Origin of the sequence: Paeniglutamicibacter sp. ZC-3 (genome assembly GCF_025847175.2) — a bacterium.
GTDB classification, from domain to species: domain Bacteria; phylum Actinomycetota; class Actinomycetes; order Actinomycetales; family Micrococcaceae; genus Paeniglutamicibacter; species Paeniglutamicibacter sulfureus.
In genome coordinates, this window is the sequence record NZ_JAOYTG010000002.1 from 171608 (window position 1) to 285754 (window position 114147).

The 114147-nt window shown below is 64.9% G+C and carries 101 protein-coding genes and 1 riboswitch (2 of these 102 only partly in view); of the genes, 57 read left to right on the top strand and 44 right to left on the bottom strand.

Going from position 1 to position 114147, the window contains the following annotated elements:
* The 6 genes from OIU93_RS03900 to OIU93_RS03925 form a co-directional block, all read left to right on the top strand.
* A protein-coding gene (locus OIU93_RS03900; protein WP_264268767.1) for an MFS transporter crosses the window boundary here: on the top strand, positions 1–1086 show its 3' portion. It extends 279 nt beyond the left edge of the window; 1086 of the gene's 1365 nt are visible here — the last part of the coding sequence; the start codon falls outside the window, past its left edge; it ends in the stop codon at positions 1084–1086.
* 46 nt (positions 1087–1132) lie between these two features.
* Entirely contained in the window at positions 1133–1834 is a 702-nt protein-coding gene (locus OIU93_RS03905; RefSeq protein ID WP_264268768.1) for a CoA transferase subunit A, read from the top strand.
* A gap of 24 nt (positions 1835–1858) precedes the next feature.
* The gene (locus OIU93_RS03910) at positions 1859–2539 is read left to right on the top strand and encodes a 3-oxoacid CoA-transferase subunit B (RefSeq protein ID WP_264268769.1); all 681 of its coding nucleotides are present in this window, start codon (positions 1859–1861) and stop codon (positions 2537–2539) included.
* Positions 2536–3723 carry an acetyl-CoA acetyltransferase gene (locus OIU93_RS03915; protein ID WP_264268770.1) on the top strand — a complete coding sequence of 396 codons (1188 nt, stop codon included), beginning with the start codon at positions 2536–2538 and terminating at the stop codon, positions 3721–3723. The genes OIU93_RS03910 and OIU93_RS03915 overlap by 4 nt, the downstream gene beginning before the upstream one ends.
* Before the next feature lie 235 nt (positions 3724–3958).
* Positions 3959–4981 carry an AraC family transcriptional regulator gene (locus OIU93_RS03920; RefSeq protein WP_264268771.1) on the top strand — a complete coding sequence of 341 codons (1023 nt, stop codon included), beginning with the start codon at positions 3959–3961 and terminating at the stop codon, positions 4979–4981.
* 150 nt (positions 4982–5131) lie between these two features.
* Positions 5132–6217: an LLM class flavin-dependent oxidoreductase gene (locus tag OIU93_RS03925; RefSeq protein ID WP_264268772.1), complete on the top strand. Its 1086-nt coding sequence runs from the start codon at positions 5132–5134 to the stop codon at positions 6215–6217.
* A 65-nt stretch (positions 6218–6282) separates the two neighbouring features.
* Here OIU93_RS03925 and OIU93_RS03930 read toward each other — a convergent pair whose 3' ends face one another.
* The gene (locus tag OIU93_RS03930) at positions 6283–6582 is read right to left on the bottom strand and encodes a hypothetical protein (protein ID WP_264268773.1); all 300 of its coding nucleotides are present in this window, start codon (positions 6580–6582) and stop codon (positions 6283–6285) included.
* A 16-nt stretch (positions 6583–6598) separates the two neighbouring features.
* On the opposite strand from OIU93_RS03930, the gene OIU93_RS03935 reads away from it, so the two are divergent.
* The 4 genes from OIU93_RS03935 to OIU93_RS03950 all read left to right on the top strand — a co-directional run bounded on the left by OIU93_RS03935 (position 6599) and on the right by OIU93_RS03950 (position 10451).
* Positions 6599–7138: a flavin reductase family protein gene (locus OIU93_RS03935; protein WP_264268774.1), complete on the top strand. Its 540-nt coding sequence runs from the start codon at positions 6599–6601 to the stop codon at positions 7136–7138.
* 346 nt (positions 7139–7484) lie between these two features.
* Positions 7485–8159: a hypothetical protein gene (locus OIU93_RS03940; RefSeq protein ID WP_264268775.1), complete on the top strand. Its 675-nt coding sequence runs from the start codon at positions 7485–7487 to the stop codon at positions 8157–8159.
* A 181-nt stretch (positions 8160–8340) separates the two neighbouring features.
* Positions 8341–9441, top strand: coding sequence for a maleylacetate reductase (locus OIU93_RS03945; protein ID WP_264268776.1), 1101 nt, complete (start codon positions 8341–8343; stop codon positions 9439–9441).
* Positions 9442–9515: 74 nt separating this feature from the next.
* A complete protein-coding gene (locus OIU93_RS03950) occupies positions 9516–10451 on the top strand; it encodes a dioxygenase (RefSeq protein WP_264268777.1) in 936 nt (311 codons plus the stop codon).
* 265 nt (positions 10452–10716) lie between these two features.
* Here OIU93_RS03950 and OIU93_RS03955 read toward each other — a convergent pair whose 3' ends face one another.
* Positions 10717–11493, bottom strand: coding sequence for an SDR family NAD(P)-dependent oxidoreductase (locus tag OIU93_RS03955; RefSeq protein WP_264268778.1), 777 nt, complete (start codon positions 11491–11493; stop codon positions 10717–10719).
* Positions 11494–11711: 218 nt separating this feature from the next.
* On the opposite strand from OIU93_RS03955, the gene OIU93_RS03960 reads away from it, so the two are divergent.
* On the top strand, positions 11712–13328 hold the full coding sequence (locus OIU93_RS03960) for an FAD-binding oxidoreductase (RefSeq protein ID WP_264268779.1): 1617 nt from the start codon (positions 11712–11714) through the stop codon (positions 13326–13328).
* Positions 13329–13354: 26 nt separating this feature from the next.
* On the opposite strand, the gene OIU93_RS03965 is transcribed toward OIU93_RS03960, so the two are convergent.
* Complete coding sequence (locus tag OIU93_RS03965) at positions 13355–14329, bottom strand: helix-turn-helix domain-containing protein (RefSeq protein ID WP_264268780.1); 975 nt, start codon at positions 14327–14329, stop codon at positions 13355–13357.
* A 524-nt stretch (positions 14330–14853) separates the two neighbouring features.
* Between OIU93_RS03965 and OIU93_RS03970 the strand changes: the two genes are divergently transcribed.
* The 3 genes from OIU93_RS03970 (at position 14854) to OIU93_RS03980 (ending at position 17330) form a co-directional block, all read left to right on the top strand.
* Entirely contained in the window at positions 14854–15384 is a 531-nt protein-coding gene (locus OIU93_RS03970) for a TetR/AcrR family transcriptional regulator (protein ID WP_264268781.1), read from the top strand.
* A 315-nt stretch (positions 15385–15699) separates the two neighbouring features.
* Positions 15700–16920, top strand: coding sequence for an acetyl-CoA C-acyltransferase (locus OIU93_RS03975; RefSeq protein WP_264268782.1), 1221 nt, complete (start codon positions 15700–15702; stop codon positions 16918–16920).
* Entirely contained in the window at positions 16917–17330 is a 414-nt protein-coding gene (locus OIU93_RS03980; protein ID WP_264268783.1) for a PaaI family thioesterase, read from the top strand. Before OIU93_RS03975 ends, OIU93_RS03980 begins: the two co-directional genes overlap by 4 nt.
* 96 nt (positions 17331–17426) lie before the next feature.
* On the opposite strand, the gene OIU93_RS03985 is transcribed toward OIU93_RS03980, so the two are convergent.
* Complete coding sequence (locus tag OIU93_RS03985; protein WP_264268784.1) at positions 17427–18746, bottom strand: NADH:flavin oxidoreductase; 1320 nt, start codon at positions 18744–18746, stop codon at positions 17427–17429.
* A 354-nt stretch (positions 18747–19100) separates the two neighbouring features.
* Here OIU93_RS03985 and OIU93_RS03990 point away from each other — a divergent pair, with 354 nt between their 5' ends.
* The 5 genes from OIU93_RS03990 (at position 19101) to OIU93_RS04010 (ending at position 23313) form a co-directional block, all read left to right on the top strand.
* Positions 19101–20087, top strand: coding sequence for an ABC transporter substrate-binding protein (locus tag OIU93_RS03990; protein ID WP_264268785.1), 987 nt, complete (start codon positions 19101–19103; stop codon positions 20085–20087).
* Between the two features lie 49 nt (positions 20088–20136).
* Positions 20137–20892: an ABC transporter permease gene (locus tag OIU93_RS03995; RefSeq protein ID WP_264268786.1), complete on the top strand. Its 756-nt coding sequence runs from the start codon at positions 20137–20139 to the stop codon at positions 20890–20892.
* Complete coding sequence (locus OIU93_RS04000) at positions 20889–21650, top strand: ABC transporter permease (RefSeq protein ID WP_264268787.1); 762 nt, start codon at positions 20889–20891, stop codon at positions 21648–21650. Before OIU93_RS03995 ends, OIU93_RS04000 begins: the two co-directional genes overlap by 4 nt.
* Before the next feature lie 12 nt (positions 21651–21662).
* Positions 21663–22448: an ABC transporter ATP-binding protein gene (locus tag OIU93_RS04005; protein WP_264268788.1), complete on the top strand. Its 786-nt coding sequence runs from the start codon at positions 21663–21665 to the stop codon at positions 22446–22448.
* Between the two features lie 409 nt (positions 22449–22857).
* Positions 22858–23313: a prevent-host-death protein gene (locus OIU93_RS04010; protein WP_264268789.1), complete on the top strand. Its 456-nt coding sequence runs from the start codon at positions 22858–22860 to the stop codon at positions 23311–23313.
* Between the two features lie 359 nt (positions 23314–23672).
* Here the strand turns inward: OIU93_RS04010 and OIU93_RS04015 are convergent, their stop codons facing one another.
* The 3 genes from OIU93_RS04015 to OIU93_RS04025 are packed head-to-tail and all read right to left on the bottom strand — an operon-like array spanning position 23673 to position 27156.
* Positions 23673–24695, bottom strand: coding sequence for an ABC transporter permease (locus OIU93_RS04015; RefSeq protein WP_264268790.1), 1023 nt, complete (start codon positions 24693–24695; stop codon positions 23673–23675).
* Positions 24692–25651, bottom strand: coding sequence for an ABC transporter permease (locus OIU93_RS04020; protein ID WP_264268791.1), 960 nt, complete (start codon positions 25649–25651; stop codon positions 24692–24694). Before OIU93_RS04020 ends, OIU93_RS04015 begins: the two co-directional genes overlap by 4 nt.
* Positions 25648–27156 (bottom strand): sugar ABC transporter ATP-binding protein, encoded by a 1509-nt coding sequence (locus OIU93_RS04025; protein ID WP_264268792.1) that lies wholly within the window; start codon positions 27154–27156, stop codon positions 25648–25650. The genes OIU93_RS04020 and OIU93_RS04025 overlap by 4 nt, the downstream gene beginning before the upstream one ends.
* A 124-nt stretch (positions 27157–27280) precedes the next feature.
* On the opposite strand from OIU93_RS04025, the gene OIU93_RS04030 reads away from it, so the two are divergent.
* Positions 27281–28537 (top strand): substrate-binding domain-containing protein, encoded by a 1257-nt coding sequence (locus tag OIU93_RS04030; protein ID WP_264268793.1) that lies wholly within the window; start codon positions 27281–27283, stop codon positions 28535–28537.
* 2 nt (positions 28538–28539) lie between these two features.
* Complete coding sequence (locus tag OIU93_RS04035; protein ID WP_264268794.1) at positions 28540–29937, top strand: MFS transporter; 1398 nt, start codon at positions 28540–28542, stop codon at positions 29935–29937.
* Positions 29938–30383: 446 nt separating this feature from the next.
* Here the strand turns inward: OIU93_RS04035 and OIU93_RS04040 are convergent, their stop codons facing one another.
* Both OIU93_RS04040 and OIU93_RS04045 read right to left on the bottom strand, forming a co-directional pair.
* Positions 30384–31403 (bottom strand): dihydrodipicolinate synthase family protein, encoded by a 1020-nt coding sequence (locus OIU93_RS04040; protein WP_264268795.1) that lies wholly within the window; start codon positions 31401–31403, stop codon positions 30384–30386.
* 28 nt (positions 31404–31431) lie between these two features.
* A complete protein-coding gene (locus OIU93_RS04045) occupies positions 31432–32445 on the bottom strand; it encodes an ornithine cyclodeaminase family protein (protein WP_264268796.1) in 1014 nt (337 codons plus the stop codon).
* A 144-nt stretch (positions 32446–32589) separates the two neighbouring features.
* Here OIU93_RS04045 and OIU93_RS04050 point away from each other — a divergent pair, with 144 nt between their 5' ends.
* The 5 genes from OIU93_RS04050 (at position 32590) to OIU93_RS04070 (ending at position 38474) form a co-directional block, all read left to right on the top strand.
* Positions 32590–33966 carry an aldehyde dehydrogenase family protein gene (locus OIU93_RS04050; protein WP_264268797.1) on the top strand — a complete coding sequence of 459 codons (1377 nt, stop codon included), beginning with the start codon at positions 32590–32592 and terminating at the stop codon, positions 33964–33966.
* A 107-nt stretch (positions 33967–34073) separates the two neighbouring features.
* Positions 34074–35579: a bifunctional 3-(3-hydroxy-phenyl)propionate/3-hydroxycinnamic acid hydroxylase gene (locus tag OIU93_RS04055; RefSeq protein WP_264268798.1), complete on the top strand. Its 1506-nt coding sequence runs from the start codon at positions 34074–34076 to the stop codon at positions 35577–35579.
* Positions 35580–35626: 47 nt separating this feature from the next.
* Entirely contained in the window at positions 35627–36565 is a 939-nt protein-coding gene (locus OIU93_RS04060; RefSeq protein WP_264268799.1) for a VOC family protein, read from the top strand.
* 29 nt (positions 36566–36594) lie between these two features.
* Positions 36595–37626 carry a fumarylacetoacetate hydrolase family protein gene (locus OIU93_RS04065; RefSeq protein ID WP_264268800.1) on the top strand — a complete coding sequence of 344 codons (1032 nt, stop codon included), beginning with the start codon at positions 36595–36597 and terminating at the stop codon, positions 37624–37626.
* Entirely contained in the window at positions 37623–38474 is an 852-nt protein-coding gene (locus OIU93_RS04070) for an ABC transporter substrate-binding protein (RefSeq protein ID WP_264268801.1), read from the top strand. The genes OIU93_RS04065 and OIU93_RS04070 overlap by 4 nt, the downstream gene beginning before the upstream one ends.
* Positions 38475–38591: 117 nt before the next feature.
* On the opposite strand, the gene OIU93_RS04075 is transcribed toward OIU93_RS04070, so the two are convergent.
* The 3 genes from OIU93_RS04075 to OIU93_RS04085 are packed head-to-tail and all read right to left on the bottom strand — an operon-like array spanning position 38592 to position 41491.
* Positions 38592–39848, bottom strand: a complete 1257-nt coding sequence (locus tag OIU93_RS04075; protein ID WP_264268802.1) for an NAD(P)/FAD-dependent oxidoreductase — start codon at positions 39846–39848, stop codon at positions 38592–38594.
* A gap of 12 nt (positions 39849–39860) precedes the next feature.
* Positions 39861–40184: a 2Fe-2S iron-sulfur cluster-binding protein gene (locus OIU93_RS04080; protein WP_264268803.1), complete on the bottom strand. Its 324-nt coding sequence runs from the start codon at positions 40182–40184 to the stop codon at positions 39861–39863.
* Between the two features lie 26 nt (positions 40185–40210).
* Positions 40211–41491, bottom strand: a complete 1281-nt coding sequence (locus tag OIU93_RS04085) for a cytochrome P450 (protein WP_264268804.1) — start codon at positions 41489–41491, stop codon at positions 40211–40213.
* A gap of 102 nt (positions 41492–41593) precedes the next feature.
* On the opposite strand from OIU93_RS04085, the gene OIU93_RS04090 reads away from it, so the two are divergent.
* From OIU93_RS04090 to OIU93_RS04115, 6 genes are all read left to right on the top strand, one after another.
* Entirely contained in the window at positions 41594–42508 is a 915-nt protein-coding gene (locus OIU93_RS04090) for a LysR family transcriptional regulator (protein ID WP_264268805.1), read from the top strand.
* 192 nt (positions 42509–42700) lie between these two features.
* Positions 42701–43717, top strand: a complete 1017-nt coding sequence (locus OIU93_RS04095) for a fumarylacetoacetate hydrolase family protein (protein WP_264268806.1) — start codon at positions 42701–42703, stop codon at positions 43715–43717.
* Positions 43717–44325, top strand: a complete 609-nt coding sequence (locus OIU93_RS04100; protein WP_264268807.1) for a cupin domain-containing protein — start codon at positions 43717–43719, stop codon at positions 44323–44325. The genes OIU93_RS04095 and OIU93_RS04100 overlap by 1 nt, the downstream gene beginning before the upstream one ends.
* A complete protein-coding gene (locus tag OIU93_RS04105) occupies positions 44322–46292 on the top strand; it encodes an acetoacetate--CoA ligase (RefSeq protein WP_264268808.1) in 1971 nt (656 codons plus the stop codon). Before OIU93_RS04100 ends, OIU93_RS04105 begins: the two co-directional genes overlap by 4 nt.
* A 319-nt stretch (positions 46293–46611) precedes the next feature.
* Positions 46612–47262 (top strand): alpha/beta hydrolase, encoded by a 651-nt coding sequence (locus tag OIU93_RS04110; RefSeq protein ID WP_264268809.1) that lies wholly within the window; start codon positions 46612–46614, stop codon positions 47260–47262.
* A 174-nt stretch (positions 47263–47436) separates the two neighbouring features.
* Positions 47437–47829, top strand: a complete 393-nt coding sequence (locus OIU93_RS04115; RefSeq protein WP_264268810.1) for a hypothetical protein — start codon at positions 47437–47439, stop codon at positions 47827–47829.
* A 57-nt stretch (positions 47830–47886) separates the two neighbouring features.
* On the opposite strand, the gene OIU93_RS04120 is transcribed toward OIU93_RS04115, so the two are convergent.
* The 7 genes from OIU93_RS04120 to OIU93_RS04150 form a co-directional block, all read right to left on the bottom strand.
* Positions 47887–49239, bottom strand: coding sequence for an MFS transporter (locus OIU93_RS04120; RefSeq protein WP_264268811.1), 1353 nt, complete (start codon positions 49237–49239; stop codon positions 47887–47889).
* A 175-nt stretch (positions 49240–49414) separates the two neighbouring features.
* Positions 49415–50017 carry an NADPH-dependent FMN reductase gene (locus tag OIU93_RS04125; RefSeq protein WP_264268812.1) on the bottom strand — a complete coding sequence of 201 codons (603 nt, stop codon included), beginning with the start codon at positions 50015–50017 and terminating at the stop codon, positions 49415–49417.
* A 217-nt stretch (positions 50018–50234) separates the two neighbouring features.
* The gene (locus OIU93_RS04130) at positions 50235–50978 is read right to left on the bottom strand and encodes a glycosyltransferase family 2 protein (protein ID WP_264268813.1); all 744 of its coding nucleotides are present in this window, start codon (positions 50976–50978) and stop codon (positions 50235–50237) included.
* Positions 50975–51598, bottom strand: coding sequence for a hypothetical protein (locus tag OIU93_RS04135; protein WP_264268814.1), 624 nt, complete (start codon positions 51596–51598; stop codon positions 50975–50977). Before OIU93_RS04135 ends, OIU93_RS04130 begins: the two co-directional genes overlap by 4 nt.
* On the bottom strand, positions 51595–52047 hold the full coding sequence (locus OIU93_RS04140) for a hypothetical protein (RefSeq protein WP_264268815.1): 453 nt from the start codon (positions 52045–52047) through the stop codon (positions 51595–51597). Before OIU93_RS04140 ends, OIU93_RS04135 begins: the two co-directional genes overlap by 4 nt.
* Positions 52048–52214: 167 nt before the next feature.
* On the bottom strand, positions 52215–53225 hold the full coding sequence (locus OIU93_RS04145) for a 2-hydroxyacid dehydrogenase (protein ID WP_264268816.1): 1011 nt from the start codon (positions 53223–53225) through the stop codon (positions 52215–52217).
* Between the two features lie 5 nt (positions 53226–53230).
* Positions 53231–54559 (bottom strand): glucarate dehydratase family protein, encoded by a 1329-nt coding sequence (locus OIU93_RS04150; protein ID WP_264268817.1) that lies wholly within the window; start codon positions 54557–54559, stop codon positions 53231–53233.
* A gap of 101 nt (positions 54560–54660) precedes the next feature.
* Between OIU93_RS04150 and OIU93_RS04155 the strand changes: the two genes are divergently transcribed.
* Positions 54661–55608 (top strand): LysR family transcriptional regulator, encoded by a 948-nt coding sequence (locus OIU93_RS04155; protein ID WP_264268818.1) that lies wholly within the window; start codon positions 54661–54663, stop codon positions 55606–55608.
* 91 nt (positions 55609–55699) lie between these two features.
* Here the strand turns inward: OIU93_RS04155 and OIU93_RS04160 are convergent, their stop codons facing one another.
* Positions 55700–56854, bottom strand: a complete 1155-nt coding sequence (locus OIU93_RS04160; RefSeq protein WP_264268819.1) for a mandelate racemase/muconate lactonizing enzyme family protein — start codon at positions 56852–56854, stop codon at positions 55700–55702.
* Positions 56855–57011: 157 nt separating this feature from the next.
* Between OIU93_RS04160 and OIU93_RS04165 the strand changes: the two genes are divergently transcribed.
* Positions 57012–57938: an NAD(P)-dependent oxidoreductase gene (locus OIU93_RS04165; RefSeq protein WP_264268820.1), complete on the top strand. Its 927-nt coding sequence runs from the start codon at positions 57012–57014 to the stop codon at positions 57936–57938.
* Here OIU93_RS04165 and OIU93_RS04170 read toward each other — a convergent pair whose 3' ends face one another.
* The 5 genes from OIU93_RS04170 to OIU93_RS04190 all read right to left on the bottom strand — a co-directional run bounded on the left by OIU93_RS04170 (position 57939) and on the right by OIU93_RS04190 (position 63993).
* Positions 57939–58880: an AEC family transporter gene (locus OIU93_RS04170; RefSeq protein ID WP_264268821.1), complete on the bottom strand. Its 942-nt coding sequence runs from the start codon at positions 58878–58880 to the stop codon at positions 57939–57941.
* 134 nt (positions 58881–59014) lie between these two features.
* Positions 59015–60346, bottom strand: a complete 1332-nt coding sequence (locus OIU93_RS04175) for an enolase C-terminal domain-like protein (RefSeq protein WP_264268822.1) — start codon at positions 60344–60346, stop codon at positions 59015–59017.
* Positions 60343–61950, bottom strand: a complete 1608-nt coding sequence (locus OIU93_RS04180; RefSeq protein WP_264268823.1) for an aldehyde dehydrogenase (NADP(+)) — start codon at positions 61948–61950, stop codon at positions 60343–60345. Before OIU93_RS04180 ends, OIU93_RS04175 begins: the two co-directional genes overlap by 4 nt.
* Positions 61951–62013: 63 nt before the next feature.
* Entirely contained in the window at positions 62014–62952 is a 939-nt protein-coding gene (locus OIU93_RS04185) for a 5-dehydro-4-deoxyglucarate dehydratase (protein WP_264268824.1), read from the bottom strand.
* Positions 62953–63105: 153 nt separating this feature from the next.
* Positions 63106–63993, bottom strand: coding sequence for a LysR family transcriptional regulator (locus OIU93_RS04190; protein ID WP_264268825.1), 888 nt, complete (start codon positions 63991–63993; stop codon positions 63106–63108).
* A gap of 168 nt (positions 63994–64161) precedes the next feature.
* On the opposite strand from OIU93_RS04190, the gene OIU93_RS04195 reads away from it, so the two are divergent.
* From OIU93_RS04195 to OIU93_RS04210, 4 genes are read left to right on the top strand one after another with little or no spacing between them, the layout of a single operon-like run.
* Positions 64162–65163 (top strand): tripartite tricarboxylate transporter substrate binding protein, encoded by a 1002-nt coding sequence (locus tag OIU93_RS04195; RefSeq protein WP_264268826.1) that lies wholly within the window; start codon positions 64162–64164, stop codon positions 65161–65163.
* A 40-nt stretch (positions 65164–65203) separates the two neighbouring features.
* The gene (locus OIU93_RS04200) at positions 65204–65749 is read left to right on the top strand and encodes a tripartite tricarboxylate transporter TctB family protein (protein WP_264268827.1); all 546 of its coding nucleotides are present in this window, start codon (positions 65204–65206) and stop codon (positions 65747–65749) included.
* A 24-nt stretch (positions 65750–65773) separates the two neighbouring features.
* The gene (locus OIU93_RS04205) at positions 65774–67294 is read left to right on the top strand and encodes a tripartite tricarboxylate transporter permease (protein WP_264268828.1); all 1521 of its coding nucleotides are present in this window, start codon (positions 65774–65776) and stop codon (positions 67292–67294) included.
* The gene (locus OIU93_RS04210) at positions 67291–67695 is read left to right on the top strand and encodes a universal stress protein (protein ID WP_264268829.1); all 405 of its coding nucleotides are present in this window, start codon (positions 67291–67293) and stop codon (positions 67693–67695) included. The genes OIU93_RS04205 and OIU93_RS04210 overlap by 4 nt, the downstream gene beginning before the upstream one ends.
* Positions 67696–68007: 312 nt before the next feature.
* Here OIU93_RS04210 and OIU93_RS04215 read toward each other — a convergent pair whose 3' ends face one another.
* From OIU93_RS04215 to OIU93_RS04235, 5 genes are all read right to left on the bottom strand, one after another.
* Positions 68008–69324, bottom strand: coding sequence for a glucarate dehydratase family protein (locus tag OIU93_RS04215; protein WP_264268830.1), 1317 nt, complete (start codon positions 69322–69324; stop codon positions 68008–68010).
* A gap of 144 nt (positions 69325–69468) precedes the next feature.
* Positions 69469–70950, bottom strand: a complete 1482-nt coding sequence (mqo, locus tag OIU93_RS04220) for a malate dehydrogenase (quinone) (RefSeq protein ID WP_264268831.1) — start codon at positions 70948–70950, stop codon at positions 69469–69471.
* A 39-nt stretch (positions 70951–70989) separates the two neighbouring features.
* Positions 70990–71694 (bottom strand): FadR/GntR family transcriptional regulator, encoded by a 705-nt coding sequence (locus OIU93_RS04225; RefSeq protein WP_264268832.1) that lies wholly within the window; start codon positions 71692–71694, stop codon positions 70990–70992.
* A gap of 36 nt (positions 71695–71730) precedes the next feature.
* Positions 71731–72864, bottom strand: coding sequence for a mandelate racemase/muconate lactonizing enzyme family protein (locus OIU93_RS04230; protein WP_264268833.1), 1134 nt, complete (start codon positions 72862–72864; stop codon positions 71731–71733).
* A gap of 200 nt (positions 72865–73064) precedes the next feature.
* Positions 73065–74057 (bottom strand): 2-hydroxyacid dehydrogenase, encoded by a 993-nt coding sequence (locus OIU93_RS04235; protein WP_264268834.1) that lies wholly within the window; start codon positions 74055–74057, stop codon positions 73065–73067.
* 282 nt (positions 74058–74339) lie between these two features.
* Between OIU93_RS04235 and OIU93_RS04240 the strand changes: the two genes are divergently transcribed.
* The 6 genes from OIU93_RS04240 to OIU93_RS04265 all read left to right on the top strand — a co-directional run bounded on the left by OIU93_RS04240 (position 74340) and on the right by OIU93_RS04265 (position 81045).
* Entirely contained in the window at positions 74340–75959 is a 1620-nt protein-coding gene (locus OIU93_RS04240) for an ABC transporter substrate-binding protein (protein WP_264268835.1), read from the top strand.
* 76 nt (positions 75960–76035) lie between these two features.
* Positions 76036–77043, top strand: a complete 1008-nt coding sequence (locus OIU93_RS04245) for an ABC transporter permease (protein WP_264268836.1) — start codon at positions 76036–76038, stop codon at positions 77041–77043.
* Positions 77044–77051: 8 nt separating this feature from the next.
* Positions 77052–78026, top strand: a complete 975-nt coding sequence (locus OIU93_RS04250) for an ABC transporter permease (RefSeq protein WP_264268837.1) — start codon at positions 77052–77054, stop codon at positions 78024–78026.
* Complete coding sequence (locus OIU93_RS04255; RefSeq protein WP_264268913.1) at positions 78026–79117, top strand: ABC transporter ATP-binding protein; 1092 nt, start codon at positions 78026–78028, stop codon at positions 79115–79117. Before OIU93_RS04250 ends, OIU93_RS04255 begins: the two co-directional genes overlap by 1 nt.
* A complete protein-coding gene (locus OIU93_RS04260) occupies positions 79114–80193 on the top strand; it encodes an ABC transporter ATP-binding protein (protein WP_264268838.1) in 1080 nt (359 codons plus the stop codon). The genes OIU93_RS04255 and OIU93_RS04260 overlap by 4 nt, the downstream gene beginning before the upstream one ends.
* Positions 80194–80259: 66 nt before the next feature.
* On the top strand, positions 80260–81045 hold the full coding sequence (locus OIU93_RS04265) for an isocitrate lyase/phosphoenolpyruvate mutase family protein (RefSeq protein WP_264268839.1): 786 nt from the start codon (positions 80260–80262) through the stop codon (positions 81043–81045).
* A 26-nt stretch (positions 81046–81071) separates the two neighbouring features.
* Here OIU93_RS04265 and OIU93_RS04270 read toward each other — a convergent pair whose 3' ends face one another.
* The gene (locus OIU93_RS04270) at positions 81072–83558 is read right to left on the bottom strand and encodes a DUF5129 domain-containing protein (protein ID WP_264268840.1); all 2487 of its coding nucleotides are present in this window, start codon (positions 83556–83558) and stop codon (positions 81072–81074) included.
* A gap of 146 nt (positions 83559–83704) precedes the next feature.
* Between OIU93_RS04270 and OIU93_RS04275 the strand changes: the two genes are divergently transcribed.
* The 4 genes from OIU93_RS04275 to OIU93_RS04290 all read left to right on the top strand — a co-directional run bounded on the left by OIU93_RS04275 (position 83705) and on the right by OIU93_RS04290 (position 88908).
* The gene (locus OIU93_RS04275) at positions 83705–84637 is read left to right on the top strand and encodes a LysR family transcriptional regulator (RefSeq protein ID WP_264268841.1); all 933 of its coding nucleotides are present in this window, start codon (positions 83705–83707) and stop codon (positions 84635–84637) included.
* 148 nt (positions 84638–84785) lie between these two features.
* The gene (locus tag OIU93_RS04280; protein ID WP_264268842.1) at positions 84786–86117 is read left to right on the top strand and encodes an MFS transporter; all 1332 of its coding nucleotides are present in this window, start codon (positions 84786–84788) and stop codon (positions 86115–86117) included.
* A gap of 56 nt (positions 86118–86173) precedes the next feature.
* Positions 86174–87451: a M20 family metallo-hydrolase gene (locus OIU93_RS04285; protein ID WP_264268843.1), complete on the top strand. Its 1278-nt coding sequence runs from the start codon at positions 86174–86176 to the stop codon at positions 87449–87451.
* Complete coding sequence (locus OIU93_RS04290) at positions 87448–88908, top strand: amidase (protein ID WP_264268844.1); 1461 nt, start codon at positions 87448–87450, stop codon at positions 88906–88908. The genes OIU93_RS04285 and OIU93_RS04290 overlap by 4 nt, the downstream gene beginning before the upstream one ends.
* Positions 88909–88923: 15 nt before the next feature.
* On the opposite strand, the gene OIU93_RS04295 is transcribed toward OIU93_RS04290, so the two are convergent.
* Entirely contained in the window at positions 88924–89868 is a 945-nt protein-coding gene (locus OIU93_RS04295) for a LysR family transcriptional regulator (protein ID WP_264268845.1), read from the bottom strand.
* A 271-nt stretch (positions 89869–90139) separates the two neighbouring features.
* Here OIU93_RS04295 and OIU93_RS04300 point away from each other — a divergent pair, with 271 nt between their 5' ends.
* From OIU93_RS04300 to OIU93_RS04320, 5 genes are all read left to right on the top strand, one after another.
* Positions 90140–92473 (top strand): PrpF domain-containing protein, encoded by a 2334-nt coding sequence (locus OIU93_RS04300; protein WP_264268846.1) that lies wholly within the window; start codon positions 90140–90142, stop codon positions 92471–92473.
* A 10-nt stretch (positions 92474–92483) separates the two neighbouring features.
* Positions 92484–94598: a tripartite tricarboxylate transporter permease gene (locus tag OIU93_RS04305; protein ID WP_264268847.1), complete on the top strand. Its 2115-nt coding sequence runs from the start codon at positions 92484–92486 to the stop codon at positions 94596–94598.
* A 23-nt stretch (positions 94599–94621) separates the two neighbouring features.
* On the top strand, positions 94622–95002 hold the full coding sequence (locus OIU93_RS04310) for a universal stress protein (RefSeq protein WP_264268848.1): 381 nt from the start codon (positions 94622–94624) through the stop codon (positions 95000–95002).
* Positions 95003–95436: 434 nt separating this feature from the next.
* Positions 95437–96552, top strand: a complete 1116-nt coding sequence (locus OIU93_RS04315; protein WP_264268849.1) for a PrpF domain-containing protein — start codon at positions 95437–95439, stop codon at positions 96550–96552.
* Between the two features lie 11 nt (positions 96553–96563).
* Complete coding sequence (locus OIU93_RS04320) at positions 96564–98012, top strand: SLC13 family permease (protein ID WP_264268850.1); 1449 nt, start codon at positions 96564–96566, stop codon at positions 98010–98012.
* Between the two features lie 52 nt (positions 98013–98064).
* Here OIU93_RS04320 and OIU93_RS04325 read toward each other — a convergent pair whose 3' ends face one another.
* The gene (locus OIU93_RS04325; RefSeq protein ID WP_264268851.1) at positions 98065–98517 is read right to left on the bottom strand and encodes a UPF0158 family protein; all 453 of its coding nucleotides are present in this window, start codon (positions 98515–98517) and stop codon (positions 98065–98067) included.
* 272 nt (positions 98518–98789) lie between these two features.
* Between OIU93_RS04325 and OIU93_RS04330 the strand changes: the two genes are divergently transcribed.
* Positions 98790–99887, top strand: coding sequence for an NAD(P)-dependent alcohol dehydrogenase (locus tag OIU93_RS04330; protein ID WP_264268852.1), 1098 nt, complete (start codon positions 98790–98792; stop codon positions 99885–99887).
* Between the two features lie 86 nt (positions 99888–99973).
* On the opposite strand, the gene OIU93_RS04335 is transcribed toward OIU93_RS04330, so the two are convergent.
* From OIU93_RS04335 to OIU93_RS04345, 3 genes are read right to left on the bottom strand one after another with little or no spacing between them, the layout of a single operon-like run.
* Positions 99974–100789: an enoyl-CoA hydratase/isomerase family protein gene (locus OIU93_RS04335; protein WP_264268853.1), complete on the bottom strand. Its 816-nt coding sequence runs from the start codon at positions 100787–100789 to the stop codon at positions 99974–99976.
* Positions 100786–102039, bottom strand: coding sequence for a CaiB/BaiF CoA-transferase family protein (locus tag OIU93_RS04340; RefSeq protein WP_264268854.1), 1254 nt, complete (start codon positions 102037–102039; stop codon positions 100786–100788). The genes OIU93_RS04335 and OIU93_RS04340 overlap by 4 nt, the downstream gene beginning before the upstream one ends.
* A gap of 11 nt (positions 102040–102050) precedes the next feature.
* Entirely contained in the window at positions 102051–103436 is a 1386-nt protein-coding gene (locus OIU93_RS04345; protein WP_264268855.1) for an SLC13 family permease, read from the bottom strand.
* A gap of 123 nt (positions 103437–103559) precedes the next feature.
* Here OIU93_RS04345 and OIU93_RS04350 point away from each other — a divergent pair, with 123 nt between their 5' ends.
* Entirely contained in the window at positions 103560–104312 is a 753-nt protein-coding gene (locus OIU93_RS04350) for an IclR family transcriptional regulator (protein WP_264268856.1), read from the top strand.
* 97 nt (positions 104313–104409) lie between these two features.
* Here the strand turns inward: OIU93_RS04350 and OIU93_RS04355 are convergent, their stop codons facing one another.
* The 3 genes from OIU93_RS04355 to OIU93_RS04365 form a co-directional block, all read right to left on the bottom strand.
* On the bottom strand, positions 104410–105642 hold the full coding sequence (locus OIU93_RS04355) for an amidohydrolase (RefSeq protein ID WP_372342865.1): 1233 nt from the start codon (positions 105640–105642) through the stop codon (positions 104410–104412).
* Positions 105643–105740: 98 nt separating this feature from the next.
* Positions 105741–106487 carry a hypothetical protein gene (locus OIU93_RS04360; protein ID WP_264268857.1) on the bottom strand — a complete coding sequence of 249 codons (747 nt, stop codon included), beginning with the start codon at positions 106485–106487 and terminating at the stop codon, positions 105741–105743.
* A gap of 27 nt (positions 106488–106514) precedes the next feature.
* Complete coding sequence (locus OIU93_RS04365; RefSeq protein WP_264268858.1) at positions 106515–107264, bottom strand: DUF5058 family protein; 750 nt, start codon at positions 107262–107264, stop codon at positions 106515–106517.
* Between the two features lie 172 nt (positions 107265–107436).
* Positions 107437–107527: riboswitch (glycine riboswitch) on the bottom strand.
* Positions 107528–107871: 344 nt separating this feature from the next.
* On the opposite strand from OIU93_RS04365, the gene OIU93_RS04370 reads away from it, so the two are divergent.
* Positions 107872–108237, top strand: a complete 366-nt coding sequence (locus tag OIU93_RS04370) for a nuclear transport factor 2 family protein (RefSeq protein ID WP_264268859.1) — start codon at positions 107872–107874, stop codon at positions 108235–108237.
* Between the two features lie 275 nt (positions 108238–108512).
* On the opposite strand, the gene OIU93_RS04375 is transcribed toward OIU93_RS04370, so the two are convergent.
* From OIU93_RS04375 to OIU93_RS04395, 5 genes are all read right to left on the bottom strand, one after another.
* Positions 108513–108788 (bottom strand): HPr family phosphocarrier protein, encoded by a 276-nt coding sequence (locus OIU93_RS04375; RefSeq protein ID WP_264268860.1) that lies wholly within the window; start codon positions 108786–108788, stop codon positions 108513–108515.
* Positions 108789–108844: 56 nt separating this feature from the next.
* Positions 108845–110890: a fructose-specific PTS transporter subunit EIIC gene (locus tag OIU93_RS04380; RefSeq protein WP_264268861.1), complete on the bottom strand. Its 2046-nt coding sequence runs from the start codon at positions 110888–110890 to the stop codon at positions 108845–108847.
* Complete coding sequence (locus OIU93_RS04385) at positions 110887–111867, bottom strand: 1-phosphofructokinase family hexose kinase (RefSeq protein ID WP_264268862.1); 981 nt, start codon at positions 111865–111867, stop codon at positions 110887–110889. The genes OIU93_RS04380 and OIU93_RS04385 overlap by 4 nt, the downstream gene beginning before the upstream one ends.
* Positions 111864–112640: a DeoR/GlpR family DNA-binding transcription regulator gene (locus OIU93_RS04390; RefSeq protein ID WP_264268863.1), complete on the bottom strand. Its 777-nt coding sequence runs from the start codon at positions 112638–112640 to the stop codon at positions 111864–111866. Before OIU93_RS04390 ends, OIU93_RS04385 begins: the two co-directional genes overlap by 4 nt.
* A 242-nt stretch (positions 112641–112882) precedes the next feature.
* Positions 112883–113821: a DMT family transporter gene (locus tag OIU93_RS04395; protein WP_264268864.1), complete on the bottom strand. Its 939-nt coding sequence runs from the start codon at positions 113819–113821 to the stop codon at positions 112883–112885.
* Positions 113822–113889: 68 nt separating this feature from the next.
* Between OIU93_RS04395 and OIU93_RS04400 the strand changes: the two genes are divergently transcribed.
* Positions 113890–114147, top strand: the beginning of a protein-coding gene (locus OIU93_RS04400; protein ID WP_264268865.1) for a LysR family transcriptional regulator. Its footprint extends 606 nt past the window's final position; only the first 258 of its 864 coding nucleotides appear in the window; its start codon is at positions 113890–113892; its stop codon lies off the right edge, out of view.

The following is a 114147-nucleotide window of genomic DNA, read 5'->3' on the forward strand; positions in this document are numbered from 1 at the left end:
TCCCTCATGGGCGCGGCCACCTTCGCCATCGGACTGCTCCCCACGTACGCAACCATCGGGATCGCAGCACCCATCCTGTTGGTTCTTCTGCGCATCCTGCAGGGCCTTTCCGCAGGTGGGGAATGGGGTGGAGCCGCCCTGCTAGCGGTGGAACACGCACCCCTGGGCAAACGAGGACGTTTCGGTGTCTATCCGCAGCTCGGTGCTCCGGCCGGAATGGTGCTGGCCATCGGAACGATCGCGCTGCTGTCCGCGAACATGTCCCAGGAAGCGTTTATGTCCTGGGGCTGGCGTCTTCCCTTCCTCTTCAGTGTTCTGTTGATCATCATCGGCATCGTGATCCGGCGTGGTGTCGAGGAGAGCCCGGTGTTTGAGGAACTCAAGCAAAAGAAGCAGCAAAACGCTACGCCGCTTCGGGTCCTTTTCAAGTCCCACCGTCGAGGGGTGCTGATTGGCGCCCTGATTTTCATGGGGAACGGCGTTGGTGGCTACCTGCTGGTCGGCGGATACATCACCTCCTACGCCACGAGCGTTGTCGGAATGAACCGCAATCTGGTGCTCTCAGCTGTTGTCATAGCATCGATCACCTGGTTGATTTTCACCTGGATTTCGGGTCCGTTGTCGGACAGGATCGGCCGCAAGAAGACCTATTACATCGGATTTGCCGCCCAGATTCTCGTGGCTTTCCCCTTGTTCGCGTTGATCAACACGGGTTCGCTCCCGCTACTGATCGCCGCCGTGATCCTGCTGTCCCTGGGGCAGGGAATGACCTACGGCCCCCAGTCGGCGCTCTTTTGCGAAATGTTCCCCGCCCACGTCAGATACGCGGGTGCGTCGATCGCCTATGGGTTGGGCGCACTGATCGGTGGTGCATTCTCACCCACGATTGCAACCCTTCTTCAGGGCCTGACCGGCACCACGACCCTGATCTCCGTATACCTCATTGCGGTCTCGATCGTCTCGATCGCCGCCGTCTCCAGGCTTAAGGAGCGCAGCAGGGAACCACTCGAACCTTCTGTAACGGAGACCGGTCTCCGGGAGCTGGGATATCGCACGCATGTCCCCGGCCAGACATCATCCCACTGAGTAATTGCGCCGTAATAAAGTCAGAAAGAAGTAGAACGTGCCACACATGCACACAGATTCCACCGAGTTGTTGAACGGCCTCCTCACGGATGGCGCCACCATTGCCGTTGGCGGCTTCGGGCTGTCGGGGATTCCCATGGACCTGATCGAGGCAGTCCGGGAAACCGGGGTCAAGAACCTCACCATTGTTTCGAACAACATGGGAGTCGACGGCAAGGGGCTCGGGATTCTCATTGAATCAGGCCAAGTCGATCGCGTGATCGCGTCGTACGTCGGGGAAAATCGGTTGTTTGCCGAGCAATATCTGGCAGGCAAGCTCCACGTCGAGTTCAACCCCCAGGGAACCCTGGCCGAACGCCTTCGTGCGGGAGGAGCCGGCATCCCGGCCTTCTACACCAAGACCGGCGTGGGCACCGTGATCGCAGAAGGCAAGCCACACGCTGAATTCGACGGTGAAACCTACGTGCAGGAGCGGGGAATCGTGGCGGACATCGCCCTGGTTCGCGCCCATATGGCCGATACCCAAGGGAATCTCACGTATCGGTATACGGCTCGGAACTTTAATCCAGTCGTGGCAACGGCCGGCAAAGTGACAGTTGCGGAAGTCGAACAGATTGTTCAGGAGGGACAGATCCATCCAGACCATGTCGTGACGCCGGCGGTCTATGTCCAACACATCGTGCAGGCAAGCGAACGGGTTAAGGACATCGAACAATTGACGGTCAGATCCCGCACGGCGCTGGTCTAGAAACGTTTCAAAGGAGAAAATCACATGTCTTGGACTCGAGATGAAATGGCGTCCATCGCGGCGGCAGAACTTGAAGATGGCGACTATGTAAACCTGGGTATTGGCATACCCACCCTGGTGGCCAACAATTTGCCCCCCGACATTCGAGTGAACCTGCAAAGCGAAAACGGATTGCTGGGCATGGGGCCCTTTCCCTACGAAGGTGAGGAAGACGCCGACCTCATCAACGCCGGCAAGCAGACCGTCACGGTTCTTCCCGGCGGCAGCATTTTCGATTCAGCAATGTCATTCGGCATGATTCGCGGTGGTCACATCAAGGTCGCCATCCTCGGTGCCATGCAGGTATCAGGAGCCGGCGATCTGGCGAACTGGAGCATTCCCGGGAAAATGGTCAAGGGGATGGGTGGGGCCATGGACCTTGTCGCCGGAACCCCACGGGTCATCGTGCTGACCGAGCACGTGGCCAAGGACGGTTCACCAAAAATTGTGGAGGCGTGCACCTTGCCCCTGACGGGGTTGGCCGTTGTGGACCGCATCATCACCAATCTCGCCGTCTTTGACATTGACGGTCCGGCGGATTCGAGGGGGCTGGTGCTGACGGCCATCGCCCCCGGAACCACCCTGGCAGAAATTCGCAGGACCACCGGGGCAAGCTTCAGGGTCTCGGAGAACATCCCCACACTCGAGGAAGAGATAAACGCATGAGCCTGCAAGAAAAGTTCGGCACCGATGTGCTGTTGACCGGCTGGTCCCATTCGCAATTCGGGAAGCTGGCGGATCAATCGTTGGAATCCCTGATCGTCCGGACGGGGACCGCGGCAATACGCAATGCGGGACTTGAACCCAAGGAGATTGACGAGATCTACATCGGCCATTTCAACTCCGGAATGTATCCGTTGGGATTTGCCTCGTCGCTAGCCTTGGAAATTTCGCCGGAGCTGGCCCACGTGCCCTCGACCCGGGTGGAAAACGCCTGTGCCTCCGGTTCCGCGGCGCTGCAGCAGGGGGTGAAATCCCTCCTGGCCGGGACCGGGAAAAACGTGCTTGTCATCGGGGCGGAGAAAATGACCCACGCGACGCCCGAAACCGTGGGAGCTGCCTTATTGGGAGCGGCTTACGAGACTGCGGGCAAGGAGTCGAATACGGGATTCGCAGGGTTGTTCGCCGAGACTGCCAGGGAGTATGAACAGCGCTACGGTTCCATCGGCGATGCCCTGGGATCGATTGCGGCAAAGAACCACCGCAACGGGGTGTCAAACCCCTACGCCCAGCTCCGCAAGGACCTGGGTGAGGATTTCTGCCGCACGGTGTCGGAGAAGAATCCCCTCGTGGCCGGCAGTCTGCGGCGCACGGATTGCTCGCCCATCTCCGACGGCGCTGCAGCCGTCGTCTTGAGCTCGTCACCATCCGCCCAGGCGTCGACTTCTCCCGTGCGCATGACGGGGTTCGGCCAGGCTAACGACTTCCTGCCGGCACCGAAGCGCGACGCGACCGAATTTGCCGGAAGCGTGCGGGCCTGGAACCTCGCGCTCGACATGGCGTCGGCGACGATCGAGGATCTTGACTTCGTGGAGGTACACGACTGCTTCACCATCGCCGAACTCATCATGTACGAGGTCATGGGTTTGACCCCCAGGGGCATGGGCCGCCAGGCAATTGAGGAAGGGTGGGTGCAGAAGGACGGCAGGTTGCCGGTGAATGTGTCCGGCGGCCTCAAATCCAAGGGACACCCGGTCGGTGCCACGGGAGTCTCACAACACGTGATCGCCGCGATGCAACTTTCCGGAACGGCCGGAGCCATGCAACTTCCCAACGCCCGTCGCGCCGCCGTCCATAACATGGGTGGTCTTGCGGTCGCCAACTACGTGTCGGTGCTCGAAGCGACCTAGGTTTCGCCCTAGACCATGGCTGACCAGCCGGAATACGGCATGTCAACGATTGGGCAATGAATGTCGAGGGGTTCCTATCTGTGAAGTTTGAAGACTTCATCAGCTACGATGACGCTACCGGTCGGGAATAACCATGTGCCAGCCGTTCATTTACATAGGCGTATTCCTTGAGGTTTGAAGAACGACATCAATGACCCAGGACTGAAACGGGGCAAAATGAGCGGCGGATCCGACAATGACTAGCACCGAGCTCTCCTGGTCCAAAGAGCCTTTGCAACGTTTCAAGATCCTGCAGAATGCGGGCGTCGACAGTCTGGCTGATAGCTCCGGCCAATGGTTCACGCCCTCCCAAATCAGACCAGTAAGACACGATGTCGGTGCTGCCGGGATCAGAACGTCGGTTTCTGCATCAGCATTAGGTCCGCTTAAGCTTGTGTACGCCAAAACGACAGGGTCCGGACTCTTCGTCAACTCCACGCATCAAATGAGTGATTACGTCATCACCTTTGCCGTCGGTGGGACTAACAGGATTGCAGTCAACGAGACCGAAATCAGTTGTACGGACCAACGTGCCGTGATTCTCTCTCCCCACATGGCAGCGAATATGCAATTATCAGACGGATACGAACAGTTGCATATACGCATCGAACGGACCGCACTGGAAAAACATCTAGAGCGCATGCTGGGTTCCTCGATCACAAAACCACTGCAATTCGAATTGTCCATGGACCTGGTGGATCCGCTGCTTGCATCATGGGTGCGTGGCCTACGGCTGCTCGTGTTCGAACTTGACCAACCTTTGAGCCTGTCTACGATTCCAATCGAGCACAATCCGTGGTCGGATTTTCTGATAAAGGGGCTTCTTCTGGCCCAACCTCACAATTACTCACGGGAGCTTGGCCCCACCAGCCCGAAGCCCTTTCGTCCGCAGTCTCTTCAGCGGGCGTTGGATCTCATCGAGCAGCATCCGGCCCATGACCTGTCATTGGCCCAGTTGTGCGCGGTGGCCGAAATCGGCCCACGATCCCTGCAGCGATATTTCCGCAAGTACGTTGGGAATTCGACAACCGAATATGTCAAGTGGGTTCGGCTGAGCAGGGCGCACGAAGATCTCCAGCGCGGTGCAGATGAAACGGTCACGGAGATCGCGTTCCGCTGGGGATTTACACATGTTCCACGATTTGCGGCTGCCTACCACGATCGATATGGGATGCTGCCATCCGAGACTCTCATTTCAGCCAAAATGGGCGCACGGTAATCAGTAGATCGCCCTCGCGGTTCCGCATCGACGACCGAAAAGTGATTGGGGTCGCATTCTGGATCGGCTTGTCGCTGGATGGATTGGAGCAGGCCTCAAGGCTTCCTAGAGTGATCGTTATCACCAGATCAACTTTAGGGGAATCAGCAAATGGCAGCGATTGGCGATGACCACGGGACAATCAAGTTCGTTCATCAATATGGCCTCGGCCTTCACACCACCGATTCAGAGCCGGACGTTCACAATCCGACCTGGCAAAAGCGTCAGATCGACGAATTCGTCGATTTTGCAGTCCTCGCGGAAGAGCTTGGATTTGATGGACTGACTGTTACGGAGCACCACGCCCCGCTTATGACATGCCCATCTCCGCACCTGCTGATGGCCGCCGCTGCCGTCAAGACCAGCCGGATACGACTCGGTACCGCCGTCACCATTTTGCCGCTCTACAACCCAATTCGGGTGGCAGAGGAAGCGGGAACCCTTGACCTTCTCAGTGGAGGCCGATTCGAGCTAGGCCTGGGGCGAGGCGCACCCGGGGAAGCCCAGATTGCGTTGGGACGCGATTTGAGCGGTGAAGAACAGAAGGAAGCCTGGCTTGAGTCCCTCGAACTCGTTCGACTTCTGCTTTCCGAACGCGATGTCACGTTTGACGGCAAATATCATAAGGTCACGCGTCCCACCTCCATAGCTACACGCCCGCTTCAAGATCCGCTGCCGATCTGGCTTGCCAGCGGCAGCCTGGAGAGCATGGAAGTGGCTGGAGCCTATGGATGGAACGTAATGCGCAACTTCGGAAGCGACCAGGCGCATCGCGAGGCCTTGGACCACTATCTCAACATTGCCGATCAAAACGGTCACGACCGCTCGCCAGCGAACATGATGGTTGAACGCTTCGTCACCATCGGTGAAACTGAACAGGAAGCGGAGCGCAACCTCGATACGTTCACCGGGGTCTTCAACCTGTTCATGTCCCACTACGCATCGAACGGTCGATCCATACCAAAGACAGACGGCGAGTTTGCGACAGACGGAAAAAAGAAGCGCCCTGCGCTCTCCGTCTCGGGAACGCCTGACCAGATCGTTGACTCACTCCAGGAAACACTCGACGCCACGGGGGCTCGTTGCCTGATGATTGAAACGTTCACCCCGGATCAGGCACGTTTGTTTGCCAGTGAGGTGATGCCGGTTTTGAAGCAGCGCAATCAGCACAAGGTGAAAACGTCACTCTCCGTCTAACCGACGCTTCGTTCCGCTTCCGGTCCGCACCGGCGTGATCGGAAGCGGAGCATAGGTTGTTTCCATCAGAGCCAGGCGAGTTGTTGGGGCGGGAGGGATTGGATCCATCCGAAGAAGTCGCCAAGCCCCGCAATTCGCAGACCCGAAATGGGATCGGAAGAAGCGTCCTTGACCAGTTCGCATAGTAAGTTGGCCGGTCCGCGAAAAAGTTGCCACGCGATTCGCCAGCCCACCATGTTGCCCAGGTTTTTGACACGAAACGTAGTTATCGACCGACGCTCTTTCTGGAAAAATCGTTCGGATTCTGGCAAACCCAAGGCGCACGGCATCGCATTCAAAGAGGAAAGGAAAATAATGTTAGTCAAAAGTCGGATGGATAACATGGAAAAAATTCAGGATCATTTCAAACAGGCTTTTGCGAGACATCCGGCAGGTGTTTCCGTGATCACGGCAAACACCCCAAACGGCACTGTCGGACTCACCGCTACCTCGGTCTGCTCTGTGTCCTTGGATCCGCCCGCCCTGATGTTTTCGTTGTCCGCCAATTCGTCTACTGCTCCCGCCATTCTCGGCGCAGATTCCCTGGTTATTCACCTGTTGGATGCCGGTGGGCAAGCGTTGGCCAAGCGGTTTGCAACCAGTGGAATCGACCGATTTGCGGGAACCGATTGGAAGCGGTTGCCCTCGGGGGAGCCGCTTCTGACAGAAGCTGCGTCCTGGTTTCGTGGATCAGTGATCCACGTTGTCGATATCGGCGGCTCGACGGTAGTCATAGTCGGAATCGAAGAGGCCGGTCACAACAAGGAACGCGACAACGCCATCCTTGACGTGTCTGAACAATCGAGAGATTCACCGTTGGTCTACTGCAACCGCACTTGGCATGCACTGCATCGAGGTTCCAGCCTCAGAAACGCTATTTGATGGGTATTTTGGAGAATCAAATGTTATCGCCACATCAAGTAGCAAAGCGTCAGAGTCCCTCGAGCTTCAGGGGTAGTTTTTGGATTCCGGGAGACAGGACGTCTACGCCGGCCGGTGAAGTACAACGGGGACCCATGTTCGTACATTGGGAAGTAAAAGACCGGAATACCAGCAAGCCGCCTCTCATCCTCATCCATGGGGAGGGGGACAAGGAACAGACTGGACCATCACCATTGATGGGCAACCCAGCTGGGCGGAAATATTCGTTGAGGAAGGCTACCCCGTTTACGTAGTAGACCGAGTGGGGTTCGGTCGGTCGCCGTACCACCCCGAGGTACTAGGCGAAATGGGTCCCCAAATTACCTACGAGGCAGCCTTCAACATCTTTGCCCCGTCTGACAATGCAACTCGGCCGAATCCGTGGAGCGGGGCGCAAAACCCGGGGTCGCCGGAAATTGAACAATTCGTGGCAGCGCTTGGCCCGATGCACAAGGACTTTGCGGGGTCGCAAGAAATGGACGCGGATCGATTGGGAAAGTTGCTGGATCTCACTGGTCCAGCGGTTCTCATTACGCATTCGGCAGGCGGCCCCGTGGGTTGGGTGACCAACGATAGGCATTCGGACAAGGTTATCTCGATTGTTGCCTTGGAACCCATGGGGCCCGCATTCGCTCATTTTCCTGGCCTAGGCGCACTTCAATGGGGGTTGACTGCTGCCCCCGTTCGCTATGCTCCTCAGATTGATTCATCGGGGGAAGCCCGCCTGGCCAACCCCGCTGATTTGAAGATGCCGTCCCTTCACCAGAAGGATGTGCTGGTCGTCTACGGCGGAGCATCAACCTCCATTGCGAACGCTCCGGAGGTGCTTGGCTTCCTGACAAATGCCGGAGCCGACGTCGACTACGTCTACTTGCCCGATCACGGTATCCACGGGAACGGACATGCAATTCAAATGGAATCGAACGCCGCAGAAACGATCACCCCGGTGCTTTCTTGGCTTCGAAGCCACTTGGAGGAATAGGGAATTGGCTGTTTCAAGCCGCAATGTGGTGAATCGTTTCTACGGTTGCGGTTTGTTAACCTGGGGCAACCGCGCTTGCCTCAGGTTAACGCTTCCGTGGGCTCCGGACGTCGCGCGCGCCAACGACCGCCATATTCGCTACTCACCACATCATCAAGAAGAACCCAAAAGGAACACCGCCATGCCCATGATCTTTGAACACTCCACCCTCGGCCAACGCGTCATGTTCGGAACGGGAAAGGCCGCAGAATACGTCGCCGCCGAAATCGATCGTCTTGGCGCATCCCGCCCGATGGTCATCGCCGCCGAACCCGAGCGCGCCCTCGCCGAACGCGCCGCCGCCCGGATTACACCTTCCCTCTGGTGGGACCGCGTGGTGCAGCACGTCCCCGTGGAGGTTGCAGAGCAGGCACGAACAGCCGCGGAGCAGAACGACGCGGATGTTGTCGTTTCCGTGGGCGGAGGATCGACCACCGGTCTTGCCAAGGCCATTGCCCTGACCACCGGCATCCCGGTAATCGCCGTACCCACCACCTATGCCGGTTCGGAGGCCACCAACGTCTGGGGAATGACTGAGGACCGCACCAAGACCACCGGGTCGGACCCGCAGGTCCTTCCCGTCGCAGTGGTGTACGACGCCGAGCTGTCCAAGACCCTCCCCGTCGGACTCTCGGTTGCCTCCGGCCTGAATGGGATGGCGCACTGTGTGGACTCCCTGTGGGCCCCGCGCACCGATCCGATCAACCAGGCCCTGGCTTTGGAAGGCGCCCGCGCGCTTTCCCTGGCGCTGCGCGGGATCGTTGCCGATGCGCAGGACATGGAAGCCCGCGAGCAGGCACTCTACGGATGCTACCTGGCCGCCGTGTCCTTTGCCGGCGCCGGCTCGGGGTTGCACCACAAGATCTGCCACGTGCTCGGTGGCACCTTCGACCTGCCCCACGCCCAGACCCACGCCACGGTGCTGCCCTACGTCCTGGCCCTGAATGCGCCAGCGGTGCCGGAACTGGCTGGCCGACTTGCCACGGCATTGGGCGCCCAAGGGACCGCTGGAGACCCGGCTGCTGCAGCGATCGCCGCGTTGGCGGAGCTATACAGAGCCGTGAATGCGCCCTTCCGCCTGGCCGACTTTGGCTTTGCCGAGGAAGGAATCCCGGAGGCGGTGCAACGGATCGTCAAGGCGGCCCCGGCTTCCAACCCGGTGCCAGTGAACGATCAAAACATGACTCAGTTGCTAACCGCAGCCCTGACCGGGGACCGCCCGCGGACCGGCGTTGCCGCTTGAATCAGCGCTCGCATTCCCGACCGGCGTGCCCACTGGGACGGCACCCCACACTCATTGAAAACCAGGAGACAACGATGACCAACCCCACCATCACTGAGCGCGGTCCGGAGGACGCGAAAACCTCTGGCCCCGCAGCGGAGCAGGCCCGTCGCGAGGAGGAGCTCATCCAGAGGGTTCTGGACTCCTTTGCGCAGACCCCCGACGCCAGGCTGCAGGAGTTGATGAACTCGCTCGTGCGGCACCTGCATTCATTCATCAGGGACGTTCGGCTCACCGAAGGCGAATGGGACGCGGCAATCCAGTTCCTGACCGCGGTCGGGCAAATCACCGATGACCGCCGCCAGGAGTTCGTCCTGCTGTCCGATGTGCTGGGTGCCTCGATGCAGGTCATTGGCGTGAACAACCCCGCCGATGGGGAAGCCACGGAATCGACCGTCTTCGGACCTTTCTTTGTGGAGGACGCCCCGGAGATCCGGAAAGGGGAGGACATCTCCGGCGGAGCGGCAGGACAGCCCAGTTGGGTCGAGGGCACCGTGCGGAATACTCGTGGCGAGCCGATCCCCGATGCCCGGATCGAGGTGTGGGAGGCGGACGAGGACGGCTTCTACGATGTCCAGTATGACGACCAGCGCGTGGCAGGGAGGGCATTCCTTCGGTCGGATGCGGACGGGGCCTACGCGTTTTGGGGTTTGACGCCCACCCCGTACCCCATTCCACACGACGGTCCGGTGGGGCAATTGCTGGAAGCCACGAAACGCTCGCCGGTGCGTGCCTCGCACCTGCACTTCATGGTCACGGCACCCGGGTGCCGGCGCCTGATCACGCACATCTTCGTGGAGGGCGATCCGCAGCTGGACGTCGGCGACTCGGTGTTCGGCGTCAAGGACTCGCTCATCAGGCGGTTCGAGGAGCAGCAGTCCGGAACGCCGACGCCGGATGGTCGGGATCTGGGTGACCGCACCTGGACGAGAACTCGGTTCGATATCATCCTTGCGGATGCCGACGCTTAGGGACGAATTGGTTGTCTGATCGGGCACACGGAGGACCGTTGACAGTCGACCTGGTCGAGTCCCAAACGATGGTGACCGTTCCGACGACATTTGCACGGAGCAGGTGCGGGCGATGGAGCAGACCGCCCGCTTGGGGGCGGAGAGGATCCGTCGGTCTGATCGATATGCCCTTTCTGAACTCGTGCCGGGCAGGAACTTGCAGCAACGTACTGATACCCAGCAACCACGTGGTTGTTGGGTATCCGTACGCTTGTTGTTCCAGGAACTACATCACAGCGTGGGCACCGCCGTCGACCACAAGGTGGGATCCGGTGACCCACTTGGCTTCGTCCGAAGCCAGATAGAGGCCAGCATAGGCAACGGCGAGCGGGTCTCCCGGCTTGCCGTCGATCGTGCGCTCGAGGATCGGTGCAACAGGTGCGTTCTCGCCAAACTCCGCAAACATCGCCAGCACCGGCGGGGTGGCCATGACCCCGGGACTCACGCAATTGACGCGCACCCCGACTGCCACGCCTTCTGCGGCAAGCTGCCGGGTCAGGGCGATGACCGCTCCCTTGGCCGCAGCGTGGGCTGCCTGCGGCAGTGCCCGCGCGCCCTGGACCCCGGCCACGGAGCCGATGTTCACAATGGCCCCGCCAACCTTGGCCAGGTGCGGCCAGGCCGCCTGGCAGGCATGCCAGACCAGGTCCAGCTCGTTCTGGATGGTGAAGCGGTAATCCTCGCCACTCATCTGGGCAAACGGCGCGAATTTCGGCTTGCTGGCGTTGTTGTAGAGCACGTCGATGCGGCCGTGGCGTTCTATCGCGTCGGCGACCCAGCGGTCGATCTCTTCCCGGTTGCCCAGATCGACCGGGGCGCTCGAATCGATGGATCCGCCCTCGGCCTCGATGAGCCGCACGGTCTCGGCAGCTCCTTCGGCGTCGAGGTCGCAGCCCACAACGATGGCACCCTGGGACGCAAATAGCCGGGCAGTTTCCCGGCCCATGCCGCCCCCGATGCCTGTCAACAGGACGACTTTTCCTTCCAGACGGCCAGCAGCCATGGTTCCTTCTCCATTCACTTTCGTCTTATGCGGTGGCCCCCATGCAACCACAGCGGGAAAGGGGTCCGGAGGGGTCTGCGGCTGATGGTGCAGTCCGTGCACACTTCTGTGCACGGACTGCACCATCACCGAACGGCTATCGAATGCTGTAGCAAGTTGGCGCACCATGGACAACACGCACCACCACCCACACCGCAGCACGTAGGAGACAAGAAAAGATGAGCAACACTTCCGCGACATCGACCCGCCCGCTTCCTCCCGGGGTCACCGAGGAGGACCTCGAGGCAGCGTTCGCCGCCTTCGCCGAGGCCATCGGCGCCGCGAACGTCGCCACCGATGCCGAATCCCTTCAGGACTTCCAGGACCCCTTCCAGGTCCCGGGCACCGCCACCAACGTCCCCTCCGGGGTCGTCAGTCCCCGAAGCACCGAGGACGTCCAGGCCATCGTGCGGATCGCCAACAAGTACCGGGTCCCGCTGTGGCCCATCGGCCGCGGCAAGAACAACGGCTACGGCGGCGCCGCGCCCCAGGTGCGCGGGTCCGTGATGCTCTCCTTCCGGGAGATGAACAAGGTCCTGGAGATCAACGAGGAACTCGGCTACGCGATCGTGGAGCCCGGGGTCAGCTGGTACGACCTGCACGATGCGATCGAGGCCGGCGGGCACAACCTGGTCGCCTCCATCGTGGACATCGGCTGGGGAGGGGTCGTCTCCAACACGCTGGAGCACGGGTTGACCTACATGCCGTACTCGATCGACCAGGCCTCGCACTGCGGCTTCGAGGTGGTGCTGCCCAACGGCGATTTGATGCGCACCGGCTCGGGCGCCATGGACAACAACCCGACCTGGCCGCTGTACAAGCGCGGCCTCGGCCCGACCTCGACCGAGATGTTCATGCAGTCCAACTACGGCATCGTCACCAAGATGGGCTACTGGCTGATGCCCAAGCCCGAGACGTACATGCCGCTGTGGCTGCGCGTCTGGGACGAGGAACAGATGCCCGCGGTGGTCGATGCGCTGCGCGAGCTCATGCTCGACGGCACCATCGACATGCGCCCGCAGCTGTCCAATACGCTGTGCATGGCCTCGATGCTCACCACCCGCGCCGAGTGGTACACCGGTGAGGGCCCGATGCCGGAGGAGGTCATCGACAAGATTGCCAAGGAGATGGGCCTGGGCCGCTGGATGATGCGCTTCGCGCTCTACGGAGACGAGGCGGTGGTTGACCACAACTTCGCCAAGCTCGAGGCGCGCTTCCTGCAGATCCCGAGCGTTGATCTGGTGGGCCAGAAGCACGGGAAAGAGGCGTGGGAAACGCTGCCCAACCCGCACGAGCGGGTGCAGATCGGCGTACCGAGCCAGGACCTGTACAAGATGGCTGGCTGGTCCGGCGGCGAAGAGGGCGGCCACGTCGACTTCTCGCCCGTCATCCCGCTCACCGGTCGGAACGCGATCGCCGCGCAGAAGATGATGAGGGAAATGTGCGCCGAGGCGGGCCTCGATTTCCTCGGCGGCATGCTTCCAATCAATGCGCGGTCGACCACGTTCATCAACGTGATCGCCTTCGACACGAAGAACCCCGAACAGGTCGCCAATGCGTACGCCCTGGCCAAGCGCATGGTCGCCGAGGCGGGCAAGCGCGGCTACGGCGAATACCGGGCGCACCTTTCCTTCATGGACCTGGCGGCAGAGCAGTTCGGCTTCAACGACCACGCGCTGCGACGCTTCAACGAGCAGATCAAGGACACCCTTGACCCGAACGGGATCATCGCCCCGGGCAAGTCCGGGATCTGGGGCACGCGCCTGCGCGAGGCAGGTTTCCCGCAGCAGGCTTGACCACGCACGGCCGGGGAGGCCCCGCCCTACCAAGGGGGCGCGGGCTTCCCCGACGGCTCCGGCAGCTGCCTGGCATCGCGCGGAGCGCAACCGTGGACCTCGCGGAACGCCCTGCTGAAGCTGGCTGGATGGCGGTACCCCCACCTCGTGGCGACAGTCGCGATCGTCGTTTCGGGGGACCGGCGCAACTCGCCCACGGCACCCTCGAAGCGGCGTTCGCGGATCCAGGACGACACCCCGGTGCCGGAGGATGCGAAGATCTTGTGGACGTAGCGCGTGGACACGTAGTGGGCCTGGGCGATCAGCTCGGGCCCGAGTCCCGGCTCGTGCAGGTGGTCCATCACGTACCGCTGCATCCGAGCCAGTAGTGCCTCGGGGCGGGAGCGCGGATCGGAAATCTCCTGCGCGCCGTACATGCTGCGAAGCAGGGGCAACAGCATCTGCGCTGCGCCTTCCCCGTCGGGGCCCGAGAACCCGCCTCCGCTTGTTGTGGTTCGGGCGAGTTGCGCGAGGAACGGGGTTGCCGTCCCGGTGAGCCGTCCCGGGCCAGAATCCACCCGAGTCGCCGAACACCGGGAGATGCCCTCGGCCTGCGCTCCGATAAATGATTTGGGAATGCTGAAGACGAGTACCTCAAAACCCTCCCGTCCCTCGAAGGTGGAGGGGCGCGACGTATCCTGACAGGCGATGTCACCCGGGCGCAGCACGCAGCTGCGTTCGTCCTGCTCGATGTGGATCGAACCCTTGGTCATCAGATACAGCAGCAGGCATTCCGGGTCGGCGGTGGCGATCATCCGCTGGGTCCGGGCCACCCGGTGCGCAAGTCCTTGAATGGACTGGATACCGACAGGTCCCATTTGGCCACCGGCCAGGCGCGCCTCGAAGGACGATGCCCCAACCGATTCGACCTGCATTGGGAAGAAACGTTCGGCGATACCAGCCGACCAGTAGTCGCGGCGTTCGGCCGGAGGAACTGAGCGGGTGTCCAGCACCGAAGTCATCGATTCACCTCGGCCAAGGTTTGGTGGAAGATTGGTGGTACGGGCAGCGAGCTGCCCCCAGCGCCGGGGTGCCTTGAGGTCATTGGCGCCAGATCGATCCCGGGCGTCACTGACGCTGCCATCAATTGTTGGCCTCGACGGCGCGTGCCAATCGAGCCCAGCGCCAAGTTCTTGACCTTCACTGAATCCCCTTGATCCACGGCCTTCGTGGCAAAATATGTAGACACTGCACCTCCCAAGAAGATTCGATCCGTTTCGTACTGATTATAAGGCGCGTCACAGTTCAATGCAAAGATGCCAAGTCGACTCGTTGACGGTTTGCCGATAAGCGACCTTGGGTCCCGGGCTTAATATGGACAGCCTGCGCGATTGAATATGGGAACGCCGAAAGCCCCGCGAGATATCCGAATGAGCGAAGAGCCAAAAAGTGATCGTGTACGTTTCGTATTGCATGATTGCCGACGTAGGGTTGACCCATGGCAATTAGAAGTGAAGAAAGTCGTCGGGCCGTTTTGGAAGCAACCATGAAGTTGCTCGAAGACTCGGGACCTGCAGGATTTACGGTGCAAAAGCTCTCCATCGAGCGCATTGCCCGCGAAGCCGGCGTCAGCAAGACCACCATCTACAGGTGGTGGCCAAGCAAGGTCGCCGTGGTTATTGATACTTTCCTGGATAACCATGTCGCCCGTACCCCGGTGCGCGAGGATGTGCCGGCGATTGACGCACTCCGTGAGCACATGGCCTCGCTGGCGGAGGTTTACGCTGGCAACGAAGGCCGCCTGGTGGCCCAACTCATCGGTGAGTGCCAGCAGGACGAGGCGACGATGGTTGAGTTCAAGGAGCATTTCTGGTCACCTCGCGCACTGGTCGTTACGTCCCTGGTTGAGCGGGCTATTGGCGAGGGGTCGATGCGCAAGGACCTCGATGCCCAGGTCGTCACGGAGCTGCTTTATGCACCCATCTACTTCCGCCTGCTGTTCCAATCGGGACCCCTGGATGCAAAGGCCACCGACGCCATCATGCAATCGGCACTCGATGGGCTCGCCGCAGCCTGACGGTTCTCATGCGCCGCAGACCTGTCGGGAACCGTGGGTCCCGACAGGTCTGCGGCTGAGGGGGCAGTCCCGCGCCCTTTGCGGCTTCCCGGTCCAACTTGATCCCGCGCATCCAGCCTACGGTTGGGGGCGCCCTCGGCGAAGCTTAAGCCTTGTGCAATACGATACGGTTCGTATATATTCGGATTGACGTTGGATGAATGATCATTCCATGCCCTTAGCGCGCGTGGACGCCCAGTTCCGATCCTCATCCTTTCCCTGTCCGCGGAGCCCGTCCGAGGGGCGGGGCCGTCGACAACGAAAGGAACCACCACCGTGAATACCGCCCTCGCGCCAAACGACGCGGTCATCGTCGCCTACCGGAGAACGCCGATCGGCCGGGCCCGCAAGGGATCACTGGCCGCCGAGCGACCCGAGGATCTGGCGCTCGCAGCCATCCGGGGGGCGCTCGCGGGCATTCCGCAGCTGGACCACAGCGAGTTCGCCGACGCCTACATGGGCTGTGCGGTCCCGCAGGGTGCCCAGGGCGACAACATCGGGCGCCGCGTCATGGTGCTGGGCGGAATGGACAGCGTCCCGGCGGTCACCGTGAACCGCTTCTGCGCCTCCTCGCTGCAGGCCACCGCGATGGCGGCCCAGGCCGTGCGGGCAGGGGACGGCGAGGCGTTCCTGGTTGCGGGAGTCGAGTCAACCAGCTCGACCCCTCCGGTGGTCGAATCCCCGCACCCGGCCTTTGCGGACGCGGCACAGCGCGCCGATGGTGTGTTCGAATCCGGTCAGGCGTGGGTTGATCCCCGCGAATCCGGACAGCTTCCCGATGTGTACCTCTCCATGGGCAAGACCGCCGAATTCGTCGCGCGGCAAACCGGCACCACCCGCCGGGACCAGGACGAGTGGGCCCTGGAGTCCCAGCTCCGCGCGGAACGGGCCGTGGGCTCCGGATACTTCGCGCGCGAGATCGTGCCGGTGACCACGGCGGCAGGTTTGGTGGTGGGCGTCGATGACGGCCCGCGCCCGGGAACCACGCTGGAAGCACTCTCCGGTCTCAAGCCGGTCTTCCATGAAAACGGAACCGTCAGCGCGGGCAACGCCAGCCCGCTCAATGACGGTGCCTCCGCCCTGGTGGTCATGAGTGCCAAACGTGCCGGCGAGCTCGGATTGAAGCCGCTGGCCCGGATCCTGGGCAGTGCCGCCAGCGGGCTCTCCCCGGAAATCATGGGACTGGGTCCGGTGGAGGCCTCCAGCCGCCTGCTGGATCGCCTGGGCCTGTCGATCGGCGACATCGACATCATCGAGCTCAACGAGGCCTTCGCGGCCCAGGTGGTTCCGGTGGTGCGGAAGCTGGGCGCGGATCCGGAACGGGTCAACCCCTTTGGCGGGGCGATCGCCCTGGGCCACCCTTTCGGCGCCACCGGCGCGCGGCTGGTCGGAACACTCATCAACGGATTGCAGACCACCGACGGCTCGCTCGGCCTGGCCACGCTCTGCGTGGGCGGCGGCCAAGGCATGGCGATGGTCGTGGAGAGGCTCTCATGATCCAGCCAACGCTCATTGCCGACGCGGCCCGCTCGATGCTGGCCGCCGACAGGGCCCTCGAAGGACTCGGCATCCAGGTGCTGGGCGCCAGCGAGGGGCGCGCCACCGCAGTCATGACAATCGCTCCCGAGATGGCCAACGGGCACGGGATTGCCCACGGCGGGCTGGTCTTTGCGCTGGCCGACACCGCGTTCGCCATGGCCGCCAATACCTTTGGCGCCGGCATTGCGACCGCCGAGGCGTCCATCTCCTACATTTCCCCGGCGCACATCGGCGACGATCTGGTTGCCACCGCCGAGGTGAGTTTCCACGAGGGGCGCCGGATGATCGTGGATGTCTTGGTGCGCGCGGGGGAGCGGACCGTGGCCATCTACCGCGGAACCGGCAGGGCCCTGCGCCCGGCGGAATAGGCAGCTCTGGAACTGCTGTCCAACTAAATGCGTGTGCGCCCGGACTCTTTGGAGTCCGGGCGCACACGCATTTGCCTCAAGATTGTCGCGCCGGGGTTAGTTCTTGGCGGCCTTCTGGCCGGCGCTTGCCAGCTTGTCGGCGATGCCCATGAGGACCGGGGAGCCGGTCGCGGCGATCAGCAGGCCCTGGATCGGACGCTGAAGCTTGACCGTGACGGGTTCCTTGGCGCCCGCGAGGACAGCTTCGCGTCCCATTGCGGCGTTCTTGTGGCAGCGAACCGGCACGTTGAGGATCAGCCGGCGCAGGCAGGAGTTGTCGTGGTCGCACCACGTGATCTCATTCTGCCGGCCCTGGAGCACCTTGTTGGGGAAATCCGGGTCTGCCAGCAGCTGCCGGGCGAGCATGATTCCGTCGGCGAACCCGGCGGTGATGGCGTCCGCGCTTTGCTTCGGGTTGTAGGTGCTGCTCAGGAGCAGGGGGACGTTGGGCATGGCGGCGCGGAATGCCTGTGGCTCCCCGTGCTCGATGATTACGCCCGATTCGGAGGTGACGTTATTGTCCATTGACTCGTAGTTTGCATCGCTCAGGGCGATGTATCCGAGACCTTCCTTTTCGATGATCGCCGCGACCTCCGCGAACCCTTCGGGCCCCTGGCCATCGGGAAGGTGATCGTTGGGGCTCATGCGCAGGCCCACCGGATAATCGGGGCCGACCTCGGCGCGAATGGCCCGGATCGTGTCAACGAGGATGCGGGCGCGGTTTTCGGCGCTGCCGCCGTACTCGTCCGTCCTCCAGTTGGTGCGCGGCGAGAGGAAGGAAGAATAGAGGTAGCGCATGTGCGCGCCCAGCTCGACGCCGTCGAAACCGGCGGCCTTGGCCCGGAGCACCGCTGCGACAGTATTTTCCTGGACCTCGAGGATCTCTTCCTTGGTGATCTCATCCGGAGTCGGGTTGGTGCGCCCGCCCGGGATGTAGAGGCCGTGTGGCAGGCGCGGTGCTGCCATGCGGACGGGCTTGGGGCTTGCCGCGCGCGTGGGCCTGCCCTCGGCGGGCACGCCCATGGCACCAAAGCTGGGGAAGATCTGGGCAAAGATCGGGACGTCGTGCTCGTGTACGGCATCGACCATGCGCTTGAGCCCGGGAATGAACATGTCGCTATCAAATCGCATTAATGGTTGGAACGGCGCTTCCTGGTTCCCGCGCTCGGTGGCAACGGTGCCACCGATGATCAGCAGCCCAGCGCCGCCGCGTGCCCTGGTGGTGAGGAACGCGATCGTCTGGTCGCTGGGGTGACCGTCCTTCGTGGGCTGAAGCACGGCCATGGGGCTGAGCACGTAGCGGTTCTTGATTGTCAGGCCGTCGATCTTCCAGGGGCTGGAAAGCACCTCGGCGACGGTGGAAGTCTCGGGGGACATTTGTTCTCCTAGGAGTTCGGTGGAATCGGGATGAAATAATTCATCCATTATTGCATTCGAGTCGTTTCGTATCGTATCGCGATGGCGTCGAATTTCATATGGGTTGGCCTAAATAAGTCAGGGCCCAGGGTGCCATGCTGGCCCTCACTGCTCGCCGAAAGCATTGGACTCAGCCCCCGTCGGCGGAGGATCCCCTGACGAGTGTGCGAATGTCCCGACGGTGCGCAGTTCCGCAATTTTCGGGCGCCACGCAACACCCGGAAGACTGGTTGACATTATGCCCTACGTCACATAGCGTTCAATTCGAACCGTATCGTTTCGAATCTTTTCTTAATTACTTCTTCAGGAGTGCCAATGCCCAGACTTTCCCGAACCCTCACAGCAATCTCGGCGCTTTCGGCCGGTGCATTGCTCCTGGCCGGGTGCTCGGCCAGCGGCGCGGCCCCGCAGGAATCGGCAGGTGGCCCCGTGGCGTTGGCCGTTGGCGTGACGCCGATTGCCAATGCCGCCCACGTCTACATCGCAGAACAGCAAGGGTTCTTCAAAGACGAGAATCTGGATGTCACCGCCACGACGATCCAGACCGCCGCCACGGCAATTCCTTCCCTGCTCAACAACGAGCTCCAAATGGCACTCATGACATCCGTCCCCATCGTGACGGCTGCCTCGAAGGGGCTACCGATCCGGGTCGTTTCCGGCAGCGATCGCTATCCCCTGGATCCGAAGCATGACACGACCGCGCTGGTCGCGGCACCGGGCGGCGGCGTCGGTTCCTTGAAGGATCTCTCCGGCAAGACGGTGGCCGTGGTCGGCCTCAAGTCGGCGCCCGAGCTGGCCCTGCGAGTGCTCCTGAAGGATTCCGGCGTCGACCCCGAGCAAGTGAAAGTCGTCGAGATTGCCTACCCGGACATGGTTCCGGCGCTCCAATCCAACAGGGTGGACGCGGCGTTCGTCGTCGATCCGTTCCTGTCCAAGGCGCGCGCCGCGGGCTTGGAAGTGATCGGGCGACCGTTCACCGACGGAATCGGCGGGATGAGCGCGTTGGAGTGGGTGGCCAGCGATGCGTTCACGAAGTCCAACCCGGACGCCGTCCAGCGATTCACCAAGGCCATGAAGCGTGCCGGCGAATATGCGAATGAGCATCCCGAGGCCGTGCGCAAGGTCCTACCGGAATTCACCTCATTGTCCCCGGAAGCCGTTGCGAAGTCAGTGATTCCCACCTATGACACGAAGCTCGGTGTCGAAGACATCCAGGCCTTTGCTGACCTGATGACCAAGGAAGGATTCATCAATGACGGCTACGACCCGGCAAACCTCATCTGGACCCCTGCAGGCAGCTGAGGCACCGATCAAGCCCCGACCGCGGAATCCCAGGCTGCGGCGGGGGATCGTGAACAGGCTTTCCCAGCTGGGCGTCATCACGCTAGTGCTCGGGGCGTGGCAGGTGGCCGCGGCCTCCGGGCAGCTCGGCGCCGTACCGACCCCGCTTGTTGTCGCAGGTGCCGTGCTGGGCCTGGTCGTGGACGGCTCCGTGTGGGGGCCTCTTGCCGAAACCCTGGCCAGCTGGTTCATCAGTCTGCTGATGGCGGTTCTCGTCGGCGTGGTCATCGGCTTTCCACTCGGCGTGAGCAAGGTGGCCTACCGGATGTCGGTGGTCACGCTCGATTTCCTGCGGACCATCCCCGCTTTGGTCTTTGTCCCGCTGGTTGTACTGCTCTACGGCGCGGGACTGCAGAGCACGATCCTGCTGGCCTTCTTCGGGGCAGTGTGGGCAATGGTCATGCAAACCATCTACGGTGCGCGCGACCTGGACCCCGTGGCCCGGGACACCTTCCGTTCCTTCGGCGTGCGCCGCTGGGACACGGTGACCCGGCTTCTGCTCCCGACGGCGCTTCCGTACATGGCCACGGGGGTCCGGCTGTCTGCCGCGATCTGCTTGCTGATTTCAATCAGTGCGCAGATCGTCATGCCCGCGGGCGGATTCGGGGAACAGATCGTGGTCCACCAACTCGGTGGTGCGCTCCCTCAAATGTTCGCCTACATCGCGCTGTGCGGAGTCCTTGGCATGGCCATCGACTCAATGTTCCGCTGGTTGGAACGCAGCGTTCTCGCGTGGCACCCATCGCATCGAAAGGTCAGCTCATGACGCAAAGGATCACCCGGTTCTTCCTGCCGGCGATCGTCCCGGTACTGCTTGTTGCCATGTGGTGGGTAGCCAGCGCCGGGAGCACATCGATCTTCTTTCCTCCGCTCGCCAAGATTTGGCTGAGGTTCCATGAGCTGTGGATCTTTGACCTTGTTGGTGAGCAGGTGGTGCCCAGCCTCAACTCGGTACTGATCGGCCTGGGCATTTCCATCGTGCTCGGAGTGGGCCTGGGCATCGTGCTCGGTCTGAACAACGCCATTGCCACGGCCGTGGGACCACTGCTGCAGTTCATGCGCTACCTGCCAGCCGTGGCAATGCTGCCGCTGGCCATCCAGCTGATGGGAATCGGTCCCGACATGCGCGTGCTGATAGTGGTGCTGGGGGCCCTGTGGCCGGTGCTGCTCAACACCATCGACGGGGTCGCCGGAGTGCACCCCGCACTGGTGGATGTCGCAAAGTCCAACAGGCTTCGCCCCATCGACTGGGTCTTCCGGGTGGTCGTTCCCAGTGCCTCCCCACAGATTTTCGCTGGGATCCGGGCGAGCCTCGCGGTTTCGGTCATCCTGATGTTTGCCAGCGAGCTGATGGGTGCCTCGCAGGGGATTGGCTATTTCATCCTGGAGACCCAGCGCCAATTCTCCTTGCCCGAAATGTGGTCAGGCATGATCCTGCTCGGCATCATCGGCTATCTACTCAATGTCATCCTCATGCTCGTCGAGCGATTTGCGCTCGGCTGGCACCGCGAATCGCGAAGCTGAAAGCAGGTCCACATGCAATCCATATCGACGCCCATTCTGGAAGCCGACGGGATCGGCAAGTCCTTCGGCGACAACCACGTCCTCTCCGATGTCACGTTCTCCGTGGCGAAAGGACAGTTCGTCTGCATCGTGGGTCCCTCGGGCACGGGCAAGACAACGCTGCTGCGCGCCTTGTCCGGACTGGGGCCAGCGAACAGCGGGGAAGTGAGGGTCAACGGGCGCGTTGTTGTGCAGCCACCTGCGGAACTCTCGGTCGTGTTCCAGGACTACAGCAGGTCCCTCATGCCCTGGATGAAGGTGGGAAGGAATGTGGAATTGCCGCTGCGGCGGCTCGGACTTTCGCGCGAGGAGCGCCGGAAACGTGTGGGGCAGGCGTTGGCCGATGTGGATCTTGGACATGCCGAGGACCTGTATCCGTGGCAAATGTCAGGCGGCATGCAGCAGCGCGCGGCGATTGCCCGGTCCCTGGCCTACCGGCCCGAGATCCTGATCATGGACGAGCCCTTCGCCTCCGTTGATGCGCAGACGAGGGCGGACCTCGAGGACCTGATGCTCGATATCCGCGATCGTCTCGGAGTCACGATCGTCCTGGTGACTCACGACATTGAGGAAGCTGTGTATCTCGGAGACAAGGTCATCGTCTTGTCGGGCCGGCCGGCCTCCGTGGCCGCCTCGGTCGAAATTCCGCTGGGCACCGGACGCGACCAGATCGAGACCAAGTCCCGTCCCGATTATCTGGAGCTTCGGGCCGAGATCCACCGGATGATCATGCGGAAGTCCGACACCGTGGCGCGCTAACAATGCGCCGCTGACCTTACTGATTCCGGGTGACTCTCCGCGAAAGGGTGGAAACCCGCAATCCAGGCCGTCGTCGCGCCAAGGCGGTGGCTAGCGGATTGCCGGCCGCGCGCGGGTTCCACCCGCTTTCCGAACTTCTGGTGGCGGATAACTTTCTCATTTACGCCCCAATTTTTTGTCGGTTGTAGATTCCCGGTTCGATGGCAGCCAGAAAGAGCCCCGATCGAGCTGGGTGCATAATTTCCGACTCATTCGCTCATTGTCCGACCGAACTGGAACGGGGCTGTGCCGGAGGACCTGCGGGTGGCCCGTTGTGGCGATAAATTGACGACAGCCGCCACAGTATTGGAAGGCTCATCACTTGCCAAACATATTGAGTTCAGAATACGTTCTGAATTAGAGTTGGCCCATGAGCAAACGAGCAATGTCCCGCACCACCTTTCAGTCTTCCGAGCTGAGTCGTGGATCCGCCGAAGTCTTCGCAGCTGCGGCAGATCATCCAGTCGAGATCACTCGTCGTGACGGCGAATCCCTGGTGCTGATGTCCGGTAGTGCAGATCGGGCGCGCACCGCGCTACTGGAACTCGCGGCTCAGCTTGTGGCAGTGTCCACGAGCACGGATGGAACTCTCGTCAGCCGTATGATCGACCGCTACCCATGGATGCTTTCCTTGAGCCGCGCCGATCAGGAAGTCTGTGTCAACGATGTCTTGACAGCCGCGCGTGCCTCATTCGCCACGGGCCAGCCTCATCTGGCCGTTGTAGAGCTCAAGTCTTGGCGTGAGACTGCCACTGCCCTTGCGGCCGGCCTTGGCCGGGCTCCTCTGGAATGGCTCGATGATGCTGAAAAAGTCGAGCGTCCCTGAGCATGGCAAAAGGCAAGGTCGAGCGCCCGACGAAGAAAAGCGAATACGACATTTGGTTCTACGTCGTGGGCCAAAATGCCTATCTCGAACAACTGCACACGAAGCACCCCAACGAAACCAAATAATAGGCGTGGCTGATGACGGCTCCTTGGGGGTTGGCGTTGTCTCCGGCAACAAGCGGATGACCCGCGTGCTCCACCCGAGGGTCCCAGTGCCGGGAGATCTGCCGGCTAAGAGCCCAATCGTCGGCAAATATGGAGCAGGTGCCCGCACCCGAAGAGGGGATGTTTCCGGCCAATGGGCCGGGAACATCCCCTCTTCGTCGGTTGCTGGCCCCATCAGGGCCAGCAACCTGGGACCTAGAACCTGTCGCGGACGTGGCGTTCCCGTCCATAGAGGGAGACCACGGCCAGGATGATGATCCCGAAGATGATCCGGCTCTGTGCCTCGGAGAGTCCGTTGCTCACGATGATCGTGGACAGCAGGGTGAGGGTGAGTGCGCCCAGCAGTGTTCGGGTGTAGCTGCCGCGGATCGAGCCGAAGATCGTGCCGCCGACCAGGACGGCGGCCAGGCCCGAGAACAAGTAGGGTTCCCCGATGGTTTGCGACCAGCCCGATCCGTAGGAGGCGATGAAGATGCCGGCGACCCCGGCCAGGGCTCCGGAGGCGGCAAAGACCAGGGTCCACACGAAGGAGGTGCGGATCCTCGTCAACCTGGCGGCCCTGAAATTGACTCCCGTTGCGTGGAAGCGGCGTCCGGCCGCGGTGCGATTCAGGAAGATCCACATGCCCACCCCGCACAGCAGCACGATCAAGATGATCGGCGGGAACTGCAGGCCGAAGGTGGTTCCGCGCAGGCTGGCGAGGGAGCGCAGCGCCTGCGGAGGTGCGGAGGAGTAGTCGCCGTCGGCAAGGAAGAGTGTTGCCCCGGTGATGGCGGCTCCCGTGCCCAGCGTGACGACCAGCGGCTGGACCGCGAAGCGGTGGCAAATCCAGCCGATCGCCGCGCCGATGCCGCCGCAGGCAACGATGGTGATCAGCACCGCCACGAGCGCCGGGACGCCGAGCTTGCCGGCGACGTTTGTTGCCATGAAGGCACCGAAGAGGATGTAGCCAGGCGCGGCCAGATCCAGACCGCCCAGGATCACCACGAGCGTCTGTCCCATGGCGGCAAGGGCCAGCAGTGAGGTGATGACCAAGATCGAGGTGACCGACCTGGGATTGGCGATGGCAGGGATGGCGATGACCAGCCAGGTCGCCAGGGCCACGACGACCAGCACCTGCAGGACCGGTGCCTCGAAGATCCATGCCTTGAACTTGGTCCAGCTGCGGCGGGTCCTGACCCGGGGCGCGGGTGCGGGGGAAAGGGTGTCACTGGTCATGATGCGTTCCTCTTCAAACGGGGGGCCAGCAGCGTCGCGCCCAGCACGACGCCAAGGACAAGGACGGAGCCGTAGGCGAATTGGATGAGGCTCGGTGCCACGCCCGAGGCCGTGAGCAATTGCTGCAGCAGGTAGATGGACAGGGCTCCGAAGAGCGCACCCAACAGTCCGCCGCGGCCGCCGGCCAGGGAAGTCCCACCCAGCACGGCGGCGGCGAGTCCCAGCAGGGCGTACGTGGTGGCCAGCGATGACTGGGAGGACTGCACAATGGCGGTCAGCGCAATGCCGGCGATCCCGGCAAACAAGCCACCGAGGGTATAGGCCAGGATCCGGATCACCTTGACGTTGACCCCGGAACCGTAGGCGGAGACGTCGCTCTCGCCGGTTGCGAGCAGGTTGCTGACAAAGGCGGTGCGGCGCAGGCCAAACCAGATGAGTCCCGCGGCGCCGATGGTCACCAGGGCGCCGGGGAGAATGCCGATGCCGCCGGCGAAGACCTCGGTCCAGTTGTCCGGCGCGGCCAACGGGTTCTGGGCGATGGTCAGGGACAGCCCCACGAGCAGGAACAACATTCCGGTGGTGGCCACCACCGGGTGCAGGCGCACCACGGCGACCAGGACACCGTTCAGGGCACCGATCCCGGCGGCAACCACCAGGATGATGGGAGCGGCCAACTGCCAGTCGCCCAGCCCCGCGGGAATGAGGATGGCGACGAAGAAGCAGTTGATGAACGTGGCCAGCGGGCCGACCGAAATGTCGATGCCGCCGGCGAGGATCGAAGGTGTGGAGGCGAATCCCACCAGCACGAAGGGCGCCAGCGTGGCCAGGGTGCCGGGCAGGCGCGCGGGGGAGAGGAAGGATGGCGAGACGAAAAGGTTGAGCACCAGCAGGACAAGCGCCAGCAGCAAGGCAAAGGCGAAGGGCCAGCGCTGGAACAGGGTCAGGACGCGGTTCATGTGAGGACCTCTGATTTCTGGCCGAAGTAGGCGGCGACGATGGATTCCGTGGAAAGTTCCGCATGGGGGATCTCGGCAAACACCGACTGGTCGCGGAAGACCAGGACGCGGTCGGCGAGGTCGACGAGCTCGTCGACCTCGCTGGAGAGAACCACGATGCTCATGCCCGTGGAGCTGAGCCGGTCCAGGATCGCGTAGATCTCCCGCTTGGTCCCGATGTCCACCCCGCGGGTGGGGTCGTTGAGCAGCAGGACCTTCGGGTCGGTGGCGAGCCAGCGGGCCAGCAGCACCTTCTGCTGGTTGCCGCCGGACAGGGTGGAGATGGCATCGTGGGGGGTGCCGAAGCGCAGGGACAGCAAGTGGGCGAAGGCGTCGAACGTCCGGCTGATGCTGCCGGTGTCCAGCAGCCCGCCACGGCGGTGCTTGTCCAGCGTCGGGAGCGCGAAGTTCTCGCGGATCGACATGGATTCGAACAATGACTCGCCGCGGCGCTCGCGCGGCAGGTAGGCAACGCCCAGGGCGTCCCCGTTCCGCGCGGTGAGTTGTGCGGGGCCCGCGGGAAGCAGGCGCTCCACGCTGCCGGGGCCGGTTGCCACGCCGGCCAGGCGCTTGATGAACTGGTCCTGCCCGTGGCCCTCGAGCCCGGCGAGGCCCACGACCTCGCCGGCGCGCAGCTCGAAGGAGATGGGTGTCGTCTCCGCTGCCAGTCGCAACTCCGATCCCTGGAGGATCCTTTCCCCGGGCTCGTGGGGTTGCCGCCGGGTCCCGGCGTGGCCGGCGTTTCCGGTCATGTCCGAGATCAATCCGTTGATCGACAGCTCCGCGCGCTCCACGGTGGAGACGGTGCGACCCGAGCGCAGGACGGTGACCCGGTCCGAGATCTCGGCGACCTCGTCCATGCGGTGGGAGATGAACAGGATGGCCGTTCCCTCGGCCGCCAGCCGGCGCATCTGGACAAAGAGCCGGTCGCGGGACTGGACGTCCAGCGAGGCCGTGGACTCGTCGAGGATCAGCACCTTGGGCTTGCGGACCAGGGCGCGGGCAATGCACACCGCTTGCCGTTCGGAGAGCGAGAGCTGCCCGGCGGGCAGGTCCAGCGGAATCTCGCCGGCAATGCTTGCCAGGACCTCGCCGGCGATGGCGCGCTGCTCGGCGCGGCCCAATCGGCGACGGAATGTCCCGTGGGATCCGAGCCAGACGTTCTCGAGAACCGATTGGCTCCCGGCGGTGAGGACTTCCTGGAACACCGTCGCAATCCCCAGGTCCATGGCGGCGCGGGGAGATTGGCTGGTGGCGAGAACTCCGTCCAGGGTGAGCGTGCCGGAATCCGGGCGGTGGACCCCTCCCATGATCTTCACGAGCGTGCTCTTCCCGGAGCCGTTTTCGCCCAGCAACGTGTGGATCTCGCCGGGCCGCAGATGCAGGTCCCCGTCGATGAGGGCACGGGTGGCGCCGAAGCGTTTGCTCACCCCGGCGAGCACCAGGCCGAGTGGTTGGTTGTTCACGGCAGATCTCCTTGCATGGACAAAAACGTGTCACGGGTCATATTCGAAACTAGACGAATCGTACCGCATGTGGCACTCTAATTCCATACGGTACGAACCGTTTCACTCGGCAAGGAGATAGACCATGAAGAAGAGCTCCTCTTTCCCACGCTCCACCACGTTCGGCGCCGCGATCCTGGGGATCGGCGCCCTCGTCCTCAGCGGCTGCGCGGCATCGGCACCGGCGGAGCCTGCGGCCTCCGGCGCGGCGGCCCCCGTGCAGGCCTCGGCGGCCGCGGGGACCTGCGGGTCCGTGCCCACCGGCACGGCAAAGGATCCGAACGGCCTGCTGGCCGGGTTCCCCCAGGAAATCGCCGCGGGCTACGACCTCTACCCCTACGAGGTCAAGAAGTCGGCATGGGCCGACTACAAGTCGAAGAAGACCGATGGTTTCACCGCCGCCATCGTGGGCATGCCGCCGGCCAGCCCCTTCATCGCCTCCATGTCGGAGTCGATCCGCAAGACCCTGAAGGCCGAGGGCGTCGAGATCGTCGGCGAATTTGCCCCGGATGATCCGTCAAACGTTCCGCTGCAGCTCCAGCAGTTCAACGAGGCGCTCTCGCTCAAGCCCGACGTGATCATCTACACCGCCATCGCCCCGGAGCCTTCCGTGGACCTGGCCAAGGCCGCCCATGCAGCCGGCATCCCGCTGGTGGCCGCGCAGGTGCCGATCGATTCCGAATACGCCGTGAGCGTCACCCGCAACACCCCGCTCGCCATCGCCCAGGTCACCGCCGGAACCGTCGGGGCCATCGGGGGCAAGGGCAACGTCCTGCGCGTGGACGGCATCCCGGGCATCCCGGTCTCCACCTTCGCAACCCTGGGCATCGACGCCGTCCTGGAAAACTGCCCGGACATCAAGGTCGCGGGGTCGGTCACCGGATTCTTCCAGCCGGCCACGGCCCAGGCCGAGGTCCAGAAGTTCCTCGCCACCAACCCGGCCGGCGTCGACGCCGTGCTGCAGGCCGGAACCATGGGCGTGGGCATCCGCAACGCCTTCGAGGAATCGGGCATGGAAGTGCCGCCGATTGCGGACGACGGGTCCAGCCACGGGTTCTCCTCCTGGGCACTGGCCAATCCCGCCTACCCGTACTTCGGCACCACGACCCCGTCGGTGCGCACCGGCGAGGCAGTGGTCGATGTTGCCCTGCGCATCCTCAAGGGAGAGGGGCCGAAGATCAACCAGATCGTTGAGCCTTCCGTCATTGTCAACCGGGAGAACCTCGCCGATATCGCCGACCCCGCCTGGGATGTCAGTGACTTGACCGACCTGGCCGGAGAGCCGGATGACTACCTGCCCACCGAGCGCCTCAACGAGTTCTTCGCGAACCCGGGCAAGTAGCGATGGCGCGAACCGTGAGCTCCGTGGACGGATCTGGCACCGGGGCGGCCGATAGCTCCACATCCGAGCGCCTGACGCCGAGACACTGGCTTTACTTCAGCCTGATCGCGCTTGTCCTGCTCTGTGATGGCATGGACGTAACTATCGTCAGCCATGTCTTTCCCACGTTGATCAAGAGCTGGGGAGTTTCCGTCGGCGGCGGCATCGCCTTTGTGGTCGCCGTCGGATTCCTGGCCATGGGACTTGGCGCCGTGGTTGCAGGTGGCCTGTCCGATAGGTGGGGGCGCAAATCCGTCCTTATCGGCAGCGTTCTCGTCTTCGGCGGGGCCACCGCACTGGGCGGAACCTCGGGTGACTTCACTGCATTCGCCGTCTGGCGGATCCTGGCATGCCTGGGAATGGGCGCAGCAATGGCCTCCGGAAACACCCTGTTGGCGGACCTTATCCCCGAGCGTAGGCGCGCGGCACTGATCGCGACTGCCTACGCCGGGGTGGGTCTGGGGACAACTGTTGGCGCAGTCTTGGCCGGCACCTTGCTCCCGACCTCGGGGTGGCGCATGCTCCTGGTGGTCGGAGGCCTGATCCCGTTGGTGGTGATCGCGGCACTTGCTGCCGTGGTCCCCGAGTCCCCAGCCTTTCTCTCGGCCAAGCGCGGAGCCGGTCGCGGCGGGGCTAAGGCCGCTCGCGGACCAGGGGTTCGACCTTCGGGCTCCGAGGTGTCAATGGGAACCATCATGGCCCGCCCGCTGGCCCCCACGACTATCCTGATTTGGCTTTTCGGATTCTTCTCCTTGGGAACTCAACTGCTGATCGCTCAGTACCTGCCGACCTTGCTGCAACTTCCGGTGCCAGGACTCAGTACCGTCCAAAGCAGCGCGATCGTCGGCGTCTACGGATTGGCGAGTGTCTTGGGAGGGGTGGTGCTTGGCGCGATTCTGGCCCGGGTGTCACGTTTCCTGATCATCGGAATTGTCCTCGGGTTGGCTGCCGTGATGTCGGTGGTGGTTTACGTCCTACCCAATCCGAGTTTCAGTTCATTGATCGTCGTATTGGGGATCACCGGGTTTATTCTGCCCACCGCCTTCGGTCCCACGCGCAGCGTTCTGGCAGCCATGGCCTACCCGGCCAGCATGCGCGGTGCAGGGATCGGTGTGACGGAATTCGGAGGACGGCTGGGGGCGGCCGCCGGTGGCGTTGCCGGTGGCACGCTCATCGCTGCCGGAATGGGACTCTCGGGTATTTTCCTGGTTCTGCTATTGCCGATCGGTGTGCTCCTTGTTTCGTTGAACGGGCTTCGCGCGCAATCACTCAGAACCACGGAGTCGGTGGAAACGAAGGTCGATCCAACTGAATCTCTACCTACGAGCACCGCCGCCGCACGCGAGACCGTCATGGAGTAGTGGCATCGGATTCCCGTGGCCAACGAACAGTTACCGGGACGAACACGGGACATGAATCGCAGCCGAGGGCCCCTTCACTGGTGGATGTTAATAGACAACCACCGGCGAAGGGGCCCATTTGTTGGTGGTGCGATGAACGCAGGGCCATCACCCATGCCGAGGGGCACGGCGTGCCGCTGCACGAGAGCCGCCTGTCCTGCAGTCACCGTCGGTCTGCCCGTCGGCCGACCATTCTCGGGGTCGATGAATGATCTGTCCCCGACGGTCTTCGAACGGTTTAGGGATAGGTTTCCCGTTGCCCGCCGGGTCGATATCCAGGGATCCGGGTGCTCCATCTTCTCCAGCACAGGGTGCAACAGACAACGAAGCCCCTTGGAACACCGGACCAGGAATCAGGTTCGGTGTTCCAAGGGGCTTTGCCCTGCCGGCGTGCGGCCGGGCAGTGCTTAGGCGCTCACGCGTCCGCGCAGGAACTCGGAGTCGGGGGAGTCGGTGACCGGCAGGCCGGAGGCCTCCAGGCTGGCGCGCAGCTGCTTCATGAAGCGGTCCGGAAGCCTGACTGCCGGCGGGCGCAGGGCGCCGCCGTTGAATCCGGAGAGCCACTCCTGGTACTTCCACTGCGTGCGGTTGATGGAGCTGGTCCCGGGGGTGGAGGTGGACGACACCGCAATGTTGGCGGCCCGTGCCGGCTGGACCTCCCAGTAGCGCGTCATGGCTTCTTCCCACTTGCCGGTGCGCGCCAGTTCAAAGGCCTTGGGGTAGTAGTCGCCCATCCAGTTGGTGTTGGCGGTGCCGGAGAACTGGACGTCCAGGACCGACATGAGGGGGATGATTTCGGCCTCGATGGGGCAGGAGATCACCACCTCGTCGCGGAAGTGGTGGTACATCTCCATGACACCCGGGATGCCCGGGTAACCCTGCTCTGCCTTGATGGCGACGATGCTCGGCATCGCATCCAGCACGCGGCGCACGAACTCCACGCTCATGCCGGCGGGATGGATGCGCTCGAACCCCCAGGCCGGCAGCGGGAACAGCATGGTGGCCAGGTCGGTTTCGTCGGTGAAGCGCTTGGTGTAGTCGAAGACCTCGTCGTAGGAGGTCGGCCAGAAAGATGAAGGGTAGGCCAGCAGGGCGCGGTCGGCGCCGGCCTCGGTGGCCAGGTTTGCCGCGTGGATGTTCTCTTCCAGGGTGCCGAAGATGGCGTGGAAGAAGAGTGCAAAGTCCGGTCCCGCCGCCTCGCGGGCGACGGCCGTGATCCGGGCGTTCTCCTCCGGAGTGACATTCGCTTCGGCGATGATCAGGGAACCGGCGTAGCCACGCTCCTTGAGCAGGAGGATGTCGTGGCGGATCGCGTTCTCGTTGATGCCCGAGAAATCAGCAGTGAACGACGGGTGTGTCACCGCGACGGTGCCGGTGAAGTTTTCCCGGGCCCAGGCGCGGGCCTCGGATTTGGTGTATTCCACCATGGTGTTCTCCTTTGTTGTCTGTGAGGTGTTATTTGCGGCTGGTGACGATGCCGACGGGCAGGACGGTGCCGATGCCCTCGGCGCGGGCGCGGTCCACGAGCATTTCGGCGACCACGATGTCCTGCAGGCCGGAACCGGTTGACTTGTAGATCCTGATCCCGTGCGCCGGATCGATCTCGGTTTCACCGGACAGGACGGCATTGAGCGTGACGACGATCGAATCGACATCGACGCCGTGGGCGCGGGCAGCGATCATGTCCCCGCTGTCGTGCACGACCTCGTCGCGGGAATCCACGATGACCACCGCGGCGCGGGCGATGAGTTCGGCCGGCAGCTCGCGCTGGGCGGCCGTCGTGGAACCGATCGAGACCACGGCGGTGTTGCCGCCAACCCATTCGGCCTGCAGGGTCGGGGATTCATCGCGCGAGCGCGCGGCGCACAGGATGAGGTCAGCTCCTTGGGCGGCTTCGCGGGCCGAGTCGACGGCCCGCGCGGGAGCACCGAAGGTGCCGTCGAATTCGACGGCAAAGGACTCGCGGTTGGCGGGGGTCGGGCTGAACACGCGAATTTCCGCGAACTCCAGTACGTGGGAAAAGGCCGTCAGGTGGGACCTTGCCTCGAAGCCGGAACCGATCACGCCGACGACCAGCGGCCGTTGCGGCACGATCGTGGAGGTGCCCACCGCGGTGGTCGCTGCGGTGCGCAGGCCGGTGACGCGGTTTCCGTCCACCAGCGCCACCAGGTCGGCGGTGTCCTTGTCGAAGAGTGATATCAGGTAGCTGACACGCAGCCCGTCGGCGAAGGAGCCGGCGATCGACTTGGCGCCGAACAGCTGTCCGCTGGGCGGCACCGAGGGCATGATCCGCAACCATTCGCGCGGTGTCTTGGCGAAGATCCGCCCGGGGGTTCCTGCCTCGTCGCCGGGAGCCTTGTATGCGCTGCGAATGGCCTCGATCGCACCGGACCAGTCGGAAAGGCTGGCCACATCGGCGTCGGTGAGAAAGAGCGGAAGGGTCTGCGGTAGCTCGCCATTGGTGCTCACTGGCACTCCTTGGAGGTCGGGCAGCCGGTCCGTGGGCTGCTGGCGTGTTCGGATAATGGATTCGGAAACCAAAATGATATCCGATACGAATCGTATCCTATATAGTCGTGACAGAGAACACGTCTGAAGAAAAGGATCCCACCCATGGCCATCGCAACCGTCAACCCGACCACCGGTTCGACCGAAATGATCATCGAACCGCATTCGGCCCAAGAGGTCCAGGACCGCATCGCCGAAGCCGCCGAAGCGGCGCGCGTGCTGCGCGGCACCACCTTTGCCCAGCGCGCGGCATGGATGCTGGCCACGGCCGACCTGCTGGAGGACCAGGCCGCGGGCCTGGGTGAATTGATCACCGTCGAGATGGGCAAGCCGATCGCGCAATCGGTCGCCGAGGTGCACAAATGCGTCAAGTCCATGCGCTTCTACGCGGCGCATTCCGAGGAATTCCTGGCCGACGCCCCGCTGTCGGATCCCTCGAGTGTCGGCGCCAGCCGCGCGTGGACCCGCTGGGAACCGCTGGGCACCGTGCTGGCGGTCATGCCGTGGAACTACCCGCTCTGGCAGGTCATCCGCTTTGCCGCCCCGGCTCTCATGGCCGGCAACTCCGGCCTGCTGAAGCATGCCTCGAACGTGCCCCAGGCCGCACTCTTCCTTGACACGCTCTTTGAGCAGGGAGGATTCCCGGCGGGCTCCTTCCGCACCCTGCTGATCGGCGGCGCCGAGGTCGGTGCCGTGCTGGCGGACGCCCGGGTCAAGGCCGTCACCTTGACGGGTTCCGAGCCGGCCGGGCGCTCGGTGGCCTCGATCGCCGCTGACCACGTGAAGAAGTCGGTGCTGGAACTCGGCGGGTCCGATCCGTTCCTTGTCATGCCCTCGGCGGATGTCGCCGCCGCTGCCGCGACGGCCGTCCGCGCGCGGATCAGCAACAACGGACAGTCCTGCATCGCCGGCAAGCGTTTCATCGTGCACACCGAGGTCTATGACGCCTTTGCCGCCGCGTTCGCCAAGCTCATGTCGGAGCTCGTGGTCGGTGACCCGCTGGACCCCGCGACCCAGGTGGGGCCGCTGGCCACCGCCTCCGGGCGCGAGGACCTGGTCGAGCTCGTCGAAGACGCCCGCGCCCTGGGTGCGCAGGTGTTGACCGGCGGAACGATTCCGGAGGGCCCCGGGTTCTTCTATGCCCCCACGGTGCTTGCCGGTCTCACCGACCGGATGCGCATCGTTCAGGAGGAGACCTTTGGCCCCGTTGCCTCGCTCTACCGCGCGGCGGACCGCGAGGACGCCCTGCGCATCGCCAACCAGACCACCTTTGGCCTGTCCAGCTCGGTCTGGACCAACGACGCCGAGGAAGAGGAGTGGTTCATGGCCAACCTCGATGCCGGCGCGGTGTTCATCAACGGCATGACCGTCTCCTACCAGGAGCTGCCCTTCGGCGGCATCAAGCGCTCCGGTTTCGGGCGCGAGCTCGCCGCCGACGGCATCCGGGAGTTCTGCAACCTCAAGACCGTATGGAAGGCCTGAGCCACGCGGCCTGGCGTGCAACCGGGCCGGTCCCGGCCCCCTTGTGTGGCCGGGTGACGGGTGTTACATTTATTCGAAACGATACGTACTGAATATGAAGGAGCGAGATGGCAAACGTCATTGATGTTGACGTCGTGGTGGTCGGAGGAGGCCCCGTGGGCGTCACCGCCCTGGCACTGCTGGGACGCGCCGGCCTGAGTGCCGTGGGCGTGGAACGCGAAATCCAGGCCTGGCCCACCGCACGCGCCGTGCACTTCGACGGCGAAACGTTCCGCACCCTCCAGTCCCTCGGGGTGGCAGAGCGCTTCGCCGAGGCCACGTTGCCCATGGCCTCGATGCACATCGAGAACGAGGAGCGTGAGGTCCTGATTTCCGTGCCGACCGGCCGGCTGGGAGCCCAAGGCTGGCACGACGACCTGACCTTCCACCAGCCGGACATCGAGCTGCTGCTGCAGGAGGTCGTCGAGGAACTTCCCGGGGTCGAGCTGCGCCGCGGCGTCACCGTCCTCTCGGTGCGCAATGTCGGGGAAGGCGTGGAGGTCGCGGTGCAAAACGCGGACGGCGAGGAATCCCTCATCCGCGCCCGGTGGGCCATCGCCGCGGACGGCGCCCGCTCGCAGAGCCGCAAGGCATTGAACATCGAGACCGAAAAGCTGGGCGAGGATGCCCAGTGGTTGGTCGCGGACGGCATCCTTGAAGGCGACTCCGGCCTGTCTTCCGACATGATCTTCCTGGGCCACCACACCCGGCCCTCCCTCTGGATCCGGCTCCCCGGCAAGCGCGTGCGGATGGAATTCATGGTGATGCCGGGGGACGACCTCGAGGAACTTGCGACTCCGGCGGGCGTTGCCCGCATCAGCCACGGCGTGCTGCCGGTGGACAAGTTCACCGCCGACCGGCTGGCGGTCTACACCTTCCGGGGACGGATTTCCCTGCAGTGGCGCGCGGGAAACATCTTCCTGGCCGGAGATGCAGCACACCAGGCCCCGCCGCTCTTTGGCCAGGGCCTGTGCGCCGGGATGCGCGATGTGGCCAACCTGGTCTGGAAGCTCGACGCCGTCAAGCGCGGCGCCGCGGATGACAGCCTGCTGGACACCTATGAGTCCGAGCGCCTGCCGCATGCACGGTTCTGGGTCGAGCAGGCAACCAATGCCGCGGGCTTCCTGCAAACCACCGAGGCCGAGGTCGCAAAGCAGCGCGACGCCTTCATCCGGGCGAACCCCGCGGCGTCGGCGCCCGTTGCGCCACCGCTCGGGCCGGGCCTGCACGAGGGCGACACCGACGAACGAGCCGGCCGGCTCGGCATGCAGCCGATCCTCGCCGACGGGGTGCGCCTGGATGACATGGTCGGTTCCCGCTTCCTGGTGGCAACCACCCGCGAGCTCTATGCCGCGGTTCCGGCCGCGCTGCGCAACCGGCTCGAGGAGAACGACGACGTCGTGGTCCTCTTCGACCCGGCCAAGGTTGACCAGATCCTTCAGGCCGCCGGCGCCAAGATCGTCGTGGTGCGCCCGGACCGCTACATCCTGGGCCTGGGGGACACCCCCGAGGCCTTCGAACGCCTCATCGGGAGCATCCCGCGGGTCGGCCGCGACGTGCCGGCACACCTCTAGACACCCCACCCCCCCCGCGTCCCACGGACGGAACACAGGAGACCATCATGGCATTCAGCCCGATCACCCACCTGAGGCACTTCGACATCGCGGTGCCCGACTACCAAAAACAGGTCGACTTCTACAAGAACCACTGGGGCCTGACCGAAATGGAGAACGACGGCGGGGTCACCTACTTCGCCGCCGAGGGCTCCCCGGAACAGTACTCGGTACGCGTGCGCAAGGCCGACGAGAAGCGCCTGGACATGGTCGCCTTCGGCGCCGCCGACAAGGCCGCGGTGGACCAGCTGGCCTCGGACCTCATCGCCAAGGGCGTGAAGCTCATCGGCGAACCCGATGACGTCAAGACCCTCGGCGGGGGCTACGGTTTCCGCTTCTTCGACCTGGAGGGACGCACCATCGAGGTCTCCTCCGACGTCGAGGTGCGCAAGCACCGCAAGATCGAGGAACGCGAAGCCATCCCGGTGCGACTTTCCCACGTGGTGCTCAACTCCCCGGAACCGGAAAAGATGCGCGCCTGGTACGAACAGCACCTGGGCTTCCGCCTTTCGGACACCCTGAACCACCCGCACATGGGCGACCTCTTCTACTTCATGCGCTGCAATACGCAACACCACTCCATCGCTATCGCCCGCGGCCCGCACGCCTCGCTGCAGCACGCGTCCTTCGAGCTGCGCGGCATCGACGAATACATGCGCGGCAGCGGCAAGCTGCTGCGTTCGGGATTCAAGAAGATCTGGGGCCCGGGACGGCACAGCGCCGGGGACAACACCTTCACCTACTTCCACGACCCCAACGGCAACACCATGGAATACACCACCGAACTGGACTCGATCGACGAGGACACCTGGCACCCCAGCATCTATGACACCAATGACCCGATGACCTCCGACCAGTGGGGCACCGGCGGGGACATGGACGAATTCATCGCCCGCGAAATGTTCAACGACAAGGACAAGGGACTGTTCGTCCCGCCACCGGTATGACGGCATCCGAGAAGGCCGATGGAGGAACCATGGAAGAAACACAGCTGAACGGATTCGCGCTGGGCACCTTCGAGGACGCCGGGGAGCAATTTCCCGGGGCCGTCTTCGGGGACGTCGTGGTTGACCTGCGCACGGTGCTGCCGGGCATCACCCGGATTTCGGACTTGTTCGCCGACTGGGATGCGCACCTGGATACGCTCGGATCCCTGGACCGGGCCGCCGCCGGTGCACGCCCGCTGGCGGGGCTGAAGGTGCTGCCCCCGGTGCAGCCGGTGGGCACGATCATCGCCGCCGGGGCGAACTACCGCGAGCACGTCATCCAGATGAGCGTGGCCCACCAGCTCGGTGCCGAAGGCGCGGATGCGCAGCAACTGGCCACCGACGCCGCGGCCGAAATCGACGAGCGCGGCCGCACGGGGGACCCGTATGTCTGGACCGGGATCCCCTCGGCCGTCTGCGGCGCGTACGACGAGGTGCAATTGCCGGATGTCGGCGGCAGCGTCGACTGGGAGTTGGAGCTGGGCGTGGTCATTGGCCGCAGGGCGCACCGGGTCGCGGCCGCGGACGCCTTCGACCATGTGGCCGGGTACACCATCGTCAACGATGTCACCTCGCGGGCGCTCGTGCCGCGCAATGACATCGCGATGATGGGCACCGACTGGTTCCGCGCGAAGAACCAGCCGACGTTTTTCCCCACCGGCCCCTACGTGGTGCCCAAGAAGTTTGTGCCGGACCCGGCGAAGTTGCGGATCCGCCTGAGCCTCAACGGCAAGCTCATGCAGGATGCGCTGGCCGACGACCTGCTCTTCGACATCCCGAGCCTGATCGCCTACGCATCCTCTGTCGCAGTGCTGCAGCCCGGGGACGTGTTGATCACCGGTTCGCCGGCGGGCAACGGTTCGCATTGGGGCCGTTTCCTCCAGGATGGCGACGTGATGGAGGCGGAGATCTCCGGTCTCGGCACCCAGCGCTCGGTCGTCCGAGGGCCTTCCGGGCAGTTGCCTCCCTGGTACGTGGATCGCCCTGCCGCCGTCGCAGCTGCAGGTGGGGCCGCCTCGTGAGCCTGCGCCAAAGCCACTTCGTGCCGCCGGTGTCCTATCTGCTGGCGGCCGAGCTGGGATTCCTGCGCTCCGTCGAGGTGGTGCCAACCCGCACCACCTCGAGCGCCGAGCAGCTGCGGGTCTTGCTTGCCGGGGAACAAGACATGGTCGTCACAGCGATCGACAACCTGTTCGAATGGGCCCGGGCCGGGACCGACCTGCGCCTGGTGGCGCAGATCGAGGCAACCACGCCGCTGGGCATCCATGCCGGTCCACACGTGGGATCCATCGCGGACCTGGCCGGGTGCCGGTTCGCGGTGGATGCCCCCGACAACGGATTCGCGCTCATCGCCAAGCGGCTGCTGCGGGACGCCGGCGTCGAGGTCGATTTTGTGGTGGTCGGTGGCGTGCGCGAACGCCTGGATGCGCTGCTGGACGGACATGCGGACGCGACCCTGCTCGGGCCGCCGTTCAACAAGCTGGCCGAGCAGGCAGGGTTCACGCGTATTGTCGATGTCAATGCGCTGCTGCCGGATCTCCCGGGCCAGGGACTGGTGGTCCGTGCCGAGGTCTTGGAATGCGAGGAGCTGGAACGCTACCTGGGCGCCCTGGTGCGCGGGATTCAGGCGGGGGATTCGATGGCCGACTCCGAAGGCATCGAGTTGCTGGAACGCTGCGGCTACCAGGGAGCGGCAGCGAGTGCCTGGGAGACACGCGCCCGCACGCTTGCGGTGGGGAATCGCGGACTGGGGCTGCTCACCGAGATCCGTCAAAGCCTGGACATGCTTCCGGCGGGCATCACCTTGGAAGGGCTCTGCGACACTGAACCACTGCGGCGTGCCACCCGCTCCGCGACTGTCGGTACCTGAGAGTACGGGCTGGGTATTGGCGATTCGTCGTCAGGCTACAAGGCATGGGTCCGGGTCGAATTATTTGTCCCGGACCCGTGCCTTTCCTGTTTCTGTTCCCCTGTCTTGCTGCCCTGCCTACGCCAGGGCGTTGAGGAGGGATTTCGCGGCGGCCTTGAGTGTGAATCCCTCTGCTTCGGCCTCCTGGCGGGAGAGGCGGGCGGAACCGGCCAGCAGCTTGCGGGCGGCCATGTGGTCTGCCGGCAGGTTTACCGACTCGACCGCGGCTAGGATCCCGTCGGGGAAGCACAACACGGAGAACTTCGCGGCCGCCGGATCGCCCAGCACGAGCGTGTCGTCCTCGGGGCGCGCCAGCCCCGCCATCTGCAGACGGTACGGGCCCTGGGTTGACCAGAACCACGGCAGATCCGCATACGGGTTTGCTTCCGCTTGCCCGCCCGCCGCTGCCATGATGGTGCGCGCGGCGTGGCGTGCCTGGTCGGTGGCGTTCTGCACCGATTCGAGGCGGATGTGGCCCCCGGCGCGCGGATGGGGGAAGTTCGCGCAGTCCCCGACCGCCAGGATGCCGGGGTCCGAGGTGCGCAGCTGCGCATCAACAAGGATGCCGTTCTCGGTTTCCAACCCGGCTTCGATCGCCAGGATGTCGTTCGGCAGCACGCCGATGCCCACCACGACGAGGTTGGCCGGGTAGCTCGCCCCGGTGGTGGACACTGCAGTGGCAACTCGGCCGTGCTCCCCGGCCTCGAACCTGTCGATGCCCTCGGATAGCCTCAAATCGATGCCAAGGTGTTCGTGGGCGCCGGCGAACCAGTCGCCCATCAACGGGGTCAATGCCCGGCACATGGGACGGGGCGCGAATTCCAGGACCGTGGTGTTGCATCCGTGGGCGCGGGCGGCTGCGGCAAATTCGAGGCCGATGAACCCGGCACCGATGACCACGACGTTCCTGGCGGTTGGCAATGCCGCGTGTAGCGTCTGCGCGTCGGCGAGGGTGCGCAGCGAATGGATGCCGGGCAACTCGGCACCGGAACAGCCCAAGGTGCGGTTGCGGGTGCCGGTGGCCAGGATCAGACGCTCATAGGGCAACATCGTTCCGTCCTCCAGGGACACGGTCCGGGCCGTGCGGTCGATGCCGGTGGCCGCTGCACCCGTCAGGAGGGTGATGTCCTTGTCGGTGAAGAAAGCCTCGCCGCGAAGCGGCAGCGGCAGTGCTTCCTTGCCCGGTGTCAGGTAGTCCTTGGACAGCGGCGGGCGCTGGTAGGGGAGTCCCGGCTCGTCGGCGACGACAGTGATTTCCCCTGTATATCCTTCGGTGCGCAGTGAATCCGCGCTTTGGAGCCCGGCCTGGCCGCCTCCGATGATGACGATGCCCATGTCCCCGCCCGCCTAGACCTGGTCCGCAGGGACGTCGACGACGATGGAGCCAAGCGTTGGGCCGACGGCAATCTGGCAGCCCAGGCGCGAGTTGTCGGTGCGCTCGGCCGTGGTGCAGTCAAGCATCTCGTCCTCGTCCTCCGCGATCTCGGGCAGGTTTTGCGCGTATTCGGGGCGGACGTAAATGTGGCAGGTGGCGCACATGGCCTGGCCGCCGCATTCACCGACGATTCCGTCGACTGAGTTGGATACCGCCGCACGCATCAGCGTGGTTCCGTCGGCGACCTCGAGGGTCTGTTCGGTCCCGTCGGGCTGGGCATAGGTAATGGTTGGCATGAGGGTTCCTCGTTCGGTGTGTTTCTTTAGTTCCAGGTGACGGGCATGCTGGTGAGGCCGCGGAAGACCCACCCGCCCCAGGCTTCGGGACGGTCCCCATCCAGGCGCAGCGCGGGGAAGCGCTCGTAGGCCTTGGGGACGGCGATTTGGCCGATGGCGGTCTTGGCCGCCCAGTGCCCGGCGCAGAGGTGGACGCCCGCGCCGAAGGCCAGGTGCGGGCGCTTGGGCCGGTGGATGTCAAAGTCGGCGGCAGTTTCTCCGAACTGGGTTTGATCGCGGTTTGCGGAGGCAACCACGACGCCGATTCCGGCGCCCGCGGGGAGGTGGACGCCGTCCAGGACCGTGGCGCGGGTACTCTGCCGCGGGTACATCCCGATGGGGGACTGCCAGCGCACCGTCTCGTCGAACGCCGCCGCCCAAAGCGCGGGGTCCGCCAGCACCGCCTCGCGTTGGGCCGGATGCAGGCTCAGCGCCCACACCATGTTGGTGATCATGTGCTGGGGTTCATTCATGCCACCGGAGATCGCGAGCTTGACGTTGGCGGCGACGTTCTGTGCGGGCAGCCCGCTGTTGGCCAGGGCAGAAACCAAGGATGCATCCGGGTGCCTGCGGTAGAACGGGATGAGTTCCGCCAAGAGCGCGTCGGCCTCGGACGTGGAGGCATCGCAACGCGCCCAGATGTCCGGATCGCCAAGGACATTGCCCATGCCGGCGATGAAGTCGTGGGACCATCGGCGGACCTGGTGCACGTCGGTGTCGCGGAGCCCCAGCAGGTCGATGAGGTTCTTCGAGGCCAGCGGAGCTGCATAGTCGGCGTTCAGATCGGCATTCTGCGGTCCCTTGTCCTCGAGTGCGTCGAGGTAGGACTCGGCGTTGCGCGCGAAGACCGGCGCCCAGGCCTCCTTGATTGATTTGGGGCGAAGGACCGGATTGATGGGAGCGCGGTCGGTGGCGTGTTCGGGATCGTCCTTGCGCAGCATCGGCTGGGCGCCGATGGCCCGGTTCATCGTTGAACCGGAGACGTTGGCACTGAATATTTCCTGGTCCTGCTCGATGCCGTGGCAGCCGGAATAGCTGGTCACCAAGAACCTCTGCAGTTTTGGAACCCAGGCCACGGGGGATTCCTCGCGCAGCCTGGCATAGGCGTCGTAGGGATCCGCGGCGAGGCTATCGACATCCAGCCAATCGGCCACCGGGGCATCGGAACCCGCGCTCGCCGACTGCGTCGCCTGCTGCACGGGGGAGGTTGTGGCGGTGTTGGACGCAGTGGGGTCGTGGAACGGGCACTGGGCCGCTGGGCTGGTCATCGGGATGCTCCTTGTAGGTTGCCTGTAACCAGTGTCACAATGAAAGTTCTTGCAGTAAACTGCGGATATTAGCGGTAGTTCTTCGAATTTCTAGGATTTATATTGGCCCGGTTCACCTTGGGGCAGCTCGAATTGTTTGCCGCCCTGCCCGACCACTCCACCCTGAGTTCTGCCGCCAAGGCACTGCACGTCTCCGAATCCGCACTGTCGCATTCCCTCTCGGAGTTGGAGGCCGCGGTCGGCGAGCAGCTCTGCGTTCGCCGCAAGGCCCGGGGCATGTACCTGACTCCCACCGGCCGGCACTTCGCGGCCGGGGCGCGGGAGATCCTGCGTTCCGCCGACACACTGGTCGGTGAACTCGCGGAGGTGCGCGGTGAACTTCGTGGTCCTGTCGCGCTTGGCTGCTACACGGGATTGGCCAGCAATGTCCTGCCCGCCGTGCTCGAAGGCGTGGGCCGGCGGCATCCCGAGGTGAATATCGGCATCACCGTGGGAGACCACACCGAACTGCTGGCAGGACTTGAGAGCGGCTTGTTGGACCTGGCGATCGTCTACGACATCGGACTGCCCTCCTCTTTGCAGCGAAGCGTCGTCTACGAGACCGAGGTCCTGGCCGTCCTTGCCGCCTCCGAGCCATTGGCGCAGCAAGCCGACATCGACCTGGCGGATCTTGCGGCGCTTCCCCTGATCATGCTCGACACAGCTCCCAGCACGGGATACACAGAGCTGATGTTCTCCCAGCGTGAGCTGACGCCACGCATCGGATCGATCGTTCCGCAGATCGATCTGGTCAGGGCGTTGGTGGGCCGCGGGCTGGGATACAGCCTCTTGATGTCGCGGCCGCACCAGATCCCCGTCTCCAGCGAAGGCCTGCCGCTGGTCACCCGACCGCTGCGCCCGCGTAGCGGCGTCACCTCCGTGGTGGCGATCTGGCCCGCGGGGGCAAGACTCAGCAAGCGGGCCCAGGCCGTTCTGGACTACGCCGTTGAGGCGTTGGAAGCTGCCGACCCCCACTAGGAATTCGCAGCCGCGCTCCTTCGGAGCGGCCGCCCTCTTTGCCCCCAAGTGCCGGGTCTGCTGCGTGCTTCCGGCAGCTCCTCGTGCCCCTGGGCCACCCGCCCGCGCCGTGGCAATCTTGAACTATTGCCAACTTCGTCACATCAATGCGATACTGTACGTATCGTATGAATGAAGTTCAAAGGAGCCATCATGAAACTCGGAAGAATTGCAGTCCCCACGCCCGACGGCGAACAGATCCGACTCGTCGCTGCCCAGCCCGAACAGGGCCGGGTCATTGACCTCGCCCGCGCCTACGCCCTGACGCTTCAGCGCAAGGGCGCCGAGCCTGACCGTGCCCGTGCACTCGCCTTGGCCGTGCTTCCCGGAAGTCTGGCAGCGGGAATCGGCGGAGGCTCCATCTTCCTGGACGCCGCGCACGATGCGCTCGCAGCTGCAGATGACGCTTCGTACGCAATCGACGAGGTCTCCTGGCGCGCGGCTGTCGACTCCCCGGTCATTCGCGACGGACTCACCTTTGAGCAGCACATCCAGAACTTCCACCGGATCGTCGCCAAGGCGCAGCCTGCACGCTCGATCTACGAGCGCCCGGGCTACTTCAAGGGCACCACCGCCATGTCCTACGGCCACAACCAGGAACTGCCCTACCCCGATTTCACCGAGGCCCTGGACTGGGAGCTCGAGGTCGGTTACGTCGTGGGCAAGTCGGGCAGCAACCTGACCCCGGAAACGTCGCTTGACCACCTCTTCGGCATCACCATCTTCAACGACTTCAGTGCACGCGACATCCAGGGCCCGGAAATGGCCATCGGCATGGGCCCGCAGAAGTGCAAGGACTTCGGCTACGGCATCGGCCCGTGGGTCACCACGATGGATGAAATCGACTCCATCGAGGGCCTGCGCGGCCAGGTCCGCGTCAACGGCGAGGTGCTCTCCGACACCAAGGTCGAGGACTTCGTCTACACCCCCGCCGAGCTGCTGGCCTACGTCTCGATCTCCGACCGCCTGCAGCCGGGCGACCTCATCGGGTCGGGCACCATGGGCTTCGGCGCCGGCGTTGAAATCGGCAGGTTCCTCAAGCCGGGCGATGTCATCGAACTCGAACTCGAGGGCGTCGGCACGCTGCGCACCCCGATCTCCGTCGAGCGCGAAAAGGCCCCCTGGTGGCCCGAGCCCCGCACCTACCCGCACGAAGCCTGGGTGGCGTAATGACCAGGCCCCCGGTTCGCCGCATCGTCACCGGACATGACGATGCGGGACGCGCCATCATCCTCTCGGACGGTGCCGCTCCCAACCACTGGTCCTCGGACCTGATCCCCGGCTTCGGCGCCACCGTGCCCTGGCTGACCGACGCCGGACCCATCGACCACGTCAGCGACGCGGACCCGGCGGCGGCGGACGCCGAGATCCCCAGCTTCCCCGCCCCGGGCCAGACGATCATGCGCATCGCCGACTTCCCGCCGGACTCCGTGTATCCGGACGAGGCGGGCTCGGTGATCTTCAGCGAGCTTGACGGGCACGAGGAGGCCGAGGCCGGCAATGAGCACAGCGGCTCCAAGCACTTCTGGTTCCACCGCACCGACTCGTTGGACTACGCGGTGGTGCTCGAGGGCGAGATCACCCTGCTGGTCGACGAGGGCGAGGCCACCATGCGCGCCGGCGACGTGGCCGTGCAACGCGCCACCAGCCACGCGTGGTCCAACCGCACCGACACCACGGCCCGGGTCCTGTTCGTGCTGATCGGCACCGAGCCGCAAACCGCTGCGCAGATCGCCGAGCAGCGCAAGGCTGGCTCCCGGTCCATGGAGAGCGCATGATCACCGATGCCCAGGCCGCCGACGGCGAGGTGATCTGGCAACCCGAGCCGGAAGACGCCGCGCAGACCGGCGTCGGACGCTTCGCCGCCTTCCTGGGCGGGCAAGGCATCGACCCCGGCACCGGCTACGACGAGCTCTGGGCGTGGTCGGTGGCCGAGCCCGAGCGGTTCTGGGAACTCTTCGCCCGCTTTGCCGGCGTCGAATTCGGCGGGACCGAGGGTCCCGTCTGCACCACCGACGCCATGCCGCACACCCGCTGGTTCCCGGGACGCACGTTGAACTTCGCCCGGCACCTGCTGCAGGGCCACGAGGGCATCGCCCTGATCGGCATTGCCGAGGACGGGACGCGCGAGGAGGTCACCTTCGAAGCCCTGCGGCACCAGGTGGCCTCCCTCGCCGCGCACCTTCGTGCCCGCGGCGTGGGCCACGGGGACAGGGTCGTCGCGATCCTCCCGAACGTTGCCGAGGCAGTCGTCGGGCTGCTCGCCGCCGCCTCCATCGGTGCCGTGTGGTCGGTCTGCGCCCCGGAGTTCGGCCCGGGTGCGATCGTTTCGCGGTTCGCCCAGCTGGATCCCAAGGTCGTCATCGCCGCGCCGGGCTACATGCTCGGCGGCAAGGACCGTGACCGCCGTACGGAGTTGGAAGAGATCTTCGCCCAGCTCCCCACCGTTGAACACGTGATCTGGGTTGGTCGGCACACCTCCATCCCGAGTATCCCGATCACGGCCCCGGCAGTGGATTGGGCCCAGGCAGTGGCCGAACCGGCGGAGCTGCACTTTGACGACGTCGAGTTCAGCCACCCCCTGTGGGTGCTGTTCTCCTCGGGGACCACGGGCATTCCCAAGGGCATCGTGCACGGGCACGGCGGTGCACTGCTTGAGGAAATGAAGATGCTCCTCATCCACTCCGACCTGCGGCAGGGGGACCGTTACCTCAACGTCGCCTCGACCAGCTGGGTGCTGTGGAACGCAGTTGTCTCAGCCCTGGGCGTGGGGGCGACGGCGGTGCTCGTCGACGGAAACCCCACCTTCCCGTCGATCGATCGGGTGTGGCAGATTGCCGCGGCCGAGCGCGTCGCTGTCCTCGGCGTGGGCGCCGGATTCGTCCACTCCTGCGCGAAGGCAGCCATGGTGCCGATGCGCGACCACGATCTGGGTGACCTGAAATCCCTTCAGGTCACCGGGTCGCCGCTCTCGGCCGATGGCTATCGCTGGGTCTACGGCAATGTGGGTGATATCTGGCTGGCCTCGATGAGTGGCGGCACCGATATCGCCTCCATCTTCGTGGGAGGATCCCCGACCCTGCCGGTCCACGTCGGCCACATCCAGGCCCCGGCCCTCGGGGTGCGCGTGGAGTCGTGGGACGAAGCGGGAAATCCCACCCGCGGCAAGGGTGAACTGGTGGTCACCAAGCCGATGCCCTCGATGCCGCTGAGCTTCTGGGGGGATGATGGCAGTCGGTACCACGAAAGCTACTTCAGCATGTATCCGGGGGTGTGGCGGCATGGGGACTTCATCGAGTTCACGCACCGGGGCATCCTGATCCACGGACGTTCGGATTCGACGCTGAACCGCAACGGGTTGCGGCTCGGTTCGGCCGACATCTACGCGGTGGTTGAGTCGCTGCCGGAAGTCGCCGAGGCCTTGGTTGTCGGTGCGGAGCTGGGCACCGACTACTACATGCCGTTGTTCGTCCACGTGGCCGAGGGTGTCAATCCGGAGGCGGCCCGCGAGGCGATCACCCGCGCCATCCGGGAGAACCTTTCGGTCCGCTACCTGCCCGACGAGATTGTCTTCATGCGCGGAATTCCACACACCCGTACCGGGAAGAAACTGGAGGTTCCCGTCAAGCGGCTCCTGCAGGGTGCGCAGCTGGACACCGTCGCGGATCTCGGATCGGTGGATGACCCCCAGTTGCTGGAGGCCTACGCCGACTTCGCCCTTGGACGGCAGTCGGTCTCGCCGTAACCGGCCCGGCGAGATGCCCGGCGATGAACGCGCGAGAGGTTGGTGAGCCGATATCGGTTCACCAACCTCTTTCGCGTTCTTGGCCTCTACTTAAAAAAACTTTCACCATTGATAGTTGAAGTTGGCTTGTAGGTTACGACGATGATTGCGACAAAAGGATCGGCACCGCGCTGTGTGCGGAGTACTGGATCCCGCGGCATCGCCTCGCGAAGCGTGAGGATCAACTCGCCACTAATGCTTGAAGATTAAACCAAATCATGTATCGTTGACTGTAGAAACAACAAGCCCTCCCGCCCCTGCCCAAGGAGTCGATTCCCGAATGACCACCACACTGCGCGACGTACGCTCGACCGGCTGGACCACCAACGAGACTCCCGACGCTGTCGTGCTCTTCCTGCACGGCTTCGGTTCGAACGAGCAGGACCTCAGCGGATTGGCTCCGGCACTCGGCCTGGATCTACTATGGGCCTCCTTGCGCGCTCCGCTGGAGCTTGGCAATGGCGGCGCCGCATGGTTCGAGATCACCACCCCGGGCGCACCGGATGCCGCGCCGGTCGAGGCCGCAACCGAGGCCATCTGGGCCTGGATCACGGAAAACGTCGATCCGTCCACCCGCATCATTCCCGTCGGTTTCTCCCAGGGCGGGCTCATGGCCAGCCAGCTGCTGCGCACCCGCCCCGAGCGCGTCATTGCCCCGGTGATCCTGGGCGGATTCGTCCTGGGTGCAGACCAGCCGGGCGACGAGTCGCTGCGCGAAAACCTCCCGGCGGTGTTCTGGGGCCGCGGCGCCGTGGACCGGGTCATCGCCCCGGTCGCGATCACGCGCACCACCGAATTCTTGCCGACCCACTCCTCGCTAATCGAGAAGGTGTACCCGGGCCTGGCACACGGCATCAACGCCGCCGAGCTCGACGACGTACGCGACTTTGTCACCGCACAGCTCGGTGCCGAGGTGGCAACCGGCGCATGAGTGCCGCCAACCCGTTCGAGATCGGAATCTTCACCTTTGGCGAGCTCACCCGCGATGCGGCCGGCAAGCCGATCGACGCCGCCACGCGCATGCGCGACATTCTCGAATGGGCCCGGGTGGCTGACGAGGCCGGACTCGACGTCTTTGGCGTGGGCGAGCATCACCGCGAGGACTTTGCGGTCTCCTCCCCGCCGCTCCGCCGCTGCCGCGGGCCGGGAACCCGGGCAGGTCGGGGTGACCTCGCACTTCTATGTCGAGGAGACTTCGCAGGGAGCCAGGGACACGTTCTTCCCGCACTACAGCTCGTACATCGGGCAGAACATGCCCCGGGCCGGCCGTCTGGACCGGGCGGCCTTCGAGGCCTGGGCCAGCCCGAAGGGTGCACTCTTTGCCGGTAGCCCGGCCGAGATCGTGGAGAAGATTCTCTGGGAGCACGAGATCCTGGGCCACACCCGATTCCTCGCGCAGGTGGGCCTGGGAGGCTTGTCGCAGGCGCAGACGCTGCGCTCCATCGAACTGCTGGCCACCGAGGTGCTCCCCGCCGTCCGTGCGGCGTTGAAGAACTAACGGCTCCACAACAAAGGCTGGCCAGCGATCACGATCGCTGGCCAGCCTTTGTGGCAGTTACTCCACGGGCGACGATTCAACCTCGTCGGTGATGTGCTCAGGGGTCGGTTCAACGGCCTTGCGGGATCCGGGTAGTAGGAACAGACTGGCGGCGGCGAGGAAGCAGAGGATCGCCGCGGTGATCCAGGCGATCAGGTAGCTGCCCGAGATGTCGCGGCCGATCCCCGCGGTGAGCGCGCCCACGCCGGCGCCGACCATGTGGAAGGCGAAGACCCAGCCGAAGACCACCGCCGCCCGGACCGGGCCGAAGTATTGCCTGCACAGCACGACGGTGGGTGGGACGGTGGCTACCCAGTCCAGCCCGTAGAAGAGGATGAAGATCCAGAGCACCGGCTCCACCGTGGGGCCGAGCAGCGAGTGGACGGTCAGCAGCGATATCCCGCGCAGCCCGTAGTAGAAGACCAGCAGCAGCCACGGGCGGATCCGGTCGGTCAGCCAGCCCGAGGCGATGGTGCCAATGATGTCAAAGACGCCGATCAATGCCAGGAGCCCGGAGGCGGTGGTCGCCGGCATGCCGTGGTCGTGGGATGCGGGAATGAAGTGGGTCTGGATCAGCCCGTTGGTCGACCAGCCGCAAATCCAGAACGTGAACGCCAGGATCCAGAATGCCCGGAACCTCATCGCATGGCGGAGCACCCCCAGAGTCTCGGCCATGGCGTTGCCGGCGGGGCGGGCCTTGGCCGTTGCCGTCGTGGCGTTCGTGTCGGCGGCGGCTCCGTAGGGCGTGGTCTTCGCCTCGGCCGGGCTGTTGGCGAACGGCCAGAACAGCAGGGGAACGATGGCCAGCGCAAAGCCCGCCACCAGCAGTGAGGCGGTGCGCCAGCCGTGGAGTCCGGTGAGATGCACGATGGTGGGGAGGAAGATCAGCTGGCCGCAGGCGTTGGCCGCGGAGAAGATTCCCATCACCAGTCCGCGCCGCGCGGCGAACCAGCGGTTCGCCACCACCGCACCGAACACCAGGGCAATGGCACCTGTGCCGATTCCCACCAGTCCGCCCCACAGGAGCCAGAGCTGCCACACCTCGGAAACGAAGACCGCGAGCCCGGCGCCGGCCGAGACCAGACCCAGGGCCAGGGCGGCAACGAAGCGCATCGAGAACCGTTCGAGCAGCGTCGCCGCGAACGGCGCCACCAATCCGTAGACCACGAGGTTGATGGTCACCGCGGTAGAAAGCTGGGAGCGCGTCCAGCCGAATTCGGCTTCCAGCGGTTCAAAGAACGCCCCGGTGGTGGAGCGGAAGGCGGCGGCCGCAATCAGGGCAAGAACCGTCACCGCAGCCACGAGCCAGGCCCGGTGGATTCGAGGTGTTTTGCTCCGCGCCACGTCGGGAGAAGGGCCGGCGGGTGGCATAGGCAGTGTCAAGGGCTTGGCTCTCTCGGTGGGGTCATCGGTCAAACCACAATTTCATACTTTGGACGGGTGGCCGAAAAGTGTCACGAGGCCCTATGCGCCCGGAAGTCACCTGAACGACAGAGTGCTGGGATCGGGCGAACCCGATCCCAGCCCTTTTCGGTGGTGGCTGTTGCTATGGCGCCTCGACGGGGTCCAGGTCGCCAATGTGCCCTTCGGCATTGGCATCCAGGACGCGCTCGACAAACGCTGCGAATTCGCTCATGTAATGGCCAAGGAATTCCGCCGTCCCACTGTCTGACACGTTGCCCTCGGCATCAAAGATCTCCGGCTTGAAAGCGATGTAACCCTCGGGGGAGTTCAGTTGGGGCGCGTCCAGGAAGCTGAGCACGCTGCGCATGTTCGATTGCATGACTGCTGTGCCGATGGCACCGACCGATGCGCCGATGATGCCGCTGGGCTTGCGGGCGAAGGAGTTGGCACCCCAGGGTCGGGATCCCCAGTCGATGGCGTTCTTTAGCGCGCCGGGGATGGAACGGTTGTACTCGGGGGAGACGAACAGCAGGCCATCCGAAGACTCGACTGCCTGCTTGTATGCGGTGCCCTCGGGCGGGTAGTTGGCGTCAAAATCGTAGTTGTACAACGGGAGATCCTTGATGGAGATCTCGGTGAATTGAAGGTTGTCCGGGGCCAGTTTGATCAACGCCTTGGAAAGGGTGCGGTTGATGGAGTTGGTGGACAAGGAACCGACGAAATAACCAATGTTGTAGTTAGTCATGGGGACAGTCCAACACGGAGGCCGCGGAGCCGTCCAGAGTTAGTTGGCAAATATCCGGTGAACGCGCATGCCTGCTGCATGTGTACCTGACCCGGGCGCTGGTGCCAGACGACTTGGCAGCATTCACCGATTCGCGGAATCGAAGGGCCGCCGTCCGCTGTCCGACCCTTGGATCAGATGCTCCGCGACCCTTCCGCGGAGCACAAGCAGGAATCGTTCACCGCGTCGCATGACGCCTGGCACCTAGCTTCCGGTGCCAGCGTCGCCGCACCCCTGCAGCAGCGCCGTTGAGTTCCAGGGTCCGCAGCGCCACGCCGACGGAATCACGGAGCCCGCCCTTCCTGAGGAAAATCCGCCCGGCCGCTCCAACCCGCAGCTTCCTGTCGAATCGTGTGACGGCGCCGGGTTCGAGTTTGCAGGTGAACTCCAAGTCATCATGAACATCCAGGTTCCCCAAATCCAGTTGCTCGCTCACCGCCGGCCAGATTTCGCTGCGGAAGGCCATGTTGGACCCCCAGAGCGGCACGCGGGCGACGGCTCCGCCGATACCTAGGAAATATGCCGAAGCATAGAAGGACGAGGCCATCGCGCCGATGAAGCCCGGCAGATCATAGAAACGACCCGGACCTGTCAACGCATCAAGTTCGCCGTTACGCGTGAAATGCTCGTCGATCCGGCGCACCCAGTCGTTCGGAGGCCGCGTATCGGCGTCGCAACGGATGGTGACCTCGCCCGTCGCCGCCTCGTAGCCTGCAGCGGCAGCCGCCAAGATTCCGGGCAGAGGTTGGTGGATCACCCTTGCGCCCGCGGCCTGGGCCCAGAACACGGAATCGTCGGTTGATCCGTTGTCGACGACGATGATTTCGTCCGGCGACTTTGATTGCCGGGCCAGCAGGTCAAGGAGTACTCGCAGGTGCTGAGCATCGTTTAGTACCGGGACCACCACGCTGAGCGTACTCATGATGGCCTGCTGAAACGGGTCGAGCGATGGAACCAGAATGCGGCCATCAGCGACCCCAGGGAACCAGCAACCAAATCCCCGAGCGTGTCTTCATAACCGACTCCGACTTCCGGGTTGATGAAGGTGTGGCCGGCCCATTCTCCGATTTCCCAGAGCAAGGCGAGCAGGACACCCAATCCCGTCACGGCCACCAAGAATCCTGTTGCCTGGCGCCGGTTTGAGGCATCCGGCAACATCGCATGGTGGACCAGCATGTTGGCGAGCGTCTTGGTCAAGACCGCCAGCATCAGCAAGTGGACTACGAGATCCAGCCATTCGACTACCTTGTAGGTGCCCAGCACGCTGAATGCCCCACCAAGAAGCAACACGATCTGGCCCGCGAGATCCTCACTCCGGGACGAGGAGTAGTAGCGCAATGCCCACGTCCCGCCGGACACCAGCAGCATCGTCAGTGCCGAAAGCGGACCCGAAATGATCCACGCCGCGGGAATGGCCAACAGGACAACCAACCGCAAGGCATCACCGAGGTGTGGAACGAAGATTTGCTCGTACGCGCTCGCCGCTTCCTTGACGAACGACAGAGAAACGCTCGGGTTAGAGGCTGCGGGCAACCTACTCACAATGGTTCCTCCGGTGGACTGGCTTCGTGATGGCGTTGCCCGTGAGTTCGGCGATCTTCCTTCATTTGCGCCTCAAAGAGGTGACGACGACCCTCGACGAGCTGTTGGCGAATCTCTTCCTCCAGTGTCTTGAAATCTTTGTAGTACCCATCGTCGTATTCCTCCATGATCTGGAAGGTCCATCGTCCTTCCAAGACATTGCGCCCCACCATGGTGTCCTGCAATTTGCGGGCGATATCTTCGTACCCTGCATCCTTGAACATGTCCACGGCTTCGCCCAGGGCCAGGTCTGCCCTGCCTGTCAGACGATGAAACCGATACAGACTTCCACGGGCATCTTCCACGACTTCGAGCGCTTCGGAGAGTTTTCCCAATGCATCGATGGTTTCCTTCGACGTGTTCGGTGGCACCGTATGCCCGGAACTTGGATTTTCACGATCATGACTCATTGAAGGTCCCTTCTCCGATGGTTTCGCTACGTGGCGAGCGTAAACCACCACGTAGTAAAAGTCAGCCAATCGCACAGGGAGATGCCCGCCGGCCGTGGGCTACTTCCTGCGGCGTGCCGGGGGAGCTCCCTGCTTCAGACAGACTTACCGCCTTGCTGCCGGTGACTTTACGCGAGCGGAAGCGATTTGAAGGGTGCCGCACTCTGGACGCGATCGAAGGTGTTGCTTGGTGGTCGTCCCTCCTTGAAAAGGTTGATGTTCTGCGCGATTTCAGTCGCGCGACGCACGAAGGTCTGGAGGGCGTGGCCGGAATGGTGAGGGGTGGAAATGACGTTCGGGAGGGCCGCGAAGCGGCCAACAGTCTCGGGTGCCTCCGTGCCGTTGGGTGCGTCCCACCAAACGTCCAAGGCCGCACCTCCGATGGTTCCCTCACGAAGCGCCGCGTACAGTGCCTCTTCGGCAATGATCGGTCCGCGAGAAACATTGATCAGCAGGGCGTCGCTGCGCATCCGTGCGAATTGCTCGGTTCCCATCAACCCGCGGGTTTCCTCGGTGAGCGGCAGACAAAGGACGACCACGTCACTCGCCGCCAGAAGTTCGGGGAGGTCCTCCATGGCCTTGACCCACTGGAGATTGGTTCCTGGTGCTTCCGCCGCTTCGGGATTCCGGCGCACGGCAACGGCTCTCATTCCCAGCCCGGTGCACATGCGCACGGCTTCGGTTCCGATCCCGCCGAGTCCCACGAAGCCAATCGTGAGTTCATCCAGGGTCCGGTGCAGGGGAGTGCCAGGTTCGGTGGCCACCGAGCGCCAGGATCCGGAACGCATTTGGTGGGTCACGGACAGCAACCGCCGCTGGTGTGCAAGCACCGCCATCAGGATGTGTTCGGCAATCGAGCGTTCATGGTGGGAGGTCCGCGAAACCACCGTCTCGATGGGGAGGTCGGCGACGGCGACGCGGTCTGCGCCGGAGCCGGTGATGTGCACGAATCCGGCGGTGCAGGCGGAGGCATCACGGGCACTGAGCTTGGCACACACCAGCACCCCGGCACGGGCGATGGCCGCGGACTGTGCTTCGGAGGAAAGGTCGGCAACGAAGTCCCAGTCGTTCCCGGGGGCGGTTTCCTGCAGCAGGTCCGCGAATCTGGAGATGATGGGGTCGGTGACGACGATACGCATGGCCTTCACCAGCGCGGGGTGATGAGCTGGAAATCCGGGTGGATGCTCTGCATGTAGGTGGTATCGTCGCGTTTGGTGAGCCCACAATCCAGATATTGCTGGTGCATCCGGGCCAGCGCTTCTTCGTCGAGTTCCACTCCGAGTCCAGGTCGGGTGGGAACCCGCACCGAGCCACCTTCGATCTTCAAGGCTCCCGGGACGATCACGTCATCGCTGGCCAGCTTCCAGGGCCAATGGGTGTCGCAGGCATAGTCGATGTTCCTGGTGGCGGCGGCCAGCTGGATCATCGCGGCAAAGCTGATGCCAAGGTGCGAGTTCGAGTGCATGGACAGGCCGAGCTTGAAGGTCTCGGCGATGCCGGCCAAGGCCTGCGAGCGCCTCAGGCCTCCCCAGAAGTGGTGGTCCGAGAGGACGACGTCCACGGCGCCGGCGGCGATGGCCGGGGGCACGTCGTTGAAGGACACCACGCACATGTTGGTCGCTATGGGTAGGTTCACTGCGGCGCGGACCGCCGCATTGTCAGCGATCGACAGGCATGGGTCCTCAAGATATTCCAACACCGGCTCCAGCCGCCGCCCAACCTTGATCGCGGTCTCAACCGTCCACACCCCGTTGGGGTCGATGCGCAGCGGCATCTCGGGGAACGCCTCACGCAAGGCCTCGATCGTGGCTGCCTCGATCTCCGGTTCGAAGACCCCGCCCTTGAGCTTGAGCGCGGTAAAGCCGTAGTCGTTGACCATCTTGCGGGCCTGGGCCACGATTCCCGCCGGGTCCAGCGCCTCGCCCCACGCATCGGGTGCCTGGCCCGGATGTCCCGCCCATTTGTAGAAGAGGTAGCCGCTGAATGCGACCTCGTCGCGCACCGCTCCGCCCAACAACATGCTGACCGGTACTCCCAGTGCCTTCCCCTGGATATCGAGGCAGGCCACGTCGAAGGCCGAGAGGACCCTGTCTTCCAAGGACGTGGTGGTGACCATGCCGCCGGTGCCATGCCCGCCGAAACCCGAGTCCTCGCGCAGGGATTCGGTGACCAGGGCCGAAACCTGGTTGATGTTGAAGGCGTCCGCGCCCACCAGCATGGAGGCTGCCCGGCTCAACCGTGCCACGTGGGCTTCATCGCCGTAGGTTTCCCCCAGGCCGTAGAGACCCTCCTCGGTGCGGATGACCACGATCGCCCTCAGCGCGAAGGGCTCGTGCACGCCCACGGAGTTCAACAGCGGGGGATCGGCGAACGCCACGGGAGTCACGCTGATCTCCGTGATGATGGAACTGTTTGAGGCAGTGGCATCGGGATTGAGCGTTGCGAGCGAGAAGTCTGGTCCAGATTCCGACATGTGGGGCTCCGTATCAATGGTGTGGCTAGACTCACCTTAGGTGCTTGCAAAGATGCGTGTCCAAGCCAAATATGACAACCAATCATTCAAGGAGTGAATCGATGTTTTCGCTGATCCAGCTCGAGTCATTCGTGGCGGTGGCCGAGGAATTGCACTTCGGTGCCGCGGCGGAGCGGCTGAACATGACTCAGCCTCCGCTGAGTCGACAGATCCAACTCCTTGAACGCGAGCTCCAGGCCCAGCTCTTCATTCGGAACTCCCGCCGGGTGGAGCTCACCGCAGCGGGCCGGGTGTTGTTGCCCAATGCCAGGCGAATCCTCGACTTGAGCTCGAAGACGAGTTTGGAGGTGTCCCGGGTGGCCACGGGTGACGCGGGGACCGTGGTCATCGGGTACACGGCCGTAGCCGGCCAAGCCGTGCTTCCTGACCTGTTGAGCCAGGCCTCCAAACACCTGCCGCATGTCACCCTGGTGCTGCGTGAGGCCGTCTCCGTTGAGCAGCTGGAGGCGCTGAGCAAGGGCTCGATCGATATCGGGCTCCTGCGTCCGATGGTCACCCGCCCGGGTGTGGTCACCCAGCTCGTCAAAAAGGATCGGTTGGTGGTGGCGCTGCCGGAAGGCCACGACCTGGCCACGGGGAAGGGCGTGTTCATCAAGGAACTCGTGGGCTTGCCCCTGATGATGTATTCCACGGGGGAGGCCCGGTACTTCTATGACCTGGTGCTCCGGCTTTTCGACTCGGTCGGTGCCCGGCCGAATATTGCCCAGATTGCCAGCCAGATTCCGGCATTGTTGGCGTTGGTGGCTGCGGGTCTGGGCGTCACGCTGGTTCCGGCAACCGCCATGGAGTTCGCCCCGCGTGGCGTGGTCTTTGAGGAAATCATCGGGGCCAACGGGCTGTCGAACCTCAACCATTCGGATATGTATCTGGCCTGGGACGAGTCGTCCACCAACCCGGCGGCGGAAATGCTGCGCAAGATCTTCCTGGATTCGCTCACTCCGGAATCCGGGGAACCGAACGATTCGACTGGCCCGAAAGAACCGGTTTGAGCTCGAAGTAGGTTGCCTGGAGTAGCCCCCGTTGGGCAGCTCTTCCTTGCGTCGCTGAACGCCACTACCGCTCACCCCATCCCGCCGGGTCTCACGCATCCAGGACGCGGCGGTCGACCAGGTACCTTTCGAGCACCCCCGCGTCCGGGGTGAATCCAAGGCCCGGTACGTCAGGTAGCTTCAGGGTTGCCCGTGCGGCATGCAAGGGATGCAGGTGCTCGTCCCAGATGAGCAGCGGGGCTTCCAGTCGGACCTCTTGGGATATGGCGGCGATGAACTGGGCGGTGGCAACCTGTGCCGGTCCGTAGTAGAAGCAGTGGGGAACCACCACGGCTGCGTCGGAGCGGGGCGGAAGATAACGCAGCATCGAGCTGAATCCGCCGATTTTGCCGATGCTTGGTTGGGCCACACCCAGCGCGCCGACAGCGAGCGCGGCATCCAGGGCCTCGGCGCCGGAGGTGTTTTCACCGCCGGCCAGCGGAATGCCCCGGTCAGCCAGCCGGCGGTGGGCCTCGAGATCATCCGGCGGCCACAGGGGTTCCTCGAGCCAGCGAAGATTTAGTGGCAGGAACGAGTCGATGGCGGCCGTCGCGTCGGCTTCATTCCAACGGCAATTGACGTCCACCATCAGCGGCGCGGCGGCACCTGCCTGTGTCCGGGCCGCGGCGATCGCAGGGTAGCTGGATTCATGAAGCTTGAATGCCTCGAAACCCAGGCCTTGTGCACGGGAAATCTGCAGGGCAACCTCGGCCGGGTCTTCCCCGTAATGCACCAAGCTGGCGTAGGCCCGAATGCTATTCCGTGCATCGGGGTTGAGAAGCTGCCGCACCGGTTTGCCGGCGATTTGTGCCTTGATATCCCACAGGGCGATGTCGAGGGCGGAAATGGCATAGAGGACCGGGCCGGTGCGGCCAAAGGCATGGAAGGCGCGTTGCGCCTGGTCGTTGAGGGACGCCGGATCCGCGGGCTTGTTCAGGTAAAACGGGGCAACCAGCGATGCCAGCGCCGCCCAGGTGACGTCGTTGACCTTGTGCCCGAAAGCCTCGCCCCAGCCGATCAGCCCTTCGCTGGTTGTCACCTTGACCATCAAAGATTCCATGGAGGTGAAGGTTCGCGAGGAGGCATTGAACTCATCGATGCTCTCGTTGCTGGGCTCCGCGCTTCGGGCCGCGTTGAAGGGCATGCGTACCCGGAGCAGCTGAACCGATTCAACGGTTTGTTCGGCTCGGGGCTCTGGCGCTGGCATGGGGTGCTCCATTTGAAGGATCGGTATTGCTTGGCAGATTTCGGGCCGGACATGGGTCTTCCCACTTCACCAGAATATAGGGTCGGGCTCGATGCTTGTCTAGGACCAACACTGGATTACCCGTAACCGGTTCCAGCCGGGAGGTAATGTTCAAGACATGGGAAACACCGAACATATTCTGGTCACAGGCGGCTCGGGACGACTTGGACGCAGCGTTGTCCAAGGACTCCTGTCCGCCGGCCACGCAGTCACTTCCGTTGACCAACGCCTGCCCGAGGCCCCGGAGCCCGGGGCCGAGTACCTCTCGGTCGACCTTCTGGACACCGAGAAAACCCTCGAGGCCTTTGCCTCAGCCCGTCCGGATGCTGTCATCTCCCTGGCAGCCATCGCGGTGCCGTTCAGCGCGCCGGAAGCGGTGATCCTGAAGACCAATGCGACCATCGCGCACAACGTGGCCTCGGCAGCGCTGGAGTCCGGGTGCAAGAAGATCGTGCTGGCCTCCAGCCCCACCGTCATTGGCTATGGGGCACCTGTAGGCTGGTTGCCCGAACGATTCCCGCTGGACGAGATGACCCCGACCTTGCCGTGGCACGCCTATGGGCTTTCCAAGCTGGTGGCCGAGCAGGTCGCGTCGATGTTTGCCGCGGCCAGGGGCAACGAGGCCCGATTCGCTTCTTTCCGGCCCTGCTACGTCATTGCTCCCGAAGAATGGGAGGGTTCACCCACCCAGCAGGGGCATACCGTCACCGAACGCCTCCAAGACCCGGACCTGGCTGCACCCTCGCTGTTCAACTACGTCGACGCCCGGGACGTCACCGATTTCCTGCTGCTGCTATTGGAGAAGATGGATCTCATCGAGAACGGTTCGACTTTCTTCGTGGGCGCGGCCGACGCCCTGGCCACCCGGCCGCTGAACGAATTGTTGCCGCGCTACGTGCCGGGCAGCGAGGAACTGGCGGCCGTCCTGGTCGGGACCTCCCCGGCCTTCAGCATCGAACGTGCCCGCACCGTCCTGGGCTGGGAGCCCAAGCGAAGCTGGCGCACCGAACTTCTCAACCAGCCGGATCCCGGGCTCGGTGCCTGATCAGCCCAGCAGAAGCGTGATCCCCAGCGTCACGGGCAAGGCCAGCAGCGTGCTGCAGAGGACCACTTCACGGGCCACCGTGGTTTCCAGCCGGAACTGCTGGGAAAAGAGAAGCACGTTCTGTGCCGTGGGAAGCGCCGCCATGATCACCACCCCGAGCAGGGCGGTGCCCTGCAACCTGAAAACGAAGGCGGCAAACACCCAGGCCACCAACGGCATGAAGAGCATCTTGAATCCAGTGGCGAGGAAGACCTCGCCACGCAGGGACTTTTCGGCCAGCGGTCGCTGCCCGAAAAGCGCCATGCCAAATGCCATCAACAGCAGCGGGATGGAGGCCTGACCCAACATGTTTAGCGGGATATTGATGACCTCGGGCAGGTGCAGGTTGAAGGCGGCGAAGAGCGCGCCAACGAACGTGGCGATGGTGACCGGGTTGGCGATGGACCTAAGGATGGTCTTGGCCAGCGGGGTCTGGTTCTCCTGGTTTCCTGCGGCCCGGGCCGCCAAGGCAAAGAGACACAGATAGACCGGGGCGATTAGCAGCAGCTGGGCGATGAGGACCGAGACCACCGGGTTGGTGCTGCCCACCGCGTAGAGCGCCAGCGGGACGCCGATGTTTCCGGCGTTGACGTAGCTGGTGGACATGGCGGCACCGGGAAGCCGGGTCGCCGGAACCTTGAGGAACAGCTTGGCGCACAGTGCGTAGAGGCCGCCGGTCAGCGCAGCGGTGATGAGCGCTATCGGGGTAAACACTCCGATCACGGAGCGCAGGTCGGTCTCGGCAAGCAGGGTGAACATCAGCGCAGGGTTGGTGATGTAGTAGATCAGCGGCGTCAACCCGGCGGCAATCGATTCGCGCTTGCGCGGCAAGAACCGCGCGGTGGCCAGCCCGATGAAGATCAGGGTCAGCACGACCGTGAAGCCCTGGAGCACTCCCTGCACATGGCCTCCCGAGATGGCGTAGAGAAAGCGGGCGCGATCCGCACCCGCGCTTAAGCATGGCAGGGACGCGGGGAACGTTCCGACGAACGTTTCCCGCGTCCCTGCCTTCTAAACGGTGTTTTGCAAGGTCTGCGTCAGCGGACCAGCGCCGGGGACTTCGCGTTGAATTCCCATCCGGGAATCAAGTACTGCATCGACGCCGCGTCGTCGCGCGAGCCCAGCCCGTGCTGCAGGTAGAGCTCGTGGGCCTCGGCCAGCCGCGTGCGGTCCAGGGTGACGCCCAGGCCCGCCCGCGCGGGCACCTTGATCTCGCCGTCGCGGATCAGCAGCGGCTCCTCGGTCAGCCCCTGCCCGTCCTGCCAGATCCAGTGGGTGTCCAGAGCCGTGATCTCGCCCGGCGCCGCGGCACCGACCTGCGTGAACATGGCCAGGGAAATGTCGAAGTGGTTGTTCGAGTGCGAACCCCACGTCAGTCCGAACTCGTTGCAGAGTTGGGCCACGCGCACGGATCCCGCCATGGTCCAGAAGTGCGGGTCGGCCAGCGGGATGTCCACGGCGTTCGTGCGCACCGCGTGGGCCATTTCTCGCCAGTCGGTGGCGATCATGTTGGTGGCCGTCTGCAGGCCGGTGGCTCGGCGGAACTCGGCCACCACCTCGCGCCCGGAGAACTTGCCCTCGGCACCGCAGGGGTCCTCGGCGTAGGCCACGACTCCGGCCATGCGCTTGCCCAGTCGGATGGCGTCCTTGAGCAGCCAGCCGCCATTGGGATCCAGGGTGATGCGGGCCTCGGGGAAGCGCTGCTTCAGGGCGATGACCGCGTCGACCTCGGCATCGCCTTCCTGCACGCCGCCCTTGAGCTTGAAGTCCTTGAACCCGTAGCGTTTTTGCGCGGCCTCGGCGAGCCGGACGATGGCCGCCGGGGTCATGGCCACTTCACGGCGCACTCGCTCCCAGTCATCGGTGCCGTGGGGTTCGCGCAGGTAGGGCAGATCGGTGTCATCCGGGTTGCCCACATAGAAGAGGTAGCCGAGCATCGGTACCGCATCGCGCTGCTGCCCGTCGCCCAGCAGCTCCGCGACGGGAACGCCGAGGAACTGGCCATGCAGATCCAGCAGCGCCGATTCGATGGCAGTGACCGCATGCACCGTGGTGCGCAGGTCGAAGGTCTGCGCGCCGCGCCCGCCCGCGTCGCGATCGGCAAATTTGGTGCCGACTTCGCGTAGCAGCGAGCGGTAGCGTGCCACCGGGGCGCCGAGGAGCAGTTCGCCGGCCTCCTCGATGGTGCTGCGGATCGCCTCGCCGCCGGGCACCTCACCGAGGCCCGTGCGGCCGTCGGAGTCGGTGATGATGGCGATGTTGCGGGTGAAGAACGGGCCGTGGGCGCCGGAGAGGTTCAGCAGCATCGAGTCGTGCCCGGCAACCGGGACCACCTCGATGGCTGCGATGGTGGGTTGCTTGGTGCTCATGCTTGTTCTCCGGCGGTCTTCAGGGTGCCGTCGATGCGACGGGTCAGCTTCCAGGGGTTGGCCTGCTGCAGAGGGGCGGGCAGCAAGGAGTCCGGGATGTTCTGGTAGGCGACCGGGCGCAGGAAGCGCTCGATGGCCAGGGTTCCGACCGAGGTGGTGCGGGTGTCCGAGGTTGCCGGGAACGGTCCGCCGTGGACCATGGCGTGGCCGACCTCGACACCGGTGGGCCAGCCGTTGACCAGGATGCGTCCGGCCTTGCGCTCCAGGATGGGCAGCACTGCGGCGACCAGCTCGTGGTCGGAGTCGTTCAGCTGCAGGGTCGCGGTGAGCTGACCCTCCAACTTGGACAGTGCGGTGGCCAGGTCGACAGCGTTCTCGTAGCGGATGACCAGGGAGGCGGCGCCGAAGATTTCCTCGTGCAGCACCGGGTTCTCCAGCAGCTGTGCCACCCCGGTGGAGAAGATCGAGGGGGCCGGGGCATTCTCGCCCGTCCCCTGCTTGCCGCGGCCCAGGACCTCGACGCCGGGCTGGGATCCCAGGTTGTGGACACCCTGGACCCAGGAGTTGAAAATGCCTTCGGTGAGCATGGTTTGTCCGGCGGCGTTGGCCGTCTCGGTGCGCAGGGCCTCGGCGAACTTGTCGCCTCGTTCCCCGGCCGGGACAAAGACCAGGCCCGGGGCGGTGCAGAGCTGGCCGCTGGATCCGGTGACCGAGCCCAGGTAGGCCTTGGCGTGTCCGGCGGCGTCCTCGCCCAGTGCCCCGGCGAAGAAGATGACCGGGTTGATGGAGCTCATTTCGGCGTAGACCGGGATCGGTTCCGGGCGTGCGGCCGCGGTGGCCATCAGCGCGGTGCCGCCACCGCGGGAACCGGTGAAGCCCACGGCCTTGATGCGCGGGTCCGAGACCAGCGCCTGGCCGATGCTGGCGCCCGGCCCGTAAACCAGTGAGAAGATGCCCGGATGCAGGTTCGCCTCCGTGATGGCGGCGGTGATGGCCCGCCCCACGATTTCGCTGGTGCCCGGGTGGGCGTTGTGGGCCTTGAAGACCACCGGGCAGCCGGCGGCCAGGGCCGAGGCCGTGTCCCCGCCGGCGGTGGAGAAGGCCAGCGGGAAGTTGGACGCACCGAACACCGCGACCGGACCCACCGGGATCTTGCGCTGGCGGATGTCCAGCCGCGGCAGCGGCGTGCGCTGGGGCAACGCCGGGTCGATCCGCACCCCGTGGTGGTCGCCCGCCCGCACCACCTGGGCGAAGAGCCGCAACTGGTTGCAGGTGCGAGCGCGCTCGCCGGTCAGCCGCGCCTCCGGAAGCCCGGTTTCCGCCATGGCCCTGGCCACCAGTTCCTCGCCCACGGCCTCGATGTTCGCGGCGATCGCCTCGAGGAACGCGGCGTGGGTTTCCGGATCAAGGGAACGGAAGGACTCGAAGGCGTCCTCGGCCGCCGCCGTGGCCAGCCGCAGCTGGTCGGTGTCGATCAGCGAGTAGGCCGGGTCGAGCGGTTGATTGGTGGCGGGGTCGAAGCCGCGCACCTCGCCGCCGTTTCCGTCGGTGTGGGCTCCGGCCAGGATGGACTGGCCGGTCAGTTGCTGGGTATCCGTGGACATGCTGCTCCTGCGTCGGAAGGTGGGTATATCGGTGGTGATGTCGGTGCGTCCTGCGAGACCGGACTAGACGGCCGCGGCGGCGGGCATCAGGCCTGCCTGCGTCAGCAATGCGCCCAAATCGGCCAGGTCGGCCTCGGTGAGGTTCTGCAGCGGCGGGCGCACCGGTCCGGCGTCGCGGCCAATGGCCTTCAGGCCGCCCTTGACGATGGAGACGCCGTAGCCTGCCACGCGGTCGCGGATGTCCAGGTACGGCAGCACGAAGCGCTTGAGCTTTTCGGTGACGGCAGCGCGGTCCTGGTTGCGGACGTCCTGGTAGAACTCGAGGGCGAACTCCGGAACGAAGTTGTACATGGCCGAGGAGTAGGTGCTCATGCCCAGCTGCAGCAGCGGCAGGGCGAAGGTTTCGGCGGTGGGCAGGCCACCCAGGTAGAAGAGGCGGTCGCCGTTCTTGGTGTAGACCCGGGTCAGGTGCTCGATGTCCCCGGTGGCGTCCTTGAATCCAATGAAGTTCTCGTGGGTGTCGGCCAGGCGGGCCACGGTGTCGGCCGAGTAGATGGCGTTGGCGCGGTTGTAGACGATGACGCCGGTGGAGGTTGAGGAGCAAACGGCGGAGGCGTGGGCGAACAGGCCGTCCTGGTCGCACTCGGTCAGGTACGGCGGCAGCAACAGCAGGCCCTGGGCGCCGGCGGCCTCGGAGTCCTGGGCGTTGAGGATGGCCTGCTTGGTGGAGCCTCCGGCCGAGCCGAGCACCGGCACGCGTGAGCCGGCTTCCTCGACTGCCATGCGCACCACGCGGGCGGATTCCTCCGGGGTGAGGGTGAAACCCTCGCCGGTGCCGCCGGCGGCGAAGAGGCCTGCGACGCCGAAGCTGGACTGCCAGTCGAGGTGGCGGCGGTAGGCGGCCTCGTCGATTTCCAGGTCGGCATCGAATGCGGTCACCGGGAAGGAGAGCAGCCCGTCCTTGAGCGTGGTGGCAAGTTCGGCGGGGGTGTACGTGGCCATGGGGATACTCCTAAAGCTGGGCGCCTCCACGACGACGTGGATTGGTGGCGACGGACGATGGTGTTGTTCGTTGACCCCAGCCTAGGTAGCACTATCGATGCATGTCCAAGCCCATATTTGTATTGACTGATACTCGTTGGGTATCACAAAGCCTTACTCCGCGGCCCGCTCTCGGACGACTTCCAAAAGGCTCGTGATCGCAGGGTTCCGGATTTCGCGGTTCCAGATTGCGTGCATTTCCACGATGTCGCCTTCGACCCCGGCAAGCCGAAGGTAATTGACCCCGTCGATCCCCAGCGCCATGGAGGATTCGGGCACGAATGCGACCCCGCGGTTCGCCGCCACCAGCGCGATCATGGTGAGGATCTGGCTCACGGTGTGGACGACATTCTTGTGTTCGATGGCCATGTGGCGGACGGCTAGGTCGTAGAAGTATCGGGCCTGGGTGGGGGAGTGCATGATCAGCGGAGCATCGCGCAGGTCTGCTGCGGTGACGGGTCGCTTGAGTTGGTTGAGCGGGTGGTTGGTGGGTGTCGCCAGCATGAGGTTCTCGGAAAAAAGTAGTTGGGATTCGAAGATGTCGGCATCAAACGGAGGCCGGGCCAGGCCGAGATCCAGGTCCCCGTCAACCAGGGCCTGGATCTGCTCGCCGGTGACCAACTCCCGCAGATCGATGTCGATCTCCGGCATGTGCTCGGCAATCTCCGTCAGGAGGGGGCCGAGCAAGGTGTATCCGGATGCGGCGGTGAATCCGATGCGCAGAATCCCGGCACGTCCCGCGGCAATGCGCCGGGCCATGACCGGCGCCCTGTGTGCCGACGTAATGATGCTTCGGGCCTCGGTGAGGAAGGCCTGCCCGGCCGCGGTCAGCGCAACACGGCGATTGTTGCGGTCCAGGAGCTCCGCGCCGATTTCCTTTTCCAGCTTCTGGATTTGGCGGCTCAGAGGCGGTTGCGTCATATTCAGTCGCTCCGCCGCCCGGCCGTAGTGCAGCTCTTCTGCCACGGCGATAAAGCTGCGTGCTTGTTCCAATGTAAACATGATGCCTTCCGGGTATCACTCAATGCAGTATTGGGCTTGGACATGCATCATACTGACTTCCTAAGCTCGGTGTTCTACGGGGCAGGCGTGATGCCGTTCACATGATGAAACATCTAGGCCATCCCCCGCGGTTCCACTCGACTCAGAAAAAACGCCCAGGAGCAACTAATGAAGAAGTTCCCCACTCGCCGAACCATCCTTGGAGTCGTCGCTGCCTCCTCGCTACTGGCCATCACTGCATGTGGCGGCAACGTAGCCGGCTCAGCCAGTACGAGCGACACTTTTCCGGCAGACCCGATCAACCTGACGGTCGGGGCGGCGCCCGGCGGATCCACCGATCTCATCGCCCGCGCCCTGGCAAACAGCGCAGGCACCGACCTCGGAGTGCCAATGCCCGTGGTCAACAAGCCCGGTGCCAACGGCGCACTGGCCATGAAGGAGCTCGAAGGCAAGCCCGCCACCGGCTACGACCTGGCCACCCTGAACGCTTCGCTGATCACCATCACCCCACTGGCCGTGGGTGAAGCCGAAGCCGTCACCCTCGACGATGTGGACGTCCTCGTTGGCCTGTCCCAAGACGACTACGTGTTGGTGGCCAACCCTGCGGCGGGCGTCAAATCCATCAAGGATATCGTGGCGGCCGGGGACAAGTTCACCTACGGAACCACGGGCGTGGGAACGGGTTCACAGCTGGCCCAGGCGGTCCTGTTCAAGCAGGCCAAGATCGGTGGAACCGAGGTTCCTTTTGACTCCGGTGCACCGGCGGTGACTGCGGTCCTGGGCAACCAGGTCCAGCTTGCAACCGTCCAGCTTGGCGAAGCCAAGGCCCAGATCGATGCAGGAAAGCTCGTGCCGATCGTCGTGTTCTCCACCGAGCGCAACAAGTTCCTCCCGGACGTTCCCACCGCCACCGAAGAAGGCTACGACGTCCCGGTCTCTCAGTACCGCGCGGTGGTGGCACCCAAGGGTACGCCAGACGCAGTCAAGGATCGCCTCGTGAAGTCGTTCGAAGCCGCATTCAAGACCGAGGAATACCAGGACTTCAACGAAAAGAACCTGTTGACTCCGCGCGAGATCAGCGGTGAAGAGATCGTGACGGAATGGACCGCCTTGGCCAAGAAGTACAAGGCCTTGGTCGATGAACACGGAATCTCCCTTTCCGGCAAGTAGAAAAACGATGCGGCAGACTCAACATTCTTCAGGAGCGACAATGACCAAAGCACCAACCTCGGAGCCGGACAACGCTCCATCCGTTGACGTTGACGATGCCCTGACACCCGAGGAACTGGCGGCGCAGTGGGAGGCCGAGGCACCGCCTGCGGGCGGGCGCGCCGCCAGTTTCTTCTCCACCCTGGTTGCCGTAGCCATCGGAGTGGCGGGCATGCTGCTTTCCTGGCAACTGGGACTTGGCAGCCCCGCCGAACCGGCACCGGGCATGTGGCCGTTTGCCGTCTCGGTCGCCTTGACCTTGGTCAGCCTCGCCCAGCTTGTGGCGGGCCGACAGGGCGGGGCGGGCGAGAAGTTCTCCAAGCTCTCGTGGCTTCCGCTGATTGGCATCCTGACCCTCGTGGGCATGGTCGCGCTGATGCCCGTTATCGGGTTCGAGATCCCGTCCCTGCTCCTGAGCCTCGTTTGGATGAAATTCCTCGGCGGAGAGTCCTGGCGTTCCGCGGTCCTGTATTCGCTGATCGTCGTGGCCGCCTTCTACGGCATCTTTATCCTCGCCCTCGGAACCAGCATCCCCCACCTCTTTTAGCTTCACCCGATCGAAGGTCAACCCATGGATTTTTTCCAGCCAGTCTTGGATGGTTTTGGCGTAGTCCTAGACCCCACCAACCTGCTCTATTGCCTGCTCGGCGTCGTGATCGGCATGCTCATCGGCGTCCTGCCCGGGCTCGGCCCGGCGGCAACCATTGCCATCCTGCTCCCGCTGACATACGGCGTCGAGCCCGTCACGGCAATCATCATGCTCGCCGGCATCTTCTACGGTGCCCAATACGGCGGAACCATCACCTCGGTGCTGTTACGGCTTCCCGGCGAAGCCAGCTCGGTGGTCACGGTCTTTGACGGGTACATGCTCGCGAAACAAGGCAGGGCCGGCACCGCGCTGGGCATTGCCGCCATCGGTTCATTCATCGGCGGCACCGTAGGCATCATCGGCCTGACATTCTTTGCCCCCATCGTTGCCAAGTTCGCCCTGGACTTCGGCCCGCCGGAATATGCTGCGCTGGCGCTGTTGGGCATTCTGCTTGTGGCCACCATCAGCAACGGCAACAAGCTCAAGGCCGTCATTGCCGCGGCCGTAGGGCTGTTGCTGGCAACAGCCGGACGAGACATCTTCACCGGCGCCGAACGCTTTACATTTGGGAATCTCTCCCTGGCCGACGGCATCGACTTCGTTCCGGTGGCCATGGGACTCTTCGGCCTGGGTGAAATCCTCTACAACCTCGAGGAACGCCACCGCGCCGCCTCGGCCCCGATCGCCGTGGCCAACGCCTGGCCCTCGCGCAAAGACCTCAAGGATGCTTCCGGTGCCATCGGGCGTGGTTCGGTGCTCGGCTTCTTCCTGGGAATCCTGCCCGGCGGTGGCGCAACGATTTCGTCGTTGGCGGCATACGCAACGGAAAAGAAACGCGCCAAGGATCCCTCCCGATTCGGCAAGGGCGCCATCGAGGGTGTTGCCGGCCCGGAGACCGCGAACAACGCGGCGGCCACAAGTTCATTCATCCCGTTGTTGACACTTGGCATCCCGGCGAACGCCACCATGGCGCTGATGTTCGGGGCGTTGCTGATCCAGGGAGTGACACCTGGCCCGCAACTGGTCGAGGAACACCCCGACCTTTTCTGGGGCGTGGTGAACTCGATGTACATCGGGAACATCCTGTTGCTGATCATGTCGATCCCGTTGGTGGGCCTCTTTGTCAAGATCCTGCGCGTCCGCGCAGCCATCCTGGCCCCGATCACCGCGTTGATCACAATGCTTGGCGCCTACACGATCAACAACTCCATGTTTGACGTGGTGTTGGTGGTCTTCTTTGGCGGCGTTGGCTACCTGATGAAGAAGTTCGGATTCGATCCGGGCCCACTGGTCCTGGCTTTCGTGTTGGGTTCCCTGCTGGAATCCTCGATCAGGCGCTCGTTGCTGGTCCTGGACGGAAACATCGGCGGGTTCATGACCCGACCGATCTCGGCCACGCTCATCGTGGCATTCGTCATCGTGGCGGTCTGGCCGATGGTCCAGAGCGCCCTCAAAAACCGCAGAAAGTCCGTGGTTTCGGAATCAATTAAGGAAAAAGTATGAGTATTCTGGTTGGCTACGTACCCACCCCCGTGGGTGAAGCCGCGGTCGATACCGCCATTGCCGAGGCAAAGCTGCGGAACGAAAAGTTGTTCGTCGTTAATTCGGCGCGTGAGGGAGTACTCGTGGACAAATCGGTTGCCTCTCCCGATGATTTGGACCGCGTCGAGAAAGCTGCCTCGGCGGCCGGAGTGGACGTCATGCTCCTGTCCTCCACCCATCGGGAGGACCTCGCCTCTGAAATTCTGGAACTGGCCGAAGAACACGATGTGTCGTTGATCGTCATTGGCTTGCGACAGCGTTCGCAGGTGGGAAAGTTCATCATGGGTTCCCACGCACAACGGATCCTCCTGCAAGCCGACCGGCCCGTCTTGGCCGTCAAGGCAAAGAATCCGGACTTCTAGACTCCCTGGACACAACACGGCTGTGGCCGCTTCCCTACCTGGGAGGCGGCCACAGCCGTGTAGTCGGCACGACGCGCTGTGGATTCCCTCGCGATGTTTCTCGAAGGACGAGGCACCGAGGTTCGCGTCGGCAAGTCATGCAGGAAAAATGCCGGTTGCCTACGTATTCGGGCCTCGAGGAGCTGGAGTCATCGGCGCTCTCGCGAGACATCCAACGACGACTGTGGGCCCGCTGTAAGAGCGGGCCCACAGGCGTTCCAACCCAAGAACTTCTTTGCCCTCTCGGGTTGTCCTATCGAGAGCTCTATCGGGTCACCAGCGCGGACTTGCGAGCTCGTATTCGGGGTGCAGGCGCTGCATGTATCCGGTGTCATCCCGTTCGGTCATGCCGCAGTCCAGGTACTGCTGGTGAAGGCGTTCAAGCTGGGCTTCGTCCAGCTCGATTCCCAGCCCGGGTGCCGTGGGGACCGCAACGGAGCCGCCGCAGAACACCAAGGCACCGGGGACGATGACGTCGTCCGCGGCGTCCTTCCATGGCCAGTGGGTGTCGCAGGCGTAGTCGAGGTTCGGGGTGGCCGCGGTCAGGTGGACCATGGCCGCCAGCGAAATGCCTAGGTGCGAGTTTGAATGCATGGAAAGTCCCAAGTTAAAAGTCTGCGCAATGCCGGCTAGGTTTTGGCTACGGCGCAGGCCTCCCCAGAAATGGTGGTCCGAGAGCACGACATCGACGGAGCCGGCCTCGATGGCCGGCGGCAAGTCGGCGAAGCTGACGACGCACATGTTCGTTGCCAGCGGCATGGAGACGCGCTTGCGGACTTCGGCCATGCCGTCGAGGCCCGGTGTAGGGTCCTCCAGGTATTCGAGAACACCATCCAGTCGCCTGCCGATCTCAACCGAGGTCTCCACGCTCCAGGCGGCGTTGGGGTCGATGCGCAGCGGGAGATCGGGGAACTCCGCGCGCAGCGCCTCGATGGCGGCGGCTTCCTGCTCGGGGGCAAAGACCCCGCCCTTGAGCTTCAGCGCGGTGAATCCATAGCCATCGACCATGGTCCGGGCCTGGCGCACGATGCCCGCAGGGTCCAAGGCCTCGCCCCAGGCGTCGTCTTCCTGGCCGGGATGCCCGGCCCACTTGTAGAACAGGTACCCGCTGAAGGGGATGGAATCGCGCACGGCTCCTCCCAACAGTGTGCTGACCGGGACTCCCAGCAGCTTTCCTTGGATGTCCAAGGCCGCAACGTCAAAGGGCGAAAAGACGCGGTCCACGGTTGAAGACCCCGTGACCATGCCACTCATTCCGTGGCCGCCTTTGACGCTGTCATTCTCCAGCGCCGCGGCGATGCGCCCTCGAATCACATTGATGTTGAAGGCATCGGCGCCGCGCACCGCGTCGGCCGCCAGTTTCAGGCGCTTGAGGTGTCCTGCATCCCCATACGTTTCCCCGAGGCCTGTGACGCCGGTGTCGGTATGGACCTGGATGATCGCGCGCAGCGCGAATGGCTCATGCACGCCCACGGCGTTGAGTAGCGGCGGATCGGCAAACGCGACGGGTGTGATGGTCACGTCCGTGATTGACGCGGTCTGCACCTCGGCGGAGTCAAGATCAAGTGTTTGTGCGTCGGTGCGCGGCATCGATGTGTCCTATTCGTCGGAAGACCTAGTAATTCTCCTTCCACGCTAGGTGCGGGTGCATCGGGAAGTCCAAGACGAAAATGGCACCGTGTGATGCCGTGCGGGCATGATCGGCAGAGGCAGTTAATCCGGTCCGCGGTCCAATCACCAATCCAACCGCAGGTGTCCGCCAACCTGCTCTCGCACTCGGGCTAGGGCGGCGGGGTCTGCATTCAGCTCGCTGCCCAGGTCCGGCATGTCCGTCCGCAGCGCTGCCAGCCAGGCCGGGTAGCGCTCGGGGAAGCTGCGCTTCAGCAGGTCCAGCACCAGGCCCACCGACGCAGACGCCCCGGGGGAGGCACCCAACAGTGCCGCCAAGGAACGGTCTCCGGTGAGTACGACCTCGGTGCCGAATCCGGCGATAGCCCCGGCACCATCGACACGCTTGATGACCTGGACGCGTTGCCCGGCCTTCACCAGCTTCCAGTCCTCGGCTCGCGCGTGGGGAACAAACACCCGCAGTGCCTTCAGGCGTTGTGCCGGGGTGGTGAGGATCTGTGACACCAGGTAGCGCACGAGGTCCAGGTTGGTGCGTGCGGCCGAGAGCAAGGTTGCCAAGTTTCCACGGGTCACAGACCTGGCCAGGTCCAGCAGCCTGCCGCGCTTGAGGAAGCGCGGCGAGAACGCGCCAAACGGGCCAAACATCAGGTACTCCTGGCCGTCAAGAACCCGCAGGTCCAGGTGCGGCACGGAAATCGCGGGTTCGCCGTCGGCAGGGTGCCCGTAGACCTTGGCCCGATGCTGCTTGATGAGCTCGGCATTGTCGGTGCGCAGGAACAATCCGCTAATCGGGAATCCGCCGATGGCGGCGGTTTCGGGAAGGCGTGCGGTCTGGAGTAGCGGGAGAGTGCCGCCGCCGGCCGCGACGAAGACATACGTGGCAGTCAGCTCGCGATCGCCGTTGGCTCCCTGGGCGCGGATCCGCCAATTTTCGGTTTCCGGGTCCCGGGAAATGCCGCGCACCCGGGTTTCCAGCTGCAGATCGACGCCAGCGGCCGTGGCATCGGCCATGAGCCGGGAGGTCAGGGAGCCGTAGTCCACATCGGTGCCCCGCAGGCTGCGGGTGGCGGCAACGTCATCGGTCGCCTCGCGGCTCTGGAACATCAGGGGAAGCCATTGGCGCAGGGTTTCGGGGTCATGCGTGTATTCCATGGAGTCGAACAGTCGGTGCGCGCTGAGCGCGGCATGCCTGGTGCGCAGGACCTCGGTCCATCGGCCGCGGGCAAAGCTGCAGTGGGGGACGCTGCGGATGAAGTCGGTCGGCGCACCCAGGCGTCCACGAGCCGCAAGGTGCGCCCAATATTGTGCCGAGACGAGGAACTGTTCGTGGATGACCAAGGCATCGGCCGGATCGATGCTGCCGTCGGCCGCGGCAGGTGTGTAGTTGAATTCGCACAGGCCGGCGTGTCCGGTGCCGGCGTTGTTCCAGCCATTCGAACTCTCGGTACCGACGACCTCCAGAGCCTCAAGCACGCCTATGCGCCAACCGGGTTCCAGGGTGGCCAGCAGCCCGGCCGCCGTCGCCCCCATGATCCCGGCTCCAATGATGAGGACATCAAATTGATCGGTGGTTCCAAGAGTCTTCATTGGGGCTGTTTCCTTCTTATGGAGGCGGGGCCGGCCCGCTTAGGGAGTGGGTGTGGCAACGCCGGCTTCGACTTCGAGCCGGTGCAGCGAGTTTGCCAGGTGCACACGCATTGCCGCGGCGGCGGCCATGGCATTGCCCGAGGCAATGGCATGGCGAATGCCCAAATGCTCGGTCGCAACCTGTTCCAGGCGGGAGTCGGGGATGGAATCCCGTGATTTCAGGCGTTGGAGCGGCATGGCGATCATGGCCGGACCGAGGTGGCGCACCGCATCCAGGAAGTAGGGGTTTCCGCTCCCGGCCGCCACGGCGGAATGGAATTCGAAGTCACAGCTCATGGAGCGCGAGGCGTTGGTTCCCGCCTTCCTGAACGCCTCAAGCGCCGCGTCGAGAGCGGGCAGGGTGTCGGCATTCGCCGTGATCGCCGCGGCGGCTGCCGCCTCGGATTCCAGACCCATCCGGAATTCGAGCAACTGCCGGCGTTCGGCAAGGGTCCGCGGGACCCGCGCCTGTGCACCGGTTTCCGGGGCCGGGGGAGTCAGGGCAAAACTGCCGGCACCGCGGCGCGTGTGGACCAGTCCTTCGGCCTGCAACCTGGTCAGCGCCTCGCGCACCACGGTGCGGGAGACGGCGTGCTCGGCGATCAGGGCATTCTCGCTCTGGAGCTTGTCGCCCGGGGCGATGAGTCCTGTGCTGATCTGCCCGCGGAGGTGCTCAACCAGGCCGGCCGTCAGATTGGGTTTCATAGGATGAATGCTTTCACGCGCGCCGCGGCCGGGAGCTTAGGCTCGGCCGAACTCGATGGTGTCGGTCGTCCAGGCGCGGGCCTGGTCGCTGAAGGTGAAGCCGAGTCCCGGGCGGTTCGGAACCAGCATGCGCCCGTCCTTGGTCTCGAGACGCTCGTTGAACAGCGGGTCCAGCCAGTCGAAGTGCTCCACCCAGGGTTCGCGCGGGTAGGCCGCTGCGAGGTGCAGGTGGATCTCCATGGCGAAGTGAGGTGCCAGGTCCAAGCCGGCCTGGTCAGCGAGCGTGGCCAGGCGCAGGAACTGGGTGATGCCGCCGATACGCGGGGCATCGGGCTGGATGATGTCGCAGGCGCGGGTGGCAATGAGGCGCTCGTGTTCGGCCACGGAGGCCAGCATCTCGCCGGTGGCAATTGGGGTGTCAAGGGCAGCGGCGAGTGCGGCGTGGCCCTCGGCGTCATAGGCATCGAGCGGTTCCTCGATCCAGACCAGGTCGAACTCCTCGAGCTTGCGCCCCATGCGCAGCGCTGTGGCGCGGTCCCACTGTTGGTTGGCGTCCACCATCATCGGCACGTCCGGGCCGATGTGCTCGCGCACCGCGGCGACTCGGCGCAGGTCCTCGGAGGAATCGGGCAGGCCGACCTTGATCTTGATGCCGCCGATCCCTTCCTCGATGGATTGGCTGGCGCGGTCCTTGACCTCGGCGATGGAGGCGTTGAGGAAGCCACCGGAGGTGTTGTAGGTGCGCACCGAGTCGCGGTGCGAGCCGAGGAACTTGGCCAGCGGCAGGCCGGCGCGCTTGGACTTCAGGTCATAGAGTGCGATGTCGAGGGCGGCGAGGGCCTGAGTGGCGACACCAGAGCGTCCCACCGAGGCGCCAGCCCACAAGAGCTTGGTGTAGAGCTTGGCAATGTCATTGGGGTCCTCGCCGATCATGGTCTCGGCGACTTCCTTGGCGTGGGCGAACTGTGCCGGTCCGCCGGCGCGCTTCGAGTAGGAGAAGCCAAGGCCTTCGTGGCCCTGCTCGGTCTTGATCTCGGCGAAGAGGAAGACGACCTCGGTCATGGGCTTCTGGCGCCCGGTGAAGACCTTGGCATCCGAGATCGGTGTGGCCAGGGGCAACCGGGCGGTGGACAGCTTGACGTGGCGAATGGCATCGGGGGTGTAGCTCATGGCGGGTCTGTGCTCCTGGGGAGGGAATGGTGAAACTGTGTCGGTGAATACAACTTATCGTACAAGTTGCAAACTTGTAGCACAAGTAGTTTCGGGGAAGTTTTTCAGCCCGAGCTCACCCCGGTTCCCATCCATGCCCATGGGGGAAATGCCCGTGGCCCACCCGGAACACCGGGTGGGCCACGCGTGGAATGGGATGCCTACGGGACGGGAGTGACGAGCTCTCCGGATTCCACGTAGCTGCGCAGGTTGTCCAGCACCAGCGCCGCCATGTCGGCGCGCGTCTCGTGCGTGCCGCTGCCCAGGTGCGGCAGCAGGACCACGTTGTCCAGGGCAAGGAGCTCTTCGGGAACGTGCGGTTCGCTCGCGAACACGTCCAGCCCGGCTCCGGCGATCCCGCCATTTTGCAGGGCCGCCACCAGTGCCGGTTCGTCCACGACGCTGCCGCGGGCAATGTTGATCAGGAAGCCCTTCGGGCCAATTGCCTCCAGCACCGTCGCATCGACCAACCCGGCAGATGCGGGGCCGCCTGCCGCCGCCACGATCAGCACGTCGGTGGCCGCGGCCAGGGCCGCCGCCGAGGGGTGGTAGGTGTAGGCACTGCCGTTGATTTCCGAGCGGTTGTGATAGTGGATTTCGCAACCGAAGGCCTCGAGCCGCTTGGCGATTGCCGCGCCGATGCGCCCCAGCCCCAGGATGCCCACGCGCTTGCCGCTGGCGCGGGTGGCCAGCGGGAAGTTCATGCCGGTTGCCCAGGTGCCTGCGCGCACGAAGCGCTCGGCGGCGCTCAGTGAGCGCAGGGTGTCGAGGTAGAGGCCCAGTGCGGTGTCGGCGACACAGTCGGTGAGCACGTCCGGGGTGTTGCTGATTGGGATGTTGCGTTCGGTGGCCTGGGCGACATCGGTGGCGTCGTAGCCGACCCCGAAGTTCACGATGGCCTCAAGGTTTGGCAGGCGCTTCATGAGGTCGGCGTCGACGCCGATTTTTCCCGAGCACACGGCGACACGGATCGACTCGCCGTGCTCGGTCAGGAATTCCTCGCGGGAGGCTCCGGGCTCGGGGAGCACCAGGGCGTCGTAGTCGTCAACGAGCGCCTTGGCGACCGTGGGGTTGACCGGGCCGACGCGCATGATGGCGTTCCCGGATATGGGGCTGGGGTCGCGCCGCGTGATGGCGCTGGTATCTGCTGACATGCCTGAATCCTAGGGAGACGCAAGCATGCGCGTCCAACACGCAGAATGCATGGATCAATACCGTTGGGGCATTGGTTCCCCGTCAGCCGCGTGATGTAGCGGAAGTCACAATGCGCATCGAAAGCCGATCGGGACCAACCGGCTCAGAACCGCGAGTTCATGCGGAAGCGGACCCTTGACGGGCCTTGGTTCCGGCGTCAAGGCTATGGGGACACGACCGGCAGATCCCCTCGCATTGGTCGTTCACACTCGTCCACTTCGCTCACCGCAGAGGAAACACCGATGTTTTTTTCCAGCAAGGCAACGACCCCCGTGACCCGCACCCGTCGACTCTCCATGGCCGTGGCCGCCGGCGCCCTTTTGGGCGTCACGGCACTGTCCGGCTGCTCCGTGGCCAATTCCTCGGGGGCCGCCGGTTCCTCGGGGGCCGCCGGTTCCTCGGGAGCCGGCGCACCGGCGGCCGGTGACACCCTGCGCGTGGTCCTGCAGCAGGAGCCCCCGACGCTGGAGGCCTGCGAATCGAACCTCACCAGCACCGGCGTGGTCGTGCGTTCGACCATCACCGAACCGCTGATTGAACGCAACCCGACCTCCGGTGAGCTCGAGCCCAAGCTGGCCACCGAATGGACCAGCACGGACGACACCATCTGGACCCTGAAGCTGCGTGAAGGCGTGAAGTTCCACGACGGATCCGAATTCACCGCCGAGGACGCCGCAGCGACCATTGACCGCGCCGTCAACGGCAAGCTCGGTTGCAATGTCGAGGGCTACGTCTTTGGCGACGACGACCTGAAGGTCAAGGTCGTCGACGACACTACCCTGACGGTCACCGCCCCAAAGGCCGACCCCATCCTGCCGCTGCGTCTCTCCTTCCTCGAGGTCGTGCCCGCCGAGACCTCCACCACCGAAAAGGTGCGCGAACCGATCGGCACCGGCCCCTACAAGCTCGAGAAGTGGGACGCCGGCCAGAGCATCAACGCTTCGGCCTTCGCCGACTACTGGGGCGAGGCCCCCGCCTTCCCGAAGGCCAACTACCAGTGGAGGAGCGAGGGCAGCGTCCGGGCCGCCATGGTCACCTCCGGCGAGGCGGACATCGCCACCGGCCTGAGCCCGGAAGACAACATCGGGGACCTGGGCGTTTCCTACCCCAACAACGAGACCGTCGCGCTGCGCATGCACGCCGACAAGGCGCCGTTCACCGACATCAAGGTCCGCCAGGCCGTGAACTACGCCATCGACAAGGAAGCCATCGTCGCCTCCCTCTACGGCGGACGCGACAAGGCCGCTGCCCAGCTGGTACCCGAGGGCGTCGTGGGGCACAGCGAGTCCCTCCCGGTCTGGCCGTACGATCCGGAAAAGGCCAAGGCCCTGGTCGAAGAGGCCAAGGCAGCCGGCGCTGACACCTCCGCACAAATCAGCCTGGTCGTGCGCTCCGCGCAGTTCCCCAAGATCGAGGAACTGGGCCAGGTCATCCAGGAACAACTGACCCAGGCCGGCCTGAACGTGAAGCTGAAGATGCTCGAGACCAGTCAGCACCTGACCTACCAGGTCCGCCCGTTCCCCACGGATGACGAGGGTGCCATCATGCTGATGACCCAGCACGGCAACCAGGCCGGCGACGCCGCCTTCACCGTCGACCAGTACATGATGACCAAGGGCGCGCAGTCGGCCTTCGGCACCGCGGAGCTCGACAAGCTGATCAAGACGGCCGACGCCGCCACGGGAGATGACCGCCAGGGCGCCTTCGAGAAGGTCTTCGCGTACCAGAACGACAACGTGGTGCAGTTCGCCCACATTGCCCACCAGACCGGCATGCTCGGTGTGGCAGGCACGGTGGACTACGAGCCGAACTCCTCCTCGGGTGACGAACTGCGCCTGGCCGAAGTCACCAAGGGCCAGTAGTTCCCCTTCCAAAGCCTTCGCAAGGCACCGGCAATCAAGAATTCGACGGAAAGCAACCTGGATAATGCTCACCTATTTGCGTAAACGGATTATCTCCTCCGCACTGCCGCTGGTGGTCGTGGTGGTGGGAGTCTTCGCCCTGGCCCGGATGACCGGAAACCCGGCAAGCCTCTACCTGCCACTGAACGCCACCGACGCGATGCGCGCGGACTTCATTGCCAAGAACGGCCTGGACCAACCCGTCCTTCTCCAGATGGCCGACTACTTCGGTGGTCTCTTGCGATTGGATTTCGGAACCTCGCTGCGTACCGGGGAGGATGCCGCGGCCATGGCGCTGCGCGCCTTCCCGGCCACGCTGCAACTGGCCGCGATGACCATGGTGATCGCCATTGTGTTGGCGATCATCGTGGGCTCCGCAGCCGCCCTGAAGCCCAATGGAGTGCTTGACCGCTTCGCGTCCTTCGTCTCCATGGCCGCCGCTTCGATCCCCGACTTTTGGCTGGCCATCGTTGGCATCTGGGTCTTCGCCATCTACCTGGGCTGGCTGCCCACCTCCGGCGTAATGGGTGCCGCGGCCTGGGTGCTGCCCGTGGCAACACTGGTGATGCGGCCCTTCGGGGCGCTGGTCCAAGTCATCCGCGGCGCCATGGTCACCTCACTCTCCGAGCCCTACATCAAACTCGCCCGCTCCAAGGGCGCCAACGAATACCGCGTGGTCACCGGGCACGCCCTGCGCAACGCCGCGGCCCCGGCCCTGACCGTGGCCGGGGACCTCACGGTCGGGCTGATCAACGGTGCCGTGGTGGTGGAGACCATCTTCGGCTGGCCGGGCATCGGCAAGTTGATGATCGACTCGATCCTGCAGCGCGACTTCGCCGTCCTCCAGGCTTGCGTGCTGCTCACGGCCCTGGCGATCTTCGTGCTCAACATCGTGATCGATGTTGGCTACGCGCTGCTGGACCCGCGGGTCCGTCCCACCGCGGGGGCCAGGGCACGGCGCAAGGCACGGGACCTCACTCCCGGGCCCGATTCCACCACCCCCAGTGAACCCAACGTCCCTGCCGCCGCCGGCGCGAACGTCTAGGAAAGACCATGACACAGACATTGAATGCACCCACGATGCGCGACCGCGGGCCCCGGCCCAGGAAAGCACGGCTCGGTGGTCCGAGCATGTTCCGGATGCTGCTGCGCGACAAGTTCGCCTCCGTCGGAGCGGTGGTTCTGGGCCTCGTGGTCCTGGTGGCCATCTTCGGCCCCGCGCTCATGGGCGAACTGGCCACCAAGCAAAACCTGATGTTCATGAACAAGGCACCCTTCGACCCGGCCAACGGATGGGCCTACGTGCTGGGCTCCGACTCCTTGGGTCGTTCGGTGCTCGCCCGCCTGGTCGTGGCCACCCGAACGACCCTGATGGTCGCGATTCCCGCGGTCCTCGTCGCGCTGCTCATCGGCTCCCTCTGGGGCGTCTGGGCCGGCTACCACCGCGGGCGGCGCGAGAACATCTCGATGCGCATCGCCGACATCATCATGTCCTTCCCCTCCCTGCTGCTGGCCGTCGTGGTCCTCTACGTCTTCAGCCCTTCGATTGCGAACATCGTGCTGATCCTGGCCGTCACCCGCATCCCGATCTATATGCGCACCGCCCGCGCCGAATCGGCAGAGCTGCAGTCGCGCACCTTCGTGGACGCTGCACGCACCTTCGGCACCAAGCCCAACTCCATCATCGCCATGCACGTGATCCCGGTGGTCACCCCGACCCTGCTGACCCTGGCAACGCTGGAATTCTGCTACGTCATGCTCGCCGAATCCTCGCTGTCCTTCCTGGGCATCGGCATCCAGCCGCCCGACGTGAGCTGGGGGCTGATGGTGGCCCAGGGGCGCCAATACCTGCAGACCGCCTGGTGGCTCTCGATCCTTCCGGGCCTGGCCATCGTCATCACCGCGATCGCCGCGAACCTGCTTGCCGCCTGGCTGCGCATCGCCACCGACCCGGCCCAGCGTTGGCGCCTGACCCTCGAACGTCCAGCCAAAAAGGCCCTGAAGACCGCAGCCAAGGAGGCAAAGTGATGATGGAAGTACTTGATCCCCAAACCCGCGAGGCGGCCACCGCCGAGGCAGTCCTGGCTGTCACTGGGCTCGACGTGGACATCCGCACCCCCACGGGCACCGTGCGCGTGGTCGGCAACGTATCGTTCACCGCCTACCAGGGCCAGACCCTGGCGCTGCTGGGCGAATCGGGCTGCGGAAAGTCGATGACCGCCAAGGCCATCGCCGGACTGCTGGATCCCGTAGCCTCCGTGGCCGGGGGAACAGTGGAGCTCGAGGGCAGGGACTTGAACGCAATGACCCCGCGCCAGCGCCGCGAGGTCGCCGGGCCCGGCCTGGGCATCGTCTTCCAGGACGCATTGACAGCACTGAACCCCGTCTACACCGTGGGAGCGCAGCTCGGCGAGGCCTTTAGGATCCACCGCGGCATGAACAAAAAGCAGGCCCGCGCCCAGGCCATCGAATTGATGCGCCGGGTCGGCATCCCGGAGCCCGAGGTCCGCGTCGCTGCCTACCCCCACCAGTTCTCCGGCGGCATGCGCCAGCGCATCCTCATCGCCATGGCCGTGGCGCTGGGCCCGCGGCTGCTGATCGCCGATGAGCCCACCACGGCACTGGATGTCACGGTGCAGGCGCAGATCATGGCGCTGCTGCGCCGGCTACGCGAGGAAGAGGACATGGCGGTCGTGCTGATCACCCACGACTTGGCGGTGGTGGCCGAGGAAGCCGACGACGTGTGCATCATGTACGCGGGCAACGTGGTCGAAAGCGGGCCGGTGGCCACGGTGTTTTCCACCCCCACCCATCCGTACACCAAGGGCCTGCTCGAGTCGGTGCCCACCCACGCGCGGCGCGGGGACGACCTGTCCTCGATCCCGGGCAGTCCGCCGGAGCTCAAGAACATCCCGTCCGGCTGCGTCTACGCGGACCGCTGCCCGATGGCCGCGGCGATCTGCCGCCAGGAGCGGCCGGAGCTGCGCCCCACCGGTGCGAACCAGTTCTCCGCCTGCCACTTCTCCGAATCCCTGCGCGCCGACACCAGCGCAACACCGGCCGCCGAATCCGTTGCCTCGCCGGAAACCACGTCGACCCTGCTGGAGGAAAACCGATGAGCACCCACGACACCCAGGTACCCAGGCAAAACGTCCTCGAGGTCCAGGAACTGTCCAAGTCCTTCACCGTCTCCGCCGGCTCCGGCGGATCGCGGAAGCTCAAGGCCCTGGACGGGATCAGCCTGTCGGTGGGCAAGGGGGAGACCCTGGGCCTGGTGGGCGAGTCCGGCTGCGGAAAATCCACGCTGGCCCGCACGCTGATGATGCTCGAGACCCCCGACTCCGGCACCGTGCGCTTCGACGGGCAGGATCCGTTCGCGCTCAAGGGCAAGGAGCTGCTGGCCTGGCGCCGGCGCGTGCAGATGGTCTTCCAGGATCCCTTTGCCTCGCTGAATGCGCGCATGAGCGCCGGGCAGATCATCTCCGAGCCCTTCGCCACGCACAAGGACCTGTACCGGGGCTCGGCGGCCCGCTCCAAGCGGCTGAACGAGCTGCTGGATTTGGTGGGGCTGCGCAGCACCGACGCGTACAAGACGCCGCAGGAATTCTCCGGCGGCCAGCGCCAGCGCATCGGCATCGCTCGCGCCCTGGCCCTGGACCCGGACTTGATCATCCTCGACGAACCGGTCTCCGCGCTGGACCTCTCGGTGCAGGCGCAGGTGCTGAACCTGCTCAACGAGCTGCAGCAGCAGCTGGGGGTCAGCTACATCTTCATCTCCCACGACCTCTCGGTGGTCCGCCACGTGACCGACCGGGTCGCGGTGATGTACCTGGGCCGGATCATCGAAACCGGAGTGACCGAGGATGTCTTTGACCGGCCGCTGCACCCGTACACCGCGTCCTTGATGTCGGCTTCGCCCAAGCTCGACCCTGCAATGCGCCCGGCAAAGCGGATCGTGCTGAACGGTGAGCTGCCCTCGCCGCTGGATCCGCCCAGCGGCTGCAGGTTCCGCACCCGATGCTGGAAGGCCCAGGACATCTGTGCCTCGCGCCGACCCGAGGCCTCGGGGCCGGTCGCGGACGGGACGATCTCGCTGGGCATGCCCGCCATCGGACCGGCCGAACGCGCCCACATGGCCGAATGCCACTTCCCGATTTCCAGCCCGGCCGAAGCGGGGCTGGTTCCCGCGGGCTGAGCGGCCAGACGCCGCTTGTAGGCTGGGGGAATCGAGCTTGCTGCCTCACCCGGGACGGAACAGAAAATGCCCTCGTTTCATGAACTTCACCGCGGCGATGCGCCGTTGCTGCTGCCCAACGCCTGGGACGTCGGCTCGGCGCTGGCCTTTGTGGCGGCGGGCTACCCGGCCGTGGCGACCACCAGCTTCGGCGTGGCCGCCAGCGCCGGCAACCCCGACGGGCTCGGGTCAACCCGGGAGGCAACCCTCGCCCTGGCGGCGCAGCTGGTCCGCATGCCCGTCCATGTCACGACCGACATCGAGGACGGCTACTCTGGGGATCCGGCCCAGGTCGCCTCGTTCGCGGCGCAGCTGGCGGCCCTTGGCGTGGCAGGCCTGAACATCGAGGACAGCCGGGACGGGCACCTGGTGGACCCGGACGCAGCCGCCGCCAAGATCGCCGCCATCAAGCGGCGCGCTCCCGGGATCTTCGTCAACGCGCGGGTGGACAACTTCTGGTTTTCCGAGCAGGCCACCGTGGCTGCCGTGCTGAAACGGGCGCGGTCCTACGCCGCAGCGGGCGCGGACGGCATCTTTGTTCCCGGGGCGGGGGCCGCCGAAGACATCGGCGCCATCACCGCGGGGATCGGGCTGCCGGTCAACGTCCTGGCCCATCCCGCGCTTGACCTTGCCGCCCTGGGACGGCTGGGCGTGCGGCGCGTGAGCTCCGGCTCGCTGCCGTATCGCGCGGCGGTGGACGCCGCCGTCGGCGCGGTCAATGCGCTGCGCGAGGGCAGGCAGGCGCCCGCCGCCACGCCGTATGGGGAGATGCAGGAGCGACTGGTGGCCTTCCGGCGCGATCCGCGGGGCTGAATTCTCCGTCGGGGTCCGGGCGCGTCCTAGCGGGAGGTGGCCCGCTGCGGACGGGAGGCCTCCAGCAGCTCCCGCGTGCGCCGCGCGGCATCGGCGTCACGAATGCCCAGGGTGGACACCAGGTTCTCGAGTTGGTCGATCTGCCGCGGGTAGTCGGCACCCAGGCGTTGGGACAGCGGGCGGGCATCGAGCCCGTCGGCCATGCGCCAGGCCATGGCCAGCGCCCGTTCAAAGATGCGTTGGCCGGCCTCGGCCCCGTCGGTGGACGAACCGGCGCCGAGCACCGCCACGGTGTTGAGCCGCGAGTCGTCCAGGCGCAGGGCCAGGTCCTGGAGATCGCGGCGGATCCGCCGGAGGCGGGAGGCGTTGCGGCCGAAGGCTCCCAGGCGCATCGACATGCTGCCGGCAAAGACCAGCAGCTGTGCGAAGGTCAGAAGCGCCAGGGCAAAGGTGGAAGCCAGCAGCCAATACAGCAGGGGTTCGTTGATATCGGGCTTCACGTAGCCGTTGGTCTGCAACCCTCGGGAGAGCGCCTCGATTTCGGTCGCCACGGTGCTCGCCCGGAACGTGGAGGCGTAGAAGCTGCCGTATTCCCACGTGCCGTCGCCGAGCCGGTTGATGTCGCCGGTCCCCAGGGCGCTGGTGATGGGCACGGGGCTGGCCGCGGTGTTGTCCTCGAAGACCCATACGGGGATGATGGCGTTCCCGGGCAGCAGTTCGCCGGTGGTTGCGTCGAGAAGTTCGGGCAGCTCGGACTTGACGCGCCACAGGGCATCGACAAAGGCAACGGGATCGAGTTCCGGAACGGAGGGCTGGCCCGCGGGAACCACCGAATCGACCATTTTCAGGTACTCCCCGGCGTCGCGCACCGCGACCGTGATGTCGAGCGGTTCGGTGAACTTGTCCTCGAGGTAGGGCCGGATGTCCGCCTCGGTCAATCCTTGGGTGTCTCCGTCAAGGGTGAGGGACCGCAACGTCTCGGTGCCCGTGAGCGCCCAGCGCGGGCGGTCCATGACGGACTCGGTCACCAACGCCGCGGCACCGAGGGAAAACAGCGCGCCGGCGATGGCCGCGGTGATCCACACGGCACGGCGGCCAGGGCGCGGCAGGCGGAATCTCCGGCGATCGCCGGAGACGGGTTGTTCACGGCCCTCGCCGCTTCCGGCCGGCGGGCCGTTCAGGGCGCTGGCCGCGGCATTCGCGGCGTCCAGCACCTCCAGGATGCGGTTCGAGCCGTGGGCCGGGAGCCCCAGCCCCACCCGCAGCGAGGTGAAGTCCTCCCCGGGGCGCGGGCGCGTCTTCACCCGGCCCCGGCGATGCCGGCGCAAGGTTCGATTGACCGAGGTGATGCTGCGTTCCAGCTCGTGTTCGGCCTTCTTCCACGCCGCGAGGGCCGCAGTCGCGTGATGGTTTTTGGCTCCGGCGCCCAGCAGGGCCACGAGGGCTTTCTCCATGCGCCGGACGCGCTGGGGCGCGACGGTGCCGGTCGGTGCCGCGGCCAGCCGGGCCAGCAATTCCCGCGTGGCAAACGCCATGGGCGCCGCCAGCTTGTCGAAGGTCCTGGCGCTTCCCTCCAGGCCTCCGAGCACCGAGCCTGCACCCATCAGGGCATCCGCGGAGGCCACCAGGCGCCGTGCCTTGGTTTCGAAGGCCACCACCATTGCCGCGGTGCGCGGCCTCAGCGACGTCCGGGGGTTGTCAACGGCGTCAATCACCGACTCTTCGCTTCGCGCCATGGCCAGCGAGGACTCGCGGATCTGCCGCCACGTCGCGGCGAACGCGGGCGGCCTTCGGTCCGGATCGGTGCTCCGGAACGTCACCTCGAGGGCTTCGAGTTCCAGCACGACCCCGGCCAGCTGCAATTGGGCGGCGGCCAGCCGGCGATAAAGCGCCACCCGCCGTCGGCGCCGGGGGAGCGAAAGTCCGAAGGCGAGCACCGTCAGCAGCAGGCCGAGCGCGGTGCCGGCGACCCAGAACTCGGGGGTGCGGATCCGCCCGTCATCCAGGACCTCGGCCGCCCGCTGCGCCGCGGCCGCAACCGCCGCCGGGCCATGCCCCAGGCCCACGTTGTCCATGTAGGCGTTGTGGATGTCGAACCGGTTCGCGGTGTTCACATCGCGATCCGCGTCGGCGGGGTGGATGCCGGCCCCATTGAAGCGTTCCTTGCGCTCGGAATTCAACGCGTCGTCGACGATGGCGGTGGTGAGGATGACGTTCGCCCCCGGATCCACGCGTCCCTGGAGCTCGTCATAGGACAGCAGCCGGTCCGTGACCAGGATGTTCAGCGGTTTCCAGGCAAGGATCGGCTCGGTGAGGACCGCGTCGACGGTCTCCTGAGAGATGTTCAGCCGGAGCTCGCCCTGGACGACGATCTTCACCGGTGCCGTCGGCCGGGCCGTGACGGCGTTGAACCCGGTCACGGCGAAGAGCATGGTGCCGAGGCCCAGCAGGAGGGCGACCCAGGGGACGCCGAATGAGGGCTTGCGTCGGGCGGTGATCAGGGGTTGGCTCATCGGCTCATTCGAAGGTGGAGGGGGGTCGGCCCCATGATTCTAACGTCTCTTGAATAACCGCGGTGCCGTAGGTCGGCAGTGGGTAACATTGCGGGCTGGTCGTGCGGGGACGGCCAGCCGGGACGCGGTGGGACCATAATGCAGTCATGAGCAAATCCTTCACCCTGGTACAACTGCGCTACTTCGGGGCGGTGGCCCGGCTGGAGAACATGACGGCGGCGGCGGCCGAGCTGAATGTCACCCAGTCCACGCTTTCATCGGCCATCGCCCGGCTCGAGGAGGAGTTCGGCGCGTCACTGTTCACCCGGCTATCCAGCAAGGGGCTGCGCCTGACCCCGTCCGGAAAGCGGCTGTTGCTGGGATCCCAGGCCTTTCTGGAGGAGGCCGACCTGCTCTACCAAGCGGTCCTCGATGAAGGCGAGGCGCTCGCCGGGGAACTGGTGGTGGGCATGTACTCGCCCTTGGCGCCGTTCAAGGCACCGGTGATCCTGCAGGAATTCGAGGCCGTCCACCCCCACGTGAAGGTCAGTTTCCACGAAGGGGACCAGGAATCGCTGCGCCAGGCGCTGCTCGACGGTGTCTGCGAGTTGGCGCTGATGTACGACCAAGGAGTGGGCACGGAATTCGATCGGCGGGTCCTGGAGCGGATCCCGCCGCACGTCCTGGTCCCGGCCGACCATCCCCGCGCGGCTGCGCCGCAGGAGCCGGTCAGCTTGCGGGACTTCGCCGATGAGCCATTGATCCTGCTGGATGCCAAACACACCCGCGAGTACTACCTGGACATGTTCAGCCAACTCGGAATCCGACCCTCCATCCGACATGTGGTCTCCGGCTACGAGACGGTGCGCTCCTATGTGGCCCGCGGCCACGGGTATTCGCTACTGAACCAGCGGCTGACCAACGAACTGACCTATGCCGGCGGCTCCGTGGTGCCCCTTGACATCATCGAGGACCTGCCGCCGATCGAGATGTCGCTGGTGCGCCCCGTGGGGGCCAAAGCGACCCGCAAATCACTCGCGTTCGAGCAGGTCTGCATCGGGCTCTACGGGTCTGTCCTCGGTCAAGCGACCTCTGCCTGATCGAATTCCCATCGATTCGCTCGATGGCCCTAACCGAAATAATCCGTTAGACCTATGTGACAGCGATCACCACAATGGTTCCAAGGGTAAACATCAAAGCCGCCGCTTGAGCCAATGGGGCAAGCGGACCGCACACTCAGGAGCGTCGATGAAGACCGAGATCCAATCCCAGGAACCGCAGGCAAGACTTCGCCAAGGCCACAAGGCAGCCAACGGCATGCAAAAGCGGGTGCTCGCCGGCGGCAGCATCGGGCAGTTCATTGAGTTCTACGACTTCACCCTGTACGGACTTTCCGCGGTCGTGCTCTCCCAGCTCTTCTTCCCCGGCACCAGTGCATTGGCAGGCCTGCTGGCAACCTTCGCAACCTTCGGCGTCGCCTTCCTGGTCCGCCCGCTGGGCGGACTGTTCTTCGGGGCGCTGGGGGACAAGATCGGGCGCCGCAAGGTCCTGTTCATCACCCTGCTGTCCATCGGTGCGGCCACCGCGATGATCGGCCTGCTGCCCACCCACGCGGCCATCGGCGCAGCTGCCCCCATCTTGCTCGTGCTCTGCCGCATGATCCAGGGGTTCTCCGCCGGCGGCGAATCAGTCGGGGCCCCGGCCTTCGTCTTCGAACACGCACCGATCAACAAGCGCGGCTTCTGGCTCAACATCACCCTGGCCGCCACCGCGCTGCCCTCGGTCTTCGGTGGCACGTTGATCCTGGTGCTCTCCAGCTCCATGTCCTCCGAGGCATTCATGTCCTGGGGCTGGCGCATCCCGTTCCTACTGGCCCTGCCCATGGCCTTCTTTGGACTGTGGATCCGCGCCAAGACCGAGGAATCCGAGGCCTTCAAGGCCGTGTTGGCCAAGGAAACCTCCAAGGAATACAGCCCCATTCGTGAGGCCTTCGCCGAGAACAAGGTCCGCATGCTGCAGGTCATCTTCGTGATGGGCCTGACCGCCATGGGCTTCTACTTCCTCTCGGGCTACTTCGTTTCCTACGTCCAGGTCACCGGAAACCTCAGCCGTGACCAGTCGCTGCTGGCCAACGCCACGGCCATGCTCTTCTACGCATTGCTGCTGCCGGTCGGCGGGATCATCGGCGACAAAGTGGGCCGCAAGCCGATGTTGATCGCGGGCTCCGCGGCACTGGCCCTGCTGTCCATTCCGTGCTTCATGCTCGTCACCTCCGGCTCGCTGCCCCTGGCCATTGCCGGCCAGCTGCTCTTCGTGGTCCCGATGTGCATCTACGGCGGCGGCTGCTACACCTTCTTCGTCGAAATATTCACCACCCGCACCCGCTTCACCTCGGCCGCCATCAGCTACAACGTCGGCTACGCGATCTTCGGTGGATCCGCGCCCTTTGTCGGAACCTTCCTGGTTTCCCAGACCGGACTGAGTGCGGCACCGGGTTACTACATGGCGGGTGCAGCGGTGATCGTGTTCCTGCTGTTGACCCTCACCAAGGTCCCGGAGACCCACCACCGCGTCGGCTGACCACTGTCCAACACCCCACGCGAACCACCGAACCACTGCAAGGAGCACCCACCCCCATGAGCGATGCAACATTCCTGACCGATTTCCACCACGTCGCCGCCATCGGTGCCACCGAGAATAACGGCGTCGAGCGCCAGGCCGCCACCGAGGCCGACAAAGCAACCCGCGACTGGTTTGCCGCCTTCGCCAAGGAACGAAACTGGGAGGTGCGCGTCGACGGGATCGGGAACATGTTCGCCCTGATCGAGCTGGTTCCGGGGGCCCCGTACATCCTGCTCGGATCCCACCTGGATTCCCAGCCGCTGGGCGGGCGCTTCGACGGGGCCTATGGGGTGCTGGCGGGTCTGCACGCCGCCGAACGCGTGGCCGAATCCCTGGCCGCCACGGGCACCATCCCGGTCTTCAACCTGGCCGTCGTCAATTGGTTCAACGAGGAGGGCGGACGCTTTGCCCCCTCCATCATGGGTTCCTCGGTCTTCGCCGGGCTGATGGACCAGGAGAAGATGCTCGCCGTCAAGGACCTGGCCGGGACCTCCGTCGCGCAGGCGTTGGAAACCATCGGCTACCTGGGCACCGACGAACGCCCGGACCTTGCCGGCTATGCGGAGATCCACATCGAGCAGGGCAGGATCCTGGAGCGCGAGGGCATCACCCTCGGAGCCGTCGACTACTCCTGGCACACCCAGAAACTGGACATCGAGGTGCTAGGCGAGCAGTCGCACACCGGGGCTACGGCCATGGCCGACCGCCACGACGCGCTGGTGGCCGCCTCCAAGGTGGTGCTGTTGGTCCACGATGTCACCCAGAAGTTCGCCCCCGAGGCCTTGGTGTCCTCGGTCGGCCAGCTGACCCTGGAACCGAACTCCCCGATCGTGGTGGCCCGCCGGGTGCACCTGGTCGCGGACCTGCGTTCGGCAAGCCCGGAGATCGTCGCCGAGGCCCGGGCCTCGCTGCTGGCGGACATTGCTCAGATCGCCCAGGAGCACGACATCCGGATCAACGTCAACGACTTCGACGTGCGCGGCATCCAGTACTACCCCGAGGACGGGCTGGAACTGACCGAGAAGGTCGCCGCGAACCTGGGCCTTTCGGTGCGCCGGATCCGCACCATGGCCGGACACGACTCGGTAGCCATGAACCGCATCGTCCCCACCGTGATGATGTTCATTCCGTCGGTCGACGGGGTGAGCCACTGCGAACGCGAATTCACCACCGATGCCGACATGGTGGCCGGGGTGAAGGCGCTGGAATCCGTGGCCCGGGAAATGGTCAATGGCGCGCTGGCCCCAATCGACTCGACCGAACAGGAACTCTCCAAGGTCGGTGCCGCGTGACCCCGGGCGTAGCCATCGCCGTGGACTCGCTGGCGCTATTGCCTGCAACCGAGGCCCTCGCAGGTTTCCGGTCCCTGGAAATCTCGCCCGTGGAGGTCCTCGAGGCGCAGATCCAGCGGATCCAGGAGCACAACGGCGACCGGGAGACCGGCATCAATGCATTTACCGAGACGCTCTTTGACTCCGCCCGCGCGCAGGCACGTGTCGCGGCGGATCAGTACGTGCGGCTGGCGCGGGAGGGCGGGGTCGTCCCCGCGCTGCTGGGGCTGACCGTGGCCACCAAGGAAAAGCACGGGATCGCCGGGCTCAAGCTCGAGCAGGGCCTGGCCGCCCACCGCGGACGCATTGCGCCTGTCGACCACCCCGTGGTGGAGCGCCTCAAGGCCGCCGGCGGGATCATCCACGCCCGCACCACGAGCCCCGAGTTCAGCTGTGCCACCACGACGCACTCGCCCATGTGGGGGGTCACCCGGAATCCGTGGAACACGCGGGCCACCCCCGGGGGATCCTCCGGAGGCTCCGGGGCGGCACTGGCCGCCGGGTTCACCACGCTGGCCACTGCCTCGGACATCGCCGGGTCCACCCGCATTCCGGCCGGGTTCACCGGGACCGTGGGCTACAAAGCACCCTATGGCCGGATCCCGGGGGCCGGCGTGCTGGCGGCCGACCGGTACCGCGGCGACGGGCCAATGGGGCGCACCGTTGCAGACACCGCGCTGCTGGCCGGCGTCATGTCCGGACGCCACCACACCGATCACGGATCCTGGGGCGAGAACGGCCTCAACCCGCTCGCCGCGGGGGATGTTGCGGGGTTGCGCATCGGGCTGTCGCTCACGCTGGGCAACTACCCCGTGGCAGCGGAGATCCGAGAAAACACCCTCAAGGTTGCCCGGGCACTGGAAGCCGCGGGAGCCGTGGTCGTGCCGGTTGACTTGCCGTGGACCACTGCGCGCATCACCGAGACAACATTCGCCCACTTCGGGCACATCTTGGGCCCGGCCATGGCAACGGAAACCGCAGGGACTGAGTGGGAGCTGGCGGCCTACACGGCCCGGTTCATCAAGGACGCTGCCGAGGCTGCCCAGCGGCACTCGCTTCTCGATTCCCTGGCCATGGACCACGTGCTTCAGGCCGAGCTGGCCGCGGCGATGGCGGGGCTCGATGCGCTGTTGTGCCCGACCTCGGCCGTGGCTTCGCTGGCCGCCGACGGGGACTACCTCGACGGCATCGACACCGCCCGCGGGCACCTGGGCCACTATTGGGAGGCCCATCTGACCAGCGCGTTCAATGTCGCCAACCGCTGCCCGGTCGTTGCCGTTCCCAGCGGGATGTCAAACGATTCGGTGCCCACCGGCGTGCAGGTCATCGGCCATCCCTTCGACGAGGCCATGGCCTTCCGCGTGGCCGCGGCTGTGGAATCCCTGGTTCCCGGACCGGGTTTCCCACTCCTGGGGTAGCCCGGGCACCCCGCGTCAGGCGTGCCCCAGCTCCGCGTCCGCCGACGAAACAAAGTCGCGCTCCCATTCCTCCGCCACGCGCAGCAGCAATGACTGGAATGCCACCTCGGCTGGGGCCCGCACCCGGTCGTGCCTCTGCGCCAGCAGCACCCGCCGGGACGGCGCACTGTCGCCCAGTCGCAGGACCTGGACTCCGGGGTGCTTGATGACAACGGCGCTCAGCGGCGCCAGGGCGATGCCGAGCCCCACGCTGACCATTGCCTGGGCTTCCTGGTAGTCGTTCGCCTGGAATGAGATGCGCGGGGAGAACCCCGCCGCGTTGGCCGAGCGCTGCAGCACCTCGCCCACCGGATGGTTGTGTGCCCGAACGATCCACTGCTCCGCGCCGAGATCGGCCATCGACACCTCGCCGCGCTGCGCCAGCGCGTGCTCCGCTCCCACCAGGAGAACGGTCGGCTCTTCGAACACCGGAAGCAAGTCGAACTTCTTGGGATCCAAGGGGTTCCACTCATACTCCCACAGGAGGCTGAGGCCCAATTCCCCGCGCGCGAGCAACTCGAGCAGGCCATCGAGGCGGCTGCTGGTCACGTGCAATTTGATCGCCGGGTATTGGCTGCGGAACCGGCTGATGACCAGGGGCAGGAATGAGCCCCCGAGCGTGGGGAATGTCCCGAGGTTCAGGCTGCCGCCGCCGACGCTGGCCAGTTGGGCCAGGTCTGCCATCGCCGCATCCATCTGATGCAAGATCGTCCGGGCGTGGCCGGCGAGCACGTGGCCCGCATCCGTCGGGACCATTCCGCGCGACCGGCGCCGCAGCAACGGCTGCCCGACCTCCTCCTCGAGCTTCCGCAGCTGCTGGGAAACGGCCGAGGGCGTGTAGAAGAGCTCGTCGGCGGCGGCGCTAACCGACCCCGTCTCAACGACTCTTAGTAAAACCTGAAGTCTCTTTACATCCAGCATCGTCTCTCCTTGTAGCAGTGCTTCAGGTATCTGTAGTTGTGCTGATTTTCGCTTGACACTCGTGATGTCTGGCCGTACCGACGGTGCCACAAGGTGATCAAGGAATGTCTTCGGTGACCGCTCCGGGCAAATCTAATCAACGAATGAAGCATTTATACATGATGCTCGACTTTTTGTAAATGGTAATTCAAGCACACACATCTCACCATGGGTAGAGAAACATGTGCCGGCAGTCACACCGGCGCTTCACTCGTATCGACTTGGACGGCAGATGAAAACCATGACCCATGTGGTACCCGCGGTGTGGATGAGGGGAGGGACCAGCAAATGCTGGGTCTTTGAACGCGATTCCCTCGATGTCCCCGGCTACACCCTCGATGAAACACTGCTGCGGCTCTACGGCAGTCCGGACCCCCGGCAGATCGACGGCGTGGGCGGGGGCACCTCGACGACCAGCAAGGCCGTCATCCTTTCGCCCTCCTCCGATCCCGACGTCGACGTCGAGTACACGTTCGCCCAGGTCGGTATCGACGAAGGCAGGGTCGACTGGGGAAGCAACTGCGGCAACTGCTCGGCCGTCGTGGCCCCCTACGCCTTGGACCAGGGCTGGGTCCGGCCCCATCCCGGCGAAACGCTGGTGCGGACCCGCAACACCAACACCGGCCAGTTGATCCTGCAGCGCGTTTCCACCCCCGACTGCCGCTGGGATCCGCAACTGGACACCCACATCCCGGGTGTACCCTTCCCGGGCACCGCGGTGGGTCTCGGATTCGTCGACCCGGCCGGGCGGACCACCGGTTCGCTCCTGCCGACCGGGAACCCGGTGGATGTCCTGGAGGTCCAGGGCGTGGAAGTCGAAGCCACGCTGCTGGACGCCGGCGCCCCGCTGGTCATTATTTCCCCGGCAACAGCCGGCCTTGCCGGGATCCCGTTTGGGAACTGGCAGCTGGAGGTCCTTCCCGAGCTGGAGCGCCTCGACGCGATCCGCCGGGCCGGCGCCGTGGCCATGGGCCTGGCCCCCAGCCCCGAAAGTGCCGCGCGGGCCGTCCCGAAGTTGGCCATCGCCGGTCCGCTCGATGCATCTGCCGATCCGTCCGAGGAAGCCGCCGTGCAGATCATGATGCTCTCCATGGGCAATCCGCACCCCGCGCTGGCCATCACCGGCAGCGTGGGACTGACCATTGCGGCAGGCACCCCGGACAGCGTCGTGTTTCGCGCCCTCGCCGCCCCGGCGGGGCAGGACCTGAAGATCCGCACCCCGGCGGGCATCGTTTCCACCTGGCGGCGCACCCTCGAGGGCAGCGACGTCGTCGGCTCCACGCGAACCGCCCGCGTACTTGCGCGGGCCACGCTGCCCATCCCTTCCCGCGGATCCGACGCGGCGCACTCCCCGTCCACACCGAAGGAGAACATCATGCCCACCCCTCCAGAACCCGAGCTCGACGACGTGGCAGCGCTGCCACGGCACGTCCAGCTTCCCGATCCGCCCCGGCATTCCCGGCGCTCGGTGCTCTCGGCCGTCGGCCTCTTCGCCGCGCTCGGCCTAAGCACCACCATCTTCGGCGGAAGCCTGTTGAACCCTCCGGCGACCACGGAGGACGGCGACTTCGCCGGCGAGACGATCGAGCTCACCATCCCGCTGGCCGAGGGTGGCGGCACCGATACCTGGGCACGCTTCATCGGCTCGGAAATGGTCCACTTCATTCCCGGCACCCCGGGCTTCGCCCCGACCAACGAGTCCGGCGGCGAGGGGATCACCGGATCCAACCACTTCGCCACCTCGGCCCGAGACAACGGCACGGAGCTACTGGTCAGCACCGCCAGCACCGTCGTTCCCTGGGTGCTCGGCCGCGATGCGGTGAAATACTCCTTCGACGAGCTCACACCCATCCTGGTCAACGGCACCGGAGGCGTCATCTATGGCCGCACCGGAGCCGGCGTGAACGGCCTGTCCGACCTGGTGGACCGCGACAAGCCGTTGGTCTTCGGCGGCATCAGCGCCACCGGGCTGGACCTGACCACCCTGGTGGCCTTCGACCTGCTGGAGGCCGAGACCACCGCAACCTTCGGCTTCGAAGGACGCGGCCCGGTCAACCTGGCCCTCCAGCGTGGCGAGGTGGACATCGACTACACGACCACCAGCTCCTACGCCTCGGCCGTGAAGGGCATCGTCGAGGAGGACAAAGCCACCGTGCTGATGTCCTTCGGACAGCTTGACGCCCAGGGCAACGTTGCCAGGGACCCGAACTTCCCCGACGTGCCCACAGTGGTGGAGGCCTACAAGGAAATCCACGGAACCGAGCCGGCGGGGGAGAAGCTCGAAGCCTACAAGACGCTCCTGGGCCTGACCTACACCTACCAAAAGGGACTGTGGGCACCGGCGGGAACCCCGGCCAAGGCCGTGGAACTGCTGCGCGAATCGGCCCACAAGATGTCCGAGGACACCGCCTTCAATGACAAGGCCGACACGATCCTGGGCGGCTATCCGATCAGTGCTGACGCACAGCTTCCGCAGCGTGTTGCCGAGGCCTACACGGTGACCGACAGCACCCGCCAATACGTGCAGCGCCTGCTGCACGACACCTACGACATCACTGTCGAGTAAAGGACCCATCATGCTCGATTCAGCCATGGCCGCACTGGCCTCCCTGGCGGACCCCTCGTTGCTGTTAATGCTCCTCATCGGAGTCGTGGCGGGACTTGTCATGGGTCTCATCCCGGGACTCGGCGGCACCGGTGCCGTCGCCATCCTCCTGCCCGTCACCTTCGGCATGGAACCGGCTTCCGCGCTCGCCCTGCTCATCGGGGCGCTGGCCGTCGTCCACACCTCGGACACCGTCTCGGCCGTGTTGCTCGGTGCCCCGGGGTCGGCCTCGGCCTCCGTCACCATGCTCGACGGCTACTCCATGGCGCGGAAGGGCCAGGCAAAACGCGCGTTGAGCCTGGCGTTCCTTTCCTCCATGGCCGGCGGCGTCATCGGTGCGGTGGGCCTCACGCTCGCCATCCCGCTGGCACGTCCGCTCGTTCTTTCCTTCGCCAGCCCCGAGCTGTTCATGCTTACGGTTCTCGGCGTGGCCCTGGCGGCCGTGCTCTCCCGCGGCAACGTCGTCAAGGGACTCGTGGCCGGCATGCTCGGCCTGCTGCTGGGCATGATGGGCACCTCGCCCACCACGGCCGAGGAACGCTTCACCTTCGGCAGCCTCTTCCTCGGGGACGGCCTCTCCCTGGTCGCCGTGGCCCTGGGCATCTTCGGCCTGGCCGAGATCGCATCGCGGGCCAGCCAGCGCCGCGGCGAGGACGCGCCCATCGAGGTCACCGGCGGGTGGGGATCGGGCATCCGTGAATGGTTCACCCACTGGTCCCAGGTCATTCGCGGATCACTGATCGGCATCTGGGCCGGCATCCTCCCCGGCGTCGGGGCCACCGCGGGCACTTGGCTGGCCTACGGCCAGGCCGTGGCCACCGCCAAGGACAAGCGCAAGTTCGGCAAGGGTGACCCCCGCGGAATCGTCGGACCGGAAAGCGCCAACAACTCCGTAGAGGCCGGCGACCTGATCCCGACCCTGCTCTTCGGCATCCCCGGCGGCGTGCCCTCGGCCATGCTCCTGGGAATGCTGCTGACCTACGGCATCCAGCCGGGCCCGGCCATCATCAACGAGCACCTGGACCTGATGTACCTGATCGTCTGGTCGTTCGCGATCGCCTCCGTGCTCGGTGCGTTGTTCTGCTTCCTCGCCGTTCGTCCGCTGTCCTCCCTCACCAAGGTTCCCTTCGCGGTGCTTTCGGCCGGACTCATCGCCATCATGCTCCTGGGCGCCTTCCAGGAAGGCGGCCAGCTCGGCGACCTGTGGGTCATGGTCCTGCTTGGCGTGGCCGGCTGGGTCCTGAAGTCAACAGGCTTCCCGCGTGCACCGTTCCTCATCGGCTTCGTCCTGGCCATTCCGCTGGAGCGCTACTACTTCCTGACCGACAGCCTTTACGAGGGCTTCGAATGGATGCTTCGCCCGGGAACCATGGTCTTCATCGCCATCCTCGTGCTGCCGATCCTCTGGAACATCTTCAAGTGGTTCCGCGCCCGCCGCAACCTGGACAGCGACGACGATGCAAGCTTCGAGTCCGCGGCCGATGCCGACGCCCCGCTGAAAAACAGCACCTGGTCGCTCGGTGCGGGCGCCGGTGCCCTCATCGTGTTCATCGGTTCCATCGCCCTGTCTTCGCAGTTCTCCTCCGAGGCGCGGTTGGTTCCGCAATTGGTCGGATGGGCAGGCCTGCTGCTCACCGTGGCACTCCTGGTCCAGGAAATCCGGGTGTGGCGCAAGAAGCGTTCGCAGATTCCGTTCAACGCCGATATGGGTGGGACACCGCCGCGAGGCGAGGCCACCCCCGGGGGAAGCTTGGTCCCCGCAGGGGGAAGCTCCGCGCTCGAAGGCTCTGCCCAGCACCTCGCCACCGTGGCCGGCACTGCTGTCGAGACGGAAAAGCCGCGGGCGGACACGCACTTCGCGTTCAAGACCTTCGGATGGATGGTTGGCTTCCTGGTCCTGACCGCACTGTTGGGATACCTCGCCGCGGTGATGATTTTCGTCCCGGCCTTCCTGCTCATCGTGGCCAGGGCGCGGGTCAAGACCACGGTGATCTACACCGGCATCCTCTTCATTGTGCTGATGCTGCTGCCAAGCCTGCTGCCCATCGATCTGCCCCAGGGCTGGCTCGGCCAGCTCGTTTCCTGACCTTTTTCACGAAGGAGAAGAACATGGCCATTGTGGCTTGCTACACCGACACCCCCGAGGGGCGCGCCGCCGTTGCCAGGGCCCACCAGGAATCGACCCGTCTGGGCGAAGAACTGGTGGTTGTCAACATCGACGGCAACGGATCCGGCGACGGGGATGAAACCAGCGGGCTCGACCTCGCCGGATCCGGCGAGGGGACGAGCCGGGTCAGGGTGGTGCCGCGCTCGCCGTCCATCCATGATGCCGCCGACCTGGTCCTGCAGACCCAGCAGGATACCAATGCCACCCTGATCGTCCTCGGACTGCGGCGTCGTTCCAGGGTGGGGAAGCTGATCATGGGCAGCCACGCCCAGCGCATCCTCATCGAGGCAGACTGCCCGGTCCTCACCTTGAAGGCGGTCTAACCAAAAAGCCCCCCACGACAAATCGGCAGAGCTAGCCGTCGTTGGGGAAAAGAGAGGTCCGTCCGGCGTCAGCCGGGCGGACCTTTCCCATAATTGCACGCAGCGTCCGGCCCCCTGTGGCAATACATCACGCAACGTGACGAGCCGGTCGACCCCCGGAAGCGGCATCTCTGATAAGCAATGCTTCAACCAGATGTATCTTTGGTTCATTCTCTGGAATCTCGGAGCGCATTAGCGACAATACGTCGATTGCGGCCCCTAGCCGGGGCGACAATTGGGCCCATTAGGGGCGTAATCACAGTGAATTAAGCACTTCTACATACTCTTTCATCATATTCACATGGTCTTCATTTGTGATCCAGCCTATTGTTTTGTGACGCCCGGCTCATATGACCCGATCCACATGAGCGGCACGACGAGACGTAGGAATTGCGATGAAGATACAAGCCGAATGGATGCGCGGAGGTACCAGCAAGTGCTGGGTCTTCGAAACCGATCACCTGGAGACGACCGCAACCAATCTCGATGAACTGCTTCCCCGGATGTTCGGCAGCCCCGATTCACGGCAGATTGACGGCGTCGGAGGGGCAACCTCGACGACCAGCAAGGCAGTGATCCTCCACAGGTCCTCCGACCCCGAGGTCGATGTGGAATTCACCTTCGCCCAGGTCGGCATCGAAGAGGCCACCGTGGACTGGGGAAGCAACTGCGGAAACTGCTCCGCGGTCGTGGGACTGTATGCCATCGAGAAGGGCTGGGTGCTCCCGTCCGGGGACGCAACCCTGATCACCACCCGGAATACGAACACCGGGCAGATCATCGTCCAGCGCGTGCCCACCCCCGGCAGGGCCCTGCCCATCGTTCCCGATGCCCACATGCCCGGCGTCGTCTTTCCCGGGTACAAGGTCGGACTCGGCTTCCGGGATCCGGCGGGAATGACCACCGGCAGCCTGCTGCCCTCCGGTGCGGCCAACGACTTGCTGGACGCTGACGGCACCCAATGGACCGTGTCCATGGTGGACGCAGGGGCGCCGGTCGTGATTGTCCGCGCCGAGGACCTGGGGCTGGACACCGCCCGATACGAGACCTGGGTCGACGGAGTCGAACTGCAGCTTGACACCCTGGAAAAGATCCGCCGGCAGGCTGCCGTGCTCATGGGACTCGCGGCCACCCCCGCCGAGGCCGCCAGGGCCATCCCCAAGGTCGCCATCGTCGGAGCCCCGGCAGCCGATCCGGAGTGCGACGTGAACGTCATGATGCTCTCGATGGGCAAGCCCCACCCGGCGCTGGCCATCACCGGAAGCATCGCGCTGACCCTTGCGGCCCAGACCCCCGGGACCGTGCTGGGCGACATCACCGGTGCCATGCCGCGTGCCACGCTGCGGCTGCGCACCCCCGCGGGCGTGATCGAGACCTGGAGCGAGGAACGTGACGGTTCCCTGCTGGTCGGCGTCGACCGCACCGCCCGCACCATCGCCAGTTCCACCATCCACCTCCCCGAGGCCATCGGCAGCGCCGCCGAAACCTCGCTTGCAAGCGCCAGTTACTGAGGAGACACACCATGACCAAGACAGCATTGAAGCCAGCTCCACCGGCAGAGAACGACCTTCGCGAAGCGTCATCCGTGCGACCGGCCCGCAAGCGCCGTGTCATGCTTATTTCGGTCGCCGCGATCGCCTTCCTCGGTCTGCTCGCCCTCGTCATGGGGCGTGCCATCTTCGCCCCGGCGGCCGCCGCTGATTCGGAGCCGCCCATGACTTCCACACAGATCATCCCGCTGGTCATCCTCGTCGTGATGTTTATCGTCGCGACGAAATGGCCAGTGAACATCGGCGTGATGGGGCTGGTGGCATCCTTCGGCGTCGGCTACTTCATGCTTGGCATGAGCGACAAGGAGATCCTGGCGGACTTCCCGGCCAGCATCGTGCTGACCATCATTGGCGTCACCTACTTCTTCAGCATGGCCCAGCACAACGGGACCATCGACATCATCGTCCGCAGCTGCGTGCGCATGGTGCGCGGCAAGACGATGTTGTTGCCCTGGGTGTTCTTCCTGGTTGCCGCCGCACTGACGTCGCTGGGCACCTTCTCCCCGGCGGCAGTCGCACTGCTGGCCCCAGCTGCCATCGGCTTCGCCTACGAGTCGCGGATCCACCCGGTGCTCATGGGCGCGTTCATCATCAATGGTGCCCACGCCGGCGGATTCTCGCCGCTGTCTGTGGCAGGTGTGCTGGTCCACGACATCTCGCTGGAAAACGGCTTCCCCATTTCCCCGGGCGGACTCTTTGTCGCCAGCTTCGTCATCAACCTCATTCTTTCCGTGCTGACCGTTGTGGTGTTCGCCCTCCTGGGCAAGCTGCGCGACGGCGACGGCAGCGCGCACATGGCCGAGGTCGCCGCGGGCAGCACCCGTCCCCGGGGACAGCAGATCTTCACACTGGCACTGATCGGCGCGATGCTCGTTTGCGCCCTGGGCTTCGGTCTGCCTATCGGCTTTGTCGCGTTGAGCGCCGGATTGCTGCTGGCCCTGTTCAACATCAAGGCGCAGCAAAAGTTCGTCGCCGGGATCTCCTGGTCGACCGTCCTGTTGGTGGCGGGCATGATCACCTACGTCTCGCTGCTCACGCATGTTGGCGTCATCGACACCCTGGCCCACAAGGCCCTGGCCCTGGGCGCGCCCATCCTGATCGCACTGGTGCTGTGCTACGTGATCGGCGTCGGCTCGGCCTTCGCTTCCTCCACCGCACTGCTGGCCGCCTTCATTCCGCTGGCCGGTCCGCTGCTGGCCGTCAGCTCGCTGAGCGCCTCCGGCACGGTGGCGGCCATCGCCATCGCCGCAACCGTGGTGGATGTTTCGCCGTTCTCCACCGCCGGAGCGCTGGTCGTCGCCAACGCCCATGAGAACGACCGCCAGCGCGTCTACAAGCAGCTGATGTACTACGCAGGCGGGATCGTCCTGGCGGCCCCGGCCCTGACCTGGGCATTGCTGGTTCCCACCGGGATCATGTAAACACCCGATTCACAGTCGAAGAGTAGGCAGGGGCCCGAGAAAGGGTCCCTGCCTACTCTTGATTTTCGCGGGTTCTGGCGGGATCGGGATCCTCTACGGCCTCGATCCCGACCAGCCACTCGATGACCACCCGGCGCATGGCCTCGTCCTTGAATCTGTACCAGGCTTCGCGTTCCTCCGGGAAGAAGCCGAGCACGTCCTTGAAATGGCGGAACGGCTTGTGCCGGATCAACGCCTGCTCGAGCTCGGCGCGGGCCTTTCCTTCCGCCAGGGAACGGGTGAAATCCTCCATGTGCTGGTAGGACTCGTAGGATTCAATGCGGTCGACCCCGGCATACTTCTCGTCTTCGAGTTCCTCCGAATCGACCTCGAGGTCGTCGTCGTCGAGTCCGACCATGACAAGCTCGCCCGTGAGGGTGTTGAGGTAGTACTCCACGCCCAAGGAACCGTCATCCTGCATGGCCATGGCGATCATGTCCAGATCGAGATCTTCGAGTTTCAGCATCTAGCTTCCTTGCAGTGGATCGGAGCGGTGTCTCCTCCAGCCTTGCGCCACACCGGGGTGTGCGCAAGTGCACCGCCGGAAACTGCCGAAGTCGGGGACGACCGTCCCTGCGCCATCCGTATACGAATCCGTGCGCCGCTGGTAAGAATGAAGATAGTGGCGGTTGATCCCGCGCCCGGGTTTCCGCCGCTTCGCCCGGGCCCTGTGAAAGACGACCGGGCCTGCGCAACACTCGCAATTCCTTCCCGAGCACCATGCGCGAAAGGCCAGAGATGAAAACCAGAGCAGCAATCGCCATTGCCCCCGAAACCGATCTGGAGATCAGGGAGGTCGAAGTCGACGAACCCCGTGCCGACGAGTTGCGGGTGAGGATGGTTGCCTCAGGTGTCTGCCACACCGACGCCATCATCCGCGACCAGTGGTACCCGGTGCCGCTGCCGGTGGTCCTGGGCCACGAGGGTGCCGGGATCGTCGAGGCCATGGGGTCCGACGTGCAGGGATTTTCCGTGGGCGACAAGGTCGTCATCGGTCCGGCCTTCTGCGGCCGCTGCGAGCAATGCCTGGCCGGGCACCCGATGTACTGCGTGAACTTCTACGACCGGAACTTCGGTGTGCAGCGACCCGACGGCTCGAAGGCCTTCTCCGACGCGCAGGGGCCCATTGGATCGCACTTCTTCGGCCAGTCGTCCTTTGCCGAGCTCACCAACGTGGTGGCCCACGGGGCGGTCAAGGTCCCCGATGGCGTGCCGCTGGAGATCCTTGGCCCCCTGGGCTGCGGCATCATGACCGGTTCCGGGGCCGTGCTCAATGTCCTGCAGCCGCACCCAGGTTCCTCCATCGCGGTGTTCGGCACCGGAGCCGTGGGCATGGCCGGCATGCTGGCAGCCAAGGCCGCCGGCGCGACGACGATCATCATGGTGGACATTGTCCCCGAACGCCTGGAATTCGCCAAGGAACTGGGTGCCACCCACACCGTGAACTCCAAGGAGACCGACCCGGTCGAGGCGATCAAGGAAATCACCGGTGGGGGCGCCAACTTCGCGCTGGACACCACTGGTGTGCCCCCGGTGTTCTCCCAGATGACCCAGTCATTGGCCACCCGGGGCCACGGTGCCTTGGTCGGCGCCGCCAAGCTGGGGACCGAGGCACCGTTCGCCATCGGCAACCTGCTGCTGACCGGGATCAAGGTTTCCATGGTCATCGAGGGCGACGCGGTGCCCAAGGAATTCATTCCCCGGCTGGTCAGCCTGCACGCCGGCGGCCTGTTCCCTTTCGACAAGCTGATTAAGAAGTACCCGTTCGAGGACATCAACCGGGCCTTCGCCGATTCCGCGGACGGTTCGACGCTCAAGCCGGTCATCGTGTACTAACGCCATCGGATTCGGCATACCGGGTGGGCGGACATTTCACGTGGGGCATGTCCGCCCACCCTTCCCGCGAGGCAACGGCTTCGGGCTCAGCCGTCCCAGGTGAAGCGCGGCCTATCGCCTTCCAGAAACGCGCGTTGACCGACGGCGAAGTCCTCGCTGGCCGGCAGCTTCGCCCATTCCTCGCGCCACAGTTCGTCTTCCGCGCTGCTCCCGGAAACCATGGAATCGATTAACGCCTTCATGGTGTGGATCGAATATTGCGAGCGCGTGGCCATGCGGGCGACCAGGCCCTGGCTCAGGACCTCGAATTCGTCCTCCGGGACCACATCCGTCAACAGCCCCCAGGCCGCTGCCTTCGCCGCCGGGATCAGGTCCGCGCTGAACAGCACATACTTCGCCTTGTCCGCGCCCAGACGCTGGACCAGGCGTTCAATGCCCGAACGCGGGTAGATGATGCCCAATTTGGACGGGGTCACGGCAAGCCTGACAGAATCGGCGGCAATGCTCACGTCACAGGCCGAGGCAATCTGCCAGCCTCCGCCCATGCAAGTCCCGCGCACCAGCGCGACTGTCGGCTTGCGCGCCGCGCAGATCGCCGCATCGGCGGCACTGAGGTGGTCGATGGATTCCCCGTCCGGGCCCACATCGAACAAGACCCGGCTGAGTTCGTTGATGGCCGCACCGGCCGAAAAGTCGTCTCCGCTGCCACGCAGCGTAATGACCTTGACCTGGGGGTCGGCATCGAGCCGGCGCACCTGCGCGGCGAGGTCGATGCACATGTTCCGGGTCAGGGCATTGCGCCGGCGCGGGTTCTCAATCACGATCGCGCCGATGTCGCCCTTGATTTCACTGGAGATGCGGCCTGCCACCGTTTGGGCCGCTGCCACCGTCGATGCACTCATGCCGTCGCTCCGCTTGGGGTCAGGGCGGCAGGCTCCCGCACGATGCCCTCCGCCATCAGGCGGTTGATCTGTTCGTCGTCGAGTCCCATGCCGGAGAGGATCTCGCGGCTATTTTCGCCCAGGGCCGGCGGTGCCCGGCGCACCGGGGTGGGCGCATTGTCGATGCTCACGGGACCGCGCAGCACGCGCAGCTCCGATCCGTCGGCGCGCCGGGTTTCGGCAATCAGGCCGAGCGCGCGGGCCTGGTCGCTGTTGACCGCCTGCAGGTAGTCGAACACCGGACCGCTGGGGATGCCCACGCCATTGAGCTCCTCGATCCATGCGGCGGCCGGCCGGGTCGACAGCTCCCGGGTGATCAGCTCGTTGAGTTCCCCGCGGTGCAGTGCGCGGTCCCGGCCGATGCTGAAGCGCGGCTCTTCGGCCAGGTCGGTTCGCCCGATGACCGAGCAGAATGCGGTCCACTGCGGCTCTGTGGCAACCGCGACCACGATGTCGTCGCTGGCTGTGGCATAGGCACCGTAGGGGGCAATGGTTGGATGGTTGTTGCCCTGGGGTTCGGGCGCGCGATCCAGTGTCAACGCGGTTTGCCCCTGGAAGGCGGAGAGCCCCAGTGCGGTCTCGAACAGAGAGGTGGCGACGTTTTGGCCTTCCCCTCCCCGTGCCCGGGCGTAAAGCGCACTGACAAGTGCAAAGGCGGAGACCATGCCGGTGGTGATGTCGACGATCGGGATGCCCACGCGGTAGGTCTCGTCCGTGCTTCTGCCAGTGACCGAGGTCAGCCCGGAGGCGGCCTGGATGACCTGGTCCAGGCCGGCACGGTCCTTCCATGGTCCGGCGGTGCCGTAGCCGGTAATCGAGGACACGATCAGCCGTGGGTTGATGGCACGCAGTCGCTCGGCCCCGAGTCCCATCTTTTCCATGGTTCCGGGCTTGAAGTTCTCCACGAGCGCGTCGGCGTCGGCCAGTAGTCCGGCGAGCAGTTCCCTCCCGGCATCGCTGTAGAGATCCAACGAGATCGACTTCTTGTTCCGGTTAGTGGAATCGAAGTACAGGCTGTGATCCCCGTCGAACGGCGGCCAAGACCGCGAGGAGTCCCCGCCGGTGACGGTCTCGATCTTGATGACATCCGCACCCATGTCCGCGAGCAACGCTGTGCAGTAGGGGCCGGCCAGCGCACGGCTGAGGTCGATGACGCGAATACCGCTCAAGGGCAGCAAGGGGTTCTCCTTCGGGACAAATGAATCTGACATGGCAGTGGTTCCTAGAACATGGTGGGTAGCACGAGTGCCCCGACCAGCCCCAGCGGGCCGATCACGACCATGGACATGCCCCACCGGGTCAACAGCTTGTTGATGCGCGGACGCTCGTCTTCCTCGACGGTGGCCACCAGCGTGGCCCCGACGGTGGAGAACGGGGAAACATCCACGATCGAGGAGCAGACACCGAGCGCGGCGATCAGGGCCCAGCCGGCAATGTCGCCCGAGGCCACCAGCGGGATGGCCAGCGGTACCAGGGCCGCGAGCATTCCCGTGGTGGAGGCGAAGGCCGAGACCAGTCCGCCGATCAGACAAATGACGAGGGCGGCGACCAGCGGGGCACCGATCTGGCTGGCCGCCTCGCCCAGCAGCTCGACGGCTCCCATTTTCTGCAGCACGCCGACGAAGGTGATGATGCCGCCGACCATCAGGACGGTGGACCAGTCGATCTTGCCCACGGCGGTCTTTCCGGTCTTTGGATCGACCAGCGTCAAGATCGACGCGAACGCGAAGCACAGGATGCCGATGTCCGGGTCCAGCCCGAAGACGGCCAGGACGATGACGCTGGTGAGTAGTCCGAGCATGCACAGCACGGTGACCAACTGGGTGGCGTTCATCCTCGTGCGCACGGCCAGCGCGGCGTCGGCCTTCTCCAGGGTCTGCAGGCCGCTGCGTGCGGCCTCGGCGCTGCGGCGGGTCAATCCCTCTCGCTCGAACGGGTGGGCCGGAAGCGGTCCGCGGCCCGCGAAACGCGGTGCGTCCGAAGGCGCGAGGGTCCCGGTTGCCCGAGACTTGAGCAACGCGAAACCGCCGAACATGGCGTAGGCGGCGATCATCAGCACGAGGTTGGCGCCGAGCGCTACGCCGAAGAGCAGCAGCGGGTTCAGCGGGATGCCCACGGAGTGGGCGGTCCCATAGGTCACGATGCCGAAGAGGCTGGTCGGGGCGAACCCGCCGGCGCTCAGGCCGCATCCGATGGCAAGTCCCATCAGCATCCGGTCGATGCCGTACTTCTTGGCCAGCGGCATGCCGATGGGTGTCAGGACGAGGCCCGCCAGCGGGGAGCCCATGGCCGATATGCCGACGGACAATGCGAAGAAGACGATGGGGAGAACAAAGGCATTGTCACCGACCTTGGCAATCGCGGATTCGATGATCCTGTCAACGGTCCCGTTCTCCTGGGCGATGGCGAAGAAGTAGGTCACCCCCACGAGCAGCACGAGGATGGAGACGGGGAAGCCCCCGATCACCTGCTTCATTTCCAGGTCGGCCAGCCAAATGCCGACACCGGCGGCCGCGGCGAACATGATGACACCGAGGTGCACCTTTCGAAGCGTGGCCACGGCAAAGATCCCCACGAAGATCAACAAGGCAATGATTTGAGAACTCACGCTCGTCCTTTCACTTGCACATCCTGCGGTTCACTAAGTGAACCGACGGTTCATTTTCCGAATTCGGATGTAAGCTATATCACAACAGGGTGTTGGTCAAGGGAAGGAACGGGTACATCCACGGTGAGTACGCAAAGCGTGAAGACGGCAATCCAGGTCATTGAGACAATCTCGCTGCACCAGCCCATCGGGCTTTCCGACATTGCCAAGCGGACCGGAGGGTCAAAGGCCACGGTCCTACGCATGCTCGCGACACTCAAGGAGATGAATTGGGTGCAGCAAAGCGATACGCGGGATGCGGCCTGGTCGCTCTCGTTTCACACGTATGCCGTGACCGCCCGTGCTGGCCTAGGCGTTGACCTGCGGGACATTGCCATTGGCCCGATGAACGGCCTGCAACTGGACACCCGGGAAACGGTGCACTTGTGTGTCCCCGACGGCAAGTCGCTGGTTGTCATCGAGCGGCTCGACACCCCGCACGTGCTGCGCGCGTTTCTGGCGCTGGGAACCCCCATTCCCCTGCATGCCTCGGCAACCGGGTTAGCCTTCCTGGGAGCGTCCGCCGACGAGTTTGTCCGCGACGTCCTTGCCGGTCCGCTGGAGGGCGTCAGCGAGCAAACTGTCACCGACCCCGAGTCCGTGTGGAAACTGGTGCGCGAAACGCGGGAGCGCGGCTACGCCATCAACGAGGAGGGGTTGAGCAGCGGCATCACGTCGCTGGGGGCGCCCATCGTGAATTCCGCGGGAGTGCCGGTCGGCAGCGTGTCGATTTCCGGGCCCTCGAGCCGCATCGAGCCAGCAAAGTATGAAGAGTACGGCACCGCCGTCGTGCGGACCGCGGGCGAAATCAGCGCGCTGTTGCGCGGTAGCCGCTAAGGGCCCCTGCACGCGCACGGTTCCGTCGAAAGCCCGTATATATGCCTCCGGCCAGGCCTTCGGTAAGAAGACCTGGCCGGAGGATTGAAGGTCTGCGCTACTTGCCGACCTTCGAGAACAGCGCACGGACCGCTGCCTGCACGCCGGTGCTCAGCGTCGGTTCCATGACGGGGGCGAAGAACGGCGAGTGGTTGGCCGGCGGGTGGCCCGCTGCCAGCGTCTTGGCGTCGTTGCCGCCGAAGAACCAGAACACGCTGGGCACATCGATGGCCGAGGCCAGTGCGCCGAAGTCCTCGCTGCCCATGACCGGCGATCCCTGGAGCACGCGCTCGGCGCCGAACTCCGTGCGGAATTCCTCGGCAAGCTTTTCGGTCTCGGTCGGGTCGTTGTAGAGCGGCGGGAAGTTGGAGATGTCCTCGATGAGCGGCTCGGCGGCACCGGAGGCCTCGGCCTCGGCAGCAATGATGCGCCGGATCGAGGTCAGCACGGTGTCCCGGACCTCGGGCTCGAAGGTGCGCACGTTGATGGTGAAGACCGCGCGGTCGGGGATGACGTTTTCCTTCAGCCCGGCGTGGAAGGATCCGATGGTCACCACGGCGGCGGACTGCGGGGCCACCTGGCGCGAGACGATGGTCTGCAGGCGCAGCACCATGGACGCGCCCAGCACGATCGGGTCGATGGAGTGCTCGGGCATGGAACCGTGCGATCCTTGGCCGAAGACGGTGACCTTGAACGAATCCGCGGTGGTCATCGCGGCGCCGCCCATGATCGAGACCGTGCCGGTGAGCCCGTTCATCACGTGCTGGCCGAACATGATCTCCGGCTTGGGCGCCTTGTCCCACAGGCCGTCCTCAACCATGGCGCGGGCGCCGGCGGCGGTTTCCTCGCCGGGCTGCAGCACGAACACGATGGTCCCGGCCCAGGCATCGGTGGCACCGGCGTAAAGCTCGGCGGTCTTCAAGGCGGTGGCCATGTGGGTGTCGTGGCCGCAGGCGTGCATGGTCGGGACCTCGGTGCCGTCATCCAGGAATCCGGTGGCGGTGCTGGCGTAGTCAAGACCGGTGTCTTCGAGGACCGGCAACCCGTCGGTGTCGGCGCGCATGCCAATGACCGGGCCCTCGCCGTTGCGCAAGATGCCAACCACCCCGGTGCCGCCGCAGCGGAACACCTCCAGGCCCAGCTCTTCCAGGCGCTTGGCCAGGTAGTCGGCGGTCTTGTGCTCCTGCATCGACAGCTCGGGGTTGGCGTGCAGGTACTTGTAGGTTTCGCTCAGTTCCGCTGCCGAGTCCGTGCTCATCGTCAGGGACTGCGGGATGGAGGTACTGGTCATGGGGTGTCTATTCCTTGCTCTTGGTTGGCGGCGGCACCAAAGGGTGCCGCCGCCAGTCAATATCGTGAAAATTCGTGTCAGCGGACCGAACGTCCCGGTCAGTAAACCGGACCCTCGGGCCTGGCCTCCAGCGGCACGTCCTCCGGAGTCCCCAGGGTCTTGCGGTCGCGCAGCACCCAGGCGAGCACGGCCGTGGCAATCACGGCAACGGCGGTGGCGAACAGGTTCATCCCGGGAATCAACGGGACCAATACGAAGATCACCACAGCCGATACGGCCAAGGCGATCACCGCGGAGCGCGGTGCCTTCTGACTCACGATGGCCTGAATGATTACGGCGCCCAACACGGTGGGCAGGATGTACAGCTGGACGGTCTGCACGATATCGGTGGGAATCACACTGACCAGCCACGTTCCCAGCAGGCCCACGAAGATGAACAGCGAGGTCAGGTGGACTGCAGCCGCACCGCAAATGGCGGCGACCGCGGCCAGCTCGCCCTTGCGGGTGCCCGGCTTCACCCCGATGGTCGATTGCGCGATCATGGCAGCCGGAAGGAGCTTATTGGAAATGTTGCCGATCATGAACGCCTGGTACATCGAGGAGGCGCCAAGGATCGGGAAGTAGGTCAACGGCTCCACAATCCAGATCACGCCGAAGACGGCGGCCAGCGCGGCGAAGGCCGTCAGGACGGAGGAAAGCTCGATGTCCAACCCGGAAAAGAAGACCAGGTAGGTCGGGGCCGCCAGGGAGAGGATGAGGCCGATGATCATGGTGATCCGGCCCCAGCGGGAGGTGGTTTTGTCGAAGGCGCTGAGCGCCTGGTGCAGTTCTGCTGTCTTACTCATCATGTGCTCCTGAAATTCTCGGCTGCGCTAAACGCGGGTTGCTGCGTAGGTGATGGTGAGGGCCAGGATGATGGCTATGCCCAAGGCCCATTCCTTGATCCACGGCTTGTTCACCCGTTTGGCGATGACCATCAGGACGGTCATGATCGCCGCCGAGGACAGGAAGGCAACCACATGGATCCACGACTTGGGCAGTTCGGCCATGCCCAGAACCATGAATGCGGCCATCATTGCGGCACCGGGGACCACCAGCATGATGGCGGGGTTGACCTTGCGCAGTGCCGAGTCGCCGCGCTTGAGCAGCGGGGTGAAGATGAGGGTGGCGATCATCCACATGGCACCGCCGAGGCTCATCGCGGCCAGGGCCAGGCCGAAGACGGCCTGGGTGTAGGTGGGGCCACCGAGTTCGGCTCCCACGGTTTTAGCGGAGATGGCGGCAGCGGCGGTTTCGTAGGACACCGACCCGATCAGGCCGATGCGCACGAGCACGGCAGGTGTGCCGAAGATCGTCAGCAGTGCGACGGCGACCAAGACCACGGCCAGCGAGGGACCCAAGGCGGAGATGGCGCCGGCTCGGAAGCTGGTCTTGAGTTCTGCCTGCGTCATTCCGATATGAGGCGCGGCGACGCGGGCGGCCTTCATGTAGATGATGCTCTGGACGATGATGACCAGGAAGACGCCAATGGCGCAGGCCCAGAGGATCGGCGAGTTGGCAACGGCGAGGATATCCGTGGAGTTGTTGTCCACAACTGCGGGCAATATGGCAGGTACGTGCATGGGGGAGTTCTACCGTTCATCGAAGGGTTCAGTGCGGTGATTGCTGGCCATTGATGATGCCGGTTGCCACCGTGCCCGCTCTGTCCTGAACCTGAAAGTGAAACCAGTGCCCCATGGCACTGGTGTGCTTCGTCGGTGAGCCACCTGTCCCGGCGGCTGCTCTCCAGAGTTTCCTCACGCGACTGTTCCTGGTACCTGAGAGATTGCGGGTGCTTGCCCCTTCGGTGCCCGAGTGGTGTCCGGGACTCTCCAGCCGCGCGTGATCGGAAGACTATTCAGTTGTCGGCGGTTGCTTTACCGCTTGGGACCACAATACTTGACGTGGGTCACAGTGACTCTTTTGTGTCACGACCGAACGGTCATGAATATGTGTTTCCGATCCGGAGCCGGACGGTGTAGGGGCCTGAGAGCGTGGCCGGTCCTCAACCAAGCTCCCGTATCGAACGGAACTCGGGCTGACAAGTGTTCCCTCGTGATGCGTTGGTGGATACCCTTTGACAGTCGGCATCCCTTCTTACCCGGGCCCCCCATGTTGCCAAGTGGCCGAAGCACCCGCACGGGCCGGTTGCCCACCAAAGCGCCACACGGAATCCCGGAGGTTTCATACATGTCTGCCAACAAGGAAACCGTCAGCAAGTACATCGACGGATTCAACAAGTCGGATCATGCCCAGATCCTGTCGTGCCTGACCGACGACATTGAATGGACGGTCTTTGGCCACTTCCGTCTCAGCGGCAAGGATGCATACGACCAGGCGATCGAAAGCCCCGACTTCAGTGGGCCGCCGGTGCTGGAAATAGTGCGCTTGGTCGAAGAGGGCGACGTGGTGATGGCCGAGTTGTCCGGCGAGGCGCACCGGACCAACGGCGAGATCATGCGCATGGCCATGGGAGAGGTATTCGTGATGCGCGATGCCTTGATCGCCGAACGCCGCGCCTTCGTCATCGAACTGACGGAGAACGAGTACAAATAGACGCCGGTCCTTGTTGATCCCACGCCGCGTGACCCGCAGGTCACCGCGCATCTGGGATAGGTTCTTAGGAGGGCAACGGCAGCCGTGTTCGGGTGGCCGGGCCACGACTTTGGGATGGATAACTGGATGAGACTGCGGGAATTCGTCGGTGCAGGACTGGACATCGTTTCGGGTGCATTGACTCCATTCATCGCCGATCATAAGACCAACGTCCCGGGTGGGACTTCGAGACGAAGCCCCACCCGGGACGCTGTATTTACAGGGACCAACGAACCTTAGGCGTCGTGGTCCGTTTCCAGGATCGCGGCCAGGGTCTCGAGCACCGATTCGGCGCCTTCGCCGTCGGCGCGCAGCACGACCTTGGTGCCGTACTCGGCGCCCAGGCCCATCAGCGAGAGGATGCTCGAGGCGTCCATCGCTTCATCGGCCGGCTCGCCCTCGCGGGCTATGGTGACCTCGAGGTCTTCGTTGCCGGCGGCCTCGGCGAAGATGGCTGCCGGACGGGCGTGCAGTCCGACGCGGCTGGCGATGGTTGCAATACGTTCTGCCATGGTGGCTCCTTGTGTTCTTGGTATCTCGGTAGTGGGACGTGAATGGATGGGGTCGCTTACGCGGCGACCTTGGCTGCCTCTTCGACGGCAACCGTCTGCGGGACGGCCTTGCGAACGAACTTCTTCAGCACGATCACCACGATGGCGGAGACCACCGTTCCGACGAGCGTGGACACCAGGAACATCGGCCAGGTGTTGTTCATGGCGAAGAAGACGAAGATGCCGCCGTGCGGTGCCTGGGACAGCACCTGGAAGCCCATGATCATGGCACCGGTGATGCCGCCGCCGACCAACGAGGCCGGGATGACACGCAGCGGGTCCGAGGCGGCGAACGGAATGGCGCCTTCGGAGATGAACGATGCGCCCAGCAGCCAGGCTGCCTTGCCGTTTTCACGCTCGGCGGGGGTGAAGAGCCGTGGTGAGATGACGGTGGCCAGGGCCATGGCCAGCGGAGGCACCATGCCGGCGGCCATGACCGCGGCCATGATCATCAGCGGTGCCGGGTTTTCGGCGATCGATCCGGCACCCAGGCCCGCTACGGCGAAGGAATAGGCGACCTTGTTGACCGGTCCGCCCAGGTCCACGGCCATCATGAGTCCCAGGATCAAGCCCAGGGCCACGGCGGCGGTTCCCGTCATGCCCGAAAGCCAGCCGTTCAACCCCACGGTCAGTTGGGCGATCGGTCCGCCCAGGAGCAGGAACATCAGCCCGGAGGCAATGATCGAGCCCAGCAACGGCACGATGACCACCGGCATCAGCCCGCGCAGCCAGCGCGGAACCTTCCAGGAGGTGATCCAGCGGGCTGCCAGGCCGGCGAGCACGCCGCCGACGATGCCGCCGAGGAAGCCGGCATCCATGAAGCCGGCAACCGCGCCGGCGGTGAAGCCCGGTGCGAGTCCCGGACGGTCGGCAAAGGCGTAGGCGATGTAGCCCGCCAGCGCCGGGACCAGGAAGGCCATCGACAGGTTGCCGATCTTGAACGCCACGGCGCCCAGATAGGCGGCAAGACCCGCATCGGGCAGGTTGAAGAGCGTGTTTTCGGCCAAATAGGTGTCGGCAACATCCGTGATGGCGTAGCCGCCGAGCAGGAAGCCGAGCGCCATGAGCAGCCCGCCGCCGGCGACGAACGGGATCATGTAGGAAACGCCGGTCAGCAGCGCGCGCTTGAGTCCTCCGCCGAAGGATTCCTTCGACGTGGAGTCGGCAGATTCCTCGGTACCGGTGCCTGCCGGGACGCGGCGGGCGTGCGGATCCTTGGAGGCGGCAATGGCGTCGTTGATGAGCTTGGCGGGTTCGTCGATGCCGCGCTTGACCGGGACCTGGATCAACGGCTTGCCGGCAAAACGGGAGCGGTCGCGCACATCCACGTCCACGGCGAAGATCACCGCGTCGGCCGCGTCGATGGTCGCCTTGGACAGCGGGGTGGAGCCCGAGGAACCCTGCGTTTCCACGGCGAATTCGACCCCGAGTTCCTCGGCGGTCTGGGCCAGGGAATCGGCGGCCATGTAGGTGTGGGCGATGCCGGTGGGGCATGCCGTGACGGCAATAATCCGGGGCTTGGCTTCGGCGGGTGCCTCGGTGACCGTAGCAGGAGCTGCAATGGGCGTAGTGGTTTCGGTCGCCGCCACCGCAGCGGCAGCGGCCGCCGGGTCATCGGAGAGCACGGCGGAAACCAGCTCCACGATCTCGTCTTCGCTGGTGGCGGCGCGCAGGGCGGCGGTGAAGGACTTCTTGACCAGCGCGCGGGCCAGCTTGGAGAGCAGCTTGAGGTGTGCCTGGTCGGCGCCTTCGGGTGCGGCAATGAAGAAGACCAGGTCGGCCGGGCCGTCCTTGGCTCCGAAGTCCACGGCCGGGGCCAGCCGGGCCATGGCCAGGGTCGGTTCGAGCACCGCGGTGGAGCGGCAATGCGGGATTGCGATGCCGCCTGGCACGCCGGTGGCGGTCTTGGCCTCGCGCGCCTTGCCGTCCGCGGCCAGCGCGTCGGCGTCGGTGGTGCGGCCGGCGGCCGCGACCATGGCAGCCAGGTGCTCGATGACCTCGGTGGTGCTGGCGCCCAGGTTGGCGTCGAGGCTGACAAGACCGCGATTAATGAGTTCGATCATGACATCGTCCTTGGGATCAGGGTCAGCTCTTCGACGCTCACGGCGTCGGGAGCCAGTTGGGTGGGAGTGGGAATTGCGGAGCCCGGAAGGGAAGCTGCCGCTGACCCGTAGGCCACGGCGCGGGCCAGCCGCCCGGGAGCGGTTTCACCCGTTTCATCTGCCAGAAGGTATCCGGCCAGTGCCGAATCTCCCGCGCCAACGGTGCTGCGCGGGGTGATCGGTGTGTGGGTTGCGTGCCAGGCACCGTCGGCGTTGACCAGCACCGCGCCATTGGCGCCGAGAGTGGCCAGCACGGTGCCGACCCCTCGATCCAGCAACGCCCGGGCCGCCGCGGCGGTGGCGGTGGGCGAATCCTCGAAGGCATCGGCCGAGCCCTGGCCGGAGAGCTCGGCAAGTTCCTCGGCGTTGGGCTTGATGAGGTCCGGGAGCTGGTGCACGTGCGGCGCGAACAACGCCCGAAGCGGTGCCTCGGAGGTGTCCACGGCGATTTTCGGGGCCGCATCGCCCAGGGTTTCGCGCACCGTGGCCACCAGGTCCGCGTAGAAGCTTGGGTCCGCGCCCGGCGGCAGCGAGCCGGCCAACACGAGCCACGAGGCGGAGCGGGAAACATCCACGACGACGCGCACGATCTCCTCGAGCACCGCGGCGTTCAGAGCCGGGCCCTGTTCGTTGATCTTGGTGGTGGTGCCGTCGGGATCGGTGAGCGTGATGTTGGTGCGCAGCAGCGCGCCGATGTGCACCGAGCGGTGCTCCAGGTCATCGGCCACCAGCCGGCGCAGCAGCGGATCGGTTTCCGCGCCGGGCAGCACCGCGAGGGTCTTCACGCCCGCGTGGGCGATGGCGCGGGAGACGTTGACGCCCTTGCCGGCGGCCTGGGTGTGGCTGCCCAGGGAGCGCTGGACGCCTCCGTGGGCCAGCGGGGCACCGAGTTCGATCGTGGTGTCCAGCGCCGGGTTCATGGTCAAGGTGACGATCATGCCAGCACCACCTCCACGTCCGCCGCCTCCAGGGCCGCGGCGAGTTCGCCGGTCGGTGCGGCGTCGGTGACCAGGGTGTCGATCGCATCGAGCTTCGCGAATTGCACGAGGGTGAGCCTTTCGAATTTGGAGGAGTCGGCCAGCACGACGACGCGTTGGGCGCTGGCGGCCATGGCGGTCTTAACCGTGGCTTCCAGGGGGTCCGGGGTGCTGAGACCGAAGGTGGAATGCAGGGCGTTGGTGCCGAGGAACGCAATGTCGGCGCTGAGGCGGGAGAACTGTTCGACGGTTCCGGCGCCGGTGGCGGCGCTGGTCAATCCACGGACGCGGCCGCCGATGAGCTCCAGGGAGATCTGGGGGTTTGCGGCGATGCGAGCGGCGATGGGAAGTGCGTGGGTGATCACCAGCGAGGGGGTATTGGCGGAGTTCTGCGCGATCAGCCCGGCCAGGATCTCGGTGCTGGTTCCCGCGTCGAGCATGACCGAGACGCCGTCGCCGGGCAGCAGCCGGTGGGCGGCCTGGGCAATGCGGGCCTTGGCCTCGGCGTGGATGGTGCTGCGTTCGCTGTGGCTTTCCTCCCGCGTGCTGGCGGCAAGGGTTGAGACCGCGCCGCCGTGGACGCGGCGCAGCGTGCCCTCGGACTCGAGCTGGGCCAAATCCCGCCGCACGGTCTCGCGGGTGATGTCGAAGCGTGCCGAGAGCTCGGCAACGGTGACCTTCCCGTTGCCGGCGATCATCTCGGTGATCAGGCGGTGCCGCTCTTCGGCAAACATTGCTTCCTCGCATCCAGTGACATGACACACATGCATCTGTGTTTGAATGACTTTATGCCCGTTTGTGTGGCAACGTCAAGTGGTTTGCGCCGTAAATGTGGACTTGCCTGGCGATGGACTCACGATTCTCGCGGAACCGACGTGAGTGGGGTTCCGTTGTCGGTCGGACATCGAAGCCATGGTGCGGGTGCGGGCGGCACTCGGGAAGCTCACCAATCGCCGGCATCCGGGCCTCGAGTACCTCAAACCGTCCGGGTCCGGGGACGGGATGTGGCCAGTCCCCGCACGGAAACGAAGATGTTGCTCAGGACAATCAGCGCGACTCCCAGCCATTCGTTGGGCTGCAAGGCTTGGTGGAGCATGACCCATCCGGCGAGAACCGCCCACACCGGACTCAGACTGGTGAAGATCCCGAAAATCCTGGCCGGAACCCGCCGCAGGGCCTGCAGATCGGAAACGGCGGGGACGACCGAGGACAGCAGGCCGCAGGCTGCGGCCAGTCCGAGGGCGCCGATGCTCGGCACGTGGGCGAGGAACCAGAGGATCGCGATGGGCACCCACATGCCGGCCGTGACGATGCTCGCCGCGGCGGTTCCCTGCAGGCCCGGCAACCGTTGCCCCAAGGTGCGGTTCAGCAGGATGTAGGAACCCCACCCCGCGGCGGCAACCAGGCCCAGTGCGATTCCCAAGATGTCGGTAGCCGGACCGGGGTTGATAAGGACAATGACCCCGACACCCGCGAGCAGCGCACAGGCGACGTCAAACGGCCGGCGGGAAAAGGCGATGGCGACGCCGAGCGGACCCAGGAACTCCAGGGTGACGGCCAGGCCGAGCCCGATGCGGTCGATCGCGGCGTAAAGGGAAAGGTTCATCATGCTGAACACCAGCGCCAGGCCCAGGATCGGCAGCCACTGATCCTTGCGCAGTGCGCGCAGCCGGGGGCGCACGACCGGAGCCAGGACGAGTGCCGTGACGAGCTGTCGCACGGCTACGACGCCGACCGGCCCGATAACCGGAAACGCCATGGACCCCAGGGCCGCACCGGCCTGGTTCGAGACCGAGCTGGCCAGCATCAGTGCGAACCCGGTTCCGCGCCGACGCCCGGTGGCGGCCGTGGCGCGCAACGGCGCGACGGCGACGGGAGCATTCTGCCGGCGATCTGCGGCGTCAAGGGGTTTCATGTCCTCACCGTAGGTTCCCCTACGGCATAATCCCAGTGCATGTTTTGGGTCTGCCATACACTTTGGTTATGGACTGGAATCTTCGGGAATTGAGGTACTTCGTCACTGCGGCCGAGGAAGGATCCTTCACCGATGCCGCTGCACGGCTCTTCGTCTCGCAGGCCGCAGTCTCACGCACCATCGCGGGACTGGAGAAGAGCGTGGGGGAGAGGCTGCTGCGCCGGGTGCCGCGAGGATGTGAGCTCACCAGCACCGGTCAGCAGGTGTTGCCCCAGGCCCGCAAGGTGCTCGCCGAGGCGGTACGGTTCACCAGATTCCTGGACAGT

Bases quoted from the DNA above. Each gene is read 5' to 3' on its own strand.
- OIU93_RS03905 (WP_264268768.1), top strand. From the start codon at position 1,133: ATGCACACAGATTCCACCGAGTTGTTGAACGGCCTCCTCACGGATGGC.
- OIU93_RS03910 (WP_264268769.1), top strand. From the start codon at position 1,859: ATGTCTTGGACTCGAGATGAAATGGCGTCCATCGCGGCGGCAGAACTT.
- OIU93_RS03915 (WP_264268770.1), top strand. From the start codon at position 2,536: ATGAGCCTGCAAGAAAAGTTCGGCACCGATGTGCTGTTGACCGGCTGG.
- OIU93_RS03920 (WP_264268771.1), top strand. From the start codon at position 3,959: ATGACTAGCACCGAGCTCTCCTGGTCCAAAGAGCCTTTGCAACGTTTC.
- OIU93_RS03925 (WP_264268772.1), top strand. From the start codon at position 5,132: ATGGCAGCGATTGGCGATGACCACGGGACAATCAAGTTCGTTCATCAA.
- OIU93_RS03935 (WP_264268774.1), top strand. From the start codon at position 6,599: ATGGAAAAAATTCAGGATCATTTCAAACAGGCTTTTGCGAGACATCCG.
- OIU93_RS03940 (WP_264268775.1), top strand. From the start codon at position 7,485: ATGGGTCCCCAAATTACCTACGAGGCAGCCTTCAACATCTTTGCCCCG.
- OIU93_RS03945 (WP_264268776.1), top strand. From the start codon at position 8,341: ATGCCCATGATCTTTGAACACTCCACCCTCGGCCAACGCGTCATGTTC.
- OIU93_RS03950 (WP_264268777.1), top strand. From the start codon at position 9,516: ATGACCAACCCCACCATCACTGAGCGCGGTCCGGAGGACGCGAAAACC.
- OIU93_RS03955 (WP_264268778.1), bottom strand. From the start codon at position 11,493: ATGGCTGCTGGCCGTCTGGAAGGAAAAGTCGTCCTGTTGACAGGCATC.
- OIU93_RS03960 (WP_264268779.1), top strand. From the start codon at position 11,712: ATGAGCAACACTTCCGCGACATCGACCCGCCCGCTTCCTCCCGGGGTC.
- OIU93_RS03965 (WP_264268780.1), bottom strand. From the start codon at position 14,329: ATGACTTCGGTGCTGGACACCCGCTCAGTTCCTCCGGCCGAACGCCGC.
- OIU93_RS03970 (WP_264268781.1), top strand. From the start codon at position 14,854: ATGAAGTTGCTCGAAGACTCGGGACCTGCAGGATTTACGGTGCAAAAG.
- OIU93_RS03980 (WP_264268783.1), top strand. From the start codon at position 16,917: ATGATCCAGCCAACGCTCATTGCCGACGCGGCCCGCTCGATGCTGGCC.
- OIU93_RS03985 (WP_264268784.1), bottom strand. From the start codon at position 18,746: ATGTCCCCCGAGACTTCCACCGTCGCCGAGGTGCTTTCCAGCCCCTGG.
- OIU93_RS03990 (WP_264268785.1), top strand. From the start codon at position 19,101: ATGCCCAGACTTTCCCGAACCCTCACAGCAATCTCGGCGCTTTCGGCC.
- OIU93_RS04000 (WP_264268787.1), top strand. From the start codon at position 20,889: ATGACGCAAAGGATCACCCGGTTCTTCCTGCCGGCGATCGTCCCGGTA.
- OIU93_RS04005 (WP_264268788.1), top strand. From the start codon at position 21,663: ATGCAATCCATATCGACGCCCATTCTGGAAGCCGACGGGATCGGCAAG.
- OIU93_RS04010 (WP_264268789.1), top strand. From the start codon at position 22,858: ATGAGCAAACGAGCAATGTCCCGCACCACCTTTCAGTCTTCCGAGCTG.
- OIU93_RS04015 (WP_264268790.1), bottom strand. From the start codon at position 24,695: ATGACCAGTGACACCCTTTCCCCCGCACCCGCGCCCCGGGTCAGGACC.
- OIU93_RS04020 (WP_264268791.1), bottom strand. From the start codon at position 25,651: ATGAACCGCGTCCTGACCCTGTTCCAGCGCTGGCCCTTCGCCTTTGCC.
- OIU93_RS04030 (WP_264268793.1), top strand. From the start codon at position 27,281: ATGAAGAAGAGCTCCTCTTTCCCACGCTCCACCACGTTCGGCGCCGCG.
- OIU93_RS04035 (WP_264268794.1), top strand. From the start codon at position 28,540: ATGGCGCGAACCGTGAGCTCCGTGGACGGATCTGGCACCGGGGCGGCC.
- OIU93_RS04040 (WP_264268795.1), bottom strand. From the start codon at position 31,403: ATGGTGGAATACACCAAATCCGAGGCCCGCGCCTGGGCCCGGGAAAAC.
- OIU93_RS04050 (WP_264268797.1), top strand. From the start codon at position 32,590: ATGGCCATCGCAACCGTCAACCCGACCACCGGTTCGACCGAAATGATC.
- OIU93_RS04055 (WP_264268798.1), top strand. From the start codon at position 34,074: ATGGCAAACGTCATTGATGTTGACGTCGTGGTGGTCGGAGGAGGCCCC.
- OIU93_RS04060 (WP_264268799.1), top strand. From the start codon at position 35,627: ATGGCATTCAGCCCGATCACCCACCTGAGGCACTTCGACATCGCGGTG.
- OIU93_RS04065 (WP_264268800.1), top strand. From the start codon at position 36,595: ATGGAAGAAACACAGCTGAACGGATTCGCGCTGGGCACCTTCGAGGAC.
- OIU93_RS04075 (WP_264268802.1), bottom strand. From the start codon at position 39,848: ATGGGCATCGTCATCATCGGAGGCGGCCAGGCCGGGCTCCAAAGCGCG.
- OIU93_RS04080 (WP_264268803.1), bottom strand. From the start codon at position 40,184: ATGCCAACCATTACCTATGCCCAGCCCGACGGGACCGAACAGACCCTC.
- OIU93_RS04085 (WP_264268804.1), bottom strand. From the start codon at position 41,491: ATGACCAGCCCAGCGGCCCAGTGCCCGTTCCACGACCCCACTGCGTCC.
- OIU93_RS04095 (WP_264268806.1), top strand. From the start codon at position 42,701: ATGAAACTCGGAAGAATTGCAGTCCCCACGCCCGACGGCGAACAGATC.
- OIU93_RS04100 (WP_264268807.1), top strand. From the start codon at position 43,717: ATGACCAGGCCCCCGGTTCGCCGCATCGTCACCGGACATGACGATGCG.
- OIU93_RS04105 (WP_264268808.1), top strand. From the start codon at position 44,322: ATGATCACCGATGCCCAGGCCGCCGACGGCGAGGTGATCTGGCAACCC.
- OIU93_RS04110 (WP_264268809.1), top strand. From the start codon at position 46,612: ATGACCACCACACTGCGCGACGTACGCTCGACCGGCTGGACCACCAAC.
- OIU93_RS04120 (WP_264268811.1), bottom strand. From the start codon at position 49,239: ATGCCACCCGCCGGCCCTTCTCCCGACGTGGCGCGGAGCAAAACACCT.
- OIU93_RS04125 (WP_264268812.1), bottom strand. From the start codon at position 50,017: ATGACTAACTACAACATTGGTTATTTCGTCGGTTCCTTGTCCACCAAC.
- OIU93_RS04130 (WP_264268813.1), bottom strand. From the start codon at position 50,978: ATGAGTACGCTCAGCGTGGTGGTCCCGGTACTAAACGATGCTCAGCAC.
- OIU93_RS04140 (WP_264268815.1), bottom strand. From the start codon at position 52,047: ATGAGTCATGATCGTGAAAATCCAAGTTCCGGGCATACGGTGCCACCG.
- OIU93_RS04145 (WP_264268816.1), bottom strand. From the start codon at position 53,225: ATGCGTATCGTCGTCACCGACCCCATCATCTCCAGATTCGCGGACCTG.
- OIU93_RS04150 (WP_264268817.1), bottom strand. From the start codon at position 54,559: ATGTCGGAATCTGGACCAGACTTCTCGCTCGCAACGCTCAATCCCGAT.
- OIU93_RS04155 (WP_264268818.1), top strand. From the start codon at position 54,661: ATGTTTTCGCTGATCCAGCTCGAGTCATTCGTGGCGGTGGCCGAGGAA.
- OIU93_RS04160 (WP_264268819.1), bottom strand. From the start codon at position 56,854: ATGCCAGCGCCAGAGCCCCGAGCCGAACAAACCGTTGAATCGGTTCAG.
- OIU93_RS04165 (WP_264268820.1), top strand. From the start codon at position 57,012: ATGGGAAACACCGAACATATTCTGGTCACAGGCGGCTCGGGACGACTT.
- OIU93_RS04175 (WP_264268822.1), bottom strand. From the start codon at position 60,346: ATGAGCACCAAGCAACCCACCATCGCAGCCATCGAGGTGGTCCCGGTT.
- OIU93_RS04180 (WP_264268823.1), bottom strand. From the start codon at position 61,950: ATGTCCACGGATACCCAGCAACTGACCGGCCAGTCCATCCTGGCCGGA.
- OIU93_RS04185 (WP_264268824.1), bottom strand. From the start codon at position 62,952: ATGGCCACGTACACCCCCGCCGAACTTGCCACCACGCTCAAGGACGGG.
- OIU93_RS04190 (WP_264268825.1), bottom strand. From the start codon at position 63,993: ATGTTTACATTGGAACAAGCACGCAGCTTTATCGCCGTGGCAGAAGAG.
- OIU93_RS04195 (WP_264268826.1), top strand. From the start codon at position 64,162: ATGAAGAAGTTCCCCACTCGCCGAACCATCCTTGGAGTCGTCGCTGCC.
- OIU93_RS04200 (WP_264268827.1), top strand. From the start codon at position 65,204: ATGACCAAAGCACCAACCTCGGAGCCGGACAACGCTCCATCCGTTGAC.
- OIU93_RS04205 (WP_264268828.1), top strand. From the start codon at position 65,774: ATGGATTTTTTCCAGCCAGTCTTGGATGGTTTTGGCGTAGTCCTAGAC.
- OIU93_RS04210 (WP_264268829.1), top strand. From the start codon at position 67,291: ATGAGTATTCTGGTTGGCTACGTACCCACCCCCGTGGGTGAAGCCGCG.
- OIU93_RS04215 (WP_264268830.1), bottom strand. From the start codon at position 69,324: ATGCCGCGCACCGACGCACAAACACTTGATCTTGACTCCGCCGAGGTG.
- mqo (WP_264268831.1), bottom strand. From the start codon at position 70,950: ATGAAGACTCTTGGAACCACCGATCAATTTGATGTCCTCATCATTGGA.
- OIU93_RS04225 (WP_264268832.1), bottom strand. From the start codon at position 71,694: ATGAAACCCAATCTGACGGCCGGCCTGGTTGAGCACCTCCGCGGGCAG.
- OIU93_RS04230 (WP_264268833.1), bottom strand. From the start codon at position 72,864: ATGAGCTACACCCCCGATGCCATTCGCCACGTCAAGCTGTCCACCGCC.
- OIU93_RS04235 (WP_264268834.1), bottom strand. From the start codon at position 74,057: ATGTCAGCAGATACCAGCGCCATCACGCGGCGCGACCCCAGCCCCATA.
- OIU93_RS04240 (WP_264268835.1), top strand. From the start codon at position 74,340: ATGTTTTTTTCCAGCAAGGCAACGACCCCCGTGACCCGCACCCGTCGA.
- OIU93_RS04250 (WP_264268837.1), top strand. From the start codon at position 77,052: ATGACACAGACATTGAATGCACCCACGATGCGCGACCGCGGGCCCCGG.
- OIU93_RS04255 (WP_264268913.1), top strand. From the start codon at position 78,026: ATGATGGAAGTACTTGATCCCCAAACCCGCGAGGCGGCCACCGCCGAG.
- OIU93_RS04260 (WP_264268838.1), top strand. From the start codon at position 79,114: ATGAGCACCCACGACACCCAGGTACCCAGGCAAAACGTCCTCGAGGTC.
- OIU93_RS04265 (WP_264268839.1), top strand. From the start codon at position 80,260: ATGCCCTCGTTTCATGAACTTCACCGCGGCGATGCGCCGTTGCTGCTG.
- OIU93_RS04270 (WP_264268840.1), bottom strand. From the start codon at position 83,558: ATGAGCCAACCCCTGATCACCGCCCGACGCAAGCCCTCATTCGGCGTC.
- OIU93_RS04275 (WP_264268841.1), top strand. From the start codon at position 83,705: ATGAGCAAATCCTTCACCCTGGTACAACTGCGCTACTTCGGGGCGGTG.
- OIU93_RS04280 (WP_264268842.1), top strand. From the start codon at position 84,786: ATGAAGACCGAGATCCAATCCCAGGAACCGCAGGCAAGACTTCGCCAA.
- OIU93_RS04285 (WP_264268843.1), top strand. From the start codon at position 86,174: ATGAGCGATGCAACATTCCTGACCGATTTCCACCACGTCGCCGCCATC.
- OIU93_RS04295 (WP_264268845.1), bottom strand. From the start codon at position 89,868: ATGCTGGATGTAAAGAGACTTCAGGTTTTACTAAGAGTCGTTGAGACG.
- OIU93_RS04300 (WP_264268846.1), top strand. From the start codon at position 90,140: ATGAAAACCATGACCCATGTGGTACCCGCGGTGTGGATGAGGGGAGGG.
- OIU93_RS04305 (WP_264268847.1), top strand. From the start codon at position 92,484: ATGCTCGATTCAGCCATGGCCGCACTGGCCTCCCTGGCGGACCCCTCG.
- OIU93_RS04310 (WP_264268848.1), top strand. From the start codon at position 94,622: ATGGCCATTGTGGCTTGCTACACCGACACCCCCGAGGGGCGCGCCGCC.
- OIU93_RS04315 (WP_264268849.1), top strand. From the start codon at position 95,437: ATGAAGATACAAGCCGAATGGATGCGCGGAGGTACCAGCAAGTGCTGG.
- OIU93_RS04320 (WP_264268850.1), top strand. From the start codon at position 96,564: ATGACCAAGACAGCATTGAAGCCAGCTCCACCGGCAGAGAACGACCTT.
- OIU93_RS04325 (WP_264268851.1), bottom strand. From the start codon at position 98,517: ATGCTGAAACTCGAAGATCTCGATCTGGACATGATCGCCATGGCCATG.
- OIU93_RS04330 (WP_264268852.1), top strand. From the start codon at position 98,790: ATGAAAACCAGAGCAGCAATCGCCATTGCCCCCGAAACCGATCTGGAG.
- OIU93_RS04335 (WP_264268853.1), bottom strand. From the start codon at position 100,789: ATGAGTGCATCGACGGTGGCAGCGGCCCAAACGGTGGCAGGCCGCATC.
- OIU93_RS04340 (WP_264268854.1), bottom strand. From the start codon at position 102,039: ATGTCAGATTCATTTGTCCCGAAGGAGAACCCCTTGCTGCCCTTGAGC.
- OIU93_RS04355 (WP_372342865.1), bottom strand. From the start codon at position 105,642: ATGACCAGTACCTCCATCCCGCAGTCCCTGACGATGAGCACGGACTCG.
- OIU93_RS04360 (WP_264268857.1), bottom strand. From the start codon at position 106,487: ATGAGTAAGACAGCAGAACTGCACCAGGCGCTCAGCGCCTTCGACAAA.
- OIU93_RS04365 (WP_264268858.1), bottom strand. From the start codon at position 107,264: ATGCACGTACCTGCCATATTGCCCGCAGTTGTGGACAACAACTCCACG.
- OIU93_RS04370 (WP_264268859.1), top strand. From the start codon at position 107,872: ATGTCTGCCAACAAGGAAACCGTCAGCAAGTACATCGACGGATTCAAC.
- OIU93_RS04375 (WP_264268860.1), bottom strand. From the start codon at position 108,788: ATGGCAGAACGTATTGCAACCATCGCCAGCCGCGTCGGACTGCACGCC.
- OIU93_RS04380 (WP_264268861.1), bottom strand. From the start codon at position 110,890: ATGATCGAACTCATTAATCGCGGTCTTGTCAGCCTCGACGCCAACCTG.
- OIU93_RS04385 (WP_264268862.1), bottom strand. From the start codon at position 111,867: ATGATCGTCACCTTGACCATGAACCCGGCGCTGGACACCACGATCGAA.
- OIU93_RS04390 (WP_264268863.1), bottom strand. From the start codon at position 112,640: ATGTTTGCCGAAGAGCGGCACCGCCTGATCACCGAGATGATCGCCGGC.
- OIU93_RS04395 (WP_264268864.1), bottom strand. From the start codon at position 113,821: ATGAAACCCCTTGACGCCGCAGATCGCCGGCAGAATGCTCCCGTCGCC.